The 115,106-nt window shown below is 53.2% G+C and carries 115 protein-coding genes and 1 tRNA gene (1 of these 116 running past the window's edge); 70 read left to right on the top strand and 46 right to left on the bottom strand.

Annotated features, from left to right (window positions below):
• The 4 genes from pnp to OEZ10_08550 all read left to right on the top strand — a co-directional run.
• On the top strand, positions 1-252 hold the 3' end of the coding sequence (pnp, locus tag OEZ10_08565) for a polyribonucleotide nucleotidyltransferase (protein MDH5633035.1). It extends 1,845 nt beyond the left edge of the window; 252 of the gene's 2,097 nt are visible here — the last part of the coding sequence; the start codon falls outside the window, past its left edge; its stop codon occupies positions 250-252.
• Positions 253-358: 106 nt separating this feature from the next.
• Positions 359-865: a YbaN family protein gene (locus tag OEZ10_08560; GenBank protein ID MDH5633034.1), complete on the top strand. Its 507-nt coding sequence runs from the start codon at positions 359-361 to the stop codon at positions 863-865.
• A gap of 107 nt (positions 866-972) precedes the next feature.
• A complete protein-coding gene (locus OEZ10_08555) occupies positions 973-1,602 on the top strand; it encodes a hypothetical protein (GenBank protein MDH5633033.1) in 630 nt (209 codons plus the stop codon).
• Positions 1,603-1,647: 45 nt separating this feature from the next.
• Positions 1,648-1,869: a DUF3565 domain-containing protein gene (locus OEZ10_08550; protein ID MDH5633032.1), complete on the top strand. Its 222-nt coding sequence runs from the start codon at positions 1,648-1,650 to the stop codon at positions 1,867-1,869.
• A gap of 40 nt (positions 1,870-1,909) precedes the next feature.
• Here OEZ10_08550 and OEZ10_08545 read toward each other — a convergent pair whose 3' ends face one another.
• The 3 genes from OEZ10_08545 to OEZ10_08535 all read right to left on the bottom strand — a co-directional run bounded on the left by OEZ10_08545 (position 1,910) and on the right by OEZ10_08535 (position 5,383).
• Positions 1,910-2,878 carry a hydrolase gene (locus OEZ10_08545; GenBank protein ID MDH5633031.1) on the bottom strand — a complete coding sequence of 323 codons (969 nt, stop codon included), beginning with the start codon at positions 2,876-2,878 and terminating at the stop codon, positions 1,910-1,912.
• Between the two features lie 6 nt (positions 2,879-2,884).
• On the bottom strand, positions 2,885-4,849 hold the full coding sequence (gene acs / locus OEZ10_08540) for an acetate--CoA ligase (GenBank protein ID MDH5633030.1): 1,965 nt from the start codon (positions 4,847-4,849) through the stop codon (positions 2,885-2,887).
• Positions 4,850-4,957: 108 nt separating this feature from the next.
• Positions 4,958-5,383 carry a hypothetical protein gene (locus OEZ10_08535; protein ID MDH5633029.1) on the bottom strand — a complete coding sequence of 142 codons (426 nt, stop codon included), beginning with the start codon at positions 5,381-5,383 and terminating at the stop codon, positions 4,958-4,960.
• A gap of 258 nt (positions 5,384-5,641) precedes the next feature.
• Between OEZ10_08535 and OEZ10_08530 the strand changes: the two genes are divergently transcribed.
• A complete protein-coding gene (locus tag OEZ10_08530) occupies positions 5,642-6,382 on the top strand; it encodes a hypothetical protein (GenBank protein MDH5633028.1) in 741 nt (246 codons plus the stop codon).
• A gap of 98 nt (positions 6,383-6,480) precedes the next feature.
• Here the strand turns inward: OEZ10_08530 and OEZ10_08525 are convergent, their stop codons facing one another.
• Positions 6,481-6,786 carry a hypothetical protein gene (locus tag OEZ10_08525; protein MDH5633027.1) on the bottom strand — a complete coding sequence of 102 codons (306 nt, stop codon included), beginning with the start codon at positions 6,784-6,786 and terminating at the stop codon, positions 6,481-6,483.
• 133 nt (positions 6,787-6,919) lie between these two features.
• On the opposite strand from OEZ10_08525, the gene OEZ10_08520 reads away from it, so the two are divergent.
• Both OEZ10_08520 and tsaB read left to right on the top strand, forming a co-directional pair.
• Positions 6,920-7,303, top strand: coding sequence for a cupin domain-containing protein (locus tag OEZ10_08520; GenBank protein ID MDH5633026.1), 384 nt, complete (start codon positions 6,920-6,922; stop codon positions 7,301-7,303).
• Positions 7,300-7,974 carry a tRNA (adenosine(37)-N6)-threonylcarbamoyltransferase complex dimerization subunit type 1 TsaB gene (tsaB, locus tag OEZ10_08515; GenBank protein ID MDH5633025.1) on the top strand — a complete coding sequence of 225 codons (675 nt, stop codon included), beginning with the start codon at positions 7,300-7,302 and terminating at the stop codon, positions 7,972-7,974. Before OEZ10_08520 ends, tsaB begins: the two co-directional genes overlap by 4 nt.
• A 6-nt stretch (positions 7,975-7,980) precedes the next feature.
• On the opposite strand, the gene OEZ10_08510 is transcribed toward tsaB, so the two are convergent.
• A complete protein-coding gene (locus tag OEZ10_08510; protein MDH5633024.1) occupies positions 7,981-9,258 on the bottom strand; it encodes an HlyC/CorC family transporter in 1,278 nt (425 codons plus the stop codon).
• A gap of 276 nt (positions 9,259-9,534) precedes the next feature.
• Positions 9,535-10,350: a cytochrome c biogenesis protein CcsA gene (ccsA, locus tag OEZ10_08505; GenBank protein ID MDH5633023.1), complete on the bottom strand. Its 816-nt coding sequence runs from the start codon at positions 10,348-10,350 to the stop codon at positions 9,535-9,537.
• Positions 10,351-10,637: 287 nt separating this feature from the next.
• Between ccsA and OEZ10_08500 the strand changes: the two genes are divergently transcribed.
• The 6 genes from OEZ10_08500 to OEZ10_08475 all read left to right on the top strand — a co-directional run bounded on the left by OEZ10_08500 (position 10,638) and on the right by OEZ10_08475 (position 18,852).
• Complete coding sequence (locus tag OEZ10_08500; protein MDH5633022.1) at positions 10,638-11,408, top strand: 3',5'-cyclic-nucleotide phosphodiesterase; 771 nt, start codon at positions 10,638-10,640, stop codon at positions 11,406-11,408.
• Positions 11,409-11,499: 91 nt separating this feature from the next.
• Positions 11,500-12,852 carry a signal recognition particle protein gene (gene ffh / locus OEZ10_08495; GenBank protein ID MDH5633021.1) on the top strand — a complete coding sequence of 451 codons (1,353 nt, stop codon included), beginning with the start codon at positions 11,500-11,502 and terminating at the stop codon, positions 12,850-12,852.
• A 200-nt stretch (positions 12,853-13,052) separates the two neighbouring features.
• Positions 13,053-13,490, top strand: a complete 438-nt coding sequence (locus OEZ10_08490) for a sigma D regulator (protein ID MDH5633020.1) — start codon at positions 13,053-13,055, stop codon at positions 13,488-13,490.
• Between the two features lie 147 nt (positions 13,491-13,637).
• A complete protein-coding gene (locus tag OEZ10_08485) occupies positions 13,638-14,285 on the top strand; it encodes a TetR/AcrR family transcriptional regulator (protein MDH5633019.1) in 648 nt (215 codons plus the stop codon).
• Entirely contained in the window at positions 14,282-15,712 is a 1,431-nt protein-coding gene (locus tag OEZ10_08480; GenBank protein MDH5633018.1) for a TolC family protein, read from the top strand. Before OEZ10_08485 ends, OEZ10_08480 begins: the two co-directional genes overlap by 4 nt.
• Complete coding sequence (locus OEZ10_08475) at positions 15,712-18,852, top strand: efflux RND transporter permease subunit (protein MDH5633017.1); 3,141 nt, start codon at positions 15,712-15,714, stop codon at positions 18,850-18,852. Before OEZ10_08480 ends, OEZ10_08475 begins: the two co-directional genes overlap by 1 nt.
• Here the strand turns inward: OEZ10_08475 and OEZ10_08470 are convergent.
• The 9 genes from OEZ10_08470 to OEZ10_08430 form a co-directional block, all read right to left on the bottom strand.
• On the bottom strand, positions 18,837-19,586 hold the full coding sequence (locus OEZ10_08470; protein ID MDH5633016.1) for a YciK family oxidoreductase: 750 nt from the start codon (positions 19,584-19,586) through the stop codon (positions 18,837-18,839). The genes OEZ10_08475 and OEZ10_08470 overlap by 16 nt on opposite strands.
• Positions 19,583-20,905 carry a hydroxysqualene dehydroxylase HpnE gene (gene hpnE / locus OEZ10_08465; GenBank protein ID MDH5633015.1) on the bottom strand — a complete coding sequence of 441 codons (1,323 nt, stop codon included), beginning with the start codon at positions 20,903-20,905 and terminating at the stop codon, positions 19,583-19,585. The genes OEZ10_08470 and hpnE overlap by 4 nt, the downstream gene beginning before the upstream one ends.
• Entirely contained in the window at positions 20,905-21,756 is an 852-nt protein-coding gene (gene hpnD / locus OEZ10_08460) for a presqualene diphosphate synthase HpnD (GenBank protein MDH5633014.1), read from the bottom strand. The genes hpnE and hpnD overlap by 1 nt, the downstream gene beginning before the upstream one ends.
• The gene (gene hpnC, locus OEZ10_08455; GenBank protein MDH5633013.1) at positions 21,753-22,613 is read right to left on the bottom strand and encodes a squalene synthase HpnC; all 861 of its coding nucleotides are present in this window, start codon (positions 22,611-22,613) and stop codon (positions 21,753-21,755) included. The genes hpnD and hpnC overlap by 4 nt, the downstream gene beginning before the upstream one ends.
• Entirely contained in the window at positions 22,613-23,596 is a 984-nt protein-coding gene (locus tag OEZ10_08450; protein MDH5633012.1) for a response regulator, read from the bottom strand. Before OEZ10_08450 ends, hpnC begins: the two co-directional genes overlap by 1 nt.
• 130 nt (positions 23,597-23,726) lie before the next feature.
• Positions 23,727-24,956, bottom strand: a complete 1,230-nt coding sequence (gene rmuC, locus OEZ10_08445; protein ID MDH5633011.1) for a DNA recombination protein RmuC — start codon at positions 24,954-24,956, stop codon at positions 23,727-23,729.
• The gene (locus OEZ10_08440) at positions 24,956-25,618 is read right to left on the bottom strand and encodes an HAD-IA family hydrolase (protein ID MDH5633010.1); all 663 of its coding nucleotides are present in this window, start codon (positions 25,616-25,618) and stop codon (positions 24,956-24,958) included. Before OEZ10_08440 ends, rmuC begins: the two co-directional genes overlap by 1 nt.
• A gap of 28 nt (positions 25,619-25,646) precedes the next feature.
• Positions 25,647-26,357, bottom strand: coding sequence for a bifunctional 2-polyprenyl-6-hydroxyphenol methylase/3-demethylubiquinol 3-O-methyltransferase UbiG (gene ubiG / locus OEZ10_08435; protein ID MDH5633009.1), 711 nt, complete (start codon positions 26,355-26,357; stop codon positions 25,647-25,649).
• Between the two features lie 6 nt (positions 26,358-26,363).
• Positions 26,364-27,692, bottom strand: coding sequence for a TRZ/ATZ family hydrolase (locus OEZ10_08430; protein ID MDH5633008.1), 1,329 nt, complete (start codon positions 27,690-27,692; stop codon positions 26,364-26,366).
• 247 nt (positions 27,693-27,939) lie between these two features.
• Between OEZ10_08430 and OEZ10_08425 the strand changes: the two genes are divergently transcribed.
• From OEZ10_08425 to OEZ10_08310, 24 genes are all read left to right on the top strand, one after another.
• Positions 27,940-28,488, top strand: a complete 549-nt coding sequence (locus OEZ10_08425) for a hypothetical protein (GenBank protein ID MDH5633007.1) — start codon at positions 27,940-27,942, stop codon at positions 28,486-28,488.
• Positions 28,489-28,571: 83 nt separating this feature from the next.
• On the top strand, positions 28,572-29,123 hold the full coding sequence (locus OEZ10_08420; protein MDH5633006.1) for a hypothetical protein: 552 nt from the start codon (positions 28,572-28,574) through the stop codon (positions 29,121-29,123).
• A gap of 74 nt (positions 29,124-29,197) precedes the next feature.
• The gene (mtnA, locus tag OEZ10_08415; GenBank protein MDH5633005.1) at positions 29,198-30,265 is read left to right on the top strand and encodes an S-methyl-5-thioribose-1-phosphate isomerase; all 1,068 of its coding nucleotides are present in this window, start codon (positions 29,198-29,200) and stop codon (positions 30,263-30,265) included.
• A 294-nt stretch (positions 30,266-30,559) separates the two neighbouring features.
• Positions 30,560-33,130: a DNA gyrase subunit A gene (gene gyrA, locus OEZ10_08410; protein ID MDH5633004.1), complete on the top strand. Its 2,571-nt coding sequence runs from the start codon at positions 30,560-30,562 to the stop codon at positions 33,128-33,130.
• Between the two features lie 55 nt (positions 33,131-33,185).
• Positions 33,186-34,271, top strand: coding sequence for a 3-phosphoserine/phosphohydroxythreonine transaminase (serC, locus tag OEZ10_08405; GenBank protein ID MDH5633003.1), 1,086 nt, complete (start codon positions 33,186-33,188; stop codon positions 34,269-34,271).
• 4 nt (positions 34,272-34,275) lie between these two features.
• Positions 34,276-35,445 carry a 3-phosphoglycerate dehydrogenase family protein gene (locus OEZ10_08400; protein ID MDH5633002.1) on the top strand — a complete coding sequence of 390 codons (1,170 nt, stop codon included), beginning with the start codon at positions 34,276-34,278 and terminating at the stop codon, positions 35,443-35,445.
• Positions 35,446-35,496: 51 nt separating this feature from the next.
• Positions 35,497-36,573, top strand: coding sequence for a prephenate dehydratase (gene pheA, locus OEZ10_08395; protein MDH5633001.1), 1,077 nt, complete (start codon positions 35,497-35,499; stop codon positions 36,571-36,573).
• Between the two features lie 2 nt (positions 36,574-36,575).
• Positions 36,576-37,676, top strand: coding sequence for a histidinol-phosphate transaminase (gene hisC, locus OEZ10_08390; protein MDH5633000.1), 1,101 nt, complete (start codon positions 36,576-36,578; stop codon positions 37,674-37,676).
• 16 nt (positions 37,677-37,692) lie between these two features.
• On the top strand, positions 37,693-38,577 hold the full coding sequence (locus OEZ10_08385) for a prephenate dehydrogenase/arogenate dehydrogenase family protein (GenBank protein ID MDH5632999.1): 885 nt from the start codon (positions 37,693-37,695) through the stop codon (positions 38,575-38,577).
• The gene (aroA, locus tag OEZ10_08380) at positions 38,574-39,902 is read left to right on the top strand and encodes a 3-phosphoshikimate 1-carboxyvinyltransferase (protein MDH5632998.1); all 1,329 of its coding nucleotides are present in this window, start codon (positions 38,574-38,576) and stop codon (positions 39,900-39,902) included. The genes OEZ10_08385 and aroA overlap by 4 nt, the downstream gene beginning before the upstream one ends.
• On the top strand, positions 39,899-40,573 hold the full coding sequence (gene cmk, locus OEZ10_08375) for a (d)CMP kinase (protein MDH5632997.1): 675 nt from the start codon (positions 39,899-39,901) through the stop codon (positions 40,571-40,573). The genes aroA and cmk overlap by 4 nt, the downstream gene beginning before the upstream one ends.
• Before the next feature lie 115 nt (positions 40,574-40,688).
• Positions 40,689-42,368 carry a 30S ribosomal protein S1 gene (rpsA, locus tag OEZ10_08370; GenBank protein MDH5632996.1) on the top strand — a complete coding sequence of 560 codons (1,680 nt, stop codon included), beginning with the start codon at positions 40,689-40,691 and terminating at the stop codon, positions 42,366-42,368.
• Positions 42,369-42,441: 73 nt separating this feature from the next.
• A complete protein-coding gene (locus OEZ10_08365; protein MDH5632995.1) occupies positions 42,442-42,726 on the top strand; it encodes an integration host factor subunit beta in 285 nt (94 codons plus the stop codon).
• An 86-nt stretch (positions 42,727-42,812) separates the two neighbouring features.
• A complete protein-coding gene (locus OEZ10_08360) occupies positions 42,813-43,109 on the top strand; it encodes a LapA family protein (GenBank protein ID MDH5632994.1) in 297 nt (98 codons plus the stop codon).
• A gap of 15 nt (positions 43,110-43,124) precedes the next feature.
• A complete protein-coding gene (gene lapB / locus OEZ10_08355; protein ID MDH5632993.1) occupies positions 43,125-44,276 on the top strand; it encodes a lipopolysaccharide assembly protein LapB in 1,152 nt (383 codons plus the stop codon).
• Positions 44,273-44,971, top strand: a complete 699-nt coding sequence (pyrF, locus tag OEZ10_08350) for an orotidine-5'-phosphate decarboxylase (protein ID MDH5632992.1) — start codon at positions 44,273-44,275, stop codon at positions 44,969-44,971. The genes lapB and pyrF overlap by 4 nt, the downstream gene beginning before the upstream one ends.
• Positions 44,972-45,116: 145 nt before the next feature.
• The gene (locus OEZ10_08345) at positions 45,117-45,338 is read left to right on the top strand and encodes a helix-hairpin-helix domain-containing protein (GenBank protein ID MDH5632991.1); all 222 of its coding nucleotides are present in this window, start codon (positions 45,117-45,119) and stop codon (positions 45,336-45,338) included.
• A gap of 148 nt (positions 45,339-45,486) precedes the next feature.
• Complete coding sequence (gene rfaE1, locus OEZ10_08340) at positions 45,487-46,446, top strand: D-glycero-beta-D-manno-heptose-7-phosphate kinase (protein MDH5632990.1); 960 nt, start codon at positions 45,487-45,489, stop codon at positions 46,444-46,446.
• Positions 46,443-47,462, top strand: a complete 1,020-nt coding sequence (rfaD, locus tag OEZ10_08335; GenBank protein ID MDH5632989.1) for an ADP-glyceromanno-heptose 6-epimerase — start codon at positions 46,443-46,445, stop codon at positions 47,460-47,462. The genes rfaE1 and rfaD overlap by 4 nt, the downstream gene beginning before the upstream one ends.
• Before the next feature lie 55 nt (positions 47,463-47,517).
• Positions 47,518-48,522: an NAD-dependent epimerase gene (locus OEZ10_08330; GenBank protein ID MDH5632988.1), complete on the top strand. Its 1,005-nt coding sequence runs from the start codon at positions 47,518-47,520 to the stop codon at positions 48,520-48,522.
• A 51-nt stretch (positions 48,523-48,573) separates the two neighbouring features.
• Positions 48,574-49,587 (top strand): glycosyltransferase family 4 protein, encoded by a 1,014-nt coding sequence (locus tag OEZ10_08325; GenBank protein MDH5632987.1) that lies wholly within the window; start codon positions 48,574-48,576, stop codon positions 49,585-49,587.
• 9 nt (positions 49,588-49,596) lie between these two features.
• Complete coding sequence (locus OEZ10_08320) at positions 49,597-51,438, top strand: polysaccharide biosynthesis protein (protein MDH5632986.1); 1,842 nt, start codon at positions 49,597-49,599, stop codon at positions 51,436-51,438.
• A gap of 39 nt (positions 51,439-51,477) precedes the next feature.
• Complete coding sequence (locus OEZ10_08315) at positions 51,478-52,020, top strand: hypoxanthine-guanine phosphoribosyltransferase (protein ID MDH5632985.1); 543 nt, start codon at positions 51,478-51,480, stop codon at positions 52,018-52,020.
• Positions 52,021-52,758 (top strand): S-methyl-5'-thioinosine phosphorylase, encoded by a 738-nt coding sequence (locus tag OEZ10_08310; GenBank protein MDH5632984.1) that lies wholly within the window; start codon positions 52,021-52,023, stop codon positions 52,756-52,758.
• 42 nt (positions 52,759-52,800) lie between these two features.
• Here OEZ10_08310 and OEZ10_08305 read toward each other — a convergent pair whose 3' ends face one another.
• The gene (locus OEZ10_08305) at positions 52,801-53,394 is read right to left on the bottom strand and encodes a peptidoglycan binding protein CsiV (GenBank protein MDH5632983.1); all 594 of its coding nucleotides are present in this window, start codon (positions 53,392-53,394) and stop codon (positions 52,801-52,803) included.
• A 260-nt stretch (positions 53,395-53,654) separates the two neighbouring features.
• On the opposite strand from OEZ10_08305, the gene OEZ10_08300 reads away from it, so the two are divergent.
• On the top strand, positions 53,655-54,590 hold the full coding sequence (locus OEZ10_08300; GenBank protein MDH5632982.1) for a hypothetical protein: 936 nt from the start codon (positions 53,655-53,657) through the stop codon (positions 54,588-54,590).
• 12 nt (positions 54,591-54,602) lie between these two features.
• On the opposite strand, the gene mfd is transcribed toward OEZ10_08300, so the two are convergent.
• The gene (mfd, locus tag OEZ10_08295) at positions 54,603-58,079 is read right to left on the bottom strand and encodes a transcription-repair coupling factor (GenBank protein MDH5632981.1); all 3,477 of its coding nucleotides are present in this window, start codon (positions 58,077-58,079) and stop codon (positions 54,603-54,605) included.
• Positions 58,080-58,273: 194 nt separating this feature from the next.
• On the opposite strand from mfd, the gene OEZ10_08290 reads away from it, so the two are divergent.
• From OEZ10_08290 to OEZ10_08275, 4 genes are all read left to right on the top strand, one after another.
• The gene (locus OEZ10_08290) at positions 58,274-58,786 is read left to right on the top strand and encodes a hypothetical protein (GenBank protein MDH5632980.1); all 513 of its coding nucleotides are present in this window, start codon (positions 58,274-58,276) and stop codon (positions 58,784-58,786) included.
• Between the two features lie 94 nt (positions 58,787-58,880).
• Positions 58,881-59,603, top strand: coding sequence for a 2-C-methyl-D-erythritol 4-phosphate cytidylyltransferase (gene ispD, locus OEZ10_08285; GenBank protein MDH5632979.1), 723 nt, complete (start codon positions 58,881-58,883; stop codon positions 59,601-59,603).
• Positions 59,600-60,079: a 2-C-methyl-D-erythritol 2,4-cyclodiphosphate synthase gene (gene ispF, locus OEZ10_08280; GenBank protein ID MDH5632978.1), complete on the top strand. Its 480-nt coding sequence runs from the start codon at positions 59,600-59,602 to the stop codon at positions 60,077-60,079. Before ispD ends, ispF begins: the two co-directional genes overlap by 4 nt.
• A complete protein-coding gene (locus OEZ10_08275; protein ID MDH5632977.1) occupies positions 60,076-61,053 on the top strand; it encodes an SDR family oxidoreductase in 978 nt (325 codons plus the stop codon). Before ispF ends, OEZ10_08275 begins: the two co-directional genes overlap by 4 nt.
• Here the strand turns inward: OEZ10_08275 and OEZ10_08270 are convergent.
• Together OEZ10_08270 and trxB are read right to left on the bottom strand one after the other, a co-directional pair.
• A complete protein-coding gene (locus tag OEZ10_08270) occupies positions 61,022-61,567 on the bottom strand; it encodes a Smr/MutS family endonuclease (GenBank protein ID MDH5632976.1) in 546 nt (181 codons plus the stop codon). The two genes, OEZ10_08275 and OEZ10_08270, sit on opposite strands and share 32 nt — an antisense overlap.
• A 63-nt stretch (positions 61,568-61,630) precedes the next feature.
• Positions 61,631-62,590: a thioredoxin-disulfide reductase gene (gene trxB, locus OEZ10_08265; protein ID MDH5632975.1), complete on the bottom strand. Its 960-nt coding sequence runs from the start codon at positions 62,588-62,590 to the stop codon at positions 61,631-61,633.
• A gap of 170 nt (positions 62,591-62,760) precedes the next feature.
• Between trxB and ald the strand changes: the two genes are divergently transcribed.
• The 9 genes from ald to OEZ10_08220 all read left to right on the top strand — a co-directional run bounded on the left by ald (position 62,761) and on the right by OEZ10_08220 (position 71,358).
• A complete protein-coding gene (gene ald / locus OEZ10_08260) occupies positions 62,761-63,825 on the top strand; it encodes an alanine dehydrogenase (protein MDH5632974.1) in 1,065 nt (354 codons plus the stop codon).
• A gap of 111 nt (positions 63,826-63,936) precedes the next feature.
• Positions 63,937-66,249, top strand: coding sequence for a DNA translocase FtsK 4TM domain-containing protein (locus tag OEZ10_08255; GenBank protein MDH5632973.1), 2,313 nt, complete (start codon positions 63,937-63,939; stop codon positions 66,247-66,249).
• Positions 66,250-66,251: 2 nt separating this feature from the next.
• Positions 66,252-66,890, top strand: coding sequence for an outer membrane lipoprotein chaperone LolA (gene lolA, locus OEZ10_08250; GenBank protein ID MDH5632972.1), 639 nt, complete (start codon positions 66,252-66,254; stop codon positions 66,888-66,890).
• A 26-nt stretch (positions 66,891-66,916) separates the two neighbouring features.
• Positions 66,917-68,239 (top strand): replication-associated recombination protein A, encoded by a 1,323-nt coding sequence (locus OEZ10_08245; GenBank protein ID MDH5632971.1) that lies wholly within the window; start codon positions 66,917-66,919, stop codon positions 68,237-68,239.
• A complete protein-coding gene (gene crcB, locus OEZ10_08240) occupies positions 68,236-68,610 on the top strand; it encodes a fluoride efflux transporter CrcB (GenBank protein ID MDH5632970.1) in 375 nt (124 codons plus the stop codon). The genes OEZ10_08245 and crcB overlap by 4 nt, the downstream gene beginning before the upstream one ends.
• The gene (locus tag OEZ10_08235; protein MDH5632969.1) at positions 68,607-68,915 is read left to right on the top strand and encodes a DUF190 domain-containing protein; all 309 of its coding nucleotides are present in this window, start codon (positions 68,607-68,609) and stop codon (positions 68,913-68,915) included. The genes crcB and OEZ10_08235 overlap by 4 nt, the downstream gene beginning before the upstream one ends.
• 13 nt (positions 68,916-68,928) lie before the next feature.
• On the top strand, positions 68,929-70,206 hold the full coding sequence (gene serS, locus OEZ10_08230; GenBank protein ID MDH5632968.1) for a serine--tRNA ligase: 1,278 nt from the start codon (positions 68,929-68,931) through the stop codon (positions 70,204-70,206).
• 56 nt (positions 70,207-70,262) lie between these two features.
• Positions 70,263-70,529: a hypothetical protein gene (locus tag OEZ10_08225; protein ID MDH5632967.1), complete on the top strand. Its 267-nt coding sequence runs from the start codon at positions 70,263-70,265 to the stop codon at positions 70,527-70,529.
• A 307-nt stretch (positions 70,530-70,836) separates the two neighbouring features.
• Positions 70,837-71,358 (top strand): GNAT family N-acetyltransferase, encoded by a 522-nt coding sequence (locus OEZ10_08220; GenBank protein MDH5632966.1) that lies wholly within the window; start codon positions 70,837-70,839, stop codon positions 71,356-71,358.
• Positions 71,359-71,401: 43 nt separating this feature from the next.
• Here the strand turns inward: OEZ10_08220 and OEZ10_08215 are convergent, their stop codons facing one another.
• The 3 genes from OEZ10_08215 to OEZ10_08205 all read right to left on the bottom strand — a co-directional run bounded on the left by OEZ10_08215 (position 71,402) and on the right by OEZ10_08205 (position 72,967).
• On the bottom strand, positions 71,402-72,004 hold the full coding sequence (locus OEZ10_08215; GenBank protein ID MDH5632965.1) for a class I SAM-dependent methyltransferase: 603 nt from the start codon (positions 72,002-72,004) through the stop codon (positions 71,402-71,404).
• A gap of 37 nt (positions 72,005-72,041) precedes the next feature.
• Positions 72,042-72,215: a hypothetical protein gene (locus OEZ10_08210; GenBank protein ID MDH5632964.1), complete on the bottom strand. Its 174-nt coding sequence runs from the start codon at positions 72,213-72,215 to the stop codon at positions 72,042-72,044.
• 80 nt (positions 72,216-72,295) lie between these two features.
• Positions 72,296-72,967, bottom strand: a complete 672-nt coding sequence (locus OEZ10_08205; GenBank protein MDH5632963.1) for a Bax inhibitor-1/YccA family protein — start codon at positions 72,965-72,967, stop codon at positions 72,296-72,298.
• Positions 72,968-73,137: 170 nt separating this feature from the next.
• Here OEZ10_08205 and OEZ10_08200 point away from each other — a divergent pair.
• Positions 73,138-73,227: transfer RNA gene (locus tag OEZ10_08200), tRNA-Ser, on the top strand.
• A 203-nt stretch (positions 73,228-73,430) separates the two neighbouring features.
• Positions 73,431-74,831: a siroheme synthase CysG gene (cysG, locus tag OEZ10_08195; GenBank protein MDH5632962.1), complete on the top strand. Its 1,401-nt coding sequence runs from the start codon at positions 73,431-73,433 to the stop codon at positions 74,829-74,831.
• A 46-nt stretch (positions 74,832-74,877) separates the two neighbouring features.
• Here cysG and OEZ10_08190 read toward each other — a convergent pair whose 3' ends face one another.
• From OEZ10_08190 to dsrA, 17 genes are all read right to left on the bottom strand, one after another.
• Positions 74,878-75,537 (bottom strand): response regulator, encoded by a 660-nt coding sequence (locus tag OEZ10_08190; GenBank protein MDH5632961.1) that lies wholly within the window; start codon positions 75,535-75,537, stop codon positions 74,878-74,880.
• On the bottom strand, positions 75,518-77,158 hold the full coding sequence (locus OEZ10_08185; protein MDH5632960.1) for a histidine kinase: 1,641 nt from the start codon (positions 77,156-77,158) through the stop codon (positions 75,518-75,520). Before OEZ10_08185 ends, OEZ10_08190 begins: the two co-directional genes overlap by 20 nt.
• Positions 77,159-77,163: 5 nt before the next feature.
• Complete coding sequence (locus OEZ10_08180) at positions 77,164-77,496, bottom strand: iron-sulfur cluster assembly accessory protein (GenBank protein ID MDH5632959.1); 333 nt, start codon at positions 77,494-77,496, stop codon at positions 77,164-77,166.
• A 1-nt stretch (position 77,497) separates the two neighbouring features.
• Positions 77,498-78,898, bottom strand: a complete 1,401-nt coding sequence (gene cobB / locus OEZ10_08175) for a hydrogenobyrinic acid a,c-diamide synthase (glutamine-hydrolyzing) (protein MDH5632958.1) — start codon at positions 78,896-78,898, stop codon at positions 77,498-77,500.
• A gap of 26 nt (positions 78,899-78,924) precedes the next feature.
• The gene (locus OEZ10_08170; GenBank protein ID MDH5632957.1) at positions 78,925-79,926 is read right to left on the bottom strand and encodes a glycosyl transferase family protein; all 1,002 of its coding nucleotides are present in this window, start codon (positions 79,924-79,926) and stop codon (positions 78,925-78,927) included.
• Between the two features lie 97 nt (positions 79,927-80,023).
• Positions 80,024-81,241 (bottom strand): polysulfide reductase NrfD, encoded by a 1,218-nt coding sequence (gene nrfD / locus OEZ10_08165; GenBank protein MDH5632956.1) that lies wholly within the window; start codon positions 81,239-81,241, stop codon positions 80,024-80,026.
• A 43-nt stretch (positions 81,242-81,284) separates the two neighbouring features.
• Positions 81,285-82,016 (bottom strand): 4Fe-4S dicluster domain-containing protein, encoded by a 732-nt coding sequence (locus tag OEZ10_08160; GenBank protein MDH5632955.1) that lies wholly within the window; start codon positions 82,014-82,016, stop codon positions 81,285-81,287.
• Positions 82,017-82,032: 16 nt separating this feature from the next.
• Complete coding sequence (locus OEZ10_08155; GenBank protein MDH5632954.1) at positions 82,033-82,479, bottom strand: hypothetical protein; 447 nt, start codon at positions 82,477-82,479, stop codon at positions 82,033-82,035.
• 26 nt (positions 82,480-82,505) lie between these two features.
• On the bottom strand, positions 82,506-84,491 hold the full coding sequence (locus OEZ10_08150) for an NAD(P)-binding protein (GenBank protein ID MDH5632953.1): 1,986 nt from the start codon (positions 84,489-84,491) through the stop codon (positions 82,506-82,508).
• An 86-nt stretch (positions 84,492-84,577) separates the two neighbouring features.
• Positions 84,578-86,083 carry a (Fe-S)-binding protein gene (locus tag OEZ10_08145; protein MDH5632952.1) on the bottom strand — a complete coding sequence of 502 codons (1,506 nt, stop codon included), beginning with the start codon at positions 86,081-86,083 and terminating at the stop codon, positions 84,578-84,580.
• A 37-nt stretch (positions 86,084-86,120) separates the two neighbouring features.
• A complete protein-coding gene (locus OEZ10_08140) occupies positions 86,121-86,873 on the bottom strand; it encodes a respiratory nitrate reductase subunit gamma (protein ID MDH5632951.1) in 753 nt (250 codons plus the stop codon).
• A gap of 109 nt (positions 86,874-86,982) precedes the next feature.
• Positions 86,983-87,318: a TusE/DsrC/DsvC family sulfur relay protein gene (locus OEZ10_08135; protein MDH5632950.1), complete on the bottom strand. Its 336-nt coding sequence runs from the start codon at positions 87,316-87,318 to the stop codon at positions 86,983-86,985.
• A 46-nt stretch (positions 87,319-87,364) separates the two neighbouring features.
• Positions 87,365-87,667, bottom strand: coding sequence for a sulfurtransferase complex subunit TusB (gene tusB / locus OEZ10_08130; GenBank protein MDH5632949.1), 303 nt, complete (start codon positions 87,665-87,667; stop codon positions 87,365-87,367).
• A gap of 12 nt (positions 87,668-87,679) precedes the next feature.
• On the bottom strand, positions 87,680-88,087 hold the full coding sequence (gene tusC / locus OEZ10_08125; GenBank protein MDH5632948.1) for a sulfurtransferase complex subunit TusC: 408 nt from the start codon (positions 88,085-88,087) through the stop codon (positions 87,680-87,682).
• Between the two features lie 16 nt (positions 88,088-88,103).
• On the bottom strand, positions 88,104-88,496 hold the full coding sequence (gene tusD / locus OEZ10_08120) for a sulfurtransferase complex subunit TusD (protein ID MDH5632947.1): 393 nt from the start codon (positions 88,494-88,496) through the stop codon (positions 88,104-88,106).
• A gap of 23 nt (positions 88,497-88,519) precedes the next feature.
• Entirely contained in the window at positions 88,520-89,593 is a 1,074-nt protein-coding gene (gene dsrB / locus OEZ10_08115) for a dissimilatory-type sulfite reductase subunit beta (GenBank protein ID MDH5632946.1), read from the bottom strand.
• 94 nt (positions 89,594-89,687) lie between these two features.
• Positions 89,688-90,992 carry a dissimilatory-type sulfite reductase subunit alpha gene (gene dsrA / locus OEZ10_08110; GenBank protein MDH5632945.1) on the bottom strand — a complete coding sequence of 435 codons (1,305 nt, stop codon included), beginning with the start codon at positions 90,990-90,992 and terminating at the stop codon, positions 89,688-89,690.
• Positions 90,993-91,611: 619 nt separating this feature from the next.
• On the opposite strand from dsrA, the gene OEZ10_08105 reads away from it, so the two are divergent.
• From OEZ10_08105 to OEZ10_08080, 6 genes are all read left to right on the top strand, one after another.
• Positions 91,612-92,529, top strand: coding sequence for a TauD/TfdA family dioxygenase (locus OEZ10_08105; GenBank protein ID MDH5632944.1), 918 nt, complete (start codon positions 91,612-91,614; stop codon positions 92,527-92,529).
• Between the two features lie 42 nt (positions 92,530-92,571).
• Positions 92,572-92,769, top strand: coding sequence for a sulfur relay protein DsrC (locus OEZ10_08100; GenBank protein ID MDH5632943.1), 198 nt, complete (start codon positions 92,572-92,574; stop codon positions 92,767-92,769).
• A 17-nt stretch (positions 92,770-92,786) separates the two neighbouring features.
• Positions 92,787-93,497, top strand: coding sequence for a hypothetical protein (locus OEZ10_08095; protein ID MDH5632942.1), 711 nt, complete (start codon positions 92,787-92,789; stop codon positions 93,495-93,497).
• A 15-nt stretch (positions 93,498-93,512) separates the two neighbouring features.
• On the top strand, positions 93,513-94,208 hold the full coding sequence (gene cas6 / locus OEZ10_08090) for a type I-MYXAN CRISPR-associated protein Cas6/Cmx6 (protein MDH5632941.1): 696 nt from the start codon (positions 93,513-93,515) through the stop codon (positions 94,206-94,208).
• Between the two features lie 55 nt (positions 94,209-94,263).
• Positions 94,264-94,602 carry a TusE/DsrC/DsvC family sulfur relay protein gene (locus OEZ10_08085; protein MDH5632940.1) on the top strand — a complete coding sequence of 113 codons (339 nt, stop codon included), beginning with the start codon at positions 94,264-94,266 and terminating at the stop codon, positions 94,600-94,602.
• Positions 94,603-94,703: 101 nt separating this feature from the next.
• Complete coding sequence (locus OEZ10_08080; protein MDH5632939.1) at positions 94,704-95,552, top strand: sulfurtransferase; 849 nt, start codon at positions 94,704-94,706, stop codon at positions 95,550-95,552.
• Between the two features lie 37 nt (positions 95,553-95,589).
• Here the strand turns inward: OEZ10_08080 and OEZ10_08075 are convergent, their stop codons facing one another.
• Positions 95,590-96,057 (bottom strand): helix-turn-helix domain containing protein, encoded by a 468-nt coding sequence (locus tag OEZ10_08075; protein MDH5632938.1) that lies wholly within the window; start codon positions 96,055-96,057, stop codon positions 95,590-95,592.
• A 493-nt stretch (positions 96,058-96,550) separates the two neighbouring features.
• Here OEZ10_08075 and OEZ10_08070 point away from each other — a divergent pair, with 493 nt between their 5' ends.
• Positions 96,551-97,471 (top strand): adenylate/guanylate cyclase domain-containing protein, encoded by a 921-nt coding sequence (locus tag OEZ10_08070; protein MDH5632937.1) that lies wholly within the window; start codon positions 96,551-96,553, stop codon positions 97,469-97,471.
• A gap of 455 nt (positions 97,472-97,926) precedes the next feature.
• Entirely contained in the window at positions 97,927-98,952 is a 1,026-nt protein-coding gene (locus OEZ10_08065; GenBank protein ID MDH5632936.1) for a DUF2157 domain-containing protein, read from the top strand.
• 8 nt (positions 98,953-98,960) lie between these two features.
• On the opposite strand, the gene msrB is transcribed toward OEZ10_08065, so the two are convergent.
• The 4 genes from msrB to OEZ10_08045 all read right to left on the bottom strand — a co-directional run bounded on the left by msrB (position 98,961) and on the right by OEZ10_08045 (position 101,595).
• Positions 98,961-99,359 carry a peptide-methionine (R)-S-oxide reductase MsrB gene (gene msrB, locus OEZ10_08060; GenBank protein MDH5632935.1) on the bottom strand — a complete coding sequence of 133 codons (399 nt, stop codon included), beginning with the start codon at positions 99,357-99,359 and terminating at the stop codon, positions 98,961-98,963.
• A 21-nt stretch (positions 99,360-99,380) separates the two neighbouring features.
• Positions 99,381-100,055 (bottom strand): Fe2+-dependent dioxygenase, encoded by a 675-nt coding sequence (locus tag OEZ10_08055; protein MDH5632934.1) that lies wholly within the window; start codon positions 100,053-100,055, stop codon positions 99,381-99,383.
• A gap of 14 nt (positions 100,056-100,069) precedes the next feature.
• A complete protein-coding gene (locus OEZ10_08050) occupies positions 100,070-100,420 on the bottom strand; it encodes a hypothetical protein (GenBank protein ID MDH5632933.1) in 351 nt (116 codons plus the stop codon).
• Between the two features lie 95 nt (positions 100,421-100,515).
• Positions 100,516-101,595: a hypothetical protein gene (locus OEZ10_08045; GenBank protein ID MDH5632932.1), complete on the bottom strand. Its 1,080-nt coding sequence runs from the start codon at positions 101,593-101,595 to the stop codon at positions 100,516-100,518.
• A gap of 121 nt (positions 101,596-101,716) precedes the next feature.
• Between OEZ10_08045 and OEZ10_08040 the strand changes: the two genes are divergently transcribed.
• Positions 101,717-102,343, top strand: coding sequence for a 2OG-Fe(II) oxygenase (locus tag OEZ10_08040; GenBank protein MDH5632931.1), 627 nt, complete (start codon positions 101,717-101,719; stop codon positions 102,341-102,343).
• Between the two features lie 30 nt (positions 102,344-102,373).
• Positions 102,374-102,970: a hypothetical protein gene (locus OEZ10_08035; protein ID MDH5632930.1), complete on the top strand. Its 597-nt coding sequence runs from the start codon at positions 102,374-102,376 to the stop codon at positions 102,968-102,970.
• Positions 102,971-102,979: 9 nt separating this feature from the next.
• Here the strand turns inward: OEZ10_08035 and OEZ10_08030 are convergent, their stop codons facing one another.
• On the bottom strand, positions 102,980-104,977 hold the full coding sequence (locus OEZ10_08030; protein MDH5632929.1) for an EAL domain-containing protein: 1,998 nt from the start codon (positions 104,975-104,977) through the stop codon (positions 102,980-102,982).
• Positions 104,978-105,215: 238 nt separating this feature from the next.
• On the opposite strand from OEZ10_08030, the gene prfB reads away from it, so the two are divergent.
• Together prfB and lysS are read left to right on the top strand one after the other, a co-directional pair.
• A protein-coding gene (gene prfB, locus OEZ10_08025) for a peptide chain release factor 2 (GenBank protein ID MDH5632928.1) occupies positions 105,216-106,314 on the top strand; the annotation gives its coding sequence in 2 pieces (ribosomal slippage) (positions 105,216-105,290 and positions 105,292-106,314; 1,098 coding nt in all).
• A 12-nt stretch (positions 106,315-106,326) separates the two neighbouring features.
• Complete coding sequence (lysS, locus tag OEZ10_08020) at positions 106,327-107,847, top strand: lysine--tRNA ligase (GenBank protein ID MDH5632927.1); 1,521 nt, start codon at positions 106,327-106,329, stop codon at positions 107,845-107,847.
• A gap of 294 nt (positions 107,848-108,141) precedes the next feature.
• Here the strand turns inward: lysS and OEZ10_08015 are convergent, their stop codons facing one another.
• Positions 108,142-109,539: an integron integrase gene (locus OEZ10_08015; protein MDH5632926.1), complete on the bottom strand. Its 1,398-nt coding sequence runs from the start codon at positions 109,537-109,539 to the stop codon at positions 108,142-108,144.
• Between the two features lie 645 nt (positions 109,540-110,184).
• Between OEZ10_08015 and OEZ10_08010 the strand changes: the two genes are divergently transcribed.
• The 5 genes from OEZ10_08010 (at position 110,185) to OEZ10_07990 (ending at position 114,871) form a co-directional block, all read left to right on the top strand.
• A complete protein-coding gene (locus tag OEZ10_08010; protein MDH5632925.1) occupies positions 110,185-110,433 on the top strand; it encodes a hypothetical protein in 249 nt (82 codons plus the stop codon).
• 85 nt (positions 110,434-110,518) lie between these two features.
• Positions 110,519-110,803, top strand: a complete 285-nt coding sequence (locus tag OEZ10_08005) for an Imm32 family immunity protein (GenBank protein MDH5632924.1) — start codon at positions 110,519-110,521, stop codon at positions 110,801-110,803.
• A gap of 84 nt (positions 110,804-110,887) precedes the next feature.
• Positions 110,888-111,118 carry a hypothetical protein gene (locus OEZ10_08000; GenBank protein ID MDH5632923.1) on the top strand — a complete coding sequence of 77 codons (231 nt, stop codon included), beginning with the start codon at positions 110,888-110,890 and terminating at the stop codon, positions 111,116-111,118.
• Between the two features lie 114 nt (positions 111,119-111,232).
• Positions 111,233-112,396 (top strand): DUF4263 domain-containing protein, encoded by a 1,164-nt coding sequence (locus tag OEZ10_07995; GenBank protein MDH5632922.1) that lies wholly within the window; start codon positions 111,233-111,235, stop codon positions 112,394-112,396.
• Between the two features lie 129 nt (positions 112,397-112,525).
• Entirely contained in the window at positions 112,526-114,871 is a 2,346-nt protein-coding gene (locus tag OEZ10_07990) for a restriction endonuclease (GenBank protein MDH5632921.1), read from the top strand.
• Positions 114,872-115,106 lie beyond the last annotated feature (235 nt).

Here is a 115,106-nt window from a genome sequence, read left to right as displayed (position 1 = left end):
GCTGATGTTGAAGTTGGTATGGTCTACGAAGGCAAGGTTTCCAAGCTCATGGATTTCGGTGCATTTGTTACGATCCTGCCTGGCAAGGACGGCCTGGTACATATCTCCCAGATTTCGCAGGAACGTGTCGAGAAAGTCAGTGACAAGCTCAGTGAAGGAGAGATGGTGCGAGTCAAGGTGCTTGAGATTGATCGCCAGGGCCGTATACGCCTCAGCATGAAAGCGCTCGAGGAGAATTCCGAGACTGCCTGAGCCGTAGTTTGAAAATTTTTGTCACAACGGCAGAAAAAGGAGGCATTTGCCTCCTTTTTTGTTTTCTTAAGTCAAACTATATAGATAGGATAAGTGGAAAATTCTATTGAAACGCGGAAAACAGGATACTGTGCAAAAACTCGCAGAGCCGGGACTGGTGAGCCAGGTTACCGATACATCTGTCAGGTCAGGCGTCGATCATGGCACTGCGGATCTGCGGCTCCATAGTTCCGCGGCTGCACGGCTGTTGTACAGCGGGGCGGGCATTGTCGCCACCAGTCTTGGCGTACTTGGCGTCTTTCTTCCACTGTTGCCGACAACACCCTTTATTCTGCTGGCAGCATTTTGTTTTTCCAGATCGTCGCCAAAATTCCATGCAGCACTGTTGAGCAATCGCTATCTCGGTCCGCCCTTGCTTCAGTGGCGACAGAAGCGATGTATTGACAAGACCATGCGCCAGCGCGCCATGATGATAACGCTGGCAATGTTTGCAATAAGTATTGTGATTGTCGGCAGGTGGGATCTGCGACTGATGTTGGCAGCGATGTGTGTCATCCTGATCGGCGGGTTGCGACTGTTGCCCACCTGTGATGCCGGGTGCGGAGATTCCTGATTATTCATTCGGCCCGTTTTCATAAATTGTGAGCTGAAGATATCCTGATAATACAGGTTTGATTTTCCCGGTTAAGGTCTATAATTCCGGACTGTCAAGAACAAATCATGAAAGGTGTATTACTGATGCAGAACAAGAAAACAGGGATGGCGGCGTTTTTTGGCGGAGGTATGTTGCTTGTACTGGTTTCCATAGTGCTTGCACTAATTACTGCCACTGTTCAGCATAAATACGGGTTGGGCAAGGATGGTGCGCGACTGATGATTCGCATCACCGCTGCAGTATCAATGATCCTGTTCATGTTGTTGTTTTTGTCCGGCGCACTGAGCCGTTACCGGCCAGGACGTTTTAGTGACTGGGTTGCTGACAATCGCAGGTTTATCGGTTTGTCTTTCGCGACGTCGCACCTGGTGCACGGCGGATTCCTGTTGAGCCTGTTGCTGTATGGCAAGGATTACTTTCTATCAATTGTGCGCTGGGACACCATAGTCCTGGGTGGTCTGGCGTACGTGATCATTTTCATGATGGTTTTCACCTCCATTTGGCCGGTGCTGATGCAGCGAATGGCGTGGCTGAAGCCGTTTTATTTCTACAGCATGTATTACCTGTGGCTGATATTCTTTGCCACTTTCGCGGAACGGGCGTGGAGCAAGCCAGTGACTTATTTGCCCTATGTGCTGATTACCCTGGCCGCCTTGTGGCTCAATATCCGGGAAGTGCGTAATCGAAAACGCTGAGTCACCTGTCGCGCTGAATCTGCAACAGCCGGGTGATTGATCGTCTTGAAACAGCCTATAACAGGTTGGCACCTTGATGACGAAAACCAGTGGGTGGCAGAACTGGGCTGTGGTCATGGCAGGCATTTTCGTCACCAGCCTCCGTGGTCGGAACGATCCTGGGTATTGACCGAACCGGGAAGACAGCAGCAATTGGGCACCATGATTGACTGTCGTAAATGCGATAACGAGCAGGCTGGGTGGGGGCCGGATTCTCCTGACGACTAAGCAAACCCGTTGCCCGGTCGGTGTCGATCAACCTGCCTTGTTACCCGGCGATATTTGTCTTGATGTACTCTTTGATTCGTTGCTCCAGCCAGTACTTGGCCTTGCCGGGCACGGCTCCTGAGACAAACCCGACATGACCTCCGCGATCGTAGAGCTCCAGTCGGGCACCTGGTCCCAGTTCATCGGTCCGGGGGGTGACCTCGGGAGTCATAAACGGGTCATCGGCCGCGTGAATAATCAGGCTGTTGGCGGTAATGCCGCCAAGGTACTGTCGACAACTGCTCTGGTTGTAGTAATCATCGGCATCAGAAAAGCCATGTAGCCTGGATGTGATCGCGTCATCAAACTGACGTATGCTTCGCAGGCGCGAAAGTTCATTGGCTGTGACCGGCATTGCCATGGTTCTCATTTTTCGTGCAATGCGGGCCTTGAGTCGTTTCATGAAATAGTTTTCATAGATGCGAAACAGGCTGCCTGACAGTACGTCGGTACATGCCCCGAGGTTGAACGGCACGGAGACTGCGATTGCGCAGGCAATATCCGGCCGGGTTCGTTCTTCTCCCAGCCATTTCAGCAACATGTTGCCGCCAATGGAATAGCCGACAACAGCCAGTGGATGATCACCACAACTGGAAAGTGCATGCTTGACGATGTAATCGACATCTTCGGTGTCGCCGGAATGATAGGCTCTTGACAGCCGGTTGTCGTCTCCGGAGCAGCCACGCAGATTCATGACCACGCCGCGCCAACCTTCGTTTTCGATAGCCCGCATTAATCCGAGTGCGTAGGGTGACCGGCTGCTGCCTTCAAGCCCGTGAATGACCAGCACCGTGGGCTGACCGGAATGATCGCGGTTAACCCAGTCGAGATCGATGAAATCGGAGTCGGGAAGTGGTACACGTTCCCGCATGTAATTGGGTCGCGGCTGATACGCACTTAGCCGCGACCACAAGGTTTGCCCATGCCGGTTCCGACACCACCAGGCGGGCCTAAATCCACCGCGCTCCATGCGCTATCAGATTTCTCCGGCCAACTGTTTGACGATTTCCTCGTTCTCCAGTGTCGAGATGTCCTGGGTGATCTCTTCGCCGCGGGCAATGTTGCGCAACAGCCGGCGCATGATCTTGCCTGAGCGGGTCTTGGGCAGGTTGTCGGCATAGCGAATATCGTCAGGCTTGGCGATGGGGCCAATTTCCTTGGCCACCCAGTCGCGCAGTTCCTTGGTCAGGACGATTGCCGCATCACCGGTTGGGCGCGGGCCCTTGCAGACGACAAAGGCAAATATCGCCTCACCTTTGATGTCATCGGGACGGCCGACTACGGCGGCTTCAGCAACGCGCTCATGCGCTACCAGCGCGGATTCCACTTCCATGGTACCAAGACGGTGTCCTGAGACATTCAGCACATCGTCAATACGACCCATGATCCAGAAATACCCGTCCGCATCGCGCCGACAGGAGTCGCCGGCAACGTAATAGCGGTTGTCGAATTTTGCCCAATAGGTGTCAATGTAGCGCTGGTCGTCACCCCAGACCGTGCGCAGCATGGAGGGCCAGGGTTTTTTGATGACCAGGTAGCCACCCTTGTTGGCTTCTGTCACCGGGTTGCCGGCTTCATCGACGACGTCCACCGCGAGCCCTGGCAAAGGAATGGTGCAGGACCCGGGCTTGGTATCGACGGCGCCAGGCACTGGCGCGATCACATGGGCGCCGGTTTCCGTTTGCCACCAAGTATCGACGATCGGGCAGTTTTTCCGGCCAATAATTTCGTGATACCAGATCCAGGCCTCGGGGTTAATAGGCTCACCTACCGTGCCCAGCAAGCGCAGCGAAGACAGGTCGTAGCTGTTGGGGAAGCTGTCGCCGGCTTTCATCAGCGCGCGAATGGCGGTCGGAGCGGTATAGAAAATCGTGACCTTGTGATCCTGGACAATTTTCCAGAAGCGACCCGCATCGGGAATGACCGGGGCGCCCTCGTAGATAACCTGGGTGGCACCGGTTGCCAGGGGGCCGTAGGCCACGTAGCTGTGACCGGTGATCCAGCCGACATCGGCAGTACACCAGAATATGTCCTTGTCATTTATATCGAACACCCACTTCATGGTCATGATGCTATTCAGCAGGTAACCGCCGGTGGAGTGCTGGATACCCTTGGGTTTGCCGGTTGAGCCCGAGGTATAGAGAAGGAACAGCGGGTGTTCGGATTCAACCCATTCCGGTTCGCAGCTGTCGGCCTGGCCGTCGATGACGGCGTCCCAGGCGATGTCGCGACCATCGGTCATGGTGATTTGCTGCCCGGTGCGCTTCAGTACCACCACGGTCTTGATGGTGGCGCAGCCCTTGGTCATGGCCTCATCACAGGCTTTTTTGAGCTCCACGACCTTGCCGCCACGATTGCCGCCATCAGCGGTGATGACGGCTACGGCGCCGGCATCTTCGATTCGGTCTTTCAGGGACTCGGCCGAAAAACCGCCGAATACAACCGAGTGAATTGCGCCGATACGGGCACAGGCCTGCATGGCGACCACTGCCTCGGGTACCATGGGCATATAAATGACAACCCGGTCACCTTTTTTGATGCCCTGGGCTTTGAGGCCATTGGCAAAACGACATACATCGGCGAGCAGTTGCCGATAGGTAAAGCTGCGAATGTCACCTTTTTCACCTTCAAAAATAATGGCCGGCTTGTCGCCGCGTTCGGCGATATGGCGATCCAGGCAGTTGTGGGAAACATTGATTTTGCCATCGGTAAACCAGGCAAAATGAGGTGCCTTGGACGAGTCGAGCACCTTGGTAAAAGGGGTTTGCCAGTCCATTTCTTCTCGGGCCAAGCGGGCCCAGTAGCCCTCGTGGTCGGCTTCTGCCTCCGCGTACAGCTTGTCCATGTCAGCCTTTGAAAAGCTGGCAGCTGATTTAAACGCATCGCTGGCCGGAAAAATCCGATCCTCGGTCAGTATCGATTCGATATCTTGTTGTGACATTGGACTTTCTCGCTATTTTTTTGGTATGGGAAAGGCCATAAGCTACCGCGAAGTGTGCGGCTCTACAAGTCGAAAGGCGGATTTGGACTGGTTCGAAACGTGGGCCGGTCAGGCCCAGAGGCGCTGCCACCAGCGACGACGATTACCCGGAATAACTTCGCTGTGTTTCAGCGGTTCCGGTGGAATCCGAGACAGGATCCAGCCTGGCGGCGGCGGGTTTTCACTGTAGCCGCAGACGACACCCAGGTTGTTGGGGTCATAGATCTTCACGAATCCGGGATGAGTGCGATCATCTGCGTAGACGATCCCGCAATAGTCTTCATCGTGCTCGCGGCGAAGCAGGCTGTCGATTTCGTCGATGAAGCGCAGCAGTTCTTCCCGCGTACTTGGCTGCGTCGGCGCTGTTTCGCTAATGGCGTAAATGAACCAGTTGTTGTCCGCCTGGTTGCGCAGACAATTCCAGAATTCTGACAAGTTATCCCAGCTTAACAGGTTGATGAACCTGCCGCTCATGGCCTGGTGGAATGTGGTCATCAATTGTACGCCCCGTACTGTATCGCCCGGTGACGGCATTATGCCCCAACGAAACGTTCTTAGGTAGCAACGTTTCGGGAATACACAGGTTTATTGTCGTTGAATTGTTGTCAGATTGGCTGAACGGGCGGGCTAACGCGATATTCAAAAATCGGGTCGTCCGTACTTGTGGCCATTGTTACCATAAAATGTAACTTGGTGTATGGCGGGGATAATTTATTCCGGTCTTTACATTGACAACAATCAGGAGGACCAGGGATGGCAGATATCAGGAAGGCAGAACAAAGTTCCGGAAGGGATCGGAAGGAAGCCATGACAGCGTTACGCATTAATATGCGTCAACAGAATGACTGTCTTGAAGAAAGTGCGCATTGTGACAATGCCCGCAAGGCAATTATTACCAGCATGAAACCGGTTGTTGAGCTTGACCCGCCGTATTTCAGAAATTTTTTCAAACAGCATCAGGAGTTTGCCTCGAGTTTCAATGATTACAAGTTCGTTGAAGAATTATGCGTGGTGGTATGTGCCATCGAGGCCTGGGATAATTCCTTTGCACCGCAAGCCAGCGGTGATGATCCATACAGTGCCATTCCCTGGATTGGCGGCCTGAACCTGCATTTACATGCCAGCATGTATTTTGGTTTCAGCAAGCAGGACATGTTGCGTTGCTTTAAAATTGTTCAGGAGATGAAAGAGTATGAGCTGGACTGCCTGACGGACACTGACTTTGAATTTCCCGATCTCCAGCTAAAAGATTCCGAAGACTGGATGCTTTATTTTGTTGCCGCGATATGCATGAAGTTTCGCGAGGCCATATCAGTCATTGATATGCGGCGTACCGAGTTCGGGATTTCAGGCGAGCTGCGTTCGGATATTATCTCGTCGATCAAGTCCACATACTGGTGGCGTTACATGATGATGTCTCGCGCCATTGAGCCTGCTGCGGAAGGTCTGCCTGGCTCACAAGACAGTCCGGAACTGGAGCTTGAGCCTGTTTGAATCAGGCGGTAATTTGTCGCATTATTGATTGAAACCGATCGTAGCGATCTCGATCCACTGGTGAATCGAGATGACCGTTCAGGGCCGGGTTCGGCATGCTAATTGGCTTTTGTTTGTTTCTTGTAAGGCTTCAGAAGTTCCCGTGCACGAGTAGCCTTGCGTATGCACTTGGTATACGAGCCAAATTGCTTGGCCAGGGCGCCGTCGGTAAGAATGACAGTAATACGCGTAAACGATCCTGCATCAGATAGTGTGTCAGCCTTGGCGGCTTCCAGTTCCTTGTCAGCAATGTCCAGCTGTACTATGCATTTCTGTTTAAGAGATTCCTTGTCTTCGGCATGGGCTGGTGACAGCAGGAAGCCTGTGCCAACAAGCAGGATAAAGGATTGTATCAATAGTTTCATGGCAGCCTTTCCGGTCCCGGGTTCTTGTCTGAAAAGTTCAGGGAGATGACAGGCCGTGTTTCTCGTGCCTGCCCCCACATTGGGTGTATTATAGTGACCGCAACCTGATTTTAAAACCTGCAGCAAGGCTCCAATGTTAAATCAATACGACGAAAACAGGCCATATATCACCAAGGATGGCTCGATTATCAGGGAACTGATGCATCCTGACAGCCATGGTAATATTGCCCAAAGCCTGGCCGAAGCCGTGATTGAGCCGGGTCGCCATACCCGGCTTCACCTGCATCGCACAAGTGAAGAGCTGTATCACGTGACGCGAGGCAGCGGTGAAATGAGACTGGCCGATAAAACCTTGAGCCTGAGAACGGGCGACACAATCTGCATCAGGCCTGGCACGCCTCACCAGGTGTTTAACAGCAGTAGCGAGATGCTGCATATCCTGTGTTGCTGCGCCCCGGCCTATTCCCATGAGGATACGGTGTTGCTGCCCGATGAAACCGGGATGGTTGGCGAGTGAATATCCTGGCGCTGGAAACATCTTCGGAACTCTGTTCGGTGGCGCTGATGGTGGATGGCGAAGTTTTTGGTCGGGAGGCTCCTGACCGAATGCACTCAACATCAGTATTACCGATGCTGGATGCGTTGCTGGCCGAGACCGGGCTGGCGCTGTCAAAGGTGGATGCCGTTGCTTTTGGCCGGGGCCCCGGCATGTTTACCGGTCTGCGTATCGGGGCCGGTATTGCCCAAGGGATAGGCTTTTCAGCCGGTCTGCCTGTTATTCCGGTTTCGTCATTAATGGCATTGGCGGCGAGCGCTGAAGACGGATGCGTGTTGGCAGTACAGGATGCGCGCATGGGTGAGCTTTATTGGGCATTTTTTGAGAAAACCGGAAACAGCATGGAGTTGCTCGGCGAAGAAACGCTAGGCCCGGCATCGTCGTTGGTGTTGCCGGATCAGGTTGATAGCTGTTATGCGCTGGGCAGCGGTTGCGCTGCTGTTGGTGATGAAATCAGTCAGCGCCTTGGATCGGGCGTCAGCGGGTGTCGCGCTGACGCCTGGCCGCGAGCGACCGACGTCGCCCGGCTGGCCTCATTGAAGATGGAGCGTGGCCTTGTTTCGCCCGGCGATGCATTGCCGGTCTATTTGCGAAACGACGTAGCCAGGAAGAAAGGGCGGGGCGGGAGTTGAGCCCATTCAGGCTTGCGACGGTTCATCGGGCGTGGCTCGCTCGCGCAATCTTGCCACCTGGATGATCGGCCCGCGAGTTTGCACCACTTCAACCATATAATTGCTGATTAACAGGCTGGTTCCCGGAACCGGCAAGTCCTCGAGATATTCAGTGATCAGTCCATTGAGCGTGCGTGAATCGCCAATGGGCAAGTTCCATGTTAGCTGCCGATTTAGGTCACGCAGATTGGCTGTTCCCGGGATCAGGTAGCTGCCGTCTTCCTGGGCCTGGGCCAGGTCGGGGGTTGCCAGTGTTTGCGAGGTAAAATCGCCGACGATTTCTTCGAGAATTTCTTCGAGTGTCACCAGTCCCTGAATATCACCATATTCATCCACGACCAGTCCGCGGCGACGCTTGGCTTTCCTGAAATTCAGGAGCTGGGTAGTCAGGGGCGTGCCTTCGGGAATGAAATACGGGTCGACCATGATGGCTTCCAGGCCTTGCTTGTCCAATTTCCCGCTCTTGAGTGGTCCAATGAGCTTTCGTAAGTGCACGGTACCGACGATATTGTCCAGCGTTCCCCGGTATACCGGCAGTCGCGTGTAACGGCTGCTGGTGATTTGCTCGGCAATATCGTCCCAGTCATCGTCGAGGTCCAGGCCTGTTATGCGTCCGCGAGGAATCATGACGTCTTCGACGGTCATTTTCTCGAGATCCAGAATCGCAAGCAGCATGGATTTGTGTGACTCGGGTATCAATCCCCCGGCCTCCAGTACAGCGGCCCGTAGTTCATCACTGCTGAGTTGCGTGGTGCTGTCTACATGCCTGGCGCCGAGCAATTTGAGCAACCAGTTGGACAGCAGGTTGATAAGCCAAACCAGGGGATACAGCAAGCGCAGCAAAGGACCCAGGATCATGGCGGCCGGGAAGGCGATTTTTTCGGGTTTGCCGGCCGCCAGTGTTTTTGGTGCCACTTCGGCAAACACCAGGATTACCAGCGTCAAGAGGCCCGCCGCTGCCGCGATTGCCGTTTCGCCGTAAAGCCTCAGGGCGATAATGGTGGCCACAGATGAGGCCAGAATATTGACGAAATTATTACCCAGTAAAATGATTCCCAGCAGACGGTCAGGGCGGTCAAGCAAGCGGGCGACGCGCGCGGCGCCCCGATTACCGGAACCGGCCAGGTGCTTGAGACGATAGCGGTTGATCGCCATCATGCTGATCTCAGATGCAGAAAAAAAGGCAGAAAGGAAAACCAGAAGAATCAGGAGCGCCACGAGGGCGCTGGTCGGCACAGTGTCCAAAAAGGTTTGGCCTCAATATTTGGGATTTGCCGATTTTAGCAGGTTTCTCGGTAATGTCCGATTTCTCTGTAGGTAAAAAAATTCCCCGGTAGCTGGAAAGTCCATAGCTTCTGTATTAGTATAAGAAGTGCTCATTACATTAGCTCCTTGTGGCGGCAACGCCCTTGAACTAGGTGCAGATAGCCGCGTGGATTTCCACGCGGCTATTTTTTTGTAGTTTTGGTGGTGCGGTTGGTCGGGAAACTGGAGATTCGGTTTTGCTTGGTGCGACCGGGACTAGCGGTTCAGGACGATTTCCACAACGAACTTGGTGCCAAGGTAACCCAGTACCAGCAGGGCACTGCCAATCAATACCCAGCGAATGGCTATTTTCCCCCGCCAGCCGAAACGCCACCGACCAAGCAGGAAACTGCCGTATACCAGCCAGGCCATGATAGACAGCAGGTTATGGTGCGTGATTTTGAATGGTTTTCCGAAGATTTCCTGGGAAAAAAACAGGCCGCTGATGACAGTAAAGGTCAGCAACACAAAACCAATTGCGACCAGTTGCACCATGAGCTTTTCCATTAACTGGACCGGAGGCAGTGCATGCATGAATCCGCCCGGGTGCTTGTGGCGCAATTTGTATTCCTGAACCATTACGACGCAACTTTGGGCGGCGGCCAGGCTTAGCAATGCGTAGGCCAGCAGCGAGACGGTAATATGGCTGGCTTGGGCCATGGAGTTCTGGATCGGCAGTGCGTGGAGTGAAGGCCACAGCAGTTGCGAGACCAGGCAAACCAGCGTGATCGGCAGAATGCCCAATCCCAGGTTCTCAATAGGGTAGCGAATCAGCGCCAGCGTGTAGAGCAGGATAATGGTCCAGGATACCAGCGATGCAGCGGAGGTGAGCGCCAGGTTAAGACCAGCGTCTGAGTGCAGGCTGTGATACAGCGCCCCTGCGTGAAACAGCAAGCCGGCCGCAAGCGCTGCAACAAGCGCTTTTTTGCCCTGCTTGCCCAGCGGCCTGGCCAGCCACAATGTTCGTATAATAAGTGTGCAGGCCAGAATATAAAAAATGCTGGTGATGCTGATATAGATTATTTGAGGCATGTTGTGTTGTTGTCTTGTCTCGAGTTCAGCCTGATAATGGCACCGCCTTGCTTATACGGCAAGAACTGCCTATTGGCAAAACTGTGAACGGCGACCGGAACGGGCCAATATTTTTGTGCCAAGATCAAAAAATTATGCTGTTGATCGCCTGTGAATAGCATGGTCAGGGAGTCCCGATCGAGGCATGGCAAACGAGGAATGCTGTGGTAGCATTGGCATGCCGACTAGCCGGTGGGCCATCCCGATAAAAACAAGAAAATTGGCAAACCGAAATACGATGGAGTGTTATGGATATTACTGTGCTCGGGTGCAACGGGGCGATTGGCGGCAGGGCGCGCACCACGTCTTTTCTGGTAGATGGCGATATCCTGATTGACGCCGGTACCGGTGTTGGGGATCTGGATCTCGACGCCATGGCTGCTATTGAGCATGTTTTCCTGACCCATTCACATTTTGATCATATTGCCAACCTGCCATTGATGCTGGACGCCATTGGTGACCGGCTGGAAAATCCGGTAGTGATTCATGCGCTACCGGAGACGATCTTGACGCTGCGAGAGCATTTATTTAACTGGAAGCTTTGGCCGGATTTCACAGCGGTCCCGACGCCGGACCGGCCATTCGCCATTCTCGAGGAAATGCAGCCGGGCGAGGTGGTAGAAATAAAGGGCCGAAAATTCCGATCCATTCCCGTTGAACATACTGTGCCTGCTGTCGGATACCTGGTGAGTTCCGATAGTGGCAGCCTCGCATTCAGCGGCGATACGGCCCCGACAGAGGAATTCTGGCGGGTTCTTAATGCCTGTGATGATCTGCAGTATGTTGTTATCGAGACGACGTTCGAGGATTCCGAAAAAGAGTTGGCCGGAATTTCCAAGCATTTGTGTCCGCAGACCATTGCCCGGGAACTTCAGAAGCTGGAGTCTGACGCCGAGGTATTTATTACCCATCTCATGCCCGGCCAGGAAAAAACCATTATGCGGGAAATCGCCGAGCATCATCACGGAACCATGCCAAAAGCGCTGACTGTCGGCCACGTCTTTTCTCTTCAAGCTTAAACGTGTATGAATAGGAGTCCCTGGATATCCGGGGATCCGGACGTGCCTGTTGGCCACGACTTGCTGCAGGCACCGTGTTTTGGAGTAGTAAATGTTCGATAATCTCAGCCAACGGCTTCAGGCGACTGCCAGAAAATTGCGCGGTCAGGCGCGCCTGACCGATGAAAACATGGCTCAAACCTTGCGCGAAGTACGCATGGCCTTGCTCGAAGCGGATGTTGCCCTGCCTGTTACCAAGGCGTTCATTGGGCAAGTCAAAGAGGCTGCTCGAGGCAAAGAGGTGCTGACCAGTCTGACACCGGGTCAGGCGCTTGTTAAGGTAGTGCATGATGAGCTTGTCGCACTCATGGGCGAAACCAATGATGCGCTCGACCTTTCTGTCAGGCCTCCCGCGGTTATCCTGGTGGCCGGTTTGCAGGGCGCAGGTAAAACTACCAGTGTCGCCAAGCTTGCCCGTCGCCTGGTGCTGGACAAAAAGAAAGTCATGCTGGTGTCCGCTGACGTATACCGGCCTGCAGCGATTGACCAGCTCCAGCGCCTGGCTTCCGAAGTAGGGGCGCAATTTTTCCCTAGTGATACCTCGCAGAAACCCCTTGATATCGCCAGATCGGCGATTGATGCGGCGCGTGTGCAGGTAGCGGATGTATTGATTGTCGATACCGCCGGCCGTCTGCATGTGGACGCGGATATGATGGACGAAATCAAGGCTGTTCACAGGGTGTGTGAGCCGGCCGAGACGCTGTTTGTTGTCGACAGCATGACCGGACAGGATGCGGTTAATACAGCCAAAGCCTTCGATGAGGCCTTGCCCCTTACCGGCGTCATTCTTACCAAGACTGACGGTGATGCCCGCGGTGGTGCGGCATTGTCGATTCGTCATGTCACGGGCAAGCCGATCAAGTTTCTGGGTACAGGCGAGAAAACTGATGCCCTGGAACCGTTTTATCCTGATCGACTGGCGTCCCGTATCCTGGGTATGGGTGACGTGGTCAGCCTGGTTGAGGAGGTTCAAGCCAATGTCGATATGGCGCAGGCGGAAAAGCTGGTTAGCAAGATCAAGAAAGGTGGATTTGACCTCGAAGATTTTCGCGACCAGATGATGCAAATGGAAAAGATGGGTGGCATGGCAGGGATCATGGACAAGCTTCCGGGAATGGCTGGAAAAATCCCGGATGCCAGTGCCGCGCAACTGGGTGACAGGCAGGTCCGTCAAACAGTAGCCATTGTAAATTCCATGACGCCGCAGGAGCGACAGTTTCCGGATGTCATCAAGGGTTCAAGGAAGCGCCGGATTGCTTCCGGTTCGGGCACCCAGGTTCAGGATGTTAATCGCGTGTTGAAACAGTTTCAGCAAATGGAACGCATGATGAAGAAAATGAAAAAGGGTGGCATGGCTAACATGCTTCGCGGCATGGGCGGCCGTTTTCCGGGTATGCCGTTTTGACATTCCTTTACAATATTTCATATCACCTTTTGCTTATATCGCGGAAATTCAGGCACTTGGAATCAATAAGTATTTCTCAATCGACACTGTTTTGATTAACAAAAAATCGGCCCCGGGGTATAGTGATCGCCATAAGCAGGACACTGCACGTTATCAGGAAAGAGGGCTAAAGAATGGAAATGGCTTCATTTGAGACAGGGATGACCGACAAAGAGCGCGACCGTCGTTCCGGGTCTGTAAACCTGGTGAAAAAACTTACAGCTGAACGCGCCGAGTTACTGGTCTTGTATTGCCGGGTTGCCGGCCTGAGCCCTTATACGGAAAACCGGGACAGTCAATACGGGTTGTTGGAGCAGTTATGCCAGATGCTGGTGGATTATGTAGCGGCAGGGCATTTTAGTTTGTACGAACGAATTGTCAGTGGCAAAGAGCGACGTCAGCAAGTTATCGAAATGGCTGAAGATTTGTATCCACGCATTACCCGAACAACGGATGTGGTCCTGGATTTTAATGACAAGTATGACTGCGAAGATAATTGCCCGATTTCAAATGATTTTGATGAAGACTTGTCTGTTCTGGGCGAAATTTTGGCGGAACGAATTGAGCTGGAAGATCGGCTGCTCGCTGCCATGTGTTGAAGTCTCTGACCGCACAGAAATCAGAAAGATCCCGCGAACGGCGGGATTTTTTATCGCCCGTATTCCCTTATTGACAATTGAGTCAAATATTCGAAATAATTGACTTATAAGTCAGTTAACAATTCTCAATTCATGAAGGTGGGTACTATGAACACCGATGAAGCCGATTGCTGCGCACGTTGGCAGCGCCGGAAAGAGGCGCGACCCCAGGAAATTGTCGACGCCGCTTTGGATATCTTTGTTGAGCGCGGGTTTGCTGCCACGAGACTTGATGACGTAGCCCGTCGTGCCGGGGTCTCAAAGGGCACTGTCTATCGTTATTTCGAAAACAAGGATGCGCTGTTTGTCGCCGTGGTCAAGGAAATCGTGGTGCCGGAAGTCGCCAGGATTGAAAAGCTGGCAGCGGATTTTTCCGGGTCCGGCACCGAGCTGTTGCGCAGCCTGATACAAAACTGGTGGCAGACGGTTGGCGAAACACGTCTTTGTGGTATTCCGAAAATGGTTATGGCTGATGCCGGGAACTTTCCCGAACTGGCACGACTGTTTATTGAGGAAGTTGTGTCGCGCATGCGCGTTATTTTCGAAAGCATAGTGGAAAAAGGTATCCAGTCGGGTGAGTTCAGGCAATGTGATATCAAGCATGCCGCCAGGGCGATTATGGCGCCCATGGTTTTGGCAGCCATATGGGAGCGCTCGTTGAAACCGTTCGATAACGAAACTTGTGATACCCCTGTTTATCTGGATACATATCTGGATCTGATAATTGAAGGCATAAGAAAGGATACGATCAGGTGAAACGTTTTTTGTTTGCGCTCTTGCTGGGAGCAGCATCGGCTGGTGCCGAGGACAATGTGTTGACCCTTGAACAAGGCATGTCTCTCGTAATTCAGAATTCACCGGAACTCAAGTCTTCCGGCATGCAGGCGCGAAGCGGGGCACTGGAAATCGACAAGGCCGACAGTCGACTTGGCTGGCAATTGCGCAGTACGGTCAAGGCTGAACACGATATATCGTTTATGGGGACCCCGGTTGATCGGGGAACCGTCAGCGCGGGCCTGGGAAAGCCGTTGGCGCTCGGCGGCAATGTTGAGCTCGGGCTTGGTTATGTTTATGAAGACAGCGCACTGGCATTGAGTCCGCTATTACCCAATCCTTCGCATTCAAGTCGTGCTGATCTCAGCTATCGTCTGCCGTTGGCAAAGGGCTGGGGAAATGTCGAATACCATTCGGGCATGAAAAGTGCCGAAGCGCAAGGCGAGCAGGCACGCTATGAATTTCTGGCAAGACAGGATGGCCTGGGCCGACAGTATATCGAGCGCTACTACGGCGCAGCGTTTGTTTCGCGACGCCTGCAGCACGGTCGCGAAAGCCTTAATCGCTCGAAGAGATTGCTTGCCCACATCGGCCGCAACGAAAGAATCGGCATCAACGATCGAAAGGACAGGTTGCAGGCCAGGGCACTGGTTCATGCGCGTGAAGCTGACCTGAAAACGCTGGAGCTTTCCTGGACGCAGCAACGCAATGCATTGAACCGAATGATGATGCAGCCATGGCACAAGGAGTTTGTGCCAGTTGTCGGGCCTGGCGATTACACACTGCCGCTTGAAGAAGCGCTGAACCAGATTCGTGCGCGTGACCCTTATGTTGGCAGTATTCGTGCGCGTGCGGAGCAGGCGGCTGCCTGGGTCAACAATCGTCGTGACAACAAGCGCGACACGCTCGACCTGACCTTGTCTGTTGGTTATCGTGGATTGAGTGGAGAGGACTCGGCCGGCGCCAGTATTGATGAAACCGACAAGGCCGGCAGTCTGACTATTGAATATCGTCGCGGTCTTGACAAGCGCGGTGTTGACGCTGATCTGATGCAGGCTCAACTGGCCCACGACAGCGCCATGGAGCAATTGACCGGCGCGGAGGCTGACATGGAATACAACGTTGCCAGCCTGCATACCGAGATTCTCAGAAACCAGGAATCAGTTGCGGCGCAACGCGCACGCCTGGTTGCGGAACAGGAAAAATATCGAGAAGGCCAGTTTCGCTATCGCGATGGTCGAATCGATATCAGTCAATTGATCCAGTTTGAAGAAGAATTGAGTGCAGCTGAACTGGGCCTGATTCAGCAGGAAACACAACTCGCGCAAAGACTGGCGATCATGTCGTTATGGAGAGGCGTGCTGATGCCGGTGGTACAACTTGAGCCTGAAAACAGGGAGAAAAACTAATGCGGGCAATTATCGGGTTTCTGGTGGATCGCAGCCTGTTGATCAACCTTGTATCGGCGATGCTGCTGATTCTGGGTGGCTGGGCCGCCATCGACATCAAGCGCGAAGCCTTTCCCAATGTCAATCTCGATATGATCCAGGTTGAAGCCGCGTATCCTGGTGCAACACCCAGGGAAATGGAGCGACTGGTAGTCACGCCAATCGAGCAGGAAATCAAGTCGATCAATGGTATCGACAAGATGACCTCTGTTTCGTTCCCGGGTTCGGCGCGAATCGTTCTGGAGCTGGACCCGGGTGCGAATAATCGCGACCGGATAGTTTCTGATGTGCAACTGGCGGTTGATCGTGCCGTGTTGCCGGCAGATCTGCCGTTTGATCCGTCTGTTACCGAGATAGATGGTTCTGTGTTTCCAATACTGCATTTTGCCGTGTCATCGTCGATGTCAGAACTTGAGTTGAAACGACTCGGTGACCGGATGTCTGATGATCTTCTGGAGGTGGAGGGCGTTGCGCGTGTTGTGGTCCAGGGGGATCGCAAAGCCGAGATTCGCGTTGTCGTAGACCCGCAAAAGATGGCGCGCCATCGTATTTCCATCGGCGAAATCACCAGCGTATTGTCCGGATGGAATATTAATTCACCAGGCGGTGACCTCGATACTGCTGATGGCCAAAAGGCTGTCCGCATTGTCGGTGAAATGAAGAATGCTGTTGATGCCGGTGACCTGGTATTGCGTGCCAATGAGTCCGGTGGCGGACTACGCCTGAAAGATGTTGCCGAGGTGACGGAGACCCTGGAGAAGGCCAGGAGGCATTACGACGTTGGCGGTTCTTCCGCGCTGAGCCTGTTCATACTCAAAAAGGCTGATGGCGACATAATCGATACAGTCAGGGAAGTCAGAAAATATCTTGAAACTGTTCCAGCCCGATACGGCGACAATATCAAGGTGAATGTTTTCCGTGATATGTCACAGATTGCCAAGCTGCGTCTCAACGTGCTGACCAACAATGGCATGGTTGGCATCGTGTTTGTGTTCCTGACGTTGATCGTGTTTCTCCGGCCTTCCGTATCCATGTCAACGACATGGGGATTGCCGATTGTGTTCTTGACCGGTCTGTATACCCTTTACATGGCAGACATTACGCTCAACATGATTACGATGTTCGGCTTCATCATGGTTCTTGGCATGCTGGTGGATGATGCAATAATTATTGGTGAGAACATTACCTGGCACATGGAGCGCGGCATGCCACCGAAACAGGCCGCCGTTATCGGTGCCTACGAGTTGATGGGCCCGGTGACGACAACGGTCATGACTACGGTTGTCGCATTTGTTCCACTGATGTTTATGTCCGGAATGATTGGCAAGTTTATCTACGGCATCCCGCTCGTGGTTATTATCTTGCTGGTTTTTTCCTGGCTTGAATCGTTCCTGATATTGCCCAGCCACGTGGCGCTGCTGGCCAGATCCAAGGATCAGCCCCAGGAGCGTCGCTGGATCGTCAGGCTGGAAGACTGGTACGCAGGGGTATTGGCCTGGGTGTTGTCACACCGATGGAAAACCATCGGCATTGCCACGGTGGTGTTCTTTGGCTCGTTTGGGCTGGCCGTTGCCTTTATGCAGTTCCAGTTATTCCCGCCATTCGGTGCGGACCAGTTTAACGTTCGTATTGTTGCCCCGGCAGGCACCAATATTGACCAGATGCGGGAACGTATGCGGGTGGTTGATCGCGAAATTCGAAACAGAATTGATCCCAAGCACCTGGAAGCAACACTAATCGGTGTTGGCCAGATTGCCAAGGATGGAGGCGATCCCTTGACCCAGCGCGGTAGTCGTTTTGGCCAGATCCAGGTGATTTATACGCCAGCCTCGCTAAGACCGGATCATGAAGTTGTAGACGATGTTCGCCGTATTTCAGCTGAAATTGTTCCCATGTTCCCGAAGCTGCAAGTCGCCTTCGAGGAACTCAAGCATGGCCCGCCAACCGGGCGCGCACTGGAAGCCAAGTTATCCAGTACGCATGGTGCCAAGGCAGAAATGGCGGCCCACCGGTTGTTGGCGTATCTTGAGAAGATTGATGGTGTAACGTCCGTCGAGAGCGACCTCGACAAGGGCGACCCGGAGATACACGTTGTTGTCGATCGTTCGCTGGCAACTTATGCAGGTGTCGACCTGGCTACTGCAGCAGCCCACGTGCGAGCCGCTGTCGGGGGTCTGCGGGTTGAAACTACCCGGCGCGGCACCGAGGAAATCGATATCACTATCCGCTATCCTGACGCCGGTACCAAGGGCATCGAGGTGCTCCGACAGTTACTGATTCCTACTCGCCGTGGCGGACTGGTTCCGCTGCATCGCATCGCGAAGCTTGTCGAGCATTCCGGTTTTACCGCTGTCCGGCATAGCGAAGGAATCAATATTGTCAGTGTTTCCGCCAATGTCGATGTTGGTGTGATTACCAGTGTCGCGCTGAACAACCGTATCGCCACAACGGAAGCCGAGTGGCTCGGCGATCTGAAAACCGATGTGAATGTCAGCTACGGCGGTGAAAATGAACAGAACCAGGAGTCAGTAATGAGCCTGGTCAGGTCATTCGCCTTTGCCATGCTCGGCGTGTTTTTCCTGCTGGCGATCCAGTTCAACCGGTTGAGTTACCCGCTTGTGGTAATGTCGGCCATTCCATTCGGTATGGTGGGGATCATTATCAGCTTCTTTATTCATGACAGTCTCGGTCGTCCCTCGCCGCTGTCGTTCATGTCATTAATGGGTATGGTGGCGCTGTCCGGTGTGGTGGTAAACAGTGCGCTGGTGTTGCTGGTGTTCGTGCAACGCGCTCGCAACGAAGGCATGAGCCTGTATGACTCCATCATGGCAGCCGGCCGGCGACGCCTTCGTGCTGTTGTTCTGACGGCAACAACGACCGTTGTCGGGTTGTTACCCACGGCCTATGGATGGGGCGGCATGGATCCGTTTGTGGCCGGTATGGCGCTGGCCTTGTCGTGGGGCCTGGTATTTGCCACATTGATTACACTGATTGTTCTACCGGCCATGCTGATGGTGGCCAGTGATGTCATTATATTTTTCCGGGGCCGTTCGGGGCGCAAGGCCGATACAGGTATTGCTACGGATCAGAAATCATCCTGAGCATTGATAACACGTCCGCTGACTGCCCGACTGTCAGCGGACATCAGGTACAGGTAGGCGGGCATTATGTCCGCCGGCTTGACCAGGGTTTTGGGGTTTTCGCCCGGGTAGGCCTTGGCGCGCATATCAGTATAGACAGCACCGGGATTAATGGCGTTGACACGAACCCGGTTATCTCCATCAAGTTCTTCTGCCCATACCTGTGTCATTGCTTCGACACCGGCTGCAGCAACAGCATAGGCGCCCCAGTAAGCACGCCCGTGCCTCGCGACATCGGCGGTGGTAAAGACTATGGATGCGTCTGGAGATTGTGCCATCAAGCCAAGGCATGCGCGGGTCAAGCGGTAGGGGGCATGCAGGTTAACGTTCATCACCTTGTCCCAAAGCTGGTCATCGTAAAGATTCAGCGGCGTAATGGAGCCCAGTATGCCGGCGTTGTTCAGTAATCCGTCCAGCTTGCCGAATTCCTGCGACAACGCGGCCGCGAGGCCGGTATAGGCATCGGGCGTGGCGGTCGCCAGGTCCATCGGGAACAATGCGGGCCTGGCCTGGCCTGAAGATTCGATCTGGTCATATACCGACTCAATCTTGGCTTCAGCCTTGTCCAGCAGCACAACTGTTGCGCCGTATTCGGCAAATTTCAGCGCCGCTGCCTTACCAATGCCGGAACCGGCGCCAGTCACAAGAATAACCCGATTCTTCAGGATGTCTTTTGCAGGCGAATAGTTTTTCATGCCTGTGATGATTCCATAATCAGTCTGGCGCAGCGCAGGCCGCTGCGAACAGCGCCTTCGAGCGTGCTTGGATAGCCGGTATTGGTGTAGTCTCCGGCAAGCCATAAACCGTCAATCTTGGTGGAATTGTCTGGCCGGTATTGATCGACTCCGGGGCGCGCGTGAATGGTAGCGCGTTTTTCGCGAATTATCTTGATGGCTTCGACGTCAGGCAGGTGCCTGAAACAGGCTGACAACTCTCCCGCGATAACTTTGCCCAGTTCATCATTGGTCATGCGTATGTGCTGCCCGGGTCCGCTGATGACTACAGCGATCAAGCCGTCATTGTCGGTTAGTCGGCCTCGATCGAAAAACCACTGGCTATGCATGTTAAGCGTGCCGATAAAGTCGTTGGGCAGACGGGTTCCGGCAGGGTACTTGATGAATACAGTAGTGATTGGCAATGCGCCCAGTCTTTCGAGCCCGCTGCAGATAGGCTCGGCAGCCAGGATTGGGCGAAGTAGCTGTTGCGCAGCTTCGTTGCCGGTCGCAATCACCACGTGATCTGCCTGCAGTGTGGAGTTGTTTGTATCACAAACACCGGTCACATGATTGTCGTCTGTTGCAATGGAGACTATGCGACTGCCAAGACGCACTGTGCCGCCATTGATTTCTATATAGTCCATTGCCGGTTGTGGCAGGCATTGCCCGAGATCGGTAACCGGCAGCAGCATTTCCGAATCGGCCTTGTCCGCGAAGAAGGAATCCCTGATTACCCTGAGAAACATTTGTGTTGAAGCCTGATCAATCGGTGTATTCATAATTGAAATGCACAGGGGTTGCCACAGGTACTCTATAACCTGTTGCGGTTGTCCGAGTTGCACCAGGTAATCCAGCAGTGGCAAGTCTTGTTCAACCTTGAAGCCGGATCCACGCATTGAAATCATTGCCTTGATGATCACCAGCCTGTGTTTCCACGGCGCACCTTTCATGGTCAGCAGTCCGAGCAACAGGTGCAGTGGTGCTGGTAATGGCCAGGCTTTGAGCGAAATGGTCCTGTTGCCGGCGGGTTGTCTTGTCAGTTTCAGGGTTAACGCGATTCGTTTGAATACCCGGGACTCTTCAATGCCGAACAGCTGGATCAGTTCCAGTACGGACCGGTAGGCACCGATGAGAATATGTTGACCGTTGTCGATATGCATACCGTTAAAAGCTACGGCACGGGCGCGGCCACCAGGTTGTCTTGCGGATTCAAGTACGGTAACCGAGTGACCGTGCCTGACCAGTTCGACAGCGGCAGCCAGTCCGGCCCAGCCGGCACCAATGACAATCACGTTCATTATTCACGGCACCCGCGTTTTTCCTGGACCGATGTGCGCCACGCAATCCAAAGCTTGTTGATTGGCGCAAGGCCAAGACGTTTTTGCAAAACCGGAAACCGGTTTTGTTCGAGCTTGTCCAGCAAGCGCGAATAGATAGCGGCCATTACCAGCCCGGGGCGTTGGCGACAACGATCAGAACCAGGCAGCAACCGGAAAGCATTGCTGTAATATTGCCTTGCACGTTGGGCCTGGAACTGCATCAATGAGTCAAATCCCGGGCCAGGTGCCAGTTCAATCAGTTCATGTTCTGATACATTAAACCGGGAAAGTTCATCGCCCGGTAGATAGATTCTTTGCCGGCGCGCGTCTTCACCAACATCGCGAATGATATTGGTCAACTGAAAAGCAATACCCAGTTCGACAGCATATTCTTCGGTCTTGTTGTTCTCGTAACCGAATATTCGTGCAGATAGCAAGCCGACAACAGATGCGGCACGGTAGCAGTACAGTTTCAGTTCGTCGAAGTTGCTGTAACGGTGCCGGGTGAGGTCCATTTCCATGCCGGCAATCAGTTCGTGAAAGTAGGTATCCTGCAGATCAAAATGTTCAAGCGATGTTGCCAGGGCCCGGGTCACGGGGTGTTGCGGCTTGCCATTGAACGTGTTTTCCACCTCGGCTCGCCACCAGTTCAATGTAGCGCGTGCTACGTTGGTATCAGTGCAATCATCAACAACGTCGTCCACTTCACGGCAGAATGCGTATAGGGCTGTCATTGCCTGCCGCTGGACTGGCGGCAGAAACAGGAAGCTGTAGTAAAAGCTTGAGCCGCTGGATCCGGCTTTTTGCTGGCAATATTCGTCGGGTGTCATTTGCAGGGATAGAAAATCGTCTTGAATGCGATCATAACCCAGTCTGGCAGTCGAAGTCGCGGCTGGTTGGTAAACCCGGCCCGGTTTCGTTTGCGCAACAGTTTTATGACCTGCAAGCCGCTGACAACAGTGGCCCGGATCTCGTATTTCATGCGACCGGGCAAGCGGCAAGGCAGGAGCGCGCCGGACCGCATAAGCTGTTCCACCTGGTCCAGCTGGAAGCTGATGAAGCGCCGCCAGTTGTCATCAAATATCCGTCCGGCAATGTGATGTTCGGCGATACCAAACTGTTCAAGCTCATTTAATGGCAAATAAATCCTGCCTTTCTCATAATCAACGGAAATATCCTGGAGGAAGTTGATTATCTGGAGGGCCGAACAAATGGCATTGGATTCCTGAACAGCTTGTGGATCGATGCGCTTGACCAGGTGCAGTAACAGCAAACCGACTGGATTGGCTGAACGACTGCAGTAATCGAGCAGCGTTTCCCGGCTCGGGTATCGACTGGTATCAACATCCTGGGAAAAAGCTGATAGCAGGTCATGGAATGCCTGGTAAGGCAGGTCGTAAGCATCAATGACCTTTTTGAGTTCCGGAAACAGCGGGTCATTAACCGGTTCATTGCGCTGAATCCGGTACAGCCTGTTCCGGTAATCATCCAGTTTCGCCAGTCTTTCTTCCCGACCCATATCACCTTCGTCGGCGAAGTCATCTGCGTTGCGGGCAAAGGCATAAATAACTGAAACCGGGTGACGCAGTGCAGGGGGCAGCAGCCAGGATGCGACCGGAAAGTTTTCATAATGACTGTCTGCCTGGTGTTGATACCGGGCGTGATTGTCAGCAGCGGTGATGGTCATCAGGAATGACTGCCAGGCCGTGAAAAGTTGGTTCGACCTTCATCGTCAACACAGATTCGGTTGTATCCAAGCTCCTGGGCCAATTGAACACGTTTGTCACAAATGGATATCAGTGCATCATAGTTTTCTGCATCTTCTGTTGAAATGCATGCCAGCCCCACACTGATCGTCACCGATGCCGACTTTCCGTCAAGGTCAATATCCAGTGCCTCGATATTTTTTCGAATGCGTTCAGCAACCACGGCCGCGCCCAGTCGACGCGTACCGGGAAGTAATACGGTGAATTGACCGTCGCCTGTTTTGGCGCCCGTGTCGATGCCGCGAAGGATGCGGGCAAGTTGTGCGCCAACATTGGTCTCAATGGAACCAAGTTCGCCGGCAGAGTAGGCATCGCGCAGCTCGTCGTACAAATCAATCTGGACAAGCAGCAGTGACAGGTTGGTATTGTCCTTGCCCGCCGTTTCAACTTCGTGATTGGCGGTTTCCCTGAACTTGTCGGCATCCTGGATAAAGTGGCCCTGGTGATCAGGTTTGCCCCCGGATTCAGTTTGTTGCAGCTCCCTGGTGGCCCTGGCCAGGCGATGGTGCACATTGACTCGCGCACGCAGAACAATAGGGTTGATCGGCTTGGTAATAAAATCGTTGGCACCCAGGTCCAATGCCTGGTGCTTGTCGGCTTCGTCGTCATCGGCGCTGGTCATGATGAATACCGGCATGGAAGAAATGCGGTCATCGTCGGCTGACCGAATGAGCTGTAATAATTCGATACCTGTCATTCTCGGCATATTGATATCGGTGATAACCAGCTCAATGTTGTTGTCGCTACGGATCAAATCCCACGCTTCCTGCCCGTCTGCCGCGGTGATCAGGTCGAAATACTGCTTGAGATGGCGCTCAATGACCACGCGCGTGGTGGGCGAGTCCTCGGCGACGAGAACATAGGGGCGATCATTGCTGCTGCCTGTTGAGTTGTTCGTGTTCATAGTCTCGTTCGGGCGCGTGCCCGATACTAGGTACGCTCTGGTTCTGGTTCCTTGTCCGGGCTATGGCCTGGAGCAAGTTATGGTACTGGATTGACCTGCCCCTTGCCTGTCCCTCTAGTGTAGACGCATTTCAGGAAGATTGGCGGTCTTCCACTTCTCGCGGGGTTTTTTCAATTTGATCAACCGTGGTAAGGGATTTGCTTTCTTCAACGCCTAATTCAGTGAGTTTGCGTGCCCCGGGTAATACCTTGGAGTCATACGAGCCCACGGTTTTGTTGAATGCACCGACAGCCGCGTCCAGGGATTTGCCTAATTTGCCCAAGTGTTCTGAAAATGTACCCAGGCGGCGGTAAAGTTCGCTGCCGGTGGTGCGGATTTGATCGGCATTTTCGGCAAGCTGTTCCTGGCGCCAGCCGTAGGCCACCGCGCGCAGCAGTGCAACCAGGCTGGTAGGGGTGGCCAGGATAATTTTTTGTTGCAAGGCGTATTCCAGCAGGCCCCGATCCAGGTCGAGTGCGGCGCTGAGAAACTGGTCACCGGGAATAAACAATACGACAAAGTCGGGCGCCTGCGAGAACTGGCTCCAGTAGCGCTTGCTTGCCAGTTCGCGGATACGTTCCTTGACGTTACGGGTATGTTGCAGCAGTGCGTCCGCGCGGGCATTGTCGTCTACAGCTTCAATGGCTTTCAGGTAGGCATCCAGCGGGGTTTTCACATCCACTACGATCTCGCGGCCGCCAGGCAGTCGCACGATCAGGTCGGGTCGCAAGGCGCCATCTTCGACTTTGACCTGCTCCTGCTCAAAAAAGTCGCAGTGCTCAACCATGCCGGCCAGTTCGACCAGGCGACGCAAGGTCAATTCACCCCATTGGCCCCGTACTTCCGGTCGTTTCAGGGCCTGTACCAGGTTGCGGGTTTCCAGTTGCAATTGTTGCTGGGTGCTGGCCATGCTTTGCAGATGGTTATTTAGGGCGCCGTAGGCTTCTTTTCGGTCTTTCTCGATGTCATGCATCTGCTGCTCGGTTTTTTTCAGGGCTTCCTGTATTGGTTTCAGCAGGTTCTCAATGGCTTTTTCCTTTTGGCCGAGATCACCCTGGGCGCGAATATGAAATTGGTGCAGCGACTGTTCCGCCAGCTGAAGGAATTGCTTGTTGCTCTGGCGCAAGGCTTCGGTGGCCAGGCTGCCAAAAGTTTTTTCCATGGCATCCGCAGCATCTGCGTTGACCGCAAGACGGGTCGACAACTCGGTGATGCGGTGTTGCAGTGCCAGGCGGCTGATGAGCATGCCCATCAGGCCTCCAATAACAAAGGCGCCCAGCGCAGAAATTATCAGCCAGTCGGAATGCGTCAGTCCATACATTATCGTAACCAGTCGAGCAGTTCACCGGGATTGGTAAACTGCAAATCAGCACCCCATTGTCCGGGCCGATCATCTTGGCCGATATAACCCCAGTTGGCCAGCGCTGTCAGCATCCCGGCATTGCGACCGGCCTCGATATCGCGGCGGGCATCGCCAATATAAAGGCACTGCTCCGGAGTGCTGCCGGCCTGGCCGCAGGCCAGCAGCATGGGAGCCGGGTGCGGTTTGCGGGTCGGCAGGGTGTCGCCACTGATTATGCAGGCAGCGCGCGCGTCAAAACCCAGTGTCAGCATGAGTGGGTCGGTCAGGAAAGCGGGTTTGTTGGTGACAATACCCCAGTTCTGTCCCGATGATTCAATATGATTCAGGAGCTCATGAATTCCCGGAAACACCCGGGTTTCGCGGCACAGATTCTCCTGGTAGTAATCGAGGAACTCCTGGCGCAGCGATTCAAAATGGTCATGGTTTTCTTCAATCCCGAAACCAAGTTTGATCAGCGCAATCCCGCCATGCGACGCAACCGGCCTGATTATTTCGTAGGGGAGAGTGGCTTTTCCGTGCCTGGCCAGTACGGCATTCAATGCCGCGGCCAGGTCTGGTGCCGTATCGGCAAACGTGCCATCCAGATCGAAAAGAATGCTGCGAAGTTGATGTTTATCGATCAAGGGAATGTGTCGTGTTTCCGCCGGATTAGCTGTCCGTGGCGCGTACTGTATACACCAGGTAGTTCACATCGACGCCGTCACCCAGGCGGTATTGCCCTGAAAACGGGTTGTAGTGCATACCGGTGAGTTCGCGCACATCCAGACCCGCCTGGCGCGCCCATCGGCCCAGTTCGGACGGCTTGATCAATTTTCGGTAATCGTGCGTACCCTTGGGCAACATGCGCAGGATGTACTCGGCACCGACGATTGCAAAAAGCCATGCCTTGGGATTGCGATTGATGGTGGAAAAGAACACGTGCCCGCCAGGCTTTACCAGGCGCTTGCAGGCAGCAATGGTCGACGCCGGTTCCGGAACGTGTTCCAGCATTTCCATGCAGGTGACCACGTCGAAACTGCCCGGTCTTTGATCGGCCAGCTCTTCCACGGTAATGCGTTGGTAGTCCACTTGTTGTCCGGATTCTTTCAGGTGCAGCCTGGCCACGGCCAGCGGCGCTTCACCCATATCAATGCCGGTAACGGCAGCGCCTCGCACCGCCATGCTTTCCGACAAAATGCCGCCGCCGCAGCCGACGTCCAGCACCTGTTTCCCGGACAAGCCAACACGTACATCAATAAAATCCAGGCGCAAAGGGTTGATGTCGTGCAGCGGCTTGAATTCACTGCCAGCATCCCACCAGCGTGAGGCCAGTTCTTCAAATTTGGCAATTTCAGCGTAATCGACGTTATTGCTCGTCATACGGCATTACTCCGAAGAAGGGGTTTCGGCGATTTTACCACGCCAGTGTCGGGCCTTGTTCAATAATTCCGTTTCATTCAGGGTGGTCAATTTGCCTTCTTTCAGCAAGTGTTCGCCGGCTACCCAGACGTCAGCCACGTGTTCGCGTCCGGCACTGTAGACAATCTGTGAAACCGGGTCATACACCGGCTGCGTTTCCAGTGTATCCAGCCTGACAGCGACGATATCGGCTGCCTTGCCTTGTTCCAGTGATCCGGTTTCCTCTTCAAGTCCTAGGGCTTTGGCGCCATTAATGGTGGCCATGCGTAGTGCGGTCATGGCCGGAACTGCGCTGGGGTTTCCTGCCACGCCTTTTGCCAGTAATGCCGCGGTTCGCATTTCGGCGAGCATATCGAGGTCATTGTTGCTGGCGGCGCCATCGGTACCCAGCGCGACATTGACGCCGGCATCAAGGAGTTTTTGGACCGGGCAGAAGCCGCTGGCCAGCTTCAGGTTGGATTCAGGGCAGTGCACTACATGAACACCGCTATCGGCAAGCAAGCTGATTTCGTCATCATTGATCTGGGTCATGTGTACCGCATTGAGTCGTGGATTCAGCAAGCCGATTTCCTGTAGTCGCTGAATCGGCCGTTTGCCGACCTGGTTTTGCGCTTCTTCAACTTCATGAGCAGTTTCATGAACATGCATGGTAACCGGGATGTCCAGTTCATCAGCGTACATGGCAATGCGTCCAAGCGGCGCATCGGAAACGGTATAGGGGGCGTGCGGCGCAAACGCTGTTTTAACAAGCTCGGAGGCACGCAGATCGTCGTGCAGGGACAGGCCCTTGCTCAGGTACTCATCAGCGGTCTGGGCATAGGCGCTGGGGAAATCGATCATGATCATGCCGATTACGGCACGTATACCGGTATTGAGTGCAATATGGGCGACGTCTTCGGGGAAGAAATACATATCACAAAAGCAAGTGGTGCCGCTGCGCAGCATTTCGGCGACAGCCAGTTCGGCACCGTCACGCACAAATGCCGGGCTGACCCAGCGCGCCTCGGCAGGCCAGATATGGTTTTGCAGCCAGTCCATCAGCGCCAGGTCATCGGCCAGGCCCCGAAACAGCGTCATGCTGGCATGGGTGTGGGCGTTGATCAGTCCCGGAATCAGGGCGTAACCCGTTCGGTCTACGATTTCGCCAGCGGTAAAGCGTGTTGTTGCTTCGTCCCGCGGAACCAGGTCAACAATGCGGCCGTTGTTCACGGCAATGCAATGATCGGTAAGCACCCGGTTGTCGTTGTCCGCGGTAACAATCCAGCTGGCGATAATCAGGCGGTCGATTTTTGTCATTGTTGTCCGGTTTCAGGGTATTTTTAGTAGTGAAAGTGGCGGCAGTATACCGAAATTCCCGGCCAAATCACCCGGTTTGACCCGTACCCGGAGCGTACTTGCAGTGCCTTGTCACGACCTGGCATCAGGCGTAAACTAACTAAAAATATTAATAAAGAAATGGATAGAATCAGGCGGTAACGATAATGCTGATCATTCCCGGTTGTGGGTCAGTGGTACTGCCAGTCAAGTTCTCAGGGGGAGATAAATGATTAAGCGTAAGCAATATCTTGTTGATCGCAAGTTCCAGATGCGCCTGGCGCTTGAATTGATGGTGGTAGTGCTGCTCGTACCCCTGGTGGTTTGGGCAGACTTTTATGTGCTTGGTCAATATGCGCTGGCACAAAATGCAGCAGCGGGGATGGCAAACAGCAGTTGGGGCGTAATCGGCGCCCTGATTCAACGGCAGTGGTTACTCATGGTTGTTGTCTATCTTGTGAATTTTGGTTTGATTTATTTGTTCATTATCTTCTATACCCATCGAATTGCGGGCCCGGTTTATCGTTTTACCGAAACTCTTACCTCCATGGCAGGTGGTGATCTGAGTGCCCGTATCAAGTTACGAAAAAATGATTATTTTGAAAATCTCGGTGAAAGCATAAACCGGCTTTCAGATCATTATGCTGATACCTTCAGGGAGCTCCAGGCTGCAGCATCGCGACTGGAAGAGCAGGGCGAGAAAAGTGCTGATCAGGACGCGAAAATCCAGATAGCCAAAATCAAATCCATACTGGCCGGCTACCAAACCGGTTCATAGACGCTGACAAATAAAGCTGACAAATAAAACAGTGATGCCGGAGCCTTCGGCATTTTTGATTACGGATATTCGAGTGGTCCACCATGCGCAAGCTCAGGAACTTTCTGATCGACAAACGATTCCAGCCACGATTTGGAATGGAGTTGTCGGCGATTGTATTGATAGTACCCATTGCCTTCTGGGTAAATTATTTCATTATCGGCCAGTACGTGTTGATTGATGAGTTGGGATCACCGACAACTGACCTGACCTGGGGGTTGATGTCGAGGCTGCTGGCAAGCCAGTGGCCTGTGATTCTGGCACTGTACGTTGTCAACATCGTGCTGGTCGGGTTCCTGCTGTTACGATATGCACATCGTGTCGCCGGGCCGGTGTACCGGTATATCAAGGCGGTGCATGATCTTGCCGGCGGATGTTTTCGTTGCGTTGTACCGTTGCGCCCCAATGATTATTTTGTCGAGCTCGGCGGCAGCATTGAAGCGCTTGCCGGTAACCTGAGTACGCATCTGAAACAGGTGGAAACGGCAGCACGAGCTATCGCTGAAAATCCCGGAAGCGGTGACGAAATGCGAAAACATGCCCGGAATATCTGCGCGATTGTGTCGCGGACCACGGCGGATTCCGGCTCCCGGTAATATCCCGGACTGTCCTGCGTAATACATGGCTTGCGGGCGTGACTTTTGCGCCAACCGAAGTATGATTCGCTGCCATGACTAGCCAACATAAACATCCTGATTTGTCCCGGTTTGACCGGGTTCGACCCGTTGCCTGGGAGGGCGGCCGCTTGCGCCTGCTCGACCAGCGCGTGCTGCCCGCCAAAGAGCACTGGCTTGACTATGACGAGATCGGGCAGGCAGCGCAGGCGATTACCGATATGGTGGTGCGCGGCGCCCCGGCAATCGGCATCACCGCGGCATACGCCGTCGTACTGGCAGCGCGAGACCACTATCAGCGCTCAGGAGACGCCTGGAAGCAGACCATTTCCGCCGATCTGGATCGCCTGATCGAGGCCAGGCCAACAGCAATAAACCTGCGCTGGGCGGTCGAATTCATGCGCGGACAATTTGCCGCCATCGAGGGTGACCCGGTAGCAGTCCTGGAAACCCTGGCCGGCCGGATTCACCAGGATGACATTGCCTTCAACCGTGAAATGGGTCGCCTGGGTAGCGCCTTGATCGCGCCCGGCTCGGGTGTGTTAACCCATTGCAACACCGGCTCGTTGGCCACCGGCGGCTTTGGTACCGCTCTTGGCGTGATCCGTTACGGCGTTGCTGACGGAAAAATTGATCGAGTGTTTGCCGATGAGACCCGGCCATGGCTGCAGGGCAGCCGGCTGACAGCCTGGGAGCTTGTGCAGGACCGGATCCCGGTAACCCTGCTTGCGGACGGCGCCGCTGCCCATTTGATGAAATTGGGGCAGGTGAACTGGGTAATCGTGGGTTCAGATCGCATTGCCGCCAACGGTGACGTGGCCAACAAGATTGGCACCTATTCGGCGGCCGTCAATGCGCGGCATCATGGCGTCAAGTTCATGGTAGTGGCACCTACGACAACGGTGGATATGGCGACAGCGACCGGAGATGAAATTCCTATCGAAGCTCGTGCCGAGTCCGAAGTGCTGGGATGTGGTGGTCAGCGTATTGCGGCTGAAGGTGCCGGCGCCTGGAACCCGGCATTTGACGTGACACCGGCGGAGCTGGTGGATGTTATTGTCACCGAAAAAGGAGTAGTTGAGCAGCCAACGACGGAAAAAATGGCTGCCATGATGGCCGGCTGAATCTGCGCTGTTTTCACCAAATAATGGTGTAGTGGTGCACCGGTTCATGATAAAATCGCCAGCGAAATTCGAGCCGGTGTTGCCACCCATCAAGGATAAAAAACGGGGCAAAACCGGTCTTTTGCTTCCGGCTTCCCGGTAGAGCAAGTGGTATCAGGCGGGCCAGAAGTGTTCCGATTTTCCAGGCGATAACCAGCGCCAAACGGTTCAGCTGGACGGCCTGAATTTGTTGAATGATTGATGCGACAACCCTGAACCGGGAGTGAGGGGTGCTGTTGCTGCCAGCAGGACTTCATGACAGAAGAGTTCGCCAAAGAAACCATACCGGTCAATCTCGAAGACGAGATGCGGCAGTCCTATCTGGACTACGCCATGAGCGTGATCATTGGTCGCGCGCTGCCGGATGTGCGTGATGGCCTGAAACCTGTGCATCGGCGCGTGCTGTTCGCCATGCACGAGCTGTCCAACGACTGGAACAAGGCCTACAAAAAATCCGCCCGCGTTGTCGGTGATGTCATTGGTAAATATCACCCGCACGGTGACTCAGCCGTCTATGACACCATTGTTCGCATGGCGCAGGATTTCTCCATGCGTCACCCGTTGGTGGACGGCCAGGGTAACTTTGGCTCAATCGACGGCGATGCGCCGGCAGCCATGCGTTACACCGAAATTCGCATGGCGCGAATCGCCCATGAGCTGCTCGCCGATCTTGAAAAAGAAACCGTCGATTACTCGCCAAACTATGACGGCACCGAACAGATTCCGGATGTTTTGCCCACGCGCCTGCCCAACCTGCTTATCAATGGTTCGGCCGGCATTGCCGTGGGCATGGCGACCAATATTCCGCCGCATAACCTTAACGAAGTGGTCAACGCCTGCCTGGCGCTGATTGACAATCCCGATATCGATATTGCCGGGTTGATGGAACACCTGCCGGGGCCGGATTTTCCGACGGCTGCCATTATCAATGGTACCAAGGGAATTCATGAGGCCTACCGGACCGGTCGTGGGCGAATCTATGTGCGCGCTCGTGTCGAGTTCGAAGACCTCAAGAATGATCGCCAGCAAATCGTTGTAACCGAATTGCCGTACCAGGTTAACAAGGCAAGGTTGCTTGAAAAAATTGCCAACCTGGTTAAGGAAGGCAAACTCGAGGGTATCAGCGAACTGCGTGACGAGTCTGACAAGTCCGGTATGCGCATGGTTATTGTGCTTAAGCGTGGCGAGGTGGCGGATGTTGTGCTGAACAACCTGTATCAGCACACTGCCATGCAGAGTGTTTTTGGTATCAACATGGTGGCGCTGGAAAACGGCCAGCCACGTACGTTTGGTCTCAAGGACATTCTCGAGTGTTTTGTTCGCCATCGTCGCGAAGTGGTAACACGCCGTACCCTGTTTGACTTACGCAAGTCCCGTGAGCGTGCCCACCTGCTTGAAGGCCTGGCCGTTGCCCTGGAAAGTATTGATGATGTTGTCGCCCTGATTCGCAAGGCCAAGGACCCGGCAGAGGCGAAGCTTGAATTGATGGCGCGCACCTGGGCGGCCGGTGGCGTGATTGCCATGCTCGCTGACAGCGACAGGAACCTGTCACGGCCTGACGAGCTGGGCCAGGATTTTGGTTTGTTGCAGTCCGGCTATCGCTTGTCGGAAGCACAGGCACAGGCAATTCTGGATCTTCGCCTGCATCGCTTGACCGGCCTTGAGCAGGAAAAGATTCACAGCGAATACCGCGAGTTGCTCGCCAGGATCGTGGATCTTCTGGATATTCTGCGGAACCCCGAGCGCCTGATGCAGGTTATTCGCGATGAACTGATTGCCGTGCGCGACCAGTTTGGCAATGCCCGCCGTACCGAAATTCTCCAGTCCGAGATTGATCTCAATCTTGAAGATTTGATCGCCGAGGAGGACGTGGTGGTCACGCTGTCTCATGCAGGTTATGTCAAGGCACAGCCGCTCAGCGAGTATCGCGCCCAGCGCCGTGGAGGTCGCGGTAAATCGGCGACGACCATGAAAGAAGAGGATTTTGTCGATAAGCTGTTCATTGCCAACACCCACGACACATTATTGTGCTTCAGCAGCCGCGGCAAGGCGTATTGGCTAAAGGTGTATGAGATTCCGCAGGCCAGTCGCGGTGCCCGTGGCAAGCCTATCGTCAATCTTTTGCCGCTGGATCAGGGTGAGCAGGTTAACGCGGTGTTGGCTATTCGTGAATATACCGAAGGTCACTTTGTATTCATGGCCACCTCGGATGGCACGGTCAAGAAAACAGCCCTGACGGATTTCTCCCGTCCGCGCAGCAGTGGCATTATCGCGCTTGATCTCGCTGAAGGTAATCATCTTGTGGGTGTTGGCCTGACGCGGGGCGATTGCGATATTTTCCTGTTTACCGATGCCGGCAAGGTGATTCGTTTCCACGAGCTGGATGTGCGACCAATGGGTCGAAACGCCCGCGGTGTTCGCGGTATTCTGCTCAAGGATGATCAATCTGTTATTTCCCAGATTATTTCGTCGCCGGACCATGAGAATCACGCAATCCTGGTAGGCACCAGCCTCGGGTATGGCAAGCGCACGCCGATTTCCGAGTTCCCGATTCACAAGCGCGGTGGCCAAGGCGTTATTTCCACGCAAACCGGCGGCAAGTGTGGTGAAGGCGTAGGCGCGACACTGGTTGCCGATGATGACGAGATCATGCTGATAACAAGTGGCGGCACGTTGATTCGCACGCGCGTCGCCGAAGTGTCGATCATGGGTCGAAACACGCAGGGAGTCAGGTTGATTGGCCTGGGAGAAGGCGAACGCCTGGTAGGTATGGACAATATTGTCGAGACCGAGGACGAGTCAGAGGATTCCTCATCCGAAGACTAGTTCCGTCGTTCGTTGTCCTGAACAATTTTCAATTTTTTCGGTGAGTACAGGAAAAATGTCCAGAGTATTTAATTTCAGTGCCGGTCCTGCTGTATTGCCTAAAGCTGTCCTGCAACAGGCGCATGATGAACTGCTTGACTGGCAGGGGTCGGGTGTCTCGGTGATGGAAATGAGCCATCGAGGCAAGGAGTTCATGTCCATTGCGGCACAGGCAGAAAAAGACCTGCGCGAAATCATGGCTATTCCTGATAACTACAAGGTCCTGTTCCTGCAGGGCGGCGCATCCAGCCAGTTCACCATGGTGCCTATGAATCTTCTTGGCGACAAAACCACGGCCGACTATGCCTATACCGGGCACTGGTCCAAGAAGGCTGTTGCTGAAGGGAAGCGTCATTGTGATGCAAACGTGGTAGTTGATACCAGTGCTGACAAGTTCACAACCCTGCCGCCGCAGTCCGGGTGGAAGCTCAACAAGGATGCTGCCTACCTGCACTATACGCCCAACGAAACTATCGCCGGTGTTGAATTCAACTGGACTCCGGAAGCCGGGGATGTGCCGTTGGTGGCAGACATGTCGTCAAGCATTTTGTCCCGCGCGATCGACGTCAGCAAGTACGGTGTGATTTACGCCGGTGCACAAAAGAATATCGGGCCGGCCGGTCTGACCATTGTTATTATTCGTGAAGACCTGCTGGATCTCGCCGGTGATAACGTGCCGCCAATGCTGCATTACAAGATTCATGCGGATAACGATTCAATGTACAACACGCCGCCAACCTTTGCCTGGTACATGGCCGGCCTGGTGTTTCAATGGATCAAGAAGCAGGGCGGTGTAAAGGCCATGGCGGAAATCAACAAGCGCAAGGCCGGCAAGCTTTATGATGCTATTGATGCGTCCGGCGGTTTTTATCGCAACCCGGTACAAAAGGATGCGCGCTCGCTGATGAATGTGCCCTTTATTCTTGTCGACGAAGCGCTCGACAAGGATTTTCTGGATGGCGCGGCAAAGACCGGGCTGGTACAGCTCAAGGGTCATCGCTCGGTCGGTGGCATGCGTGCCAGTATTTATAACGCCATGCCGGAAGAAGGTATTGATGTGTTGGTCGATTACATGAAGCAATTCCAGTCTGAGAAAGGTTAAGGCCGTGCACAAGATCCAGACCTTGAACAATATTTCCGAGAAGGGCCTTGGTCGCCTTCCGTCAGACAAGTATGAAATCGGCAACACTGTTTCTGATCCGGATGCCATCCTGTTGCGATCTTTCAAAATGCATGACATGGAGCTGCCAGCGTCGTTAAAGGCGGTTGGGCGCGCCGGCGCCGGCGTGAACAACATACCTGTTGAAAAAATGAGCGGCCTCGGCATCCCGGTATTCAACGCGCCTGGCGCCAATGCCAACGCTGTGAAGGAACTGGTGCTTGCGGCCATGCTGATGGTTTGTCGAAACATCGGGCCGGCCTGGGATTTTGCCCGTAGCCTTGAAGGTACGGATGAAGAAATCGGCAAGGCGACCGAGGCGGGCAAAAAGAATTATGCCGGCTACGAGTTGCCCGGGCGTACGTTGGGCGTAGTAGGCTTGGGTGCAATAGGACGTTATGTCGCCAATGCAGCCATTGCCCTGGGCATGAAGGTCATCGGCTTTGATCCCGGCATTACGGTTGAAGGTGCATGGCAATTGTCCGCCAATGTAGACAAGGCGGCCAATATTGAAGAACTGCTGCGCGAAGTCGACTTCGTCACTTTCCATGTTCCGCTGGTTGATGCAACCCGCAACATGATCAATGCCGATACCATCAAGCTGATGAAAAAAGACGCGGTCGTACTCAATTTCGCCCGCAACGGCGTTGTTGACGACATGGCTGTGGTTGCCGCACTGGATGCTGGAAACCTGCGCGGTTATGCCTGTGATTTCCCCAGTAATCTTCTGAAGAATCATGCAAAGGTCATTGCTTTGCCTCATCTGGGCGCTTCCACTGGAGAGGCAGAGGAAAACTGTGCCATTATGGTGGCTGACCAGGTCAGTGATTTCCTGGAAAATGGCAACATCCGCAATTCGGTCAATTTCCCGGAAGTAGTGGTTTCGAGAGAAACCGATTTTCGTATCGTGATTGCCAATGAAAACAAGCCGGCCATGCTGGGCCAGATTTCAACCGCTGTGGCTGATGCCGGGCTGAATATTCACGATATGGTAAATCGCTCGCGTGGTGAAATGGCCTATACGCTGGTGGATGTGGACAGTGAAGTACCGCAATCGGTAATTGCCGCCATTGCCGCCATTGATGGAATCAGGTCAGTTCGCGTCATCGCGGGCTGATTGGCAACAGCTAACGAGATCATAACAGGGTGAACGGGTGAGCCTGTGAGCATGGATGATCGACTCAAGCAATTACGTGAACGCATTGACGGTCTGGATGAAAAAATCCTTGAGCTGATCAGTGAACGTGCCGCCTGTGCCCAGGAAGTGGCGCTGGTCAAACAGGAAAGCGGCAGCAGCGCCTATTATCGGCCGGAGCGCGAAGCCCAGGTGCTCAGGCGCATACTCAAGAACAATAATGGTCCGCTAGCCGATGAAGAAATGGCCCGGTTGTTTCGAGAGATTATGTCCGCGTGCCTGGCGCTGGAATCCAGACAGCTCATCGCGTTCCTGGGGCCGGAGGGCACCTATACACAGGAAGCGGCGCTCAAACATTTTGGTCATTCAGTCCGAACCCTGCCGCTCAATGCCATCGATGAAGTCTTTCGCGAGGTTGAGGCGGGCACCACTCCTTTCGGTGTAGTACCTATTGAGAATTCCACGGAAGGCGTAGTCAGTCACACGCTGGACAGCTTCATGGGTTCATCGCTTTATATTTGCGGTGAAGTCGAATTGCGCATTCATCACCAGTTTCTGAGCAAGAGCACAGAACTCTCCGCCATCAAGCGCGTGGTCTCGCATCGCCAGTCACTGGCACAGTGTCGTGAATGGCTGGATGCCAACCTCCCCGGTATCGAGCGCGTCGCCGCCGGCACCAACGCCGAAGCGGCAATGATCGCCAGCAGTGATCCGGAAGTAGCGGCTATAGCAAGTGAATCAGCAGCGCAACTTTACAAACTCAACATTCTTGTCGCCAACATTGAGGATGAACCGGACAATACCACCCGGTTCCTGATAATCGGCAAGCAGGAAACCGAACCAAGCGGCGATGACAAAACCAGCCTGCTGGTATCGTGCAAGAATCGTCCCGGTGGCCTCGCGGATCTGTTGATGCCATTGTCCAGGCACAAGATCAGCATGACGCGCATTGAATCGCGTCCGTCGCGCAAGGGCATGTGGGAGTACGTGTTCTTCCTGGATATCGAGGGCCATCACAGGAATCCGAAGATTGCCGCGGCCCTTGCCGACCTGGAAGAGCAGGCTGCATTCCTGAAGTTGCTGGGCTCCTATCCCAAGGCAGTATTGTAATCATGGCATTCGATCCTTTTTCGTTGGCTCAACCAGGTATTTGTGATTTGCAGGCTTACCAGCCCGGGAAACCGGTAGATGAGCTTGAGCGTGAACTGGGTATTACCAATATCATCAAGCTGGCATCCAATGAAAATCCTCTGGGTCCCGGACCCAAGGCGGTGAGCGCCATGCAGGCCGCCTTGCCTGAAAGTTCCCGTTACCCGGATGGCAATGGGTTTCGACTGAAGCAAGTGCTGGCCCGGCGCTACAATGTTGATCAAAACCGCATTACCTTGGGTAACGGATCCAATGACGTGCTTGAGTTGCTGGCGCGAGTGTTCGCCGGCCCCGGTCTGGACGTGGTTTTTTCCCGGCATGCGTTTGCTGTTTATCCTATTGCCGCCATGGCGGTAGGTGCCAATCCTGTAGTTGTGCCGGCGCGGCACTGGGGTTATGACCTGGATGCGCTATTGGCATCCATCACTGACACGACGCGCCTGGTGTTTATCGCCAATCCCAATAATCCGACCGGTACCTGGCTGAACGAAACGGAACTGAGCGCATTCCTGGATGCGGTACCTGATCATGTGGTTGTTGTGCTTGACGAGGCTTACGCGGAATACGTTGACGAACCCGGCTATCCCGACAGTATTGCGTGGCTGGCGGATTATCCCAACCTGGTGGTCACGCGAACATTCTCAAAGGCCTATGGGCTTGCGGCCTTGCGTGTGGGTTATGCCTTGTCCAGTGTTGAGGTGGCGGATTTGTTAAACCGTGTACGCCAACCTTTTAATGTCAATGCCCTGGCACTGGCTGCAGCCGAAGCTGCGCTTGCAGATAATGCGTACCTGGAACAATCAGTAGCGATCAATAAGGCTGGTATGCAACAGCTTGTCGAGGGCTTTCGGAAGCTTGGGCTGGATTATATTGAATCAGTCGGAAATTTTGTCTGCGTGGATGTTGCCCGGGAAGCGGCACCGGTATTCAAGGCGCTGTTGCAGCAAGGCGTGATTGTCCGTCCTGTTGCCAATTATGAAATGCCCAATCATTTGCGCGTCACTGTTGGCACACAGGAAGAAAACCAGCGTTTTCTTGCCGCGCTGGAAACCGTGTTGAGCTAACCGGAAAACTGTAACCATGACCGCAACAATTGAACGTCTGGCGATTATCGGAACAGGGCTGATTGGCGGTTCACTCGCCCGCGCCTTACGCGAAGCGGACGCGGTTGACGAGGTTGTCGGCTACAGCCGGCACCCGGGAAATATCCAGAAGGCCGTTGACCTGGGCGTCATTGATCGTGGCTGTATAAGTATTGCTGAAGCAGCAGAAGATGCTGATGTTGTTGTAGTGGCCACACCGGTGGGCGTTATCGAGCAGGTATTCGCGGAATTGTTGCCGGTCATTCATGAAGACATGGTGATTACCGATGTGGGCTCGGTCAAGCAGGATATAATTCAGTGCGCGCGCGCGAGGCTTGGCAACGCTTTTTCCTGTTTTGTTCCCGGGCACCCCATTGCCGGTACCGAGCATTCCGGTATTGAGGCATCATTTGCAGAGTTGTTTGACAATCACAATGTTATTCTGACCCCGGTTGAAGAAACCGACCCGGTTGCTGTCGCCCGTATTGAAACCATGTGGGAGGTGACAGGCGCTCGTGTCGAAACCATGGATGCGGCGGATCACGACGAGGTCATGGCCGCCTGCAGTCATGCGCCGCATGTACTGGCCTACGCGCTGGTGGACTTGCTGGTCAGGCAGGACAATCATCGGGAGATATTCCGATTTGCTGCCGGTGGTTTCCGGGACTTTACCCGTATTGCGTCCAGTTCACCGGATATGTGGCGTGATATCAGTCTCCATAATCGTCACGCGCTCACCAGGGTGCTGACCGATTATCGTGATAACCTGGATGATATTATCCAGATGATACAGTCGCGTGATGGCGATGCATTGCGTGACACCTTCCATCGCGCCAAGCATGCGCGCGATGAATACTTTTTGAATCGCAAGAAAGAAACATGAGCAGCAAGCTGATTAATTTTGAAGTACAGCCGGGTGGCGTGTTGCAGGGCAGCCTGCGGGTGCCCGGTGACAAGTCCATATCGCATCGTTCCGTCATGCTGGGATCATTGGCGGAAGGTGTCACCGAGGTGGATGGCCTGCTCGAGGGTGATGATGTGCTGGCCACTATCGGTGCGTTTCGCGCCATGGGTGTGCAAATGCAGGGCCCGGATAACGGTCGACTGGTCATACATGGCGTTGGCATGCATGGGCTGAAAGCGCCGACTGCAGCGCTGGACATGGGAAATTCGGGTACAGCCATGCGCCTGATGTCCGGAGTATTGGCCGGGCAGAATTTCGATAGCGAGCTGATCGGTGATGTTTCCCTGAGCAAGCGACCGATGGCGCGCGTTACCGAGCCATTGGCGCTCATGGGTGCAAGAATCGTTACCAATGAAGGCGGCAGGCCACCACTCAGAATCCACGGTGGCAGCAAGTTAAAGGGTATTCGTTATCAGCTTCCCATGGCCAGTGCCCAGGTCAAATCCTGCCTGTTGCTGGCCGGCATGTATGCCGAGGGCGAGACCTCGGTAACTGAACCGGCACCGACGCGCGATCATACCGAGCGCATGCTCAACGGCTTTGGCTACCCGGTAAAAACGACAGGCAGTAGCATGAGCCTGCAAGCCGGTGGCAGTCTGCGCGGTTGCAAGATTGATGTGCCAGCCGATATTTCATCGGCAACGTTTTTCCTGGTGGGTGCCGCCATGACCCCGGGGTCTGACCTGCTGCTGCAGCATGTCGGTATCAATCCGACCCGGATCGGTGTACTTAATATATTGAAGCTTATGGGCGCGGATCTTGAACTCCGGAACGAGCGCACTGTCGGCGGTGAGCCGGTGGCGGATATTCGTGTGCGTGGTGGCCGACTGACAGGCATTACCGTGCCCGAGGACCAGGTGCCCTTGGCGATTGACGAGTTTCCCATGCTGTTTGTGGCCGCGGCCTGCGCCCGGGGCGAAACCCGGATTACCGGTGCCGACGAGTTGCGGGTCAAGGAGTGTGACCGGATTGCAGTTATGGTCGAGGGTCTGAAGGTGCTGGGTGTTGATGTGGAAGAACTGGTGGACGGCGCCGTTATTCGTGGCGGCGAAATCCATGGCGGCGAAGTGCACAGTCATGACGATCACCGTATTGCTATGGCGTTTTCCATGGCGGCGTTGCACGCGGATTCACCCATTATTATTCACGACTGCGCCAATGTGGCCACGTCATTTCCAACTTATGCAGAGCTGGCACGCGAAGCCGGCCTGCAAATCCTGGTTCGCGAGGCGACTGCCGGGTGAGTGCTGTTCCGGTCATTACCATTGACGGCCCGTCGGGTGTAGGCAAGGGCACCATCAGTCAGCAGCTGGCTACCGAGCTGGGTTGGCATATGCTGGATAGCGGTGCACTGTACCGGGCCGTGGGTTGGGCTGCTGCCGGAAGGGGATTGCTGGACGGCGATGAATCCCGGTTGGCCCAATTGGCTGGTGATGTCAATATTATATTCCGGCCCGGAGCCGATAGCCTGACCGAAGTTGAGATTGACGGCAGTGTCGTCGGAGATGCCTTGCGAACTGAAGAATCCGGGGCGGCCGCGTCCAAAATAGCCGCCTTGCCGGCCGTTCGCGAAGCATTGCTGGCCAAACAGCGGGCATTCCGCCAATTCCCCGGTCTTGTGGCCGATGGCCGGGACATGGGTAGCCGCATTTTTCCTGATGCCCAGGCCAAGATTTTTCTCGTTGCCAGTGCCGAAATTCGGGGTCAGAGGCGCTATAAGCAGTTGAAGGAAAAGGGTTTCGATGTTAATCTTCCGCGCCTTGTGGATGAGATTCGGGCGCGGGACGAGCGCGATGCCAACCGACCAGTCTCACCCATGCGACCGGCAGACGATGCACATGTGATCGACACCGGGTCACTCACCATAGAAGAGGTGATGGCCAAGGTTCGCGAAATTGCGCAGCAGTCTTTCTGATCCCGGTCACCGGCCCTGGAATACAGGGCCAACCGAATCCCGACGGTATGATCGGGCACTGTAACAAGTCGACCCTGTGCAGCCAGTCCGGCAAGTGGTCGCAGAGTACAAATCCATGAGCGAAAGTTTTGCTGAACTCTTTGAAGAAAGCCTGAAATCCTCCGACATGAAACCGGGCCAACTGATTGTTGGTGAGGTTATCGATGTCAATGACGATTACGTTACGGTATTTGCCGGGCTTAAATCAGAGGGTGTTATTCCTGCCTATGAATTCAAGGGCGCCAACGGTGAATTGAGTGTCAGTGTTGGTGACCAGGTTGAAGTCGTCGTCGATCAACTTGAAGATGGTTTCGGTTCCACGCGCCTGTCTCGCGAAAAAGCGGTTCGTGAAAAGACCTGGGGTGTCCTGGAGAAGGCTTTCGAAGCCGAGGCTATTGTTACCGGCGTTATGACCGGCAAGGTCAAGGGCGGTTTCACCGTTACCATCGACAATGTCCGCGCGTTCCTGCCGGGCTCGCTGGTTGATGTTCGTCCTATTCGTGACCCCAGTTACCTTGAAGGCAAGGAACTGGAATTCAAGGTTATCAAGATCGATCGCCGCCGCAACAACGTCGTGGTTTCACGCCGTGCCGTGGTTGAATCCGAAATGTCCGCAGATCGCGAAGAACTGCTGTCCAATCTTGAAGAAGGCCAGACCGTCAAGGGCGTGGTCAAGAATCTTACCGATTACGGTGCGTTTGTTGACCTCGGTGGCATTGATGGCCTGCTGCATATTACCGACCTGGCGTGGAAGCGCGTCAAGCATCCCTCAGAATTGCTGAACATTGGTGACGAAATCGAAGCCAAGGTTCTGCGTTATGACCGTGATCGTAACCGCGTTTCATTGGGTCTGAAGCAGCTGGGTTCCGATCCGTGGGAAGATATTTCCCGCCGCTACCCGGAAAGTTCACGCCTGTTTGGCAAGGTGACCAATATCACTGACTACGGTTCATTTGTTGAAATCGAAGAAGGTATTGAAGGCCTGGTGCATGTATCCGAAATGGACTGGACCAACAAGAACATCCATCCGAGCAAGGTAGTCCAGGTTGGCGATGAAGTGGAAGTCATGATCCTGGATATCGATCCGGAGCGCCGCCGCATTTCACTGGGCATGAAGCAGTGCAAGTCCAATCCGTGGGAAGACTTTGCTGTTAACCACAACAAGGGTGACACGGTTAAGGGTTCCATCAAGTCCATTACCGACTTCGGTATCTTCGTGGGCCTGGATGGCGGAATTGACGGTCTGATTCACCTGAGTGACCTGTCCTGGAGCCGTCCTGGCGAAGAAGCTGTGCGCGATTTCAAGAAGGGTGACGAAATTGAAGCCGTTGTGCTGGCGGTTGATGCCGAGCGTGAACGTATTTCCCTGGGCGTCAAGCAGATCGAAGGCGATCCGTTTTCAAGCTTTGTTGCCGAGCATGGCAAGGGCAGCATTGTTACCGGTACCGTTGAATCTGTAGAAGCCAAGGGCGCGGTAATCAGGTTGTCAGAAGAAGTGGACGGCTACCTGAGAGCGTCCGAGCTGTCCATGGATCGCGTTGAAGATGCGCGCGCCATGCTGAACGAAGGTGACGAAGTTGAAGCCAAGATCACCACTATTGATCGCAAGAATCGCAAGATTTCCCTGTCCATCAAGGCCAAGGATCTTGCCGAGGAAAGCGAAGTGGTTCAGCAGTACAGTGGCAAGCCGGCTCGCACCGGCGTAACGCTGGGTGACAAGCTGAAAGAGCAGCTGGGTGGTCAGTCGGAAGACTAATTGCTAGTCCGTTTAACCCGGGTTAATTAAGGGCCCTGATTGGTTGTCAGAAACAGAAAAACAGGATGGGGATATGACAAAATCAGAACTCATTGAAATGTTGGCGGCAAGACAGCCGCAACTCGAACATCGCGATGTTGAACTCGCGGTCAAGGAGTTGCTGGAGCAGATGTCGTCGGCCCTTGCCACCGGGGAACGAATCGAGGTGCGCGGTTTTGGCAGTTTTTCGCTGCATTACCGCCCGCCGAGAGTAGGGCGCAATCCAAAGACCGGCACGGCGGTGCATGTTCCTGACAAGTATGTACCGCACTTCAAGCCTGGCAAGGAATTGCGTGATCGGGTAAACGGCGGTGCCTGAATTGACAAGGCTAATTAAGACGGCATCATAATGATGCCGTTTTTTTTGTCTGAAACATTCTGATTTGGGATACGGGACACAAGCGAATGCAAAGGTTTTTCTATATTCTTACAAGCGTTATCGTGCTGATGGTTGGCATAACATTTACGTTGCACAATTCCCAGCCAGTTACACTTGAGTACTATTTCGGTTTCAGGTGGGAGGCCGCACTATCATTGTTGATCCTGATTTCGATGATCATTGGCGTGATTGCCGGATACCTGGCCAGCCTGAAGAGTATCCTGTCATTGCAACGCAACCTGTCTAAGGCTCGGCGCGATGTCCAGGCTGCCGAACAGGAACTCGCGGCATTACGATCCTTGCCAATTCGCGATGCACTGTAATCGAGGCATTTATTGATGGGTCAGGCTGAATTGTTATGGTTGCTGCTGCCCGTTGCCGCATTTTCCGGTTGGTGGATTGCCCGCCGGGAGCGCAAGAATTCATCTGTTGAATTGCCTTCTGCCTATTTTCAGGGCTTGAATTTTCTGCTTAATGAGCAGCCTGACAAGGCTATTGAGGTATTTGTCAGGGTTCTTGAAGTCAATTCTGAAACTGCCGAAACCCATATGGCGCTGGGCAACCTGTTTCGTCGTCGTGGTGAAGTGGAACGCGCCATCAGGATCCACCAGAATCTTATTGCCAGGCCGACGCTGGGCAAGGATCAGAAAGGCCAGGCACTGCTGGAGCTTGGACAGGACTACCTGAAGGCAGGACTGTATGATCGTGCCGAAAACCTGTTCCTGCAGCTCAGGGAAAACCCGTTCCACAGACAAAATGCATTGCGACTTCTGCTGGATATCTACCAGAAGGAAAAGGAATGGGACAAGGCGATAGATGTCAGTCATGGGCTTGACAGATTGTCCGGAAAGAGTCACGCGGATGTCATTGCTCATTACTATTGCGAGTTGGCGGAAGATGCGTTAGCCGCCAGCAATCATTTGCTGGCACAAAAACATATCAAGCATGCGCTGTCATCGGATCCCGCCAGTGTTCGGGCCAGCCTGTTGCAGGGACAGATTGATGCAGGTAATGCCGACTACAGAAGTGCAATCAAGGCATGGAAACGTGTCGAGCACCAGGGCTTGCAATTCCTGGGTGAAGCGGTAGGGCCAATTGCTGACGCCTATCGAAAACTGGGTGATGAAGGCGGGCTGTACCGCTATTTTTCCGAGCTCGCCGGGCGCTATAACAATATCCCGGTAATGCTGGAATTTGCTGATATTATTCGGGAGCGGGATGGCGTCAAGGTCGCTGAACAGTTTGTCGTAGACTGGTTGCGTCGTCGACCAACAGTGCATGGTCTGTACCGACTCATCGAACTCAATTTGCTCAAAAATGATGAAGACAGCAAGGATCTGTTGTTGCTGAAAACAATAATTGGCCAGTTGTGCGAGCGCCAGACCGGGTACGTCTGCCACAAGTGTGGCTTCAAGGGTCGCACCCTGCATTGGTTGTGTCCCGGCTGTAATCACTGGAATACGTTCAAGCCGGTCGAGGATATAGTATGAATGATGCCAGGATTATAGTGGCACTGGATTTCCCGGAAAGCCGGCCGGCAATCGCGCTTGCGGACAGGCTTGATCCATCGGTCTGCAAGCTCAAGGTAGGACTGGAGTTATTTGTCAGTGAAGGACCGGCCATTGTCGAAATGCTCACCGGCAAGGGCTTTGATGTATTTCTTGATCTTAAGTTTCACGATATTCCCAATACCGTGGCCCAGGCCTGCCGCGCGGCCGCAGCAACCGGCGCCTGGATGATAAATATTCATGCACTAGGCGGCCAGCGTATGATGGCGGCGGCGAGGGAAGCGATTGACGGTTGCGATCATAAGCCGCTGTTAATTGGTGTAACCATATTGACCAGTCATGCCGACGAAGAGCTGGCACAGATCGGGTTGACCGGGACAACGTCTGAGATGGTATCGTGCCTGGCGAGCCAGGTTCGTGACTGTGGGCTTGATGGGGTTGTCTGTTCACCGCATGAGGCCTCGGCATTACGCAACCAGGCCGGAGACGGCTTTGTTCTGGTTACACCGGGTGTACGACCTGTCGGCGCAGACGTGGCGGATCAGCGTCGCGTCATGACACCCCGGGAGGCCCTGACCGCAGGGGCAAGTTACCTGGTTATTGGGCGACCTATAACCGGCGCCAGTGATCCGGCGATCCGTGCCAGCGAGATTGCTGAAGACTGTGCCGGCATCTAGAGCTTGACCCCTGGCGCGTGCTCGCGGCATGATTATGTCGCCTGCTGGCGGACAGTAAGCAAATGGAATTGTCTTACTTTTAGTTAGTAAATCACGGAGGATTGTTATGAAATTTTTACGTCAACTTGTTATCACCGTTTTCCTGATGCTGCCGGTGGCAGGATTTTGCGGACCGGTGAACATCAATACCGCCGATGCTGCCACCATTGCCGCCGAGCTTAATGGTGTTGGTTTGAAGAAGGCGGAAGCCATTGTTGCCTACCGAGCCAAGAATGGTGCTTTCAAAACAGCCGAGGATCTGGCCAAGGTCAAGGGAATCGGTCTCAAAACTGTCAGCAAGAACCGAGACAATATTGTTGTAAAATAGGCGCCTGCTGTCCGCCGCAGGCGCCTGCGCCCTCGACATCACCCGAAAAAGCCCCGATAATTCAGCTGCCTGCATCTGCCGGTCACCGGGTTTCCCGGTATTCGACCAGCCTGCGGGTGTTGTTTTTTTGGCAGAGGGGTAGCTTTTTGTGTTTCAGGATTTGATTTCTCGCCTGGCCAGGGGTCGGGTATTGGTTGTGGGTGACGCCATGGTCGATCGGTACTGGTACGGTGGGGTGGAGCGAATTTCACCCGAGGCGCCGGTACCCGTGGTCTCGGTTAATGGTAATGACGAGCGCCTGGGCGGCGCGGCCAACGTGGCGCGCAACGTGGCGGCGCTGGGCAGCCAGTGCGGTCTGCTGGCCGTGACCGGTGACGATGAGGGTGCCGATATCCTGGAGTCTTTACTGACAAAATCGGGGATTCGCCACAACTTGTGCCGTGATGCTGCCATTTCCACTACTGTGAAATTGCGCATTATCTCCCAGCACCAACAGCTTTTGCGGCTGGATTTCGAGTCCCGGGGCACACCCGAGGCCCGGCAGCGCCTGCTTGACCGGTTCATCGAGGTTTTGCCTGACTATGACGTGGTCATCGTTTCTGACTACGGCAAGGGTGGATTGGGGCATATCCAAGAGATGATTGCTGCGGCCCGGGAGCGTGGCAAGCACGTGGTAGTGGACCCCAAGGGTGATGACTATTCCGGTTACCGCAACGCCAGCCTGATTACGCCCAACCGCAAGGAATTTGAGCAAGTCGCCGGCCGGTTTTCAGGAAACGACGATCTGGAACGCCGCGCCCGTGCCATGGTCGATGAATTGAACCTTGACGGGCTGCTGGTGACGCGTGGTGACGAAGGCATGAGCCTGTTTCCGCGTGGCCAGGCGGTTATTCACAAACCGGCGAGAGCGCGCGATGTGTTCGATGTTACCGGTGCCGGCGATACAGTGATCGCATCAATCGGTGCCGCCTATGCCGTTGGTGCCGAAACAGTTGACGCGGTGCACCTGGCCAATGTTGCTGCCGGTATTGTCGTTGGCAAGCTTGGCGCGGAAACAGCCAGCCCGGCGGAAATCCTGGACGCGGTTAAACGAGAGGAGCAGGAATGATTGTGGTAACAGGCGGCGCCGGGTTTATCGGTGCCAATATCGTAAAAGGTTTGAATGATCGCGGCGAAACCGACGTGATTGTTGTTGATAACTTGGAAAAGGCCGAAAAGTTTTACAACATCACCGATTGTGAAATCGCCGACTATATCGACAAGCGGGAATTTATCCGCCAGGTTGAAAACGGCAGTTTTCGCCACAAGCCAAGAGCAATATTTCATGAAGGTGCGTGCTCGGACACGATGGAGCACAACGGCCTGTACATGATGAGTAATAACTATGATTACTCCAAGACATTGTTGCACTATTGTCAGGAACAGGGGGCGCAGTTTATTTACGCCTCGTCCGCATCGGTCTATGGCGGTGGCTCCGTGTTCAAAGTCGACCGTCAGTACGAAGCACCGCTGAATGTTTACGGCTATTCCAAGTTTCTGTTTGATCAATATGTACGACGCATTTTTCCGCGGGCGACGGCACAAATAGCGGGGTTCAGGTATTTCAACGTGTATGGCGCGCGTGAGCAGCACAAGGGGCGCATGGCGTCGGTGGCGTTTCATTTTTTCAACCAGTACAGCAAGGATGGCAAGGTCAGGCTGTTTGAAGGTATAGAAGGTTATGCCAATGGCGGGCAACTGCGTGATTTTATCTCGGTGGAAGACGTGGTGGCGGTCAACTTTTTCTTCCTCGATAACCCGGACAAGAGCGGCATATTCAACGTTGGTACCGGGCGCGCCCAGCAGTTTAATGATATGGCCGTGGCCAGCGTCAATACTGTCAGAAAGTCCCGTGGCGAGAGCGTGTTGACGCTCGAGCAAATGCAGCAGCAGGGCATAATTGAGTACATTCCGTTTCCGGATTCGCTGCGCGGCAAGTACCAGAGTTTCACCCAGGCGGACATCATCGGGTTGCGTGATGCCGGGTATGACAGGGACTTCTATACGGTCGAACAAGGTGTTGAGCGCTACGTGAATTCGCTGATCGAAAAAGGTGATGTCAAGGAAATCGAGTCGGTTCGCTGACGCGCCGTAGCAGGTTGCGTGGAACGGGTATTTTAACGAATTTGGTGTACCAGAAATGAAAATCATGATAACCGGCGTTGCCGGATTTATAGGCTCTACCCTGGCATTGCGGTTGCTGGAACGCGGCGATGAAGTTTATGGCGTCGATAACCTGAATGACTATTACAGTGTCGACCTGAAAAAGGCCAGACTAGAGCGCATAAAAGGCTACAAGGGCTTTACCTTCCAGCTGATGGACATTGCTGATCGCCAGGCAATGGAGAAGTTGTTCAGCGAAAACAGGTTTGATGCCGTGATGAATCTCGCTGCCCAGGCCGGTGTACGCTACTCCATTGAGAATGCGCCGGCCTACATTGATGCCAATCTCGTCGGTTTTGCCAACGTCCTGGAGGGCGCGCGACATAGTGGCGTCAAGCATGTAGTGTTCGCTTCGTCCAGCTCAGTATACGGCGCCAATACCAAGCTGCCATTCTCGGAAAATGATAACGTCGACCACCCGGTGTCGCTGTACGCGGCAACCAAGAAAGCAAATGAGCTGATGGCCCACAGTTATGCCCATTTGTATGACCTTCCCTGTACCGGGTTACGGTTCTTCACTGTTTACGGGCCTTGGGGCAGGCCGGATATGGCACTGTTCAAGTTTACCAAGGGAATCCTCGAAGGTACGCCGATACCGGTGTTCAATAATGGCAAAATGGTGCGCGACTTTACCTATATTGATGACATTATCGAGGGTGTAGTTCGTGTTATTGACCAGACTGCAGTATCGAATCCTGGCTGGAGCGGTGACAAGCCGGATCCGGCAACAAGCTATAAACCTTGGCGTGTCTTTAACATCGGTAATAACAACCCTGTTGAACTGATGCGTTATATCGAGGTGCTCGAAGAATGTCTTGGTAAAAAGGCAATTCTGGACCTGCTGCCCATCCAGCCCGGTGATGTACCGGCCACTTACGCCAATACCGACAATCTTGAAAAGGCGGTCGGTTTCCGTCCGGCGACAACGGTTGAAACAGGTGTTGCCAGGTTTGTCGAATGGTACAAGAGCTATCATTCCTGACGCGGCTGACGGGTTCCAGGGCAATCGTCAGCACAGGCATGGTGGGCGACCATGACAATAATTGATGACTGGTTTGCGCCACTGGTCAGCCTTTTGCTGTCACTGGCAGTAACCTGGTTGCTTCAGACCCGGTTTGCCAACCTGATCGTTGATCGGCCCAATGACCGGTCGATGCATACAACCGACATTCCGCGTACGGGCGGGTTGGCGATCAACGCAGGTGTTGTTCTTGGCATGATTGCGGCATTCACTGGTACAGGATTCCCGTTCGGGCTGGTTATTATTGCCGGCTACGTGGCCGTGCTTGGCGTGTCGGTGCTGGATGATATTTTGTCGCTCGGTGCTGTACCGCGACTGGCAATTCACCTGCTTGCTGCCACGTTGCTCGTGACCGAGCTGTTTCCTGTGCGACTGATGATCGATTCGGCAATGTTCGCCGGATTGCTGATAACCGTGATGTCGGTGTTGGCTGCAACCTGGTTTATTAATCTCTATAACTTTATGGACGGAATGGACGGATTTTCGTCGGGTATGGCAATTTTCGGGTTTGCTGTACTGGCCATAATCGGTTTTGGCGCCGGCCATGAAGCCTATGGAATGACCTGTCTCGTCATTTGCGCTGCGGTAGCTGGATTCCTGGTTTTCAACTATCCGCCTGCCCGTATATTTATGGGCGACTCAGGCTCCATTGTAATTGGTTATATGGGCGCAACAATGATGCTATGGGGTGCAGCAGCCGGTACAGTGCCGCCGTGGCTGGGTATTCTGGCATTTTCACCGTTTATATTTGATGCCAGCTATACGCTGGCGAAACGAACCATCAAGGGAGACAGTATACTCAGCGCACACCGGGATCATTTTTATCAGCGCCTGGTTTTGTCTGGGGTCAGCAAGAAGACCGTTTTATGGCTGGAATATGGGTTGATGGCGGCATGCGCCGGTACCGCCGTTGCCATTGCGGGTTACGGCATGACTGTTCAGCTGGCCGGGTGTGCAATATGGTTGGTTGTTTACAGCGGATTGGCCATTGTGGCTGAACGATATCTGCGAGACCGGATACACTGAGCGGCAGACATGAAGAAATCAAGGCTTAATCGAACATTCATAATAGCTCATGACCTGTTCATGATCTCGGCAGCGTGGCTGCTGGCATTTTTTCTGCGCTATAACTTTGAATTGCCGCCCGATGAGGTTATTGAGCGGATGTTGCAGGCGCTTCCCGGTATTATGCTGGTTCAGGCTGTATGCTACTGGTATTTTGACATATATCGGGGTGTCTGGCGTTTTACCTCGGCCCGGGACGTCATGCTTATTGGCAAGGCGGTTCTCGCCGCTGTCATCGTATTTACGATGACGCTTTTTGTATTGACCCGGCTTGAAGGTATCCCGAGATCGGTTCCGTTGCTGTACTCATTGTTGATGTTTGGGCTCCTGGTTGGCCCCAGGTTTCTTGTGCGTATCAACGCCGACGACAGCTCGCGCCCGCAGGACGGTATTGAGCCGGTCCTTGTTGTTGGTGCGGGATCGGCGGGCGAGATGATTATCCGGGATTTGTTGCGTGACCCGAAGCGCCGGTTTCGCCCGGTGGGCATACTTGATGATGATACTTCCAAGCGAGGCAAGGAAATACATGGTGTTCGCGTGCTCGGGAATATCGAAAAAATCCCACGCATTGTCGCTGAAAAATCAATTCAACGCGTGATTGTCGCTATTCCATCGGCGACCACTGCAGAGATGCGCCGAATAGTCGAGGTATGTGAGGGCTGTGGCGTCCAGATGCGTACACTGCCGAAAATACAGGATATTATCTCCGGCGACGTTTCCATATCGACACTCAAAGAAGTGGCCATTGACGACTTGCTTGGTCGGGACGCGATCGAGCTGGACTGGGAAGCGATCCGGGGCCAATTGACTGAAAGAACCATACTGGTAACCGGGGCCGGCGGATCTATCGGCTCTGAGCTTTGTCGCCAGATCAGCAGGCTCAAGCCTGCGCGTCTTGTTATTGTTGACCATGGCGAATACAACCTCTACCGGATCGACATGGAGCTGCGCAAGCTTTTTCCGGACGTGGATATCCGAAGTGTATTGCTGGATGTCACCAACACATCCGGCGTGGACTGGTTGTTTGAATCCGAAAGACCGAGCGTCGTGTTTCATGCAGCAGCATACAAACATGTCCCGCTGCTGGAAGACCAGGTTGCTATTGCCGCCTGGAACAATATCCTTGGCACAAGGATAGTGGCTGATGCTGCCGTCCGGCATGGCACCAATGCATTTGTCCTGGTTTCAACTGACAAGGCGGTTAATCCCACCAACGTTATGGGAACAACCAAGCGCGTGGCCGAAATGTATTGCCAGTCGCAGAATACGGTATCGGGTACGCATTTTATTACCGTGCGATTCGGAAATGTGCTCGGTTCGGCCGGAAGCGTGATTCCACTGTTTCGAGAGCAGATTGCCGCCGGTGGCCCGGTTACTGTTACCCACGAGGATATTACGCGTTATTTCATGACCATACCCGAGGCGGCACAGCTGATTATGCAGGCCGCGGCCATGGGGCAAGGTGGCGAGATATTTGTGCTCGATATGGGTGAGCCGATTCGCATTGCCTACCTGGCTGAGCAAATGATCCTGCTGTCAGGAAAGACTCCCGGAGAGGATATCGAGATCCGTTATACCGGGTTGCGGCCGGGTGAAAAGCTGTATGAAGAGCTTTTTTATGAAGCTGAAAGCCATGAGCGCACTACTCATACGAAAATATTTCGAGCCAATACCGGGATTGAGGCGAAGCAGCGGGTCGAATCCGGCGTTCGGGAAATTACCGAAGGTATTGAAAGCCGAAATAATTCGGCTCTTGTTGAAATCTTGCGTAAACTGGTTCCGGAAAACCGGATCGGGGGCAATGCCGGCTGACGATACGGCGAGGATGTCATTATTTCGCGTGGGGGACTGATGTCAGAACACTACAGGCAAGTATACGAGCAGGCAGACACGATTTACGATCTTGCTCAGTTGCAAGAAGCCATTGCCGCGATGGCCGGGCAGCTAAACCAGAGGCTGGTCGATGAAGAACCGCTGGTGGTGTGTGTCATGAATGGCGGACTTGTATTCAGCGGACTGATCCTGCCGCACTTCAGTTTCCTGATGTCGCTGGATTATGTGCATGCCACGCGTTATGGCAACAAAACTGTCGGTACCGAGCTGACCTGGCTGAAACAGCCATCGGTCGATCCGAAAGGCAGAAAAGTGGTGATTCTGGATGATATATTTGACGAAGGATTTACGCTGAAGAGTATTGTCGGCAAGTATCAGGAGATGGGTGCATCCGAGGTTATCACCGCGGTACTGGCTGTCAAGGAAGGTACACAGAAGACGGATCTCAGGATTGATTACCAGGGCGTGGTCGTGCCAAATCGATACGTGTTTGGATTTGGTATGGACTACAAGGGTTACTTCAGAAATCTTCCCGGAATTTATGCAGTAAAGGATTCATGAATGATTGGAATAATTGGCGGTAGTGGACTGACAAGGTTGGCTTGTCTTGAGGCAACACATCGTGAAGTGGTGCGCACGCCTTATGGCGAGCCTTCTGCGCCCGCAACCATGGGCAAGGTTTGCGGGCATGACGTTGTGTTCTTGCCAAGGCATGGCCCAAGCCACACGATACCGCCACATGAGGTTAATTATCGTGCCAACATCTGGGCATTGCACAAGCTTGGGGTTTCGCAGGTGATCGCCGTCGCAGCAGTGGGTTCAATCACCGGCCTGTCCGATTGTGGCATCATGATTCCGGACCAGATAATTGATTATACTCACAGTCGTGAACATACTTTCTTTTCCGGTGGCGACAAGACTGTCACTCATGTGGACTTCACCGAGCCGTATTGCGAATCGTTGCGACATAAGCTTATTGCCGGTCTGGGCATACTCGAGTCTGAAACCCGTTCAAGCGGCACGTATGGCGCCACCCAGGGGCCGCGCTTTGAAACATCGGCCGAGATTCGTCGCATGGAGCGGGATGGCGTTGACATTGTCGGTATGACCGGGATGCCCGAAGCGGTGTTGGCCAGGGAAATTGGCTTGTGTTATGCAACTGTTGCCGTTTCAGTCAATGCGGCAGCCGGCAAGGGTGATGGTATTATTTCTTTGAAAGAAGTAGAAAGAAACCTGGAGCAGGGCATGGCAAATGTCCGTAAACTGCTCGAAACGGTTATTCCCGGACTTGAGCGCTGATACGCCGATCAGTGCTCAAGTCAGATATTTTATAGTCACTGGCTATACAGGTTTCACATACACCAGTACGCCGAACGCCGGGTGATCGAAGTAATACCAGGTTTCTGATTTTATCCGCCTGTCTTCATCAATACGATACACTGCAAAGCGTGGGCCGGTTTCCGGGTCGGTCGAGGATTGCGGATGGTTCGGCGGGATGAGATCGAGCGACACGTCCACGTGCAGGAACCGGCTCATGTAGAACTGGATATATCCTTCCAGCACGCCGATCGCATCAACCTGCAGCTTGAATTCCGCTGCCGGTGATTGCGAGCGCGCGTCAGCGACCTGAACCCAGCGCCGGCTTTCCAGGATTTCATAGTCACCACTTTCGGCAATCTTTTGACTGATAGACGCCAAGCTGGCATCGTCTTTAGGAGAGAGATAGCGTTGAATCGGATTTGGTCGATTTTCGGCTCGGGCAGATACCCGTAGTTCTGCTGGTGGCTCCAGTGGCCAAAGTTCGTTGCCTTCGACATGATTTAACGCGCGCACGATAATTGTCTCGATTTCGTAGCGGCGCTCAGTATCTTCCGCGTTTACCGTGGGCGCGGCGATTACCAGGCATAAAACTAATAAACGTATTAAATTCAACATGTTATAATCAAATCGTAGTTGGTCCGCTGATGGGCCTACGCTAACAGACTCAGCATAGCTTCGCCAGTAGGCTGACAGCCGGGCGGCAGGCATGACCCGCTTGGCGTTCTACGCGCCAATAGCGATTTTGACGACCCATGGATAAGGGGTTGGAAATTCATTGGGTTATGAGCTAAAGTTACGGTAGATTCAAAAGAAATGTCATAATCTTTTTAAGGTTATACCCTTTACCCATCATGCTCAGGGGAGAATGCGCGATCATGGCAGGTGAAATCAAAAAATGGGCTATCGGCCTGGCAGCTCTGAGCCTAAGCTCGATCAGCGGAATTGCCGGAGCAGCGACAGGAACGGTTGCCCCGAGTGAGCTCGACCGGGTAACCAATTTTCAGGGTTCAACCGGATTATTCTGGATGAACACCGCCTATACGCTGGGTATCGGTGAGTTGCGCGCTACCGCCATGGGGAGTTACGACAACGTGGCCATTACGCCCGTATATGACAGCGGCACCGATACCTATGTGAATTATGGTCCAGCGCTGATTCTTTATACGCCCGTTTCTGTCGCGCTTGGCTTGACTGAAACCATTGAGGTCAGCGGGTTGGCTAAAAGCTATAGCATCGACTACGACAATGATGCCCTGACAGACGAAACCGGCGCCGGTGATACCGAGGGTGCAATCAAATGGAATTTTTCCTCGCAGACTGAAAACCTGCCGGCATTGGCCGCTATATTTACCTTTGTTGCTGCAACCGGTGACAAGGACAAGGATCGACCATTCCGCCAGGTAGAGGAATTCGGTATCAAGGGTGGATTTGCAGCCTCAACCGAAACTATTGTTGGTAATGATACGCCGATTGGTTTTCATCTTGAGGTAGAAGCTGTGCTCAATGACCCTCTTAGTGATACCTCCAATAAAAAGGAAAAGCATTCGTTCATCAATGCCGGTTTTGTGGTACCGCTGAGTGATGATCATTTGCTGGTAGCCATTGCCGAAGTATCCCGCCTGGGAAATGCCAATACTACCCTGGCCGGTTACAACCGGGGCGAAGTCAGTGAACAGACCACTTCTACAATCGGTATCCGTTATACCTGGAAGTACATTAATGCAGGGCTGGCAGCCCAGAGTGTTGACAGTGCTGTTGGTGGCATCAGTACCCACAGAAGGGCGTTGGCGACCGTAGGTATTGGATTCTGATAGTCCCGGAATTTACGCCCTGACCAGGGCGTTAAGGATGCGAGCAAGCCTGTCGAGCCTGTCGGCAGGTTTTTTCATTTCTGCGTTTACGCGAAGCATGGTCGGTCCATCCAGGCGATATTCACGTGGTGATGATTGCATCAGCTGAATCAGTGCCGCCGGGTCAATATCAGGATTGGTTTCAAACTGGATCCTGGCACCCTTGCTGCCGGCATCAATCTTGCTGATACCAATCCGGCTTGCATCGATCCGTAATTCCGAGACAGAAAACAGTAACGCAGTTTCTTCCGGCAACAACCCGAAACGATCAATAACTTCCTCCTTTAACTGTTGCAGGCTGCTCTTGTCAGCGGCATTGGCCAGGCGCTTGTAAAGTACGAGGCGTGTGTGCACATCGGGGATATATTCGGCAGGGAACAGCACCGGGGCGTGAATATTGATTTCAGAAGCCGGCTGCACCGGTTTGTCCAGTTCGGGCTCCTTGCCCTCCTTGAGCGACTTCACTGCCCGACTGAGCAGTTCTGTGTACATGGTGAAGCCGATTTCATCAATTTCACCACTCTGGCTCTCACCAAGAAGTTCACCGGCACCACGAATCTCGAGATCGTGGGAAGCGAGCGCAAAGCCGGCGCCCAATTCATCCAGGGAGGCAATAGCCTCAAGACGTTTGCGTGCATCGCCTGTTAATGCCTGTTTTGACGGGATCAACATATAGGCGTAGGCGCGATGGTGCGAGCGGCCTACACGACCGCGCAACTGGTGCAACTGCGCCAGACCAAACTTGTCCGCCCGCTCGATCAATATGGTATTGGCTGAAGGGACATCGATGCCGGATTCGATGATGGTACTGCACAGCAGGATATTGAAGCGCTGGTGATAGAAGTCGAGCATGATGCGTTCCAGCTCGCGCTCCGGCATCTGGCCGTGCGCCATATGGATCCGGGCCTCGGGTAACAGTTGTTGAAGATCGGCCAGTGCCTTGTCCATGGTGCGCACTTCGTTGTGCAGATAATACACCTGGCCGCCACGATGGATTTCGCGCAGGCAAGCTTCACGGATAATGCTGTTGCTGTTCTCGTTAACGAACGTCTTGACGGACAGCCGCTGTTCCGGTGGTGTTGCAATAATGGAAATATCGCGTAACCCGGTCATGCCCAGGTTGAGTGTGCGTGGAATTGGCGTGGCAGTAAGTGTAAGGATATCCACCTCGCTGCGCAGTTTCTTGAGCTTTTCCTTCTGACGGACGCCGAATCGCTGCTCCTCGTCAACAATAATCAGCCCGGGACGATCAAGAACAATGTCATCCTGCAGCAGGCGATGTGTGCCGACGATAATATCCACCTTGCCTTTCCTGGCCTGGTCCAGCACTTCTTCCTGTTCTTTCTTGGTGCGAAACCGCGACAGCAGTTCAACGTGTACCGGCCATTCGGCAAACCGATCCTGGAAATTTTGAAAGTGTTGCTGGGCTAGCAGGGTGGTGGGTACCAGTACCACGACCTGTTTGCTGTTATCCACCGCGACAAAAGCGGCGCGCAGTGCAACCTCGGTTTTGCCAAAACCAACGTCACCACAGACCAGGCGATCCATGGGGACGGGCCGCTGCATGTCGGCAATAACTTCATTGATGGCCCGCGCCTGGTCCGGGGTCTCTTCAAACGGAAAACCGTCGGCGAATGCATTGTAGCCGGCTTCGTTGAGTTTGAACTCCATACCAGGTCTGGCTTCGCGCCGGGCATAAATATCCAGCAACTCGGCAGCAACATCGCGTGCTTTTTTCTGTGCACGCTTTTTCGCATTCTCCCAGACGTCGCCGCCCATGCGATGCAGCGGTGCGGTTTCCGGGTGAGTGCTGGTGTATCGTCCAATCAGGTGTAGAGACGTAACTGGCAGGTAAAGCTTGTCGTTGCCAGCGTACTGAATGGCAAGAAACTCTGTCGGGCCGTCACCTACATCCAGCATTTCCAGGCCAAGGTAGCGACCAACACCGTGTTGTTCATGAACAATGGGATCGCCAATATGCAGTTCCGCGAGGCTGCGAATAATAGCTTCCGGTTCGCGCGCTGTTTGCGAGCGGCGTCGACGTTGAGCGGCGCGTTCACCGAAAAGCTGGGCCTCGGTAATGACGGCGATAGCCGGATCCTGTAACAGCAGTCCACGGTCCAGTGTCGAATGGGCCAGTGCCAGCCGGGTATCGCCATTAAAAAACTCGTGCCAGCCGGAAACGATCCTTGTCTTGAGGCCGTTGGCTGCCAGTAGTTCGCGCATGGTCTCGCGCCTGCCGGGTGTTTCAGCAACGATAAGGTTGCGCTGTCGGGTATTGCCCAGGTAGTCGAAAAGCTCCCGGTATGGTGACTCACTGTGATGATCGACAGGAAGCTGTACAGGCAGTGAAGATTCGAAGGTATATACCGGAGCTTCATGCAAAACACCGGCAGTTTCGTGACCGCCCAGCTCGATTATCGGCATGGCTTTTAACCGGGCGATGACAACGTCCTGCTCGAGAAACAGCTTTTCTGGCGGCAGGATTGGTCGCTCGCGGTCGTGTCGACGCTGCAAGTAGCGTTCGGTAATTTCAGACTGGAACCGGCCTGAAGCTGCAGCCAGTTCACTGTCAATCACTGCTACGGTTTTGTCCGGCAGGTAGTCGAATATGGTGGCTGTTTGTTCAAAGAACAGTGGAATGTAGTATTCGGCGCCGGATGGAATAATGCCCTCGCTGATGTCACGATAAACTCCCGCTTGCGTCGGGTCACCTTCAAACTGTGCCCGAAACGCCTGCCGGAAACGGGTAATGGCTTCTTCTGTTACCGGGAACTCTCTTGCCGGCAACAGCTCGATATTGTCCAGGGTATCGCTTGAGAGCTGGGACTGCGGGTCAAAGGTTCGAATGCTTTCGATTTCATCGCCAAACAAATCGATGCGATAGGGTGTGTGCGACCCCATTGGAAATATATCAACTAGTCCGCCGCGTACCGCGTATTCACCCGGCTCCATTACCTGGCTGACAGAGCGATAGGAAGTCTGGGTCAGCTTGTCTCGCAAGGCGGTGAGATTAATGCGTTCTCCCTTTGCCAGGTTGAGGCTGTGTCCCGATACATAGTTGACTGGCGCGAGCCTGTGCATGATTGTGCTGATTGTTGTGAGCACAATACACCTGCGAAGTCCGGGTAATCGAGACAGGGTCAGCAGGCGCTGGGAAACAATATCCTGGTGAGGCGAAAAACTGTCGTAGGGCAGGCATTCCCAATCCGGCAATGTGTAGACTGGTACCGGGTTCTGAGCATCATTGAAAAATGTCAGTTCATCCACCAACAGCTGCAGAGAGCGCGCATCGGACAAGACCACAATAATAGTGCTGGTATTGCTCTGTGCCAGGCTTAGCAGTGCCAATGCCCGACTGCTACCGAAGAGCCGGTTCCAGCGCTGGCGCTTGTTTGCGTCGCCGGGGGACGGTGGGCGAAATACCGAAATTTCCTTTGGATTCTTCAACTTGAGCGCTCAGGCATTTATACGGAAGTCTGAAAGGCGGCGTATTCTACCGCAATTGCTCCGTGGGTCGAGTCAGATGGAAAAAAGATTGATTAATCCGATAGTTAGCGTCATAATTTAATAATTATCACGAATTTTGATTCACGACTCTGTGGAAGTTGGCGGAGACGGGTGAATCAAGGAGATGGTTGTAAATGGCGAAAAAGTCCGCGTTCAGTGTTGGTGATTCAGTCTTCTATCCGTCTGCGGGTGTCGGCATGATTGAGGCTGTAGAGGACATCTATATTGGTGGCCACCTGGATTCCTGTTTCGTCATCCGCATTGAAGAAAACAAAATGACCGTCAAGGTTCCGGTGAATAACATGGAAGCCAGTGGTATCCGGCCGCTGCTGGATACACGCAAGATCAATGAATTGTACGCAATACTCGAAGGCGAGAGTTCGCGCCGGGTAACCGGTGGTAACTGGACCGAGCGCTGCAAGGATATCGAACGCCGCATCAATCGCGGATCCTGCCTGGAATTGGGGGAGGTGGTTCGTGACCTGTTGCGCTGGAAAGAAGAATCCGGCCTTTCATTTGAAGAGTCCATGCTGCTGGAGACAGCAACAGGCTACCTGGCCCGAGAACTGGCAACGGTCAAGGGTGTTACCAAGGATATCGCGGCAGATGATATTCGTGATCATGTGGGTGCCGGCGTAGCAGCCTAGGCTGGCTCTTCGACAGGCACGAAACTTCCTTCGTATTTGGATATAATAACAAACTTCAGTTGTTTTCTTTGATTCGTTCTACCGAGGGGGTTGCGTGAGCACGTCATCTTCTGTCTGGGCGTTGGTTCCGGCTGCGGGCGTCGGTTCGCGCATGGCCAGTTGTCACCCCAAGCAGTACCTCATGCTTCGCGACAAACCTGTCATTCGCCATACGCTTGAGCGTCTTGCCCAGCTGGATATGCTGGCCGGCATTTACGTGGGTATTTCAGCATCTGATCAATACTGGGAAGAAATAATGGCAGACGTCGATGCCATAAATGACAAACCGGTAAGAGCCTATGTGGGCGGAAGAGAGCGTGCCGATACTGTTTTAAATGGACTGGCTGCACTTGCCAGGGTGGCGGGCGACTCGGACCGTGTCCTGGTGCATGATGCAGCACGCCCGTGTGTGCGCACCGAGGACATAAATGAACTGGTTCTCCGTGTCGGTACGCAAGCTGATGGAGGATTGCTGGCTCTGCCGGTTGCCGATACCGTGAAACGGGCCGGCGCCGATCAGCGGTGTACCGAAACCGTGCCCCGTGACGGCTTGTGGCGAGCGCTGACCCCACAGTTTTTTCCGATTTCGCATTTGCGTGCCGCTCTCAAAACCGCACTGGAGCGCGGTGAGTCGATAACCGATGAGGCATCAGCGATGGAGCTCGCGGGATTTGCACCGCAACTGGTAATTGGTCATAGTGACAATATCAAGATTACACATCCGGAGGATTTGCGCATGGCCGGGTTTTATCTGGATATGCAGGAACGGCTGACATGATACGGGTTGGGCAGGGGTATGATGTGCATCGACTGGTTGAGGGTCGGGCGCTGATACTGGGCGGAGTTACAATTCCGTTTGAGAAAGGGCTTGATGGTCATTCCGATGCGGACGTGTTGATACACGCGCTGTGTGATGCCATGCTGGGTGCTGCCGGCCTGGGTGATATTGGGCGCCATTTTCCTGATACTGATCCCGCCTACAAGGGGGCGAATAGCAGAGAGCTGTTGCGTGAAGTCAAACACAGGATTGATCAGTCAGGCTATGCATTGGTCAATGCCGATATAACAGTTATTGCCCAGGCGCCAAAGCTGGCACCCTATGTATCTTCCATGGTTGATAATCTTTGTTCAGATCTTTTGCTTCCCCATGGTTTTATCAATATCAAGGCAACAACCACTGAGAACCTGGGATTTGCCGGTCGTGGTGAAGGTATCGCCGCCAGCGCGGTTGTGCTGGTTGAAAAACTGAAATGACATCTTCGACAGTCAACACGATCGCCGTTACCGGCGCTAATGGCTTTATTGGCACGGCATTGTGTTGCTACCTGGTCAGCCGGGGGTACCGGGTGATTGGACTGGTAAGAAACCCTGAAAATCTGGCTACAAGGGTTGCGCATGAATACCGGAAAGTCGGTGATATCACGCCAGAGACGCAATGGCTGCAACATCTCGGGGATGTTGATGCGATAGTGCACCTGGCGGCGCGTGTTCACGTGATGGAGAAGGAAGATACGGGCGATACTGGTGTGTACTACCGTTTGAACACGCAGGCCACAATGGCTCTTGCGCGCAGTGCAGTCAAAGCCGGAGTCAAAAGATTTGTTTATCTCAGCAGCATCAAGGTGAATGGTGAAGCGACTGGCGGCAAGCCATTTGCCGCCGCCGATATTCCGGATCCGAAGGATGATTACGGTCGATCGAAGGCGCAGGCCGAACAGGAATTGATGGAGTTGGCCTCCGGCTCATCAATAGGTGTATCTGTTATCAGGCCGCCGCTGGTCTATGGCCCGGGTGTGAAAGGGAACCTTGAGCGACTTTGCCGGATACTTAAAAAAGAACTGCCATTGCCGCTCGGCAGTACCGGGAACCGTCGTGACATGGTCTCGATCAACAATCTCAACAGCCTGATCGAATCGTGTCTTGTGAACGAAGCAGCGCCGGGAAACGTTTTTCTTGTCTCGGACGGTTGCCCGGTTTCTACTACGCGTCTGGTCAGGACGCTGGCGAGCGCGATGGGGGTGCGCGCAAGACTGTTTCCGGTTCCCCGTTTTTTATTGATGCTTGCCGGTACGGTGTCAGGCAGGGGTGAAGAAGTGCGTCGCCTTACAGAAAATCTCGAGGTGGATATTTCCCGCACCTGCGAGGTATTGGGCTGGAAGCCTGTTGATCGGTTTGAGGATGCGTTGCGTGAGACGGTCAGCTCGTTTTCGGACCGGGGTATTTCCTAGACAGCAGAACATATACTGCGCCGGTTCCGCCATCCTGCGGAGTTGCCGAGGAAAATGCCAGCACTTCATTTCTTTGTTGTAACCAGCTATTCACCATGTTCTTCAAAACCGGCAACTTGTTGGCAGAACCATATCCCTTGCCGTGAACAATACGCACGCAGCGTTTGCCATCCAGCTGTGCACGTTGAATAAATGCGGCCAGAAGGTCGCGGGCCTGGTCCACCGTCCTTCGATGCAGGTCAAGCTCTGCCTCAATGGCATACTGGCCACGTCGGAGTTTTCGCATGACTGTGGTCTGGATGCCGGCCCGCTTGAACAGCAGTTCATCTCCGGTGTCCACGTCTTCGATGACGTGGTCGGAGAGCAGGCTGTCCATAACATCGCGATCGTCAGCGTCACGACTGGCGGGAACCGGTTTGGGTTTTTCCCTGTGCGGTTCAATCCTGTCCTGCTTGAGCGGAGTGATACCCTTTATGGCGTCCCTGAACAGCTTGTTGTCACTATGATCTGTCATGCCCGGTTCGGTATTGCTTTGCCAATGAAAGAAACGACCCCGGGTTCGGGGCCGCGAATATTTTTATCTATTTTTTTCCAATGCCTTGAGGAAGCGCTCGGCATCCAGTGCTGCCATGCAACCGCTTCCGGCTGATGTTATGGCCTGACGATAGACGTGGTCACGCACATCACCGGCAGCAAATACGCCGTCAATACTGGTTGCCATGGCATTACCGTCGTTGCCGCCGCGGGTAACAAGGTAGCCATGTTGCATATCGAGCTGGCCTTCGAACAAATCAGTATTGGGTTTGTGGCCGATGGCGATGAATACACCGTCAACATCGAGGTCCCTGGTGCTGCCGTCACTGGCCTTGATGCGAATGCCTGTTACGCCGCTGGCATCACCAAGCACTTCATCCAGTTCGTGGTTCCATTCAATGCTGATATTGCCGTTTTCAGCCCTGTCCATGATCTGGTCAATGAGTATGGCTTCGGCACGAAACTCATCGCGGCGATGAACCACGACGACTTCGGACGCGATATTCGACAAGTACATGGCCTCTTCGACTGCAGAATTACCCCCGCCAATGACGGCCACTTTCTTGCCGCGATAGAAAAAACCGTCGCAGGTTGCACAGGCGGATACGCCTTTGCCGCGGAACGTTTCTTCTGACGGCAGGCCGAGGTACTTGGCTGAAGCGCCGGTGGCGATAATCAGTGCATCGCAGGTGTAGCTGCTGCTGTCGCCTGTCAGCTTGAACGGCCGACTGCCCAGTTCCGCCCTGGTAATGGTGTCAAAAATAATTTCTGTATTGAAACGCTCCGCATGCTGGCGCATACGCTCCATCAGTGCCGGCCCCTGCAGGCCTTCAACGTCGCCTGGCCAGTTATCGACTTCGGTGGTGGTCATCAGCTGGCCGCCTTGTTCCATGCCAGTGATGAGTACAGGCTTCAGGTTGGCCCTGGCGGCGTAAACCGCAGCCGTGTAACCGGCCGGGCCTGAGCCCAGAATGAGTACGCGTGCGTGTTTTGAATCAGACATCGGTTTGCTGCTCCCATTTAGATTGCTGCTCCTTGCGGCGCGGCGACTGGTAATTACGAGTTCCTGGATTATGCTTGCGGTTAACGCGCAGTTGTGAACAATGCGCCTAGGCCTGTTCGTGTTCGGTCGATGTTACTCATGGTGTCCATTAGGGTAAAGGAGAAGGGTGTATGAAGATTGGAATTCCCCGCGAAATCAAGCCAATGGAAGGGCGCGTTGCCCTGACTCCGGAGGCCGTAGGCGGCCTGGTGGCCGCAGGTCACGAGGTGCTGGTGGAGCAGGGTGCCGGTTTGGCAAGTGGTTACGAAGACGCCGATTACGTGGCGCAAGGCGCCCGTATTGAGCCTGAAACGGCATCGGTCTGGTCAGCCAAGCTCATAGTGAAGGTAAAAGATCCGATCGCCCCCGAATTCGGGTATTTGCGTGACGATATGTGGCTATTTTCATACTTACATCTTGCTGCTAATCGCCCCCTGACTGACGCCTTGGTGTCGGCAAAAACGACCTCGGTGGCCTTTGAAACGGTGGAATCTGACGGGAAAAGGCCGTTGTTGGCGCCCATGAGCGATATCGCTGGCAGGCTGGCCGTGCAATATGGCGCCAACCTGTTGCATCGCCCTGCGGGCGGCAAGGGCGTGCTTCTCGGCGGCCTGGCAGGAGCAGAGCGCGGCCGGGTAGTGGTTCTGGGCACAGGCATTGCCGGCGCGGCTTCTGCGCGACTGGCAGCTTCCATGGGTGCCGAGGTGACAGTGTTTGGCATTGATCGGGAACAGCTCGATGCCCTGCATCACTACAGTCCCAATATTACGGCACTGCCTTCAGAAGCGGGCCTGCGTCGCCAGGCCGTGGTTCGGGCAGACCTGCTGATCGGTGCCGTGTTGATTCCAGGGGACAGGGCGCCCTGGCTGGTGGATCGGGCAATGGTCGCCGATATGGGTGCTGGCAGCGTAATAATTGATATTTCTGTGGATCAGGGCGGTTGTATTGAGACAACGCGGCCGACGGACTACACGAATCCAACTTACACCGAGTCCGGGGTGGTGCATTTTGGAGTCACCAACATGCCCGGCGCAGTACCGCGTAGTGCCAGCCAGGCGTTATCTGCGGCCATTTCGCCCTACGTGAAGCGGTTGGCGGCGCTTGCGAAGCTGGAAGATGATGCGCAAATGCGTGCGGCCGCAAACACTATCGGCGGCCAAATTGTGCATCCGGCAGTGGCTCATGCTTTGGCGTAACTGCCGCTCCGATTAGTCCTGCGGGAGCGGCAAAATACCCGCCAGTGCTTGGCTTGAGCGCCACAAAAGGCGAGAATTGCGCCTGCCAAACAAATATTAAAGAGAAATTCGGTGCCGCAGGCAATTCGCAAAAAAGAACCCAGTCCGCCACTGACCCCCAAGCTCATTCGGTTGCTGCGTGAAGCAGCGTTGTACGTGTTGGGGGCGCTGGCGCTATACCTGCTTGTGGCGCTGGCGAGCTACAGCGGGTCTGATCCGTCCTGGTCACATCGTGGCGGGACGGATGTGGTTCGGAATCTAGGCGGACCATTTGGCGCCTTTGTCAGCGATTTACTGTTCAACCTGGTCGGCTTTCTTTCCTACCTGGTACCCGTGTGGATTGCCTACAGTGGCGTAAAAGTTTTCCTCAATCGAAAAAATGATGCACCGGTGGACCTGACCCACAAGCTCGTCGTTGGTACCGGCGGTGTTGTAGCCGGGCTGGGTGCGTGCGGTCTGGCGGCACTGCATTTTGGCGGTGCCAGCGTCGGGTTGGCGTTCAGCAGTGGCGGTGTCGTCGGTGACCTGGTCGGTAGCGCGCTGGTATCAGCGTTTTCATTTATTGGCGCCACGATTGTTCTGTTGCTGGTAATGTTTTTGCCTGGCTTGACTGTCTTTCTTGGTATTTCCTGGCTGAAGGTGATGGATGCCGTGGGCTGGCTCGTGGTCTCTGGCGTAGACACGGTTCGAGACCAGCTTGCGGCGCGAAAAGATCGACGGATCGGCGAGGAAGCCAAAGAAGAGCGCAAGGTTGTTGTTGCCCGTGACATGAAGAAGCTGGAGCGTCGCGAGCCGCCGAAAATCGAGCCGGTGATTCCCAAGATCAAGCCCAGTGAGCGCAGCGAGCGCGAGCGCCAGGCGTCGTTATTTGATGTGCCTGAGGGCGGCGAGTTACCGGCATTATCATTGCTGGATGAAGCCGGGGAGCACCTGGCGCCGCAGTTCTCCCGCCAGTCGCTGGAAAGCATGTCGCGACTTCTGGAAAAGAAGCTGTTGGATTTCAATATCGAGGCGCAAGTGGTCGAGGTTCACCCGGGACCGGTTATTACCCGGTTTGAGCTGGAGCCGGCTGCCGGTGTCAAGGCATCGCAAATCACCAACCTGGCCACCGACCTGGCACGGTCCATGTCAGTCGTCAGTTTGCGTGTGGTCGAGGTCATTCCTGGCAAGACCACGGTAGGTATCGAAGTGCCCAATGAAAGCCGCGAAACCGTGCGCTTGCGCGAGGTGCTGTCATCCCAGGAGTTTGATGATGTGCGCTCACCGCTGGCGTTGGCGCTGGGCAAGGACATTAGCGGCAAGCCGGTTGTTGAAGACCTGGCCAAGATGCCGCACCTGCTGATTGCCGGCACCACCGGTTCCGGAAAGTCCGTCAGCGTCAACGGTCTGATCATGAGCATGGTGTACAAGGCAACGCCGGACCAGGTGCGACTAATCATGGTCGATCCAAAAATGCTGGAGCTGTCCATCTACGAAGGTATTCCGCACTTGCTTGCGCCGGTGGTTACCGATATGAAGCAGGCCGCCACGGCGCTGCGTTGGTGTATTGGTGAAATGGAACGACGGTATCGCCTGATGGCGGCGCTGGGTGTGCGCAACATCGGCGGTTATAACCGCAAGGTGAAGGATGCGGCCGAAGCAGGAAAGCCGCTAAAGGATCCGTTGTTTGAACCTATTGAAGGTATCGATGAAGAGGCACCTGAACTGAAGGCCCTGCCTTATATCGTAATTCTTATTGATGAGCTTGCCGATATGATGATGGTAGTCGGCAAGAAAGTAGAGCAGCTGATCGCGCGCCTGGCGCAAAAAGCCCGTGCTGCCGGTTTGCACCTGATTCTTGCTACACAGCGACCCTCTGTTGACGTGATAACCGGCCTGATCAAGGCCAATATCCCGGCGCGTATCGCGTTCCAGGTTTCATCACGCGTGGACTCACGCACCGTTCTCGACCAGATGGGGGCAGAGCAGTTGCTGGGACATGGCGACATGCTGTTCCTGCAACCGGGACAAGGTGTGCCGTTGCGTGTTCATGGCAGTTTTGTCGACGATCATGAGGTGCACAACGTGGTCAACGCGCTGAAGAAGAATGGCAAGCCTGCATACGACGATTCCATACTGTCACCGGAATCGCTTAGTGAAACGCCGGGCAGTGCATTTTCTGCCGGTATGTCCGGCGATGATGAGTCCGATCCTCTGTATGATGAAGCCTTGGCCATAGTCACCGAAACACGCAAGGCATCCATTTCCGGGGTACAGCGTCGATTGCGCATAGGTTACAACAGGGCGGCGCGCCTTATCGAGCAAATGGAAAAAAGCGGTGTGGTCGGTCCATTGCAATCCAACGGTTCGCGGGAAGTATTGGCACCGCCACCACCAAAAGGGTAGTTATGTTATCAGCAAGAAAAATTTTTGTTCCGGTATTGTTGTTGGTGCTGGTGTTTCCGGCGGCAACGGTATCAGCCGATGGCATCAAGAGCCTGCGCCGGTTTTACAGTCAGGTGAAAACCTTCAGCGCCTCGTTCAGCCAGGTGGTGCTGGATGAATCCCTGTCACCGATACAGGAAACATCCGGCAAGTTGTTGATCAAGCGTCCGGGCAGCTTTCGCTGGGATTATCTTGAGCCGTTCAAGCAACATATAGTCTCTGACGGCAAAAAGATCTGGGTTTATGATGTTGAGCTGAAACAGGCAACGTTCAGGGCGGTAGACGCCGGGCTGGGCCAGACACCGGCGTTCCTGTTGAGTGGTAGTGGCAGGATCGACGACAACTTTGAGCTCAAGTCATTGGGCAAGCAAGGCAAGCTGGAATGGACGCAAATGAAACCAAAGAAATCTGATGGTGGATACGAAAATATCCGCATCGCGTTTGAAAATGGTCAGCTGCGTATGCTGGAGATGGTGGACAGTTTTGGTCAGACCACGCGCGTCACCCTGGCTGATAATCGTGAAAACGGGAAGATAGACAACAGCCGTTTTCAGTTCAGCCCGCCTGCAGGCGTTGATATCGTCGGCGCGCCAGTCCAGTAACACGGGTTATCGTGATTACGCGGGATATGTTTTCGTCATCCGCTGAGCCAGTTGCCGGCGCAATTGATACACGTCCTTTGGCCGATCGCATGCGGCCGCAAACACTCGAACATTATGTCGGGCAATCGCATTTGCTGGGAGAAGGCAAGGCCTTGCGGCGCGCCCTGGAGCAGGGCAGCCTGCACTCAATGATCTTTTGGGGACCACCGGGCACGGGCAAGACCACGCTCGCACGCATGCTGGCGAACCTGTGCGACGCCCACTTTATTACGCTTTCTGCCGTGTTGGCAGGGGTAAAGGATATCCGCGCGGCCGTAGAGCAGGCGCAGCAATACCAGTCCATGGGTCAGGCGACAGTATTGTTTGTTGACGAAGTGCATCGCTTTAACAAGTCGCAACAGGACGCGTTCTTGCCGCACGTGGAATCAGGCACGGTTACTTTTATCGGTGCTACCACAGAAAACCCGTCATTTGAATTAAACAACGCACTGCTTTCCCGTGCACGCGTCTATGTGCTGAAATCGCTCGGTCATGATGAATTGCGACTGGTTATCGAGCACGCACTGCACGATGAGCGTGGCCTCGCTGCCACTGGCCTGACGATTGACGACGAGGCGTTGGCAATACTGGTTGATGCCGCCGACGGAGATGCCAGGCGTGCATTGAACCTGCTGGAAATCGCCGCTGACTTGTCTGAATCACATATTTCGCTGGAAGTGATCAAGGAAGTGGTGGCCGGTGGCGTTCGTCGATTCGACAAGGGTGGTGAAGCGTTCTATGACCAGATATCGGCATTGCACAAGTCCGTGCGTGGCTCTGATCCTGATGCGACACTTTACTGGTTTGCACGCATGCTTGACGGTGGCTGCGACCCCCTGTACCTCGCGCGACGCATCGTCCGCATGGCCAGCGAGGATATTGGCAATGCCGATCCACGCGCATTGCAGCTGAGCCTCAATGCCTGGGATGTGCAGGAGCGTCTTGGCAGTCCCGAGGGAGAGCTGGCTATGGCGCAGGCGCTGGTGTACCTGGCGTCGGTACCCAAAAGCAATGCAGTTTACACGGCGTTCAAGGCGGCTATGAAGGATGTACAGGAACTGGGTTCGCTCGAAGTACCGTTGCATCTGCGCAATGCACCGACAAAGCTGATGAAGCAACTGGATTATGGCCGGGATTACCGCTATGCCCACGACGAACCGGAAGGTTATGCTGCCGGCGAACAGTATTTTCCAGATGGCATGTCAGCACGACAGTATTACCATCCGGTAGACCGAGGGCTTGAGCTGAAAATTCGCGAGCGACTGACGCACCTGCGGCAACTTGATGCCAGGTACCGGGGGGACAAATGATACAGTTGTTGGCCATTGCCGTCGGTGGAGCTGTCGGCGCAGTGATGCGTTACCTGGCGTCAACAGCGGTATATAATGTTGCCGGTCGGGATTTCCCCTGGGGCACGCTGGTAGTGAATGTTGCAGGTTCACTGTTAATGGGGATACTGTTTGTAGTTTTGACGGAGAAGGCGGCGTTGCCGCCCGTCTGGCGTGCGACATTGCTGGTGGGCGTGCTTGGCGCGTTTACCACGTTTTCCACTTTCTCCATCGAGACGGTGGCCTTGATGGAGCAGGGCGATTGGCTGAAGGCCGCAGGCAATATTTTGCTAAGTGTTGTCTTGTGTACGGGCGGCGCATGGCTGGGCCTGGTGGCAGGGAGGCAATTGTGAAATCTGAGACTGTAACCATGGTGCGCATCTACCTGGCCGAGGGAGAAGGGCAGGTAAGCGGATTGCTGAAACAGCTCCACGACCAGGAGCAGGTACGCGGTGTTACCGTATTTCGCGGTATCCAGGGATTCGGCGAACACGGCCAGATGCATTCCGCAGGGATCATCGATTTGTCGTTGAATCTCCCGGTCGTTATTGAATTTTTTGACACACCGGAAAAAGTAGAAAGTATTGTTGAACATTTGGCAGACCAGGTTGCCCCGGGTCACCTGGTGCAATGGTCTGCCAAAGTAAATTGCAAATAAGGATAATTCATCCATGCTGGACCCGAAACTGTTACGAACTGATATTGAAATTGCCGCGAGCGCGCTGAAACGCCGTGGCTTTGATCTTGATGCCGCGACGCTTGTGTCACTGGAAAGCCGGCGCAAGGATATCCAGGTGAGAACCCAGGAGTTGCAGGCCGAGCGCAATGCCCGGTCCAAGGAAATCGGCAAGGCCAAGGCGGCAGGTGAAGATGCATCGGCCATCATGCAGGCGGTGGCGAAAATTGGTGACGAGCTGAAAGCATCCGAGCAAGCATTGTCCGATTTGCAGCAACAGCTGCAGGACATTGCGCTGGGTATTCCGAACCTGCCTCATGAATCGGCGCCGGACGGACTGGACGAAGACGCCAATGTTGAAGTACGTCAGTGGGGAACACCCAGGCAGTTTGATTTTGAGCCAAAGGATCATGTCGATCTTGGTGCGGCGCTGGGTCAGCTTGATTTTGAAACGGCAGCCAAGCTTACCGGTTCACGCTTTTCGGTCATGAGCGCCGGCCTGGCACGACTGCACCGTGCGTTAACCCAGTTCATGCTTGATACTCATACGGCAGAGCATGGTTATGTCGAGCAATATGTCCCGTACATGGTGAACGCGGACAGCCTGCGCGGCACCGGTCAGTTGCCGAAGTTTGGTGAAGACTTGTTCAGGCTGAGCGGAGAGCAGGAGTATTACCTGATACCGACAGCCGAAGTGCCGCTGACCAATATTGCCCGCGATGTGATTTACGATGCTGACAAGTTGCCGGTTCGCATTACAGCGCATACTCCCTGTTTCCGCAGCGAAGCCGGGTCATACGGAAAAGATACGCGCGGCATGATTCGCCAACACCAGTTCGAAAAGGTGGAGCTGGTGCAACTGGTGCGCCCGGAAGACTCCTATAGCGCGCTTGAAGAGCTGACGAGTCATGCAGAAACTATTCTACAGAAGCTGGGGTTACCGTACCGCGTGATGGCGCTGTGCGCCGGCGATATGGGGTTTTCCGCTGCCAAGACCTACGACCTGGAGGTCTGGTTGCCGGGCCAGCAGAAATACCGGGAAATATCTTCGTGTTCGAATTTTGAGTCATTCCAGGCGCGGCGCATGCAGGCGCGCTGGCGCAACCCGGAAACCGGCAAGCCCGAGTTGTTGCATACGTTAAATGGCTCGGGCCTTGCGGTAGGGCGAACGCTAGTAGCGATAATGGAAAACTACCAGAATGAAGACGGCAGCATTACCGTGCCTGCTGCTCTGAATCAATATATGGGCGGTATCACGACCATTCATTCATAGGCAGCACATGATATCGGTCGCAATGGATCGCGACAACGAGATGCAAGGAGGCGCTCATGGGCAAGTTCACGGACTTTGTCGATAACATCAGGGATGAGGGTGGCGTACTGGCCAAAGCGGAGCTAAAAAAGCTGGTTGAGGGCGCCAAGCAGGATGAGTCCGAATTTGTCCGGTTACAGGCGCAAAACCGGGAGAGCTGGACCGAAATGCTGGCAGATGGTGATCTCACCAGTGAAGGCTTCAAGAAGCAGGTCAGCAAAATGGAAGTGTTAACCGAGCTTGAAAACATCAAGCTCAAGATAAAGGCGAAGCTGAGTGCGTAACGCCTTGCCGATGGCATTCAAACACTGGTTGTAGACGGACTTTCTACCTCGGCGTGAATTACAAAGGCCGCAAGCAGGCCGATTTTCAGGCGGTGGAGGTCGCAACCGGGATAACCGCATAGTGTTCAGCTTTATCTCTTGCGGTGCAGACAATTTGTCACCCGTACCAGGCGAGCGTGCATCGCTATCGAAGATTGTCCCGGCGAGACTCGGGGCTGGCCAGGTAACAGGACCCCATTCCGTGGAGAGTAGTTGGTTATCGGCGTGAGCGTATAGCTGGCAATATCATTAGCCAAGGGGCGTGCCATTGATTATTGTGCCCGAAATAGACGTGAATGAAACCATACATTCATCGATTACCAGGCTTCGCAATAATTCATTTCCCGGATACCAGGTGGATCGATCATGGTACAAGCAGCTGCCGCATATGCGAATACTGTGCTATGCGGAAGATGAATTGATTGGGTATATGGGGATTGATTTTCGGGTAAGCAGAGTTGGCGAATCCGTTTGCAAGGTGCTCGGGATAATTGATTTCTGTGTATCGGAAATGTTCCGTGGCCGGGGTATTGGCACATCGATGCTTCATGAGCTTGCGGTTTATGCGCAACAAAAAGACGTGGAGTTTATTGTGCTCGTGGCAGCTAACCCGAAAGTCTATTTAAATAACGGGTTTCAGCAGGTGTCGGCGAAATGTACATGGTTGAGAATCGACGAACATAAGAATTATGGTATTGCCTGTGAACAACTGGACAATCTGCTTGTTATGAAAACAGGTCCAAGGCAGTGGCCCGGAGGTGATATCGATTGGCTGGGATACCTGTTCTAGATTGACCGACCAATACCAATGCTGCGAAGCTGCGGGCAAGCCACTATTTCAGACTGGCTGTTGCCAGGAATACCGGATAATCCTTTTCTTCACCCCGTACCGTATGGGCGGTTACAAAATCCACATCACAAAAGCCAGCTGCTTCCAGCTTTTGTTGCAACGGGTTTCGTTCAAAACCATGATGAAACACGCCTTGCACATCGGCCGGGTGGAATGTTCCATCTTCCTTGTCCAGGTCGGCCAGGGCAACACGACCACCTGGCTTCAGATGAAATGCAAAAGTGCGCAGCAGCCGGTCCGTATCCTCGATATGATGCATGGCCATGGCACTAATGATAACGTCATAGCGCTCACCAACAGGATCGGAAAGTATATCCCGGCACAGGGGTTTGACCTTGCCTTGCAACTCGGTCTTGGCTGTGAGTTTTTCCAGCATCGACTCAGAGATATCCACGGCGGTAATCTGGGCTACCCGTGGCGCCACGTGGGAAGCGAGCAGGCCGGTGCCGGCACCAAAATCCATGACTGACATATCCGGTTTGAACTCTACGTTGGCGAGCAAGGCTGCACCAACGCCCCTGGACAGAGCCAGTACGCGGTCGTTTACGTCCCAGTCCTTGGCTTTTTCTTCAAACAAATCAGTCATTGGTTACAGGCTTTCCGAAAAAAAATCAAAGATCGATCTATTTTAACATCATCACAAGCAGGACAATAAACCCGGCTACCGCCAGCAGGGGCAGCAACACTGCCTGCCAGTCACCGGCCTCGGCCTTGGGACTGTTTTTCATCATTGCCTGGGCTCGTGGAAATATTAATACAGCAATCAGGCCCAGGGTGACTGCTGATGCAATTTTCATCCACATATCCATAAAACCATCTCCGGCAAAAAGAAAGCCCCTCGCGGGGCTTTCCAGTTTGATGCATGCACTCAAGTCGTTCAGTCATCACCGCCCAGTGCGCCCAACAGGTGCAGCAGGTGAATGAAGATATTGTAAATGCTCAGGTACAGGCTGACTGTGGCAAGCACATAGTTGGTTTCGCCACCGTTAATAATGCGGCTGGTGTCATACAGGATGAAACCACTCATGATCATGATGACGATAGCGGAAATCGCCAATGACAGCGCCGGGATCGCCAGGAAGATGTTGGCAACGGCTGCCAGCAGCACCACGAAGAAGCCCACCATCAGGAAGCCGCCCATGAAGGAGAAATCCTTGCGCGTGGTCAGAACGTAACCTGACAGGCCCAGGAAAATAATACCAGTGCCGCCCAAGGCTGTTGCGACAACCTGCGAGCCGTTACTCATGGCCAGGTAGCTGTTCAGAATGGGGCCGAGGCCGAATCCCAGCAGGCCGGTGATGGCAAACACAACCGCGATGCCGGCACCAGAGTTAGCTGTACGCGGCAGAACCAGCCAGATCATTGCCAGGGCGCCAATGCTGGAAGCAAGCGGTACCCAGGGCGAAGTGACCACCATCATGGAAATGGCTGCTGTCAGTGCGCTGAAAAGCAGGGTCAAGGAAAGCAGCATGTAGGTGTTGCGTAACACCTTGTTGGTTTCCAGGGCCGATACGCCTGAGCGGGTCAGAATCTGCGGATTTTGGTTCATGAAATCTCCTGATAGATTGGTTCAATTCGACTAGCCTACTTGGCTGTTGATATAACGTCAACAAGAGCAATATCGGGTTTTTTAGGGCTGGAATGCGGCCATGGCTTCGGGTATCCTTGGCGCCGCTTCCAGATCGGGCCGGCAATGAACCGGTTCGACTTGGTCAATCCGGAGGGGTGGCTGAGCGGTTGAAAGCACTGGTCTTGAAAACCAGCGAGGGTTTACGCCCTCCCAGGGTTCGAATCCCTGCTCCTCCGCCATATTCATGAGCATGTCTTTACAGGCCTGTTCATGAATATGGTCTATTCTGGTCGGGTCTTGATCCCGGGCGGTTTAGTGTCCATTTTCTGGGTGTGGCCGCCGGCTTAGCCCAGCATTCCAAGAGGGGCTGTTCAGCCTGATGGTTAATCTCCCGTAAGTTCCTGTATTTACAGAAAAATCCGGAATTCTTCGAAGGTGCTGCATGGATTATTTTCCCATATTTGTTGATTTGAAAGATCGCGAATGCCTGGTGGTTGGCGGCGGCGATGTGGCGGCCAGGAAAATCGCCCTGTTGCTGAGTGCCGGTGCCAGGGTCCAGGTGGTTGCACCGGAATTGACGGCTGCTGTCCAGGCGCGTGTCGATAACGGCGAAATCTCCTATCTACGGTCGGCATTCGAAGCGTCTCACGTGGCCCGGCAAATGCTGATTATTGCTGCGACCAATGACAGGGCGATCAATGAGCACGTGGCTGCCGCCGCGCGCGAGGCCAATATCCCGGTCAACGTTGTGGATACACCGGACCTGTGCAGCTTTGTTGTACCTTCGATAGTTGATCGTTCACCAGTGGTGGTTGCCATATCAACCGGCGGCGCATCACCGGTGTTGGCGCGCCTGATTCGGGCCAGGCTCGAATCATCCATTCCGGCAGCGTATGGCAGGCTTGCCAGCCTGACGGGTCGCTTCCGCGACAAGGTCAAGGCGAAGTTCAAGACCAGCAACGAACGCCGCGGTTTTTGGGAAAGAATTCTGCAAGGCCCGGTGACGGAGCTCATGCTCTCCGGTGCCGAAGAGGAAGCCGAAACCATGCTTGCCGCCGAGCTTGCGAAAGAAAGCGGACAAAGCAAGGGTGTTGGCGAAGTGTACCTGGTCGGTGGCGGCCCGGGCGATCCGGATCTGCTCAACTTCCGCGCCTTGCGCCTGATGCAACAGGCCGACGTCGTGGTTTACGACCGCCTGGTTTCGCCCGAAGTGCTGGAGAAGGTGCGCCGTGATGCCGATCGAATCTATGCTGGCAAAGAGCGCGCCAACCACGCCATTCCGCAGGGTGACATCAACAAGCTGCTGGTGAAACTGGCCAAGGAGGGGCGGCGCGTATGTCGTCTCAAGGGCGGTGATCCATTTATTTTTGGTCGCGGCGGCGAAGAGATTGAGTTACTGATGGAGGAAGGCATCCCGTTCCAGGTGGTGCCGGGCATTACTGCAGCTTCCGGTTGTGCATCCTATGCAGGCATACCATTAACTCATCGCGACTATTCGCAATCGGTATCCTTTGTTACCGGCCATCTAAAGGATGGTTCGGTGAACCTGAACTGGGAAGGGCTGGTCAAACCCAACCAGACAATCGTGATCTACATGGGGTTGGTGGCGCTGGAACCGCTGTGTCGCGAACTGGTAGAACACGGCTTGTCAGCTGATACACCTATTGCACTTGTACAACAAGGTACAACCCGCCATCAGCGCGTGTACACCGGCACCCTGGCAACCATGCATGATGTGGTCAAGGATGAGGAGATTCAGGCACCCACGCTGATCATTGTTGGTGAAGTCGTGAAGCTGCGAGACAAGCTAAACTGGTTCCATCCGGAGCAGATGGTGCAGTAATCATCTCACGTGGCCGATAGCGGGACTGCTTGAGCATCCAGGTGGCTTAGCGGATCTTCTTTCTGCCAAGGCCGTTTTCAACAGCAATGACCGCAGCTTCTACGCGTGAGTGCACACCAAGCTTGCGCAGTATGGATTTAACATGCAGCTTGACTGTGCCGTCGGTGATATCCAGTGACCGGGCAATGACCTTGTTGCTCTGTCCTTCGGCAATATGACAAAGAATCTCATGCTCTCGCGGTGTCAGGTCGGAAACCGGTGTTACCGGTTTCCGCGCGTCGTCAGCATCAGTCTTGCCCTGAACAATACGGGTCAACGATCCAATCAGCTCCTTGGCAACAACATTGTCGCCATTTAGTGCCGACTTGAGTGCTGGCACCAGGTCTTCCGGCTCCATATCTTTCAGCAGGTAACCCTGGGCGCCGTTACGCAATGCGCCCTGGAGATCGGACTCATCACGACTCATGGTGAGCATGAGCACCGGGATATCGATGCCTTCCTTGCGAAGCCGTGCAAGAGTCTCCAGGCCATTCATTTCCGGCATTTGCACATCGAGCAGGATAATATCGGGGTTGAGCTGCCGGGCTTTTTCGATTCCTTCGTGGCCGGAATCAACGGACGCGGCGATTTCGACGCCACGACTCTGGAGCATGACTTCCAGGCCCTTGCGAACCAGTGAATGATCGTCAATTAGCAATACGCGCATCGGGTTCCGGTTCCTGGCGGGTAACTATCGGGGGATCCTGGCTGTGTAACGGGCAGACAAGATGCACCCGCGTGCCTTCGCCCGTCTCGCTTTCAATGCTGAGCGTACCATGCAGGCGATTGGCGCGCTCGCGCATTATACTCAAACCGATTTGTTCCCCCGGTCGGCGAGGGGAGCTGCTGTCCCGATCCATGCCCAGGCCATCATCTTCGATCAAGACATCAAAGTGCTCCCGATCGCTGTTGAACAGAAGAATTCGGACATTGCAGGCGTTGCTGTGTTTCCGGATATTGGCCAGGGACTCCTGTATAATGCGGAAGACCTGGACCTCCTGGGTTGGGCTGAAATTGGTATCGATCAGGTCATTTTGCAGGAAAACGGCGACGCCGGTTTCTGACTTGAAGCGAATAACCAGGTCTTCAACTGCCGGCAGCAATCCGCGTTCGTCCATGCGTGATTTGAAATTGGTCAGCAGTTCCCGCAGGCTGTCGTGTGCTTCCTCAATGGCGCTGCGCAACTGGCGCACTTCATTCTGGGCGCTGCGCACATCTTTCCGGAATAATGTTTCCCCTAGCATCTTGATTTGCAGTCGCATGCTGACAAGCGTCTGTGCCAGTGAATCGTGAAGTTCATTGCCGATCATATTGCGTTCTTCCATGATGGCAAGGCGACGCTCATTGTCGTCGAGCCGCGCCTTGGCGACCGCAAGCCCGAGATGCTTGCCGATACTGTTCAGCAGGTCACGAACATCCTTGCCCAGCTCGGCACTGGGACGATCAAGGAACAGGTTGTATACACCGAGTATCTTGTCTCGGTACTGCAGCGGTACAACAATGAGTTCGCTGCAATCATCCAGCATCGGGCCGCAGTCAAGATGCTTGTCGCAGGATTTGAGGCCTTGCTGTATACCGAGTCCGCCGAATTGGGCTATCTCACCGCACAGGCACCGGTTCACGTCCACACGGAGTTCGGCCTTGACTATTTCGGTGCTTAATCCCCGGCTGGCAACGAGTTGAGTCTGGCCATTTTCTGTTGTCATGCGCACGCTGGCGGCGCGGGCATCGACCAGAACCATCAGCGTATCCAGAAACTGTTCCAGCAATTCATCAAGATTGCGTGCCGTACTCAGGTCAGTGGCAATATCGTACAGAATCTCCAGTGAGCGTGACTTGGAGGCAATGTGTTCGGTTTGTGCGCGAACCTTGGTATCCATTTCATCTGTCAGGCTGTGAAGTTCATCTGTCAGAGTATTGATATCGGATATCACCTGGCGAAGCCTGCCACGTGGCGGTAATGGAATAGGGGTATACAGATCACCGGCGCGTACCTGTCTTGACCATTGCTTTAGTCGTTTCAGTGGTATGGTGACATTCTGGCGCATGCGGATAAACAGCAAAACTGCAAACGGAATGGTGCCAACAAACAGGCCAAACTGTACCCGGAATACAGTAGCAGCATAATCGGGAAATATGGCGCCTATTGCGCTGCCAATGGTGGCAAGCAACAACATGACGGTAAGACCTGTTGCCGGGAGCCATAAACCGGACGGAATGCGCGTCGACGCGGCGTTACCGGCCCTGTCGCCCTGTATCGATTCCGGTTTACGGTTGAACTGGTTCATGCAATCTAGCTGTCGAGATTATCCCGGTCCGAACCAGGAGCCACATGGTTGGGATCGTTGGGGTTAATAAAAATGAAATGAAACTTTCCAGGCTCAATTTCGGCGTAATCGATCGTCATGTCGCTCAGCACTTCCCTGAACGCCGGGGCTATTACCAGTGTAACATTACCGGCCCTGAACTTGATATCGTCATCTCGAATCTCGTCGAAGCCGATTCCATATTCAAGCGAACCGGTGTCATCCTGGCGCACGGCAACCCGCAGCGCCAGATCTTTCATTCCGTCATCACTGGCTGCAATTTCAATCTGCCTGGCTGCGGCGTCGGTTACTGTAATCATGTTAATTCCTTGCTGTGGTCGATTGTTCGTTTCTGGAGGTAACGTGTTGTCGTACAAATGCACAAAAAGCATCTACCCATGCGTGCTGCCGGGTTTGCCGTTGGTGTACATACGTGGCCATCAGGTTATGAATGACAACGCCGTCACGTCGATTCTGAATACCAGTGCCCCTGTGTATAGTATATGCATAGGTACTGTCGTCGGGCAGATTCTCCAGGCTGGAGTAATGAAACTCGTGGGCATGAATCAGGTTTTCTTGTACGTGATTGGGCGTGAACCAGGGGTGATCAGCGGACACCTGGTAATGGCAGTAACCGCGTCCCTGTGGCCGCTCGTGCATGACGGCATCGGCCGGGATAGCGCCGACCATATTCGCCTGATGGCCGCGCCAGGCGAGGGAGCGGGACAAGTACATTAGCCCGCCGCATTCAGCATAGGCGGGCATGCCGGCTTCCAGTGCCCGGCGAATTGACTGGCGCATGCCTGTATTCTGTTCAAGTTGTGTCATGCAGGTTTCCGGAAAACCGCCACCGATAAACAGTGCGTCTACATTGGGCAGCGTTGAGTCATGCAAAGTATCAAAAAAAACCAGTTCCGCACCGTTTTGCTCGAATGCTTCCAGGTCATCCGGATAATAAAACCCGAACGCTGCATCACGGGCGATACCGAGGCGGAACGCTTTTCCAGGTGCAGCAGGCGTGATCGCTTTTGTTGATGGGTGGCTGTTACCCGCCAATGCAAGAAAGCGATCCAGGTCCACCTGGTCTGTGACATGACGGGCAATATTGTCAATAATCCGGGACGCCTGGTCGGTTTCATTGCTCGGCATCAATCCCAGGTGGCGTTCGTCAATGTGCAGGTCGGAATGTCGACCTATCGTACCGAGAATAGGGATATCGGTATAATGTTCGATAACTGACCGCAACTTGGATTCGTGGCGCTCACCCGCGGTCTTGTTGAGAATGACGCCGGCAATAGTGACGCCCCGGTCAAACATCTGCAGTCCAAGCAGAACCGGCGCCGCGTTCCGGGTAATACCCTGGCAATCCAGTACCAGTACCACCGGGGCGCTTAAAAGCCTGGCCATCGCCGCATTGCTGTCAGCGCCGTCTCGATCCATGCCATCGTGAAGTCCCTTGTTGCCTTCGATCAGGGCAAGATCGCTGTCACCAAGATGGTCTGCGAAGCAGCGTAGAATCTCATCGTGTGTCTGGGTGTTGAAGTCGAGGTTATAGCAGTTACGACCACTGGCTGTTTTCAGCCAAATGGGGTCAATGTAGTCCGGCCCTTTTTTGTACGGCTGAACACCGATACCACGTTGACTCAGGGCCGCGGCAATACCCAGGCTGACTGTTGTCTTGCCCGAAGATTTATGTGCCGCGGAAATGTAAACATGAGCCATGGCATTGAGTCCTTTGATGTCCCGGGTCAGGCGACAGCCGCGAGTGTTTCTTTTGGACGTAACTGCCACATTTCACTGGCCAGTGCTTCGGCTGCCTCCATGGTGGCTGTGCGTCCCATGGTTTTCAGAACAATGGCAGCGGTGCCGATGATTGCGGCTTCCCCGTATTCGTCCTCGTATTCACCGCGCCAGACGGCGGCAAGAGAGGCGGGGTTCAGCTCAGCCGGTTTGACGTGACGCTTCTTGAACATGGCCGGCCAGAGCTCATCTTCCATGGTGTCGCCATGCAGTGTTTTGACCAGTGTTTCCATATCGGGGTTGCGTTCGATTTCACCGCCTTCGCCCTTGACCACCGCGGCATGGGCATGACCAAGCAGGCGCGAGGACTCCTGGTGGGTCGGGTGATAGCCGGGGTGATGGATAGCGGTGATAACATGGGTGGCATCCATGGGATTTATCAGCCGGGCAACAGTATGAACCGGTGAGCGCAGGCCAAGAACAGGGCGCAGCTCGATGATCTGGTGCAGTCGGGGGCTCATGTGCTCCAGGTCCATGTAGCTGAAGTGATTTTTTGTCAGTTGATCACAGGCTTCCGCAAATGATCGGGCAGCGGGCAAGCCGAGCAGCGCCAGCACATCACGGGTGTAGATTCTGCCGGCAGTATGGCCACTGGCGCCGTGCATGAAAACGGTAATACCGTTTTGTGCCAGCAACAGTGCTGACAATATGTACCAGGGCAGGTGCCGACGCTTGCCGGCATAGGATGACCAGTCAACATCAACAGCAGGTCGATCTGACGGTAGTTCAAAGGACTTCTTGATGGCACGAACGAAGCCGGCAATTTCGGCTGGCGTTTCTTCCTTGACGCGCAACAGCATCAGTACTGCTCCAAGCTGTTCGGCAGTGATCTCATTGGCCAGGATCATGCGCATGACTTCTTCGGCTTCCTGTTCGGTAAAGTCGCGGGAACCGGTTCGGCCCTTGCCGAGTATGCGTACGAATTGTGCAAATGGATGTTCTGTGGTCATGAATGGATACCCTCTAGAAGCAAATAAACCGCGCCAGGAATCCTGGCGCGGTTATTGTATCGCGATGAAACCCGTTTGTGCGGGTTTTTGCCCGGTATTAACCCGCCTTGTGGTGTGGGTCCGCTACCTTGTCGGCAAGACTTTCCGGCAGCAGTGGCAGCACCTTGATGGCAAAGGTGGTGGCAGCCAGGGTAATGGCAATGCCGGCCATGCCCAGCATGACTTCCCACTTGCTTGGCGAGTAGGTAGCAGTCTGGCCATCACCAAAGCTGCTGCTAATTTCCCAGCCCGGGAACAAGGTCATTGGGTAGGCCTGGCCACCAACAATTGTGACATACATCTGTGCCAGTCCGCCCAGGATAACCAGGACACTGGCAGCAACAACCATGGCGCGGGACTTGGACAGGGCGGTGAACAGGATAATCATTGGAACGATACTGCCCAGCAACACCTGGTCAATCCAGAATACACGGCTGTAGATACCGCCGCCGTTATCGCCACGAAGAATGAACGCCTCGAAGCCGTGGTGCTCGGTAATGTAGAGGTTGGTCAGGTGATGTACCGCAACAAAGTAGAGTGCAGCGGCAACAAAAACGCCAAGCAGGTTCTTCAGGCGATTGACTACGGCGTCGCCCAGTTCACGACCGGTCAGCTTGTAGCTGGCAATCAGGAACACGAGGTAGAACGCAAGACCGTAGGCAAATGACATGATGATGAACATCGGCGCCATAATGGCGGCGTCATAACCCTGACGCGCAACCAGGAAGCCGAAGATGGAACCGGTACCGGTTGTGAGCACCAGGCGCCAGATGAACGCGGCGGTACCGGCTGCCTTGCTGAAACGGTTCATTTTCTTTTCCATCAGTGTCCACAGGTAGATACCGACAACAAGCAGGAAGCCGTTGTACAGGATAATGTTCCAGGCAAAGATGGATTTGAAGTTGTACTTGGTCATGGCCACGATCAGGCGGTCAGGGCGACCCAGATCGAGTACCAGGACGCTCAACCCGCCGATGAGCAGGGTGATGGCCAGCACATTGGACAGGCGACCCAGTGGCTTGTACATGGCGCGGCCAAAAACCGTGGCGATGGATGAAACATTCAGCGCACCGGATGCGGCGACGATCAGGAAGACCGCGAAGACATGCGGCATGCCCCAGACCACGGCGTTGTTCATGCCCGTAACCCAGTGGCCGTTGTGTTCCATGTAGTAAGTCGCGCCAAGGCCGGCGGCAATAAACGCACCAAAAAGTCCGAGTAAAGCCCAGAATCCCAGGCTTGTACCTTTAATCATTGTGTATCGAACATTTGCCATAATTCTTACCCGTTATTGCGTTGTCGCAGGGAGTTTCTGCCGGTTAAATATTCTGATACCGGACACCGGTGTTCAGGTCCAGGTCAGCGCGCAACTGGCGGCTTGTTTCTTCGCGCAGGCGCTTGGCGATATCGCTATTGGGATCCTTGAGATCACCAAAAACAATTGCCTTGTGTCCGGCCTGGTCACAGGCTTCCGCGCAGGCAGTCGTGCCGTCGCCACGATCGACCTTGTGAACACACAGGGTGCAGGATTCAACAGTACCTTTGCCGCGTGGCGCATGATGTGCCGGATTTTCGACGGCCTCATGAGCGAAGGAGCGAGCCTTGTAAGGGCATGCCATCATGCAGTAACGGCAACCGATACAAATGTGACGATCAACCAGGACAATGCCGTCTTCGCGACGCATGGATGCGCCGGTAGGGCATACGTCAACACACGGTGGGTGTTCGCAATGCTGACACATCATCGGCAGTGAGTATTCCTTGCCGGTTGACGGATCCTTCGCATTGATTTTGCGAATCCACTGCTGATCGGTATTCGGTCGATTGTGGCTGCTGATGCCGTTCTCGGTGTGACATGCTTCAACACAGGAGGTGCAGCCATTGGCGCATTTGTTTGTGTCAATCAGCATGCCCCAACGCTGTTGTGCTGTGGCTGCTTCCTCGGGGGAGCGAGCTTCGGCCAGCTCAATCAAACGAATGCCCGGTGCGATGGCGGTACCGGCTACAGCGGCGACGCCTGCTCCGAGAAATTCACGACGGTTGAGGCTCATGTTACTGGTTCCTCGTTTACTTTGAATTGTTGTCTTCAGGCAAGGACGAATTTTCTGCGGTTGTGTCACCGGCAGGGTGCGTAACCGCGGATTGTTTCGTCTCGGCCTTGTCGTTATGACAGCTGAAGCAATCAACACTTACAGCCGCGTACTCGTGGCAGCCGGCGCAAAAGCCGTCTTCACCAATGACGCTGTTGGTCTTCGGGTCCGCATGGCAATTGATGCATTCCTTCAGGCTGTGCTTGCTGGTGCGAATACCGCGGCGAAGTGTGTCGTCGCGCTGATGCAGGATGAAATCCATATGGTTACGACGCATGACATCGGTAGGTTCCACGCACTTGTCGCCCTTGGCGGTAATCCTGTGTGATTTTTCGCCGTGGCTATCAGCGACGGCCGCAGCTCCTGTCATCGACAGGAGCGCTACCAGGGTGATGGCCAGGGTACTTCTGATTGCTGCTGACATTCCGCCATTCCTCCCGTTGCCAGGTATTATTCGCCGAGACCCATCTTGATATAACCGGTCGGGCACACATCCTGACAAATGTGGCAGCCTATGCAGCGGCTATAGTCGGTATAAACATAGCGACCCATGGTGGACTCGTTCTTCGGTGTACGATGTACCGCGTCTTGCGGGCAGTAGATGACGCAGTTGTCACACTCAAAACACATGCCACAACTCATGCAGCGCTTGGCTTCGGCAACCACTTCTTCTTCCGGCAAGCCTGCCATACGTTCTTCAAAATGACCCAGAACATCATCAGCTGACGGTACGGACTCTGATCGCTTGTGACGAGTCTCGTTTTTGAAGTGGCCAAGGAACAGTTCTGTAGACGGAATGATTTCCGCGCCTGAACGATCTTCGTAGTTATGGATCGCGAAACCACCCACGGCCTTGCCATCTTCGGATGTACCACGCAAACCCTGGTCAATCGCACGTGGACCACCCTCAGCACTCGGCGCGTAGTTGGTCGGCATCAGGTTGGTTTCGGTCAGCTTATTCAGCAGGCTGAAGTGATGTACGTCAACCTTCGGGCGCTTGCCCAGCTCCTTCTTGGCGAAGTACTGATTAATACTGTCAATGGCGATAGAAGCCTGGCCGATAACAGTGGTTAACAGGTGCGGACGCACGATGTCGCCGGCGACAAACAGGCCCGGACGATTCGGTACCTGGAAGTGCTTGTCGGAATCAATCAGGCCGCGGTCGTTGCCAACTGCTTCAAAACCTTCGAGGTTACCGGTCTGGCCGATGGCAGCAACGATCAGGTCTGCTTCAATGATTTCTTCAGAGCCTTCGATGACTTCCGGCTTTCCGGAAGTGTAGTCCAGCTTGGACACTTTCAGGCCGGTTGCACGTCCATTGGCATCACGAATAACTTCTACCGGGTTCAGGGAACCGCGGATTTCAACGCCTTCACGGGTGGCATCATCAATTTCATGCTGGGCGGCAGTCATGTTTTCGATTGGCTGACGTGAGATCAGCATTACTTCTGCACCTTCACGGGCAGCGATATCCATGACGTCATGGGCAGTATGACCCAGTACAACATTTTCCGGACGATCCTTTTCGTTGACGTTCTTGATGCTGCCGATACGACGGGCAACAGAGGCAACGTCGATGGAAGTATCACCACCACCGATAACCACGACGCGACCGGCAACACCGGTCAGGCGACCCTGGTTGAATGCGGACAGGAAGGCAACACCGGTGATGCAGTTGTCAGCTTCGGAACCCGGGATCGGCAGGTTGCGGCCGGACTGGGCACCGATACAGATCAATACTGCGTCAAAGTCTTTTTCCAACTGTTCCAGGGAAATGTCCTTGCCAACGCGGGTGTTCATACGCATTTCAACACCCATGTCGACGATACGACCGATTTCGCCGTCCAGTACGTCGCGCGGAGTACGGTAGCCAGGAATGCCGTAGCGCATCATGCCACCGGCATGATCATGATCGTCAAATACAGTTACTGCGTGACCCTTGCGACGAGCCTGGTAGGCGGCAGCCATACCGGCAGGACCTGCACCGATAACGGCAATCTTCTTGCCTGTGTCAGCACCGGCTGTGAAAGTCAGCTTGCTGGCGAGACCGTAGTCACCGATAAACTGTTCAACAGCGTTGATGCCGACAAAGTCATCAACTTCGTTACGGTTACAGCCGTCCTGGCACGGAGCCGGGCAGACACGACCCATAACAGAAGGGAACGGGTTGGCATCAGTTGAACGGCGGAATGCATATTCCTGCCATGGGGTATCACCAGACGGCTTTTCGATACCGCGAACAATGTTCAGGTAGCCACGAATGTCTTCACCGGCCGGGCAGCTGCCCTGACAAGGCGGAGTCTTGTGAATATAGGTCGGGCACTTGTAGGAAGTGTCGCCCCTGAAAATCTGCTCCTGGAAAGCGCGAGGGGCGTGATCACCATCCTTGTAGCGGCGAAAGGTATGTACTTTCATTTTATCTGCCGGAGTTGCCATCTGTCATTCTCCTGTTACTTATGTACTAGGCTATTTAGTCATGCCTCGTCGGCTTGGTTTGCCGGGCGAGACCATTAATCGAAAATTTAATCCTTGGTTCCAAGCTGGATTGCATTGCTGACCAACTGGTGCAGACTGCCAATCATGTGCATCGGGAAATCGTAATAGGGCAGCACCTTGGTAAACTGACTCTTACAGATTGCACAAATTGCAGCCAGATAGTTGATATCATGCTCTTCCACTACCTGCTTCAAGGCTTCCATGCGCGGCAAGGCACCCTTGACACGCAGTTCCATCAGGTCATCAGTCAGTAGACCACCGCCACCACCACAGCAGAATGTATTCTCGTGTATGGTTTCAGGTGCCATGTCATAGAAATGGTTGGCTACTGATTTGATTACTTCGCGCGGCAAAATGAACTGGCCGCCTGGCATGTTGCCCATGCGCGAAGCGCGGGCAACGTTGCATGAATCATGGAACGTAATTCGGAACTCGTCGTTGGCTTCCTTGTCCAGGTTCAGCGCGCCACGCTTGATGAGATCGTGAGTGAACTCAACAATGTGTTGCGGAACCGGGTATTTCGGATCGAGGAAATCGAACGGGCCAGCCAGCGTATTCCAGAAATTGTAGGCGACTCGCCATGCGTGACCGCACTCACCGACAATAATGCGTTTGACGCCGAGATCCAGGGCGGCCTGGCGAATGCGAAGCGCCTGTTTCTTCATGTTGCCACCGGAACCGATGAACATGGAGAAGTTGGCTGCTTCAGACGCGTAGGATGATACGGTCCAGCTGATACCGGCCTGGTGGAAAACCTTGCCGTAGCCGATCAGGCCGTCGATATGCGGTTCGGCAAAGAAGTCGGCAGACGGTGTAACCAGCAGGACTTCCGCGCCTTCCTGGTCAACCGGGTACTTGACCGGCACGCCAGTATCTTCTTCGATTTCTTCTTCGAGATCAGCCATGGTGTCTTTAAGTGCCGCTTCGGGCAGACCCAGGTTGTTACCAATCTTGAAAACCTTGGCGATAATTTCGTTGTTGTACTTGGAGCCAAGACCGACGGAATCCATGATTTCGCGGGCGGCCATGGAGATTTCGGCGGTATCGATGCCATAAGGGCAGAATACGGAACAACGACGACACTGTGAGCACTGGTGGTAGTAGTTATACCAGTCGTCCAGCACTTCCTTGGTCATTTCTTTTGCGCCTACCAGCCAGCCAAGGCCCATGTTGCCAAGGAGCTTGCCGATTGGTGTGTAGTAGCGACGGTAGACCTGGCGTAACAGGTCCTGGCGTGCCACCGGCATGTTTTTCGGATCAGCCGTGCCGATATAGTAATGACATTTGTCAGTACAGGCGCCGCATTTAACGCATGCGTCCAGGTAAACCTGGAGTGCACGTGAGTTCTTCACCATGTCCCCAAGCTTGTCGACAACCTTTTGTTCCCAGCCGTCGACCAGTTCACCGGGGAAACCCAGGTCAGTCTGGTGATTAGGTTTGGCAACAAACGGGCCGTTACCGGCCATGGTACCCGCCTGGATTACGGGAATTTCGTTGAGTTCACGAAACGCTGGTCTTTCAAAGTCAGCCACTTGTTAACCCCTCAACTCTGCAATTCTTCGTCTTGTATTATACCGGCTTGCTGGTTGCTGAATCGTCAGCAGTCCAGCCATCCACGTGACGTTTTTCACGGGGATTGTCAACCTGGTTACGTGTCGGGCTGAAAAATACGCCCGGTGCATGTAGCAGCTTGCTCATCGGGAAAATAATCATGAGCACGGCAACCAGCGCCAGGTGAATCAACAGCATGATATCATTGGGCAGGGCGCCAAATTCGGCGCGACCCATCATGGCCATAAAGAAGCTCTTCAGCGCGACAATATCCGTGTGATAGGTGTCGGTGAACTTCATGGCTGCGCCACTTGCTCCGATTCCGAGAAGCAGCAGTAACATCAGGTAGTCAGAAGGTGCGCTAATGTAGCGAACCCGGTCTACGACGATGCGTCGACCCAACAGACCCAGCAGTCCGGCAAGCATCGCCCAGGCGGCATATTTGCCAAAAGGCTGTGCCAGGGCCACTACGGTCCAGACAGGTTCTGTGAAGTAGCGCAGGTGGCGGAAGAGCACGAGGGCAAGTGCAATATGGAACATCCAGCCAAACAGCCAGATCCACTTATTGGACTTGAACAGGCTTTCGAATACGGTGACTTCCTTCAGCATGCGCCAAACAACACCTTGCCTGGTAACAGGTGCAGGTGTTGTTACAATCTTTAATGGAGCTGGCGTGCGTGCATATACAGAAATTTTGTATATGAGACCAAACAACAGAACGACTGTTGCAAAGTAAAATAAACCAGCATATGTAGCAGTCAATGCAGACATTGCATACCCCAACTACCGAGTGTCTCGTCTTGATTCGCAGAGTCCGGACCGGCCGGGCTCAGGCGGAAAGCGGGGCGGATATACCGCCCCACAACCCTGGTACAGCTTCTTACACGCAGCCAGTAGGCTTCGGCAGGCCGGCATACTTACATGCCTGCTTGGCCGGGCCATACGGGAACAGTTCGTACAGGTACTTGCTGGTGCCCTTGTCCTTGCCCAGTTTCTTGCCAATGGCCTTGGTCAGAACGCGAACGGCCGGAGCAATCTGGTACTCTTCGTAATATTCACGCAGGAAGTTGATTACTTCCCAGTGAGCATCAGACAGATCACAATCGTCTTCTTTTGCCATAATGCTGGCAATTTCCTCATTCCAGTCTTCGCGGTTAACCAGGTAACCTTCTTCATCCACTTCTACTGACTTGCCGCCGACTTCAATAGTAGCCATCTCGCGGTCTCCTCTTTAGATAAAATTAAATATTGATGAACTGATCTTACAGCCAGGCCTGAACCTGACTGTATTCAGCAGTCAGATCAACAAATCCGGCGTAATCCACAACTACAACGCCATCCAGAACAGAATCAGTAACACCGCGTGTTTTCAGGTCCGGTCCGAGAGCGTAAACCTTTTTGGTTTTCATGGCGTCTGCAACCTTTGAAGAGAACGCGGTTCCTTTCAGGGCTCCATAAACACCGTCTTCAGTCAACAAGATACCACTGCCGTCTTTTGCATGAGTAATGCAGCTGTCCAGCGAGTTGTTCTGAAACGGCGATTTATTAACGGTATGTAACAGCATGTTAATCTCCTCTTAGAAGCTCAGGACTACGTCCTGCTCTTCCATCAGGTCAGCCATTTCGGCACGTGTAACGATCCTGATGGACGGCTTTTCAGCATAATCGTCATCTTCGTCTTCATAGACGAGGGGCATCAGGTCATCGAGAGTCAGGCCGCGTTCTTCAAGCGACTCTTTCTCAACGTACAGTTTGTTGACTTCATAATCACCCAGTGCATTGTAGGTGGGCGAAAAGTTTTTCATCTCGCTTTCGCTGGTGTCCTGACCTTTCTTGATCTGGTAGACACCATCATCAATGAAAGCTACACAAACATCCTGTTCGAATGCTGCGCCAATCAGAACTACTTCAAGCGATTCGAGTGCGTATACGGTGCCGTAAGGAGCCTTACGGTTGACGTACATGAATTTCTTTGTTGTTGACATTTCAATCGCTCCGTAATCAGTCGCCAAAAGTTACCAGACGATCGCTCTGGATACCGGCTTCAACCAATTGGCCGAGACCAGAGATGCGGAAGCCTTCGGCGATGTTGTCGCCGTCCAAACCGTTACGCTTGGCTTCATCTGCATCGGCGATGCCGCGGCGTTGAGCCGCAGCAACACAGACTACCAGGTCAAGGTTATGTTCCTTGGCCAGCGCTGACCAACGCTTGACAATGTTACGTTCATCCTGCGGCGGAGTGGTGTAACGTGTACCGTTGTTCACTCCGTCGTGGTAGAAGAACACACGAAAGATTTCGTGGCCTTTTTCCAGTGCTGCCTTGGTGAAGTGATAAGCAGTATCAGCAGCCTGGTGCGTATACGGGCCTTCACTGACCAAAATACCGTACTTCATATTCCTCTCCCGTTGATTCCGGCTTAGAAGCGGATATGAGCGGACGCGTTCAGGGTGTAGCGTGAACCGGTCCAGTTATCAATGTGGAACTTGGTGAACGGCAGTTCAGTCAGTTCGAAGAAACGTGGCCAGCCAATACGCTCAACCCAGTCACCAACACGTTCCCAGTCCTTGGCGTCTTCCTTGTAAACAGCCAGGATCTTCTTGACGATCTCGGCAGCTTCAGTCCAGCGCGGAGGATTGTTGGGGATGCCGGCAGCAACCAGCTTGTGGAATGAAGGCTTGCTGCGAGCATTTGAGTGCTTGCCGCCGACCCAGATTGCCAGCTTGGTGTGAACCGGATCATTGATCTGCATTGGCGGGCATGGGGGGAAGCAGGCACCACAGCAGACACATTTCTTTTCATCCACTTCCAGTGAAGGCTTGCCGTTAACCATGGCCGGACGAATCGCGGCTACAGGGCAGCGGGCAACAACAGAAGGGCGCTCACAGGCATTGGCTACCAGATCATGATTGATCTTGGGTGGCTTGGTATGCTGAACGTTGATAGCGATATCACCCTGGCCACCGCAGTTGATCTGGCAGCAGGAGGTAGTGATATGGACACGGTTAGGCATGCGCTCGTTGATGAACTCTTCATGCAGTTCATCCATCAGGGCCTTGACTACGCCAGAAGCGTCGGTGCCCGGGATGTCGCAGTGCAGCCAGCCCTGGGTATGGGAGATCATGGTAACGGAGTTACCTGTACCACCAACCGGGTAGCCTGCATCTTCGAAAGCCTGGATCAGCGGCTGAACCTTGGCTTCATCGGTAACCATGACTTCCATGTTGGAACGGATGGTGAAGCGGACATAACCGTCAGCCAGGTCATCGATGATGTCGCACAGCAGGTTGATTTCGTAGGGGCCCAACTGACGCTGGGTACCGACGCGAACAGTCCATACTTCGTCGCCACTTTCGGCAACGTGGTGCAGAACACCCGGACGTGGGCGATCATGGTATTTCCAACGACCGAAGTTCTTCAGGAACGTTGGGTGCATGTACTGAAACGGATCCGGCGTACCGCTCTCGATTGGTGAGCGTGGAGTATCAGCCATCGTAAACCTCCAAATACCTTAAATTCTTCAAAAAAGTTTAAATTCGTTAACAAGGGTCCGCCGATTAAGGCGGACCTTGCCGCGTCTTTACAGATTAACCAGCTTTACGCTCGTTCCACTTGGCTGCTTCAGCATCCCATTCGTCAAGGCGAACATAGGAACTGGCGCGTGGGTGGGTAATCATGTTTGGATCCACGTCGAGACCGATACCTTCCAGGAAGTTACCGAGGCCGATGCGTTCGATCATTTCACCGGTACGTTCGTGTTCCAGTGCATTTTCAGCGAAGAAGTCGATGATTTCTTCAGCCAGTTCAACCAGGCGCTCGTAATCTTCTTCAGTATCCAGTTTCATGAATGGAACAACCACGGTTCCCATCAGATCACCGATCTTCAGGGTGCGCTTGCCGCCAATGAGGATGCTGACGCCCTTGTCATCACCAACGCTCAGGGCCCTGGTCATAACGTTAATGCAGTGCATGCAGCGAACGCAGTTACGGTTATCAACTGCCAGGGTGTCGTCGTCGTTCAGAGACAGGGCCTTTGTCGGGCAGCGGTTGACAACGTTATCAACGACGTACTGGCGACCTTTGCCTGCTACGAATTTCTTCACTTCTTCCTGGTCGACCTTCATATCATCACGCCAGGTACCGATTACGGCGAAGTCAGCGCGGTGAATGGAGTTCATGCAGTCATTCGGGCAACCGGAAACCTTGAACTTGAACTTGTACGGCAGGGCAGGACGGTGCATATCGTCCTGGAAGTTGTTCACCAGCAGGCGGTGAATCTTCTGCTCGTTTGCGCAAGACTGTTCGCAACGGGCGGCACCGATGCAGCTCATGCCGGTACGTACGCAAGGACCGGCACCACCGAGATCCCATCCGTACTCGTTGATTTCGTCAAAGAAGTGCTGGGTGTTTTCGGTAGTCGTACCGATAAACATGATGTTACCGGTCTGGCCGTGGAAAGCGATCAGTCCGGAACCGTACTTGTTCCAGCTGTCAGACAGCTGACGCAGCATCTTGGTGGTGTAATGGTTACCTGCAGGAGGCTGGATACGCAGGGTATGGAATTCTTTTGATTCCGGGAACATCGGCTTGTGGTTTTCATCCATCAGTTCGGTGAAGCGCGGAATGATGCCGCCGCCATAGCCGAATACAGAAACCGTGCCACCCTTCCAGTAACCCAGGCGGGTCTTGTAGGAGTGTTCCAGCTGACCCAGGAGGTCAACCATCATATTGTTTTCCAGGGCCAGACGCTTCAGGCCGGTTACGAAAGAAGGCCATGGGCCACTTTCCAGCTCGTCCAGATTTGGTGTGTCGTGGAAAGGCTTGCTGGATTTCTTCTGGTCCAGCGGTAAGTAAGTGCTGTGTTTCTCAGGATTCTTGGGCTTGTTCGCCATGCTCAATTACCTCCTATGCGGATCTGGCATTTAGTCAGTACGGCCAAGTCTCTTTTATTTGACATGACCGACATAAAAACTGGCCAAAAAACTTGGTTAAATCTTGGCCCGTAAATTCATTTGGGCGGCGGGCGCGTATTATTCAGTTTTCCCAAGAGAATGGCAATGGGTAGATAGCCATTTCTTATGGGCATGAACCAGCGGCGCTCCCGCTCAAGGTGCGCGCAGTCTATGTCAGATGGGCTGCGAAAAAAAAGTCTGTCAGAAGGGATGGATAAATATTCTTTTACCCCTCCCAAACGGGATATATCCCTGGCGCCTGTTTTGGGCCCTAATGTGACTACAAAATTTTCTTCTGACATAAAAACAAGGACTTAGCTAATTAGTGGCATATCGGCCTGGATGACGAAATCTTGAGCCCGCTGGAACTTCTTAGACCGCTGTGCGAAACAGCGGTTGGGCTAATCGGCATATTTTCAGCGTTTTTTCGCCTCTGAATACGACTACAGTTCTCACACCACTCCGGGGATGAATTGAATTTCGGGTTTTTGACCCCCATATTGCGGGCCACTGGTCGCATATGAGTGACGCGCAATATTGCAAAGCGAGGGTGCCAGACGTGCAAGCTAGTCCATTTTTGCCGGGAAACGACCAGGCGTATCTGCGTTGGCGTGAAACCAAGCTCAATGCCTACCCGGAGTCTGTCGACAACCTGCGTGTAGAAATTCAGCACCCCTCCAGGCTGTCCGGCGATGAAACCAGTAAACTGCTGGCTTGCTGCCAAAAAACCAATATGGTTGTTTATGCGACTGATCCATCGGTCTGTGGTGAAGAAAAAGACATTCCCCGGGCACTGGGGGCGCATTTTGGCATGACCCGGCTCGACCCCAATCTGCTTGCCGATGACGATGGCATTACCTCGTTGCAAGTCGTGCCAGGCAAATTGCAGCGTGGCTACATCCCGTATTCTGACCGCCGCCTGCTTTGGCATACCGATGGATACTATAATAATGGAGACATGCAAATTCGGGGAATGCTGCTTCACTGCGTGCGCCCGGCGACCCGGGGCGGAGAAAACGCACTGCTGGATCCAGAAATTGCGTTCATATTGCTGCGTGATCGTGAGCCGCGCTATATCGAGGCACTGATGGCCGAGGACGCCATGACGATTCCGGCCAATAGCGAGACCGATGTCGTGGAGCGGCCGGCGCAGTCAGGACCTGTATTTTCAGTGTCAGCGGTGGACGGCAGTTTGCATATGCGTTACACAGCCAGGACTCGCAGTATCGAATGGAATCCGTCGAGCCTGACCCAGGAAGCGGTGGCGGCATTGGCTGAACTGCTCGATAGTCATTCAACCTATATTTTCCGGCACAAACTCAAGGCTGGTGAAGGATTGTTATGCAACAATGTGTTGCATAACCGCACCGCGTTTGAGACCGGTGAAGCCGATACCCGGCTGCTGTATCGTGCCAGGTACTATGATCGAATTGCACATACCGGTATTGAAGACATCATCGGGGTAATGGAGCCCTGAGTGTGGCCTGGATACCGGGACCAAACCAATGGAAAGTGAACGATGTTATATCTCAGCGAAATCCTGATTCAAAACCACGATCTCGAAACATTTGACGATCTGCTCGAAGCGGTAAAAGCTCGAGCGGCAACCGAGATATTTTTTAAAATGGACGTCAAGCCGCCGTTTCCTGATACGCCTCCCAACTGGGAAGACCGGCTTGAAGGAGCATTCGTTGGCGTGAATTCCGTGACGCGATAAAGTTTGTTGGAGAAGATATGAAGTATTTAGATTCAGATACCGGCATGTTGGACGCAGATGGCGCCGAAGACGCGGTCGCGTCAACGCTGCGTCTGGAGCAGCAAATTGATGCGGCCCGCCGCCAGATTGAGGCGTTACCGGAAAATGTCGAGCCGACCCGTAAAGCCGAGTTGGATCTACAGGTAGCCAGGGCACTGGCAGAGCTGGAGCGGGGCAGCGAGTCTTGGGATATCGCCAGGAACGCATTTGATGTGTTCCTGGCAGCCGAAGATTTTGAGCAGGCGGCCATTGCCTGCGACATCCTGTTCAATACCGGTGAAGAAGGCGCGCTGAGCGCGTTGGGCCAGGGCATCTGGCTGGCGGTAACGTTTCCGGTAGATCCGGAACTGAGTGTTGCCTTGCTTCAGCATGTGGTTGATGAGACGCCGGATGATTCGGACGGCGGCGCGCTGGCGGCCGTGGTGGCCCATTATATCGCCGATATGCGCACGCAACCGGGACGTGCCCGCGAAGACCTGTTGTTTTTTACCAATAACCTGCTGGGCACGGTTGCCCGTCGTCATAGCAAGGTAGATAAGCAGGATGAATTTGATTTTTGGTTCCGCAAGCTGGAATTACACGATCCAGCCTTGTTTTTACCGCGTTTCCGCAATGTCGTGGATGTGCTGGTCCAGGATGACTGGTGGTTTGACCGCGAACAGCTGCAGGAGCGCTTGCCGGTTAACTGACCGGGAGACGCAAAAATGTCCATGTACTGGGAAGAAGATCCGCAAGACGGCGACTTTACGGTTCCGAAGGATGTGATTGACCTAGTGTTTACCATTCAGTGCAAACATCTTCCCAATGAGCACGCCTGGGCGCTGGGGCAGGCGCTGCTGGCAGAATTGCCCTGGTTACGTGACGAAGCCGGTGCTGGCGTGCATCCCATTCAGATCAGTGAAACCGGTAATGGCTGGATGCGACCGGAACACCCGGATGAGCTATTGCACTTGTCCCGGCGCACGCGCCTGGTGCTGCGCATTCCGGATCATCGCCGTGAAGAGGCCGAAGCGTTACTCGGCAAGACGCTTGACGTTGCCGGACATCCAATGACGTTGCTTAAGGCCGCAAATCGTGATCTGAGCACCAGCACAACGTTATTTTCACGTCACATTGTTGTCGAAACGGGTGACAACGAGGGTGATTTTATTGATAGAATCGCAAGCCGTTTGCAGGGCATGGGTATTCGCCCGCGCAAAATGTTGCCGGGCAAAGCGCGTCGCTTGCGTATCCCTGGCGGCGAATTGCAGACATGCAGCCTGATGTTGGCCAAGCTGTCGGTTGCCGAATCGGTAACGCTTCAGCAGCGCGGGCTGGGTGAGCATCGCCACCTGGGATGCGGACTGTTTGTTGCGCACAAGGACATTGACGAAGTGTCACCCGAGCAGGTTATGCGGTAGCGCCCTGACCAACGAGAAAGATTTCTGTGTTTAGCTAAAAGATAGAGGAAAGACGATGGCTATTGAAATTGACGGAAAAACCTTCGAAACCACGGCCAATGGCTTTTTGGTTGACCACAATGAATGGACTGAAGCCCTGGCAGAAGTGATCGCCAAGGAAGAAGGCATTGAGTTGACTGAAAAACACTGGGACCTGATCAACTACCTGCGTGATGAATTCATCAACAACAATGGTAATCAACCTAACACCCGTAACATCATGAAAGCCATGGGTGACAAGTGGGGTGCCAAACTGGCGCAGAAAGATCTTTATGATCTGTTCCCGCGTGATCCGAGCAAGCAAGGTGGCCGTATCGGCGGTCTGCCTGAATCTCGTCGCAAGGGTGGCTACTAGGCCACTGCCACCGAACCGGCGCCCAGGCGCCGGTTTTGGTTTGTGAGTGCAATGCGTAATCTTGTTGTCGAACCAGAACCAAGAAGTATGGGTGGATAGATATGAGTTTTACCACGCTTGTCAGCACCAGCGACCTGGCTGCACATCTCGACGATCCGGACTGGGTTGTTATCGATTGTCGCTTCACCCTGACCGACCCTGGTGCCGGACTGAGGAGTTTTCAGGAAGGTCATATACCGGGTGCGCGCTACGCCAATCTCAACGACGACTTGTCATCGCCGGTAACCGAAACCACGGGACGTCACCCTTTGCCCGATGTGGAGGCGCTGGCAGCAAAGCTGGGCCAGTGGGGCATTGATGGCAGCAAGCAGGTGGTGGTGTACGACGATACCTTTGGCGCCATGGCCGGTCGCCTGTGGTGGCTGTTGAAATGGATGGGGCACGACAAGGTTGCCTTGCTCGATGGCGTTTACCCAAAGTGGTTACGTGAAAACCGACCGGTTTCAGCAGTACAGCACGCAGCCAGGCCGGTGACTTTCGTGCCAAGTCTTCGTGACCAGATGCTGGTATCTGCAGATCAACTCCAGGAACAACTTGCCCAGGGCAATTGCGTACTGATTGATGCGCGATCGGAAGAGCGATTCACCGGTGAAATCGAGCCATTGGACAAGGTGGCGGGCCATGTACCCGGTGCGGTCAATCGTCCCTATGACGACAACCTGGATTTTAGCGGCGAATTGATGACCGGTGACGAGTTGCGTGAAGAATTTGAAGAGCTGTTGGGCGAGCGCCCGTCCGGCTGCATTATTCATATGTGCGGTTCCGGCGTGACAGCCTGCCATAATATTCTGGCGATGGAAGCCGCGGGACTGATGGGCAGTCGTCTTTATGTTGGCTCATGGAGTGAATGGATTACCGACAGTTCCCGCGCTATCGCAACCGGGGACTAAGCGCCACCGCAGTTCCTGCAGCGGCGCATTCAGAGTTTCAGCCTACCGCGAACTTTACCAGTTCGTTGACCCGGTCCTGGGAAACATCGTTCTCGCCACGATCCAGTAAATCGCGGTGTAGCAACCTGACGGTATTGGCAAACTTGTCAGCGGGCAGGTTGATATCAAGAGTCTTGGCAGCCAGGTAGACCTGTTCGGCGATCCGGTACACCGCGTCCTGGTCGGTACAAATATGGTAGGCCGCACCGCCTTCAACCGTGATTATCCGTTCCAGTTTTTGCGGGCCACGACCATGATGAATGTAGTCGAGCGAGGTGCCACTTTTCCGGGAGTAGCGAACCAGTTTTTCGTAAGGAACAATGCCGCGCGATTTCGCGGTGGCCAGGTTGCGCTGATCAATGCCAAGCAGTTCAGCCACGTCTTTGTCCTTGCTCACTGCCTCGACACTTTTGATGCGCTCAATAATAGTTTTGGTATCGTTTTCAATGTCTTTTTGTGTTGACATATTGCAAATCCGATGTAATATTCTCGTTCAACCATGGCGCCCGGTTTTGGTGCAATGGTCACAAACTGTTGAGCCATTGTGTTTCAACGCGCAAACACGATAACCTGCGTTTGCCGCGATCCCCGCTGAGCCTGCCCTGATCCCGGGCCACTACTGACCCTCGATCTTGTCTATTTAATGTCGGCAGTCTATGAATAAAGTTGAGACGTACATGTCATGTTGATCCTTCAATGTTGAGTGGTGTTCTGGTATTTCCGGACTAAATAGCAAGAAATGTAGCAACTTTTAACTGAGAAAAATAGGCGCATAAAATATGCGTGTTCAGTTCATTTTCCCGGTAAAATTAGTCTCTTGACGAATGATGCGCTATAAAAACAGGGGTATAGTAAAAAGATGTCTTTAATTGGCTACATATTTTATTCATGAGACAGAAAGTTTTTATAACAATAATTAACAAGTTCCCTGGTGTGAGCCCGGCGACCGGGGAGTATCTATGACAGCCGTGCTGACATTGACGCGTGATGCTGAAACACGGGAATTTGTCTGCAAGGCGGTAGTGACCATTGGTCGGGACAAGAACAGCGATATTGTTATTCTGGATCGACTGGTATCGCGTCGCCACGCCATTATCAGGTTGCTGGGCGATGAGGATTTTTACCTGGTCGATGAAGGCAGCGCCAATGGTAGCATGGTCAATGCACGAAAGGTCATCCTGCCAACCTTGTTGTCTGATGGTGACAAGATCACCATCGGCTCGGCTACGATCAGTTTTCGCCAGCAGCGTGATAGCGAGGCAGGTGACGACGATCAGGAATCTGCCGACACTGTCTTGATGGCACCCAGTATTGAGGTCAGTCAACATACTATCCTGGTGGCAGATATCCGCGGTTTTACACGGATGTCTGAATCCATACCCATCAAGGCGCTGACGGAGATCATGAACAAATGGTTTCATGCTGCAAATGATTGCATTGCAGCCAATGGTGGCCTGGTGGACAAGTTCCTGGGGGACTGTGTGTACGCCCGTTGGCCAGTGGTTGATGATGTCCGCGCCAGTATCAACGCGGCGATCAGGGCGGCGTGCCAGCTGAATGATCAAACCCGCGCAATCGGACGCGATTATCGGAAATTGCCGCACGTGCTCAAGATCGGTGCCGGTATTCATACCGGCATGGCCGCTACCGGCGTAGAGCGTGGCGACAGTGCAATAGGTGACGCGGTGAACCTGGCGTTTCGACTTGAAGGCGCTACCAAGGAGCTGGGCAAGGACGTGGTAATCAGCATTGACGTATACAAATGCCTTGCCAAAGAGTTGTGGCAAGATCGAACTATGGAAATTTCTGTCAAGGGTAAGGCAGAGCCAGTCGAAGTACTGGCCCTGGACTTCTCAGAACTGGACGGGCTGTGTTCATAACTGAGCCGGGCATCTGTCAATGAAGCCGCCTGGTTAAGGTGCTTTCTATTATGCTCAATTTTTTTGGAACCAATATCCGATGTCCCCGGTGCGGACTGCACCACAGGAAAACTGCTGTACTGTGTCCGCACTGCCATGGATTGACTGATGAGCAACTGCGGTCGATCAGGCGCAGACACAAGCAGGGTGTCGGCCGAGAAATGGAATTGGCCAAGCTGGCAATATTCATTACGGCACTGGCGGTGGTCGTAATGGTGATATACAAGCTTAATACGTAGCTGTTTGCCATAGCTGGTTTGATGCCTGCATTTTGAGCTGCAATGCCCCGGTATTAAACCGTCAATCCGGCGCGGCGAGATTGCGGGTCATCAAATAGCCGGTCGCCAATCCGTTCCACGGCAACCAAATATTGAATTTAGACGGAAAGCCAGCGCGGTAACAGGGAGGAGGGAGTAATGAAAGTTACGAAAAACAGCCTGCAAGAGGCAGTGAAAAGCAACATTATTACTTCAGTGCAGGCAGAGCAGCTGCTCTTGTTTCTGAAGAATCAATCTGCCGGTGGGCCGGTATTTGATTTAACCCATGTCCTGTATTATTTCGGGGGCCTTATTGCAATCAGTGCCATGACCCTGTTCATGAACCTGGGATGGGAGACATTTGGCGGCTGGGGAATTGTTGTTATCTCACTGATATACGCCGGTATCGGAATCAAGCTGACAAATGTGTTCGGCAAAAAAGGATATAAAGTACCCGCCGGAATATGTGCCACCTTTGTCGTGGCACTGACTCCGTTGGTTCTCTACGGTTTGCAACAGGGGCTCGGTGTATGGCCCGATGAAACGGCCTATCGTGACTACCATCGGTATATAAAATGGCACTGGTTGTATATGGAGCTTGGCACTCTTGCAGTGGGCAGTATCGTCGTCTGGAAATACAGATATCCTTTCCTGGTTATGCCGATTGCAGTGACGCTGTGGTATTTGTCGATGGACGTAACGGCAATGCTGTCAGGAGGCGACTATGACTGGGCACTGCGCAAGCTGGTATCAATGTACAGCGGCCTGCTTATGATAGGACTTGCTTTCTGGATTGATATACGGTCCCGCAAGACAGCCGACTATGCATTCTGGATATATATTTTTGGCGTAATGGCATTCTGGGGCGGAATGTCACTACTAAGTTCCGACAGTGAATTGTCAAAGTTCATATATTTTTGCATCAACATATTCATGATTGGTATCGGGGCGTTGCTGGTGCGAAGGGTGTTTGTGGTGTTTGGTGCACTTGGCAGTTGCGGTTACGTAGGGCATCTCGCATCAAGCCTGTTCAATAACAGCTGGCTGTTCCCGATCTCGTTGACGGTTATTGGTCTCCTGGTTATTTATCTCGGTATTCTGTGGCAGAAGCACGAGCGGGCAATTACAGAAAAATCCAGGAAATTCCTGCCGACGCAGATTCGGGAACTGCTGGAGTCGAAATAACTCTCAAGTTATTTCTTCTCTTCCAGCTTTACCGACGCCGAGTTTACGCAATAACGCAAACCTGTCGGTTGTGGGCCGTCTTCAAATACATGACCCAGGTGGGCATCACACTTGCTGCACAGGATTTCCGTGCGGACGCGGTTGAGACTAAGATCTTCGCGCTCGGTAATGCCTTCTTCCGTTAAGGCCTGGAAAAAGCTGGGCCAGCCGCAACCTGAATCGTACTTGGTTTCGGAAACAAACAACGGTTCGCCGCAACATTTGCAGTGATAGGTGCCGGGAGTCTTGGTATCCCAGTATTCACCGGTAAAGGCGCGCTCGGTACCGGCTTCGCGGGTAATGCGATATTCCTCTTCCGTGAGCTGCTGACGCCATTCTTCTTCAGTCCTGATTATCTTGTCAGCCATCAAGTTCTCCTCGTATTGTTATCAAACGTCTGCCCACATGCGCACAAGATTGCCGTAGCTGCGGTCAATCAGCGCGGTTTCGTTGCTGTCCGGTTGCGACGACATCAGGCTCTCGCGTGCGAGGTTGAGTTCATATAATAGCTCACGCCTGGCCGGGTCGCGCACCATGCTCTGGGTCCAGAATACGCAAACAATGCGTTCACCTTTTGTCACTTCGGCGACGTGATGCAGGCTGGAAGCCGGGTAGGTCACGGCATCGCCGGCCTTGAGCCTGGTTTTCTGCGTACCGAACGGTGTATTGACCACCAGTTCGCCGCCTTCGTAGTCTTCGGGATTGTTTAAAAACACGGTTGTTGCCACGTCGCAACGAAATTGCGCACCGATCTGGCCCATGACCGGGTCATCGATATGGTCGCCGTACTGCATGCCTGGCTGGTAACGGGCGAAAAACGGTTGTGAAATCTTGTGTGGCAGGGCGCTGAACTGAAACGCGGGGATCTGCAACAGGCTGCCGACCACCAGTTCATTAAGGTATTGTGCCTGTTGTGATCGCTGATCCATCTCCAGGTTGTTCTTGATCCGTTGTGCATGTTTTCCGGCCGAGGTCCTGCCATCCAGGAACGGCGCCTGCTCCATTACCTTGAGCACGTTGCGAAGCTTGTTGGCGTCGAGCGCGTTTTCAATTTTTACCAGCATGGTGATTTCGCCGCTTAGTGAAGATGATGGCCCGATGTGCTGTCGGCGGTTTTGATCTGTGTGCCCAGCGGATCTCCGTTGACATCAATATCCACTTCAACAACGTTGGGCATGCGGTTAAGAATATACCCGGCCATCAGGTACATCAGGTTTTCGTTCTGGCTTTCGATGGCGGCCAGCATTTTGTCGGCGGCAATCTGGCAACGTTGTATGGTATCGGGGCTTTCAATGAATTCAGGACCGATCTGCCAGCCGCGATCCATGTCGCTGTCCATTTTGTCGAAGAACTCGCCTGCCTCGTCGACATAACGTGACGGGATGTCCAGGGTCTTGCTTCGGCCTTCAATAGTGACTTTGAGTTTCATGCGTGCCTTTTTTGTTGCGTCAGGGGTTCGTGACAGGTGGCTGATTGTATCAAGATCGGTTCGCTTGTGGCAGGGGAGAGAACCAGGTATCGGCGTCAGGCAGCTTCCAGTATTCGGCTGATTTGTTCGGCCTCGAGGGAGCCGGACCGGGTCCAGTTCTGCACGGTCTCGTCGAGTTTTCGTTGCCATTGTTCGGCGCCGACCCTGGCCAGTTCCAGCAGCGGTTGCTTGCTACGGTGGTCCAGGAACTGGTGGTAGGCGTCAAGCATTTCCGGGAACAGGTGTTTGCGCATGCCGGAGTAATTGGCAAAATAAAAATGCAGTGCCGCGTCATTGCTTTCATCCAGCAGGGTCGGCAGGGTGACATTGCAGTCAGCAATAATGTCACGCGTGGCGCGCAACAGGAACTCGGTGCGTGAACTGGCAAACGTGCTGACCATGTCCTGCCAGTGTTGCTGGGCTTCACCCAGTTCACGGCCGACACGGGCTTCGCCGATTTCGTGCAGAATCATGGTATTGATTTCGTTGTCGGTCATGACATCCAGCAGCTTATCCAGGTCGTTGTCGTCGCCATAGAGGCTGACGGCGTAGGTCATGGCCCGCTCTTTCCTGCCGGACCATTGCCATTGTTCGATGCGTTCCCACATGAAACGTTTGACGGACTCGCGGCGTATGAAAATGGTATTGCCCTGGCTCATGGCCGGCGGCGCGACGAGATCACGGGCCAGCTCGTCGCCGACGACATACAGGGTGTTGCCCTCGACAATTTCGTTGCGCTGAAGCTGGCCGAGGAAAAAATGCGGTTTGCCAAAAACGCCGAAGCCGCTGCTGTAAATGTAGCCCTCGGGGATCAGCCGGGCATTGACGGTTGTTGAGTCAAGGGGATCAACGGGTTCGGGTAATGGCAGGGAATGATAATCGTTTTCTTCTACCTCGTTCCACAAAGCCTCGCGCTGAACCAGCCAGTCACCCAGTTGTTCTCTTGGCAGTTGCACATCAAACGGCAGTCGTTGCTCCCAGCGATAATATTCGCGCATTTTCAACAGGAATATGCACATGGTGTAGTTGCCCGCGTAACGGGCGTCGGAGATATGGCAGTTGTCCCGGGTGCGGCGGGTGATGTCTTCAATGTCGACCATGTAACGCCTCGCAACTGTGCCTGTTGGTTTTATCATGTTCATCGAGCCCCGACCAGTCGTGGGTATATGCGGATTCCGCGCCCGAGCGGGTCCATGGTAAACTGCCGCCCCGCCAGGATCACCGGGCGGTTGGTAGGTTTTTTGCCGGAGCAGTTTCATGAATGCACAAACAGAGCGCGTGATAAAAAACGTCGACGATCTGGGTCCCTTGTCGATACGCGAGGTGAAACCCGGCACGTTTATCTATGAAGTCAGCGAAGCGCTGCCGGCGGATGTGTGCCGTGAAATGATCCGGCGTTTTGAGGCCAACACCGAGGAACAGTATCTCGGTCGCCTTGGTCAGCAGGCATCGGAAGATCGCAGTATCAAGAAAACCACGGATCTTGTTGTCAGCGGCAAACCGAACTGGAAGGATATCGACCAGGCGCTGTTTCGTTCACTGGGCATGGCCGTGCGCCAGTTTCGTGAAGGATTTGAATTTTTCAAAGGCCCGTTCAAGGACATGGGTTACGCCATCCAGCGCTATAACCCCGGCGAGTACTACCATTGGCATATTGACGGCGGCAGCCACGATTTTGCCTACCGGCAACTGGTAGCCTTGTGGTATCTCAATGACGTGCCTGGCCCCGGTGGTGAAACTGAGTTCCTGTACCAGGATGTGAAGGTCAAGCCGGAACAGGGCAAGCTGGTATTGTTTCCGCCGTTCTGGACTCACGAGCATCGCGCCTGCGAATTACATGAAGGCGTGAAGTATATTGCCACCACCTGGGTGGTGTTTGCCTGAACAATAACAGTGGTAACCGGGTAACGCATTATGGCAGTCAGACTCAAGGCCAACTGGCATCAAACCAAGCGAGTGCGCAAGGGTCGCGCCAACGAAGCGCGCAAAAAAACCATCGAAGACCGTGCCGGCGTGGTCGGCTTCAATGTCTGGAAAGTTGCCCGGCAAACGCTGAGCAACATGATGGAAGAGGAAGAGTTCAACTTCAAATCCGATGAACAAACCTTTGGCCTGATGATCGAAATGGTTGCGTTTTTCATCGCCATTATTGACCGCATGGTCTACGGCCAGCTTTCAGAAGAAGACCGCGGCAAGTTGATTACCGGCGCCGCCAAACACCTGGCCCAGACCATAGCCGAGAACCAGCTTGATGTGTTCGGCGAGGGCGACTATATCCAGCCATTTTTCACAACGCTTAACGAGCGCTTTGGCGAGTATGCCACCTGCAGTTACGAGAACGGTGAACCGGGCCATAACTTCAAGCGTGTTGTGGCCAGGCATGTAGCCGATGTCATGGAAACCGGTGAAAACAAGTGGGTGCTGGAGTGGGTTATGGATATCGAGGTGCCCAAGGCCGTGCCACTGGTCAAGAAACTGGTGGCCAGTGCCCTGGGTGTGAATCCCGGTTAGGGCGCCGGATCAGCTGACAAACAGCTCGTCGGCCGGCAACGGCCGGCCCACGTGGTATCCCTGCAGTACCCGGCAACCCATGGTCTTGAGCTTCTCACGGGTCGCCTCATCTTCAACGCCTTCAGCCACTACCTCAAGCCCCAGGTTATGACCCAGGTCCAGGGTGGATTTGACTATCACTTCATCATCCTTGTTGTACAGGATTTGTGAAATAAAGGACTTGTCCATCTTCAGCTCGCTGACGTTGAGCTTCCTGAGCAGGGTCAGTGATGAGTAGCCAGTGCCGAAGTCATCGATGGAAAAGCGAATACCCCGGGCCGACAGTTCGTTGAATACCTGGTACACCTGCGGGTGATCGCCCATTACCGCGCTTTCGGTCAGCTCAAAGACAATACTTTCAGCGGGCACGTCCCATTTTTCCAGGCTGTCATAAACCTGGCGCGGGAACGACGGGTCTCGCAGGTTGTACATGGACAGGTTGATAGACATGGTGATGAAGATATCGCGCTGTCGCCAGCGGGATTGCTGGCCGATAGCCTGGTCCAGCACCCAGCTGGTGAAGCGTCGTATCAGCCCGGACTGCTCCATAATCGGGATAAAGGCATCAGGCGGCGTCATTTCTTTCAGTGTCTGGGGCCAGCGTGCCAGGGCCTCGACCCCGATAATGTCGCCACTTTCAGTATCGACCTTCGGCTGGTAATAAAGACACATTTCATCATTGATGATGGCGCTCTTGGTTTCGCCGCTCAGGGCCAGGCGGCCGATGCTGTGCAGGTCGCGCTCGCTGTTGTAGACAAAACAATCACACTTCTCCCGCTTGGCCACGTACATGGCGACGTCGGCACAGCGCAGCAGTGTTGCCATGGAATCACCATGCTCCGGGTACAGTGCGATGCCAATACTGGCCGATACGGAAAAGTTATTGTCCTCAACGGCAAAAGGTTCGTTCAGGCTTGATACCAGTCGATGTGCCAGGGTTTGCGCTTCGGTGGCCGTTGCGTTCGGCATGACCACGGCAAACTCGTCACCACCCAGGCGACCAAAGGTGACCCTGTCATCGGGTACGGAAATCATCCGGTAGCACACCTGCTTGAGCAGTTCATCGCCGACGTGATGCCCCAGGGTGTCGTTGACTTCCTTGAAGTGGTCGAGATCAACAATCATGACGGCAACCTGCTGATTGTCCTGTTGCGCGGTATCCAGCGCCTGTTGCAACCTGCTGTGCACCAATGAACGATTCGGTGCGCCGGTAAGATGATCATAGTGCGCCAGGGTTTCCAGTTTCTGGTTGGCGGTCAGCAGGCGGCTGTTCAGTTCGCGCAGTTCCTGCTGGTAATGCTCGGCCTTGAACACGGCTTTTTCCAGCTTGTCGTACGCGGTGGCGTTTTCAATGGCAATGCTCACCTGGCTGGCAAACACTGACAGTATCTCCAGATCCCGCTCGTCAAATTCACCGCCGACCTTGTTGATACAGGTGATGGCGCCGATGAAATCCTGTTTGCCGATAAGAGGCACCAGCAGCAGGGACTGGCTGTCGGTTTGCCACTGGCTGTGTTCGGATTCGCTAAGCTGGTCAACCAGATCCTGTTTACGGTGCTGGCCGCGTTTCCAGTTCCAGCCAAGGCCGCCGATTTCCAGTGGCTGGCTGTGGCCGATCAGATCATCCGTATCCTGGCCGCAGGCAGCACGGTAAGTGTAGTGGCGTTGATCCTCGTCAATAAGCGGAATCAGTACGGTTTCTGCATGAATCAATGCCCGGGCGCGCTGTACGACCAGCTCAAATAATTTTTCCAGGTGAAGCTGGGAGCTGACAGCGGCGCTGACTTCCTTGAGCAAGGCGATTTCGCGTTCCCGCTGGCGCAGGTCATCGTGACTAAAGTCCACGGCATGACGCCATCCAGCCGTCTGCTGGTCTGCGTCACTATTGTCACCAGTACGCCGCGTCTCGCCAGCGTCGGTGTCCAGGTGTGTGATGGTGCCGGGTCGCGTCGCCGGGCTTCTGGTCATGCCTGCCACCAGTTCATTTTTATGAAGACGCATTCTGAAACAGGAACGACCGGGAAAACAACCCGGGAGCTGCGGATTTGGATGAACGGCGGCACGGAGCCGATTTGGCACGGTGATCAGGGCGACCGAAGGCCTGGTAATGTTCCGCCGGGGCGCGGGTTTTTTGGCGTGCGGCTATACCTGTTACCAAAGCTTTCCGGTAGACTTCGGCCGCTTGAACGATACCGGAAGCCGTGCAATGGAAGACCTCAATCCACTGTTTAATCAAATCAAAGACCTTCAAGGGCGATCTGATGCCCTGAGGGGGTATCTTTGACCTCGACAGCAAGCGGGAACGACTGACCGAAGTCCGGCGCGAGCTGGAGCAACCTGACATCTGGGACGAGCCCAAGCGCGCCCAGGAGCTGGGCCAGGAGCGGGCACGACTTGAAGACGAGGTGCGCGTATTTGACCGCCTCGAATCCGGGCTGAAAGACAATCTTGAGCTGCTGGAAATGGCCCGCGATGACGGCGACCCGGCCATGGCCGAAGAAGTGGCCGCTGAGCTGGATTCCCTCGAAACCGATTTATCGCAACTGGAATTCCGGCGCATGCTCGGCGGCGAGATGGATGCCAACAATGCCTTCCTGGATATCCAGTCCGGGTCCGGCGGCACCGAGGCCCAGGACTGGGCCAACATGTTGCTGCGCATGTACCTGCGCTGGGGTGAGCGCAGCGGCTTCAAAACCGAATTAATGGAAGTCTCTGACGGTGAAGTGGCCGGCATCAAGAGTGCCACGGTCAAGTTCACCGGCGAATACGCCTACGGCTACCTGCGTACCGAAACCGGCGTGCATCGCCTGGTGCGCAAGTCACCGTTTGATTCCGGCAATCGCCGCCATACCTCGTTTGCGTCGGTGTTTGTCTCGCCGGAAATTGACGACTCGGTGGAAATCGACATCAACCCGGCCGACTTGCGCATTGATACCTACCGCGCCTCCGGCGCCGGCGGTCAGCACGTTAACCGGACCGACTCCGCCGTGCGTATTACCCATATGCCGACCGGCGTTGTTGTGCAGTGCCAGAACGACCGGTCGCAACACAAGAATAAAGCCGAGGCCATGAAAGTGTTAAAGTCACGCCTGTACGAGCAGGAAATGCTCAAGCGCCGTGAAGAACAGCAGAAACTGGAAGACTCCAAGGCGGATATCGGCTGGGGCAGCCAGATTCGTTCCTACGTGCTGGACCAGTCACGCATCAAGGACCTGCGTACCAGCGTGGAAACCGGCAATACCCAGGCCGTACTGGACGGTGATCTTGACCAGTTTATCGAAGCCAGTCTCAAGCAAGGTTTATAAGACGGAAACATCATGAGCGACAAAGACACCCAGGAACAAGGCAACGAACAACCGCGCGACGAAGGCAAGGAGATTGCCGATCGCCGAGCCAAGCTGGCCAGGCTGCGTGAAGAAGGGCAGGCGTTTCCCAATGACTTCCGTCGCAACATCATGTCCGGCGAGCTGCATGCCGAGTACGGTGAGCAACCGGCCGACGTGATCGAGCTGCGCAACGTGCGCGTCAAGGTAGCCGGTCGCATGATGACCAAGCGCATCATGGGCAAGGCGGCGTTCTGTCACATCCAGGACATGGCCGGGCAGATCCAGTTGTTTGTCCAGCGCGATGCGCTGCCCGAAGGCGTATACAACGAGCAGTTCAAGAAGTGGGACATGGGCGACATTATTGCCGCCAGCGGTACGCTGTTCAAAACCAAGACCGGTGAGCTGTCAGTGAAGGTGGAGAAGATCCAGCTGCTGACCAAGGCAATTCGCCCGCTGCCGGAGAAGTTCCATGGCCTGTCCGACCAGGAAACAAAATACCGTCAGCGTTATCTTGACCTGATCATGAACGAGGTGACGCGCAAGACGTTCCGCATGCGCACCGAGATGATGCGTTATATTCGTTCATTCCTCGACGAGCGCGGCTACATCGAAGTGGAAACGCCGATGATGCAGGCGATTCCCGGTGGCGCTACCGCCAAGCCATTTATGACCCACCACAACGCGCTGGACATGCAATTGTTCCTGCGCATCGCGCCGGAGCTGTACCTCAAGCGCCTGGTGGTGGGCGGCTTTGAGCGTGTCTATGAAATCAACCGCAACTTCCGGAATGAAGGCCTGTCTACCCGGCATAATCCCGAGTTCACCATGCTGGAGTTTTACCAGGCTTACGCGACGTACGAAGACCTGATGAACCTGACCGAAGAACTGCTGCGCAGCATGGCCGAAGTGATTCTCGGCAAGACCGAAATCGAATACCAGGGCGAGACCTATGACTTTGGCAAGCGCTTCGCCCGCATGAGCGTCAGGGATTCCATCCTGCACTATAACCCCGACTTCACCGAAGCCCAGGTGGACGACCTGGGGCAATGCCGCAAGCTCGCCGAAGGTCTCGGCATTCCGCTGAAAGACAGCTGGGGCCTGGGCAAGGTGCAGATCGAGATCTTTGAAAAAACCGTTGAGCACAATCTCAAGGACCCGACCTTTATCACCCGTTACCCGACCGAAGTGTCGCCACTGGCGCGGCTCAATGACGACGACCCGCATGTCACCGACCGGTTTGAATTCTTTGTCGGCGGTCGTGAAATCGCCAACGGCTTCTCGGAACTGAATGATGCCGAAGACCAGGCAGAACGCTTCCGCAAGCAGGTGCAGGAAAAGGATGCCGGTGACGAAGAAGCCATGCACTTTGACGCCGACTACATCCGCGCACTGGAACACGGCATGCCACCGACAGCAGGCGAGGGCATCGGTATTGATCGCCTGGTCATGCTGTTTACCGACTCACCCTCCATCCGCGACGTACTGCTGTTCCCGCATCTACGACCGGAGTGACCAAAGGGAGCGTAGCCGAGTAGGGCGCAATTGCTTTTTCTATTGCGCCGTACCTCAACCTTCCATGTCCTCCAGCAGGCGCCCCTGACTGTAAAAGCAGAGTAGGGCGCAGCTGTTTATCTATTCCGCCACACAACCTGCACCGTCATCCCGGAAGCGGCCTCAAGATAGTCAATTCGGCAGAGCAGGCCCGGGGCGTGAGAGTAATTCCATGCACGCCATAAAACCTCCTGCGGAGTTTTATTATGGCCGCCTTCGTCACCGACTCCAGGCGCCGGGATCCAGGAATCTGTGTCACATATTCAGACTGTCCATTGGGCTCTTCACAGCATTGGCGCCCTTGTTCAGCACGTGGGTATAAATCATGGTGGTGGACACATCAGAATGCCCCAGCAGTTCCTGCACCGTGCGAATGTCGTAACCATCCTCCAGTAAATGCGTGGCAAATGAGTGACGAAAGGTGTGTGTTGTAACACGCTTGCATATACCGGCCTTCCTGGCTGAATCGCGAATAATTTTCTGCAAAGCCGTCTGGTGAAGATGATGGCGACGTGTTTTACCTGAACGTGAATCGTAGGCCACCATGGTTGAGCAGAATACGTATTGCCAGCGCCAGTCAGAAGGCGCGTGAGGGTACTTGCGCGCCAGCGCGGCAGGTAAATAGATTTCACCATGGCCGTTTTCGAGATCCTTTTCGTGCAGTTTTTTTCTTTCATCAAGATGAGATGAAAGCAACAGCTTGACTGAGGAAGGCAGGGGAACAATTCTGTCTTTTTTGCCTTTACCATCGCATACCCTGATTTGCTCGTAGGCAAAATCAATATCCATTACGCGCAATCGCACACATTCCATCAGTCGCAGGCCGGCACCGTACAACAGACTGGACATAAGATAATGAGTTCCTTTCATGTGTGACATGACATCCCTGACTTCATCACGACTCAGCACTACAGGGAGTCGCTTTGGTCTGCGAGCCCGCACAAAATTCTGAATATCGCCAACTTCCTGCTCCAGTACATGACGATAAAAAAAGACGAGCGCGTTAAGTGCCTGTGATTGGGTGCTGGCCGATACATCCCGGCGGATAACAAGCTGTTCTATATAGTCAATAATATGTTGATCGGCGTACGTTGTTGCATCTTTATGATAAGAGAGAAAACGGCAAACCCAGTGCAGGTAGCTGCGCTCAGTGGTGAGCGCCAGATCTCGACTGCGTATAACAGCGATTAGTTTGTTGATGTATTCAGGATTCTGGCGAGACATATTGCGAACCAGGGACCCACGATAACTGTCAGCCAGGTTCTCTGATTGCAGGTTGCTGATATCCTTGATTATAGTAGGGTGGTCAGGCTCAAGGGTTCTGGCAAACGCCTGCCAATGCTGCCAATCGTAGTCTTTGGCCCATGGGCTGTGGATAAGTCCACCGAATAATAGCTGTATAGCATCGACAACCTGGGCATATTGCCAGTCTTTTAGAGTCGTTTGACTGCCTATTTCACGAAAATAGTCAGTAACATGTTCAGCGGTATGGGTAGATAATTTTACCCCTTGATAGTGATCAATATATTGCTCAACTCGCCGAACATACCACCGCTGAGCAGTTGGCTTTATGTTGTTTTTACCGAGTAAAATTAGATACTTATCCCAGAAACGGCGCACGGAACCAGACGCCGCGGCAGAGTCCATTGCCATAGCTTCAATCTCCATATTTAGTGTGCTACTTTTATATTAGGCAGTTATGATAATGAGTTACCAGGGGGAATGCCAGTAGTTGGCATCGTATATTGAACTATACAGCGTCTGTATATCTCCGGATTTTCGGGTGCTATACAGACTCTGTATAACATACTGTTATGTGTATAAATAAAATATGTACAACGAATCAATAATTAAAAAAACCGGTCAGTGGTGGAAAGCTAATATATTCTTTTGGGGCGCTGTTGTAGGCGGCACCATCATGTTTATTGGCCTTGCTAACTTAGAGTCTAGAGCACTGGGGTTTTCTCTAGTGTTGTCTGGTATTTTTATCGGCCTCGGTACTTTCATTTATGGCTGCGTTTCAATTCGGTGCCCTAATTGTAAATCTCCGTGGGTTTGGCAAGGTGTAAGTGGTAAAAGCCACAATGAGTGGGTTCACTGGTTACTAAAACAATCTAAGTGCCCGAACTGTAATAAATGAAGAAAACACATAACAAGTCATGCCACCGGACGCCAAACCGCGGCTTCGCCGCGGTCATTGTCGCCGGTGCATTCAATCGTTATATGCGTTAATAAATAATGAACAATTACATACCAATAATACTAATATTTATTTTAGTCCCTCTAATGGGTTTTGGTATGATTAAGGCGGCTCGCTGGTCGCGAAAGAAAAATGAAGAATTAAAAGCAAAGAATGAAGATTCACAGGAACAAGCGGTAAAAAATGCTTTTCAAGGTTACAATTTAAAAGAGGCCATTGCTAAATTTTATACTAGCTCAATTCCAAAACCTGAGGCTTATATAGCAAAGGCTCTTGCAATCGGAGCAATTATTGTTTTTGGTTCATTTATCTTGTTAATGGCCTATTATGCCTGGACACGCATATAACAAGTCGGCCCATCGCGACGCCCCACCGCTTACTTCGTTCGCGGTGTTGGTCGCGCATGGCCTCAAACGTTAGAGTTAAAAACACATGAATAAACACCTGTTGAGCTTAGTGACCGACGAAGATGGAACGCAGATTTTCATGCATCTGGACTTGGCCGGGGTCAACTATTTATTGAAAGAACTAGACCGGTTGAAAGTGCAATTAGAAAAAAATGATTGCCCGCATTCACACTTTTTCACAGAGGAATGGGGTGGTGGAGAACTAACCACTACAAAGCTTTCAGATCAAGAAGACGAGAAACACCAAGTTCACCATCTAAAAATATATGGGTGGAATGAGGAATGGAAAGTAAAACACAAACTTGGATAACTCTAACAAGGTGTTCAAGTTCGCTCCCTTCGGTCGCTGGGACGCGCCAAAAGCGGCGCGCCCCTTAACACAACGTTAGAAGTCATGAAACCAACAATACAGCAACACAATGATTTTTTATCTCATCTTCCAGTAGACGGGTTAGATCTAGAGCATAATGATCCAGTCCTTGTTGTTAATGGCATGAACAAAGGGAAAAGAGGGGTAGTTGTTAGCATCATAGAATTAGGCGAAGACCCATTGCTTATAATAGAACTGGAGACAGGAAAAGATGTTGAAGAAAAACAAACAAATATTGAGAAAATCAACTTCTAACAAGTCACTCAAGCCGACCCACTTCCGCGGCACATATTTTGTGCAAAATCGCACAAAATACGCACCGCTCCAGCGGTCGGCTTAGTTTGGCGTTAGCTTTACAAGACAAAAACCATGAGCGATTCAGACAACTACGAAAATCCGAAAGAAGGAAAGACTTATATAAGTCCTAGTCTTACTTCATTTGGTGATGATTCTCGCCAAATAAGAATCGCCACAAAACTGATAGAATCGCCAACGAGTTACGCGTTTGCAAAAATAAAAGATGAGATGGTCTTGCGTCATAAAGACGACGCAAAAAGTAAAATAACTGCAAAATTCTTTGAGGATGATAGAAGTCTATTTGTACTAAGCATTCAGGGTTATACCATCGCCACAGAAAAGCCGCATAATGCGAGCTTCTCCTTTGTTGGTGAAGAAATAGACAAACTAATAGAGTTTTTAAACAACATTCACTCAGTACAACTAAAAACAAGAGGCCGAATAGACCTAACAGATGAAGAATTAAAGAACCTTGTTGTTTCAAACAATCAGGCAAAAAGACTGATACACGAAAATCAAGAAATATTTACAGAAGTACTAAAATCTGAAATAACCAAAGAAGACATCGTTGCTGTTGGATATAGAAAAAAACAACTAGATGTTTATGAAAAATTATTGGTAAATTCAGATTATTTTTCAGATTTACAACAAAAGTATCAAACAACCGCCGAAGGGCTATGGCAAAAATATTTCGAAAAGAACCCATGGGTCTTTGGTTACGGTTTAGGTTACATTTTTCTGTCAAGTCTCGATGACAAAAAATTAGAGCAAATTGTTCAAGGTCATAGCGTCGACTCACATGGTAAGCGAGTAGATGCACTAATGAAAACAAAAGGAATTATTTCTAACTTGTGTTTTATAGAAATTAAAACACACGCGACAGAATTACTTGAGAACAAACCGTATAGAACAGGGTGTTGGGCTCCATCAAAAGAGCTTGCTGGAGCTATAGCACAGGTTCAAGGTACCGTGGCTTCAGCAGTAGAGAACTTGTCAGTTAAAATTAACCCAAGTGACAAAGAGGGGAACCCAACGGGTGAAGAAATCTACAACTATCAGCCAAAGTCTTATCTGGTTATTGGTAGCATGAATGAATTTGTTTCAGAGCATGGTGTAAACAAAGACAAACTGAGGTCTTTTGAGTTGCTAAGAAAGAATACAACTAATCCAGAAATTATTACATTTGATGAGCTATATGAACGAGCAAAATTCATTGTCAGGCACAACCAAAGCTAACAATGCGCTCGTTCGGACGCTCCTGTCGTCGCGCCGCACAGCTTAAACGTTAGCTGAAAGTAGAACCAGTAGGTTTAACGGCAAGGCGATATAGACAGGTCATGAATTCAATAATACCAAGGTAACATTATGTCTGATAGCTGGAATGATTTTAAAATTACCCATGGAGGAGTTGAGGGGGCGAGAGCCGCTTTTGAAAAAGCATGTGAAACCCTCTTTAGAAAAATATATGTTAGTAAAAACGTACAGCAGGTGGCTGTTAAACAGGGTGATGGTGGGATCGATATATTGGTTGGAAACATCGGAGTTGAACCGATTATTGTAATTCAATGCAAATTCTTTATCGAGCAGTTTGGAGATTCACAGAAGGACCAAATTAGGGAGTCGTTTAAAACCGCGATAAATTCGCCATCATATGAAATGAAAAAATGGATTTTGTGTATTCCTATTACTTTACCTATAGATGAGCAGACTTGGTGGTCGAAATGGAAATCAAAAACTTTATTAGCAAACAAAAAGAATGACGAATTCATACAGCTAAAAAATGGCAATGAACTTATAGACTTAATCCATGGGTATGGATTATACAATCATATATTCAATAAATCAGATTCCATTAAAATTGAAGACATTCACAGAGCACTATACGCACCTTCTTTAGTGGAAATGACTGACAATGAAGTCACATCATATCAAACTGCCTTGCTAAAAATATCCTATTTAATGACTAAAGAGGGTGTGCAAATCAATCTTACTAACAAGCAAATATTTGACACACTTGTTCTTGTATTAATATACGATCTGACTGTAAACAGAAGTGAAACAATCACAAGTGAAGATATTTATACTGAGCTCAAAAAATCGATAAAGGTAAATTTGGACAAAAATAAAATTACTGCCACATTGACTAGATTAACGAAAAAGAAACTAATTGTTAGTGATGGGGGAAAACTATACGTAAGCAATGACTATTCGCAAAAAATGCAACAGAGTGATAAAGGGATTCATGATGATTTTCATATATTAACACAGTGGGTATTGAATGAGTTAGGTAAGACCATTGGGTTGGAATTGAGCGAAGAACAAAAAGAAATTGTGAAAACGAACGTAATTGACTCAATCGTTGGGTTTCATAAGCTTTATGCTTATGATGTGTTGGTTGAGAATGGTGACATTACAGACGAACAAGTTAATTCATTGCTTTTACATAGGTCAAAAAATAATTTATCAAAAGAGGTATCAGATCATCTAATTTTGGTGCTCGGTAGATTGCTGAGCAATCCAGCACTAAAAATTAAGCCAATTTTAGATAAAATACGAAAAACATATCTTGGATTGCAACTAATAGGACTGGATCCAAAAGTAAATACTACTAGAGGAACCACGCACTCTGGTAAGACATATGTCCTTGATACTGATTTTGTATTAAATTTGGTTGCTACACATTCACAAAAGTCACCATCCTACCGTAGGATTATTGAAATACTTCTAAAAAGTAGCGCGAAGATCATAATACCTATAGAAATATTGGAAGAAGTATGTGTGCATGCCAAATACGCGCACAGAAGCTATCAGTATTTTTCTAGCACAAACGAAAAACTCGACCTGGATCTCCTCCTTGAAAAAGTCAACAATGTATTTGTTGAGTCTTACTTTAATAGACCTCAGGAAGATCTAGATGTTACCTTTAATGTATATTTGAGAAATTTTTACGACGAAAAAGATAGCCTTGAATTTATAAAAGGATATATAGAAGATGAGATTTCTGAAAACATAAAATATTTGACGCTAGAACAAAACGAAGAATTGGCTAGTGGCGTTGATCCTTTGCGCGCTGAGCTACAAGAAAAAATATTAGGGCTAACACTAGAAACAGAAAAGTCGGGATTTAGGGATGAGGCTGAAAATACCCGGATCGCACGAACCGACGCATTAATGTATATGAGTTTTTACAAAAAGAATAATCACAGTGTTATTACAACATCAACCCGCGCACTAAAATCCGCCAAAGATCTTGGTATCTATAGAAGCTTCTACATTAAACCTCTTGTTATATTGTCATACATGGAGTTAGAGCTTTCTAATAATCTTGAATACAAGGATGTTTCATCCATATTATTTAATCCGTTTCTTCATTACGCCATTAATGATGGCTGGGATGAAATAAAAAGGGTCATTGATCTTGGATGCGATTTAAGAGGAACAAAAGTAACTAGGCTAAAAAGAGATTTGCAAGACATTACAACTAAAATACTTCACGATGAAAACACCGGTGAAATTACGGAAAGTGATCTTGTGGTTGTAAACGAGTTAATTCAAAAAGAATACAGGTTTAGTGGCAGAGTTAATGACTTAATAGAGAATATGAATCGTACAAGAAAAGAAAACGAGGATTTAAGGCGTCAGGTAATAGAATACGAAGAAAAAGAAAAAAAGAAGCAAAAATACTTAAAAAGGGTTAGGAGGAAACCTTGAAATATGTCCGACACATGGGTACAGCTAACAAACGCATAAACTCGGACAATTTGCTACGCTGCGCTTCGCAAATCACCGGTTATGCGAGGCGTTAGATCACCAAAATAGAAAAGAGAAATTGGGCTCTGAGCCACCCACTAATTGTTTATCGAAAGAGGATAGATATGAACAGTGCAGATAAGGAAACGACGGGAGATACTTCCGCGGTTTGGCGGAATCATGTATCAGTTCCAGA

Source organism: Gammaproteobacteria bacterium (assembly GCA_029880545.1).
Taxonomy (GTDB): Bacteria; Pseudomonadota; Gammaproteobacteria; order Acidiferrobacterales; family SZUA-150; genus JAOUOD01.
This window is presented reverse-complemented; position numbering and strand designations above follow the sequence as displayed.

Bases quoted from the DNA above. Each gene is read 5' to 3' on its own strand.
- trxB (MDH5632975.1), bottom strand. From the start codon at position 62,590: ATGTCTGATTCAAAACACGCACGCGTACTCATTCTGGGCTCAGGCCCG.
- hpnC (MDH5633013.1), bottom strand. From the start codon at position 22,613: ATGACCATCACCGCTGCTGACAATCACGCCCGGTATCAACACCAGGCA.
- OEZ10_08210 (MDH5632964.1), bottom strand. From the start codon at position 72,215: ATGAAAATTGCATCAGCAGTCACCCTGGGCCTGATTGCTGTATTAATA.
- OEZ10_08010 (MDH5632925.1), top strand. From the start codon at position 110,185: ATGATTAAGGCGGCTCGCTGGTCGCGAAAGAAAAATGAAGAATTAAAA.
- OEZ10_08100 (MDH5632943.1), top strand. From the start codon at position 92,572: ATGTTATATCTCAGCGAAATCCTGATTCAAAACCACGATCTCGAAACA.
- gyrA (MDH5633004.1), top strand. From the start codon at position 30,560: ATGACAGAAGAGTTCGCCAAAGAAACCATACCGGTCAATCTCGAAGAC.
- OEZ10_08185 (MDH5632960.1), bottom strand. From the start codon at position 77,158: ATGAACCAGTTCAACCGTAAACCGGAATCGATACAGGGCGACAGGGCC.
- pyrF (MDH5632992.1), top strand. From the start codon at position 44,273: ATGAATGATGCCAGGATTATAGTGGCACTGGATTTCCCGGAAAGCCGG.
- OEZ10_08535 (MDH5633029.1), bottom strand. From the start codon at position 5,383: ATGACCACATTCCACCAGGCCATGAGCGGCAGGTTCATCAACCTGTTA.
- OEZ10_08475 (MDH5633017.1), top strand. From the start codon at position 15,712: ATGCGGGCAATTATCGGGTTTCTGGTGGATCGCAGCCTGTTGATCAAC.
- OEZ10_08150 (MDH5632953.1), bottom strand. From the start codon at position 84,491: ATGGCAACTCCGGCAGATAAAATGAAAGTACATACCTTTCGCCGCTAC.
- OEZ10_08365 (MDH5632995.1), top strand. From the start codon at position 42,442: ATGACAAAATCAGAACTCATTGAAATGTTGGCGGCAAGACAGCCGCAA.
- OEZ10_08245 (MDH5632971.1), top strand. From the start codon at position 66,917: ATGTTTTCGTCATCCGCTGAGCCAGTTGCCGGCGCAATTGATACACGT.
- OEZ10_08305 (MDH5632983.1), bottom strand. From the start codon at position 53,394: ATGTTGAATTTAATACGTTTATTAGTTTTATGCCTGGTAATCGCCGCG.
- pheA (MDH5633001.1), top strand. From the start codon at position 35,497: ATGGATGATCGACTCAAGCAATTACGTGAACGCATTGACGGTCTGGAT.
- lolA (MDH5632972.1), top strand. From the start codon at position 66,252: ATGTTATCAGCAAGAAAAATTTTTGTTCCGGTATTGTTGTTGGTGCTG.
- lapB (MDH5632993.1), top strand. From the start codon at position 43,125: ATGGGTCAGGCTGAATTGTTATGGTTGCTGCTGCCCGTTGCCGCATTT.
- hpnE (MDH5633015.1), bottom strand. From the start codon at position 20,905: ATGAACGTGATTGTCATTGGTGCCGGCTGGGCCGGACTGGCTGCCGCT.
- OEZ10_08000 (MDH5632923.1), top strand. From the start codon at position 110,888: ATGAAACCAACAATACAGCAACACAATGATTTTTTATCTCATCTTCCA.
- OEZ10_08140 (MDH5632951.1), bottom strand. From the start codon at position 86,873: ATGTCTGCATTGACTGCTACATATGCTGGTTTATTTTACTTTGCAACA.
- OEZ10_08525 (MDH5633027.1), bottom strand. From the start codon at position 6,786: ATGAAACTATTGATACAATCCTTTATCCTGCTTGTTGGCACAGGCTTC.
- OEZ10_08225 (MDH5632967.1), top strand. From the start codon at position 70,263: ATGGGCAAGTTCACGGACTTTGTCGATAACATCAGGGATGAGGGTGGC.
- nrfD (MDH5632956.1), bottom strand. From the start codon at position 81,241: ATGGCAAATGTTCGATACACAATGATTAAAGGTACAAGCCTGGGATTC.
- ald (MDH5632974.1), top strand. From the start codon at position 62,761: ATGAAGATTGGAATTCCCCGCGAAATCAAGCCAATGGAAGGGCGCGTT.
- OEZ10_08545 (MDH5633031.1), bottom strand. From the start codon at position 2,878: ATGGAGCGCGGTGGATTTAGGCCCGCCTGGTGGTGTCGGAACCGGCAT.
- OEZ10_08045 (MDH5632932.1), bottom strand. From the start codon at position 101,595: ATGATAAAACCAACAGGCACAGTTGCGAGGCGTTACATGGTCGACATT.
- OEZ10_08530 (MDH5633028.1), top strand. From the start codon at position 5,642: ATGGCAGATATCAGGAAGGCAGAACAAAGTTCCGGAAGGGATCGGAAG.
- OEZ10_08310 (MDH5632984.1), top strand. From the start codon at position 52,021: ATGATTGGAATAATTGGCGGTAGTGGACTGACAAGGTTGGCTTGTCTT.
- OEZ10_08320 (MDH5632986.1), top strand. From the start codon at position 49,597: ATGAAGAAATCAAGGCTTAATCGAACATTCATAATAGCTCATGACCTG.
- aroA (MDH5632998.1), top strand. From the start codon at position 38,574: ATGAGCAGCAAGCTGATTAATTTTGAAGTACAGCCGGGTGGCGTGTTG.
- rpsA (MDH5632996.1), top strand. From the start codon at position 40,689: ATGAGCGAAAGTTTTGCTGAACTCTTTGAAGAAAGCCTGAAATCCTCC.
- rmuC (MDH5633011.1), bottom strand. From the start codon at position 24,956: ATGTATGGACTGACGCATTCCGACTGGCTGATAATTTCTGCGCTGGGC.
- OEZ10_08275 (MDH5632977.1), top strand. From the start codon at position 60,076: ATGACATCTTCGACAGTCAACACGATCGCCGTTACCGGCGCTAATGGC.
- OEZ10_07990 (MDH5632921.1), top strand. From the start codon at position 112,526: ATGTCTGATAGCTGGAATGATTTTAAAATTACCCATGGAGGAGTTGAG.
- OEZ10_08155 (MDH5632954.1), bottom strand. From the start codon at position 82,479: ATGTCAGCAGCAATCAGAAGTACCCTGGCCATCACCCTGGTAGCGCTC.
- OEZ10_08385 (MDH5632999.1), top strand. From the start codon at position 37,693: ATGACCGCAACAATTGAACGTCTGGCGATTATCGGAACAGGGCTGATT.
- OEZ10_08085 (MDH5632940.1), top strand. From the start codon at position 94,264: ATGGCTATTGAAATTGACGGAAAAACCTTCGAAACCACGGCCAATGGC.
- dsrB (MDH5632946.1), bottom strand. From the start codon at position 89,593: ATGGCTGATACTCCACGCTCACCAATCGAGAGCGGTACGCCGGATCCG.
- OEZ10_08030 (MDH5632929.1), bottom strand. From the start codon at position 104,977: ATGACCAGAAGCCCGGCGACGCGACCCGGCACCATCACACACCTGGAC.
- serS (MDH5632968.1), top strand. From the start codon at position 68,929: ATGCTGGACCCGAAACTGTTACGAACTGATATTGAAATTGCCGCGAGC.
- OEZ10_08450 (MDH5633012.1), bottom strand. From the start codon at position 23,596: ATGAACACGAACAACTCAACAGGCAGCAGCAATGATCGCCCCTATGTT.
- cysG (MDH5632962.1), top strand. From the start codon at position 73,431: ATGGATTATTTTCCCATATTTGTTGATTTGAAAGATCGCGAATGCCTG.
- OEZ10_08055 (MDH5632934.1), bottom strand. From the start codon at position 100,055: ATGCTGGTAAAAATTGAAAACGCGCTCGACGCCAACAAGCTTCGCAAC.
- acs (MDH5633030.1), bottom strand. From the start codon at position 4,849: ATGTCACAACAAGATATCGAATCGATACTGACCGAGGATCGGATTTTT.
- OEZ10_08555 (MDH5633033.1), top strand. From the start codon at position 973: ATGAAAGGTGTATTACTGATGCAGAACAAGAAAACAGGGATGGCGGCG.
- ispF (MDH5632978.1), top strand. From the start codon at position 59,600: ATGATACGGGTTGGGCAGGGGTATGATGTGCATCGACTGGTTGAGGGT.
- OEZ10_08065 (MDH5632936.1), top strand. From the start codon at position 97,927: ATGAAAGTTACGAAAAACAGCCTGCAAGAGGCAGTGAAAAGCAACATT.
- OEZ10_08290 (MDH5632980.1), top strand. From the start codon at position 58,274: ATGGCGAAAAAGTCCGCGTTCAGTGTTGGTGATTCAGTCTTCTATCCG.
- OEZ10_08430 (MDH5633008.1), bottom strand. From the start codon at position 27,692: ATGACAAAAATCGACCGCCTGATTATCGCCAGCTGGATTGTTACCGCG.
- tusC (MDH5632948.1), bottom strand. From the start codon at position 88,087: ATGTCAACAACAAAGAAATTCATGTACGTCAACCGTAAGGCTCCTTAC.
- tusD (MDH5632947.1), bottom strand. From the start codon at position 88,496: ATGAAGTACGGTATTTTGGTCAGTGAAGGCCCGTATACGCACCAGGCT.
- OEZ10_08160 (MDH5632955.1), bottom strand. From the start codon at position 82,016: ATGAGCCTCAACCGTCGTGAATTTCTCGGAGCAGGCGTCGCCGCTGTA.
- OEZ10_08345 (MDH5632991.1), top strand. From the start codon at position 45,117: ATGCTGCCGGTGGCAGGATTTTGCGGACCGGTGAACATCAATACCGCC.
- OEZ10_08360 (MDH5632994.1), top strand. From the start codon at position 42,813: ATGCAAAGGTTTTTCTATATTCTTACAAGCGTTATCGTGCTGATGGTT.
- ubiG (MDH5633009.1), bottom strand. From the start codon at position 26,357: ATGACGAGCAATAACGTCGATTACGCTGAAATTGCCAAATTTGAAGAA.
- ccsA (MDH5633023.1), bottom strand. From the start codon at position 10,350: ATGCCTCAAATAATCTATATCAGCATCACCAGCATTTTTTATATTCTG.
- rfaD (MDH5632989.1), top strand. From the start codon at position 46,443: ATGATTGTGGTAACAGGCGGCGCCGGGTTTATCGGTGCCAATATCGTA.
- OEZ10_08170 (MDH5632957.1), bottom strand. From the start codon at position 79,926: ATGACCACAGAACATCCATTTGCACAATTCGTACGCATACTCGGCAAG.
- OEZ10_07995 (MDH5632922.1), top strand. From the start codon at position 111,233: ATGAGCGATTCAGACAACTACGAAAATCCGAAAGAAGGAAAGACTTAT.
- OEZ10_08050 (MDH5632933.1), bottom strand. From the start codon at position 100,420: ATGAAACTCAAAGTCACTATTGAAGGCCGAAGCAAGACCCTGGACATC.
- cas6 (MDH5632941.1), top strand. From the start codon at position 93,513: ATGTCCATGTACTGGGAAGAAGATCCGCAAGACGGCGACTTTACGGTT.
- mtnA (MDH5633005.1), top strand. From the start codon at position 29,198: ATGACTAGCCAACATAAACATCCTGATTTGTCCCGGTTTGACCGGGTT.
- ffh (MDH5633021.1), top strand. From the start codon at position 11,500: ATGTTCGATAATCTCAGCCAACGGCTTCAGGCGACTGCCAGAAAATTG.
- OEZ10_08500 (MDH5633022.1), top strand. From the start codon at position 10,638: ATGGATATTACTGTGCTCGGGTGCAACGGGGCGATTGGCGGCAGGGCG.
- OEZ10_08005 (MDH5632924.1), top strand. From the start codon at position 110,519: ATGAATAAACACCTGTTGAGCTTAGTGACCGACGAAGATGGAACGCAG.
- tusB (MDH5632949.1), bottom strand. From the start codon at position 87,667: ATGCTGTTACATACCGTTAATAAATCGCCGTTTCAGAACAACTCGCTG.
- msrB (MDH5632935.1), bottom strand. From the start codon at position 99,359: ATGGCTGACAAGATAATCAGGACTGAAGAAGAATGGCGTCAGCAGCTC.
- OEZ10_08330 (MDH5632988.1), top strand. From the start codon at position 47,518: ATGAAAATCATGATAACCGGCGTTGCCGGATTTATAGGCTCTACCCTG.
- hisC (MDH5633000.1), top strand. From the start codon at position 36,576: ATGGCATTCGATCCTTTTTCGTTGGCTCAACCAGGTATTTGTGATTTG.
- OEZ10_08040 (MDH5632931.1), top strand. From the start codon at position 101,717: ATGAATGCACAAACAGAGCGCGTGATAAAAAACGTCGACGATCTGGGT.
- OEZ10_08180 (MDH5632959.1), bottom strand. From the start codon at position 77,496: ATGATTACAGTAACCGACGCCGCAGCCAGGCAGATTGAAATTGCAGCC.
- OEZ10_08080 (MDH5632939.1), top strand. From the start codon at position 94,704: ATGAGTTTTACCACGCTTGTCAGCACCAGCGACCTGGCTGCACATCTC.
- OEZ10_08190 (MDH5632961.1), bottom strand. From the start codon at position 75,537: ATGCGCGTATTGCTAATTGACGATCATTCACTGGTTCGCAAGGGCCTG.
- OEZ10_08205 (MDH5632963.1), bottom strand. From the start codon at position 72,967: ATGAACCAAAATCCGCAGATTCTGACCCGCTCAGGCGTATCGGCCCTG.
- OEZ10_08075 (MDH5632938.1), bottom strand. From the start codon at position 96,057: ATGTCAACACAAAAAGACATTGAAAACGATACCAAAACTATTATTGAG.
- OEZ10_08520 (MDH5633026.1), top strand. From the start codon at position 6,920: ATGTTAAATCAATACGACGAAAACAGGCCATATATCACCAAGGATGGC.
- serC (MDH5633003.1), top strand. From the start codon at position 33,186: ATGTCCAGAGTATTTAATTTCAGTGCCGGTCCTGCTGTATTGCCTAAA.
- OEZ10_08095 (MDH5632942.1), top strand. From the start codon at position 92,787: ATGAAGTATTTAGATTCAGATACCGGCATGTTGGACGCAGATGGCGCC.
- cobB (MDH5632958.1), bottom strand. From the start codon at position 78,898: ATGGCTCATGTTTACATTTCCGCGGCACATAAATCTTCGGGCAAGACA.
- lysS (MDH5632927.1), top strand. From the start codon at position 106,327: ATGAGCGACAAAGACACCCAGGAACAAGGCAACGAACAACCGCGCGAC.
- dsrA (MDH5632945.1), bottom strand. From the start codon at position 90,992: ATGGCGAACAAGCCCAAGAATCCTGAGAAACACAGCACTTACTTACCG.
- OEZ10_08315 (MDH5632985.1), top strand. From the start codon at position 51,478: ATGTCAGAACACTACAGGCAAGTATACGAGCAGGCAGACACGATTTAC.
- OEZ10_08215 (MDH5632965.1), bottom strand. From the start codon at position 72,004: ATGACTGATTTGTTTGAAGAAAAAGCCAAGGACTGGGACGTAAACGAC.
- OEZ10_08070 (MDH5632937.1), top strand. From the start codon at position 96,551: ATGACAGCCGTGCTGACATTGACGCGTGATGCTGAAACACGGGAATTT.
- OEZ10_08425 (MDH5633007.1), top strand. From the start codon at position 27,940: ATGATTAAGCGTAAGCAATATCTTGTTGATCGCAAGTTCCAGATGCGC.
- hpnD (MDH5633014.1), bottom strand. From the start codon at position 21,756: ATGACACCCGACGAATATTGCCAGCAAAAAGCCGGATCCAGCGGCTCA.
- OEZ10_08300 (MDH5632982.1), top strand. From the start codon at position 53,655: ATGGCAGGTGAAATCAAAAAATGGGCTATCGGCCTGGCAGCTCTGAGC.
- OEZ10_08490 (MDH5633020.1), top strand. From the start codon at position 13,053: ATGACCGACAAAGAGCGCGACCGTCGTTCCGGGTCTGTAAACCTGGTG.
- OEZ10_08135 (MDH5632950.1), bottom strand. From the start codon at position 87,318: ATGGCTACTATTGAAGTCGGCGGCAAGTCAGTAGAAGTGGATGAAGAA.
- OEZ10_08420 (MDH5633006.1), top strand. From the start codon at position 28,572: ATGCGCAAGCTCAGGAACTTTCTGATCGACAAACGATTCCAGCCACGA.
- OEZ10_08015 (MDH5632926.1), bottom strand. From the start codon at position 109,539: ATGGCAATGGACTCTGCCGCGGCGTCTGGTTCCGTGCGCCGTTTCTGG.
- OEZ10_08470 (MDH5633016.1), bottom strand. From the start codon at position 19,586: ATGAAAAACTATTCGCCTGCAAAAGACATCCTGAAGAATCGGGTTATT.
- OEZ10_08270 (MDH5632976.1), bottom strand. From the start codon at position 61,567: ATGACAGATCATAGTGACAACAAGCTGTTCAGGGACGCCATAAAGGGT.
- OEZ10_08035 (MDH5632930.1), top strand. From the start codon at position 102,374: ATGGCAGTCAGACTCAAGGCCAACTGGCATCAAACCAAGCGAGTGCGC.
- OEZ10_08325 (MDH5632987.1), top strand. From the start codon at position 48,574: ATGACAATAATTGATGACTGGTTTGCGCCACTGGTCAGCCTTTTGCTG.
- crcB (MDH5632970.1), top strand. From the start codon at position 68,236: ATGATACAGTTGTTGGCCATTGCCGTCGGTGGAGCTGTCGGCGCAGTG.
- OEZ10_08485 (MDH5633019.1), top strand. From the start codon at position 13,638: ATGAACACCGATGAAGCCGATTGCTGCGCACGTTGGCAGCGCCGGAAA.